The organism is Arthrobacter sp. NPDC080082, assembly GCF_040686595.1.
Lineage (GTDB): Bacteria > Actinomycetota > Actinomycetes > Actinomycetales > Micrococcaceae > Arthrobacter.
Genome location: NZ_JBFBKQ010000006.1, coordinates 113,993 through 225,945, shown reverse-complemented (window position 1 = coordinate 225,945; position 111,953 = coordinate 113,993). Strand labels below are relative to the sequence as shown.

Here is a 111,953-nt window from a genome sequence, read left to right as displayed (position 1 = left end):
GGCACCGGGGTGGGGGCGGAGGTTGCGTTGGCGCGGCGGGAATCCCCGGTCAAAGGCTCACGTCTGCTGGGTCTGGCGCGGGCGTTGGTGACGGAGATGCCGCGCACCCTGGCCGCCCTCGAAATCGGGCGCCTGAACGAGTGGCGTGCCACACTGTTGGTCCGTGAGACCGCCTGCCTGGACGCCGCCGACCGTGGCGCGGTGGACGAGGAACTCGCCGCCGAAACCGGGACTTTCGACGGCGCCGGAGACCGGGCCATCATCTCCGCCGCCAAGGCCGCCGCGTACCGGCACGACCCGCGCTCCGTCACCCAACGGGCAGCCCACGCCGAAACCGAACGCAGTGTCAGTCTCCGACCGGCCCCGGACACCATGTGCTACCTCACCGCTCTGCTCCCCGTCGCCGCAGGAGTGGCCGCCTCCGCCGCCCTGACCCGGCACGCCGACACCGCCCGCGCCACCGGAGACACCAGATCCCGAGGCCAGTTGATGGCGGATGCTTTGGTCGAACGGGTCACCGGGACCTCTGGCGGGATCACCGGCATCGAAGTCCAACTCGTTATGACCGACCGGACCCTCCTGGCCGGGGACAACGAACCGGCCCGGCTCGCCGGCTACGGGATCGTCCCGGCCGGGTGGGCCAGGAAACTCGTGGCCGGCAAAGGCGACAATCCAGAATTCACAACCTGGCTCCGGCGGCTCTACACCGCTCCCACCACCGGCGAACTGACCGGCATGGACTCCCGGGCCCGGCTATTCCCCACGGGCCTGCGCCGGTTCATCGAAATCCGCGACAACACCTGCCGCACCCCCTATTGCGACGCACCCATCCGACACCTGGACCATATCGTCCCGTGGGTACCGCGGCGGGGAAACCACAACAGTCAACGGCGCCGGACTCTGCGAAGCCTGCAACCACACCAAAGAAACCCCCGGCTGGACCGCCCGTCCCGTGGATAGGACAGAATCGGTCACCCGAGTTGGACCAAGAAACCGGACCGCGACATTAAGCAGAGCCCTACCAGCCGCCGGACCCGGAGCGAACCAGAGAGGCAAGCTCGGCGACACTCCCCCTCCGGCTACGCGCCACACCCTCGAACTCACCACGCCCACAGGTCACACCTACACCGCAGTTGCGCCTCGTCTTCCCGGCAGCGCAACGAGGAGTGGAACGTGGGACCAATCGGAACAAGCAACGGAGGTAGAACCGGACTATGCCTACGGATTGCGGTCTCCGGCAGCACCGGAGGTGAGGGCGGAGCGTCACCGAATGAGGACACGACGGCTCGGCCGGAAGAAAAAGGTGCCGGCTTGAGCTGCAACGAGCCTGGCGCAGGCTGCCTCGCGGGCTCGGCCAAAGTCGGGTGGGCGGCGGAACCTGGTGCGGGTGCCCGGCGGAGTCGAGCGCGCGGTGCCTGACCGGACACCGGCAACCGGCAGCCGCGTGAGGTACCCCGGCCCGGGGAAAGCACCCCTTAAACGCAGAACCTGCAGGTACCTTCGCGATCTCGCTATGAGCTGGCCCGGGAATCGAAATGCCCTGAACGGCCCGTGAAAATCAGATGGTTACCTGCAGGCACTTAAAGCGTACGCCGTCGTCGAGCCCGGGGCCTAGGGGTCCGTGGCCTCTTGCTCGGCCCCGGGAAATGGCTCCCAGCCTAGCGGCGTAGAGTGGACAGAGACGCCTGATTCTGGACGCCAAGCGCTGAGGGAGAAATCGTGACGATTGACTGGGACGAGAAGAAGACCCTGCTGCAGGAACCAAACATCGCCGCCGTCACCCAGCTCTGTGACGAGCTCAGGGAGAAGAAGCCAGGCTCGGTGGTCCCCTATATCGATCCCGTCCATGACGAGGACGAATGCCGGATCGTTAGCCTCCATATCTCGCCCGGCAAGGGCTGCGAATCGGGGTTCCTCTCCCACTTCAACGACGATGAGGCCGCCCAGCGCGCCACGTCCATCTACGAAGCCGTGGAACTCGACCCCCGCTACGTCATGCCCTGGAACGCCTACCCCTGGGTCCGCGACCCCGGCCTTCCCACGGCGCTCAACGTCCAGGAAAAGACCGACGGCCTCCGCCCGTTCCGCCAGTTCATGAAGATCAACAAGCGCGCCTCAGCCGTCATCGCCCACGGCGCCGACGCCCACTCCTTCCTCACCCTCTTCGAGAAGACCTACCATTCCTCGTTGAAGAACCGCGGCGTCAAGATCTACAAGGCCACCGCCCTCGGCGGGCGCGCCTTCGCCGTCTCACCGGCCAAGCAGGAGGAACTGCTCGCCAAGAACGTCGCGGTCTACAAGGACGCCATGCAGCGGGCGGGCATCCAGCACCTCTAATCCCCCGGGCACAACGGCCCTCCCCCGTCCCGTCCCCGGCGGGCAAGCTGGGAGGGCCGGCCGCGGGGCCGGTCCACAGTGGCGGCCGGACGGCGCCGGAAGGGCGGGTGCGCGATGGGACGGTTGGACGGCAAGGTGGCCCTGATCAGCGGTGGCGCCCGCGGCATCGGCGCGGCCATGGCCCGGCGCTTCCTCGAGGAGGGCGCCAGCGCCATCGTCGGGGATGTCCTTGACGACGACGGCGCCGCGCTGGCAGCCGAACTCGGCGAGCGCCTTCGGTACGTCCACCTCGACGTGACCCGGCCCGAAGACTGGGACGCCGCCGTAAATCAGGCCGTCACCGCCTTCGGCGGCCTCAGCATCCTGGTCAACAATGCCGGCATCGTGAACTTCGGCCGCATCGACGGATACCCGCACGAGCAGTGGGCCCGCATCATCGACGTCAACCTCACCGGCGTCTTCAACGGCATCAAGGCAGCCGCCCCGGCCCTCGCCCGGTCCGGCAGCTCCGCGATCATCAACGTCTCCTCGATCGCCGGGATCCGCGGCTACGAGAACCTCCCGGGCTATACCGCCGCCAAGTTCGGCGTCCGCGGCCTGACCAAGGCCGCCGCCCTGGACCTCGGCCGCGACGGCACCCGGGTCAACTCGATCCATCCGGGCGTGGTCCGGACCCCCATGACCGACGGCCTGACTTTCGACACCGGGCACGTCGCCCTGCACCGGATCGGCGAGCCCGTGGAGGTGGCGGACCTGGCCGTCTATTTGGCCGGCGACGAGTCCTCCTACGTCACCGGCGCCGAGTTCGTCATCGACGGCGGCGAGACCGCCGGCACCGTCGTCACCCCGGCCGGCTGACCGCCCATGGCAACGCCCCCGGCAGCAATGTCCGGCACAGCGCGCTCCGGCACCAAACTCGCCGTCGTCGGCGCCGGCAGCGTCGGCACCTCGCTGGCCTATGCCGCCCTGATCCGGGGCTCGGCCAGCCACGTCGCGCTCTACGACGTCAACCCCGCGAAGGCCGAGGCGGAGGTCCTGGACCTGGCCCATGGCACCCAGTTTTCGGCCGCGGCCGTCACGGTCGACGGCGGCGGGGACATCGCCGCGGTGGCCGGCGCCGACGTCGTGGTCATCACCGCCGGGGCGAAGCAGTCGCCGGGCCAGACCCGGCTGGACCTCGCCGGAACCAACGTCCGGATCCTCGAGCAGCTCATGCCCCGGCTCATCGACCACGCCCCGGACGCCGTCTACGTCCTGGTGACCAATCCCTGCGACGTGCTCACGGCCGCGGCCCGGAAGATCACGGGCCTGCCGTCGTCGCGCATTTTCTCCTCCGGCACCGTGCTGGACACCTCCCGGCTGCGGTGGCTGCTGGCGCACCGGGCGGGCGTCTCCGTCAGCAGCGTCCACGCCAGCATGGTGGGCGAACACGGGGACACCGAGTTCCCGGTCTGGTCCGGCGCCACAATCGGGCCGGTTCCCATCCGGGAGTGGACGGTCGACGGCGCCCGCGTCTTCACCGACGCCTCCCTCGCCGGCACCGCCCGCGAGGTGACCCAGGCCGCCTACAAGGTGATCGCCGGGAAGGGCGCCACGAACTACGCGATCGGGCTCTCCGGCGCCCGGATCGTCGAGGCCCTGCTCCGCGCCGAGAACGCGGTCTTGCCCGTCTCCACGGTGCTGGACGGCCAGCACGGCATCACCGGCGTCGCCCTCTCCCTGCCCAGCGTCGTGGGCCGCGGCGGCGTGCGGACGGTGCTGGAGACGCCCATGGACGACGGCGAGATCGCCTCGCTGCACCACAGCGCCGAGACGCTGCGGCAGAGCCTGGCTTCCCTGGGGATCTAGGGTCCCGCCGCAGATCCCTCGTCATCCGGCCCCGCGTATTGACAGCCCGATGTGACCCCTGCCATATTTGAAGTGTGAACCTGTCAGACAGCCGGACAGCTGGACAGCCTCTCGCCCGCCTTAGCGCCGCCGAAGCCGTCTTCAACGTCCTCCGCTCGGATATCGAATCCGGGAAACTCCCCGTCGGCGCGAAACTCAGCTCCGAGGCCACCCTCGCCCAGCAGTACGGCGTCAGCCGTTCCGTGGTCCGGGAAGCCCTGCGCTCCTGCACCGCCCTGGGCCTGACCGTGACCCGCACCGGGCGCGGCACCTTCGTGGTCGCGGACCGCGTGGCCACGGACCTGGTCCTCGGCCAGTACTCGGCCCTGGACCTGACCGAGGCCCGGCCCCACATCGAGGTCCCCGCCGCCGGCCTGGCCGCGGAACGGCGCTCCGCCGAAGAGCTGGAAACCATGCGGGACATCGTCGCCGAGATGGCCGGCGAGGACGATCCCGAGGTATGGGTGGGGCTGGACTCGAACTTCCACGCCCTGATCGCCAAGGCCAGCCGGAACAAGGTCTTCGAGAACGTCGTCGCGGAGATCCGCGAGGCCCTTGCCTCCCAGTCGGAAACCCTGAACATGGTGGCCGACCGCCAGCACGCCTCCAACGATGAACACCGGAAGATCCTCGCCGCCATCGAGGCCGGCGACGCCGCGACCGCCCGGTTGGCCATGAGCCAGCACCTGCACGCCGTCGGCGAGGCCCTCGCCTCCATCCTGCACCCCACCAGCGCCGCCTAAGCGGCCACCACCGGGCACCACCCACGCCCACCCGATCCAAAGGACACCATGACTTTGCCTTCCCCCGCCCTCGCCCCGGACCGCCTGGACCCGGCCGGCCTGCCGCAGCACGCCGCCCTGGCGGCCCAGACCCGCGACGGGCTGGTGGAAAGCATCCACTACGGCTCGGCGGCGGCCACCGCGGCCGACGGTTCCCTGGTGCTCTCCGCCGGCGACCCGCAGGCCCCGTTCTACCCCCGGTCGGCCCTGAAGCCGCTCCAGGCGGTGGCCATGGTCCGCGCCGGCCTCGAACTCCCGGCCGACCTCCTGGCCCTCGCCGCGGCCAGCCACTCCGGCGGCCCCGAGCACCGCGACGGCGCGCTGCGCATCCTGGAACTGCACGGACTCGGCCCGGACGCGCTGGAAAACAGCACCGACCTGCCCTACGGCGTCCGCGAGCGCGAGAAATGGCTCCGCGCCGGCGGCACCGCCACCCAGCTGGCCCAGAACTGCTCCGGCAAGCACGCCGCGATGGCCGCCACCTGCGTGATCAACGGCTGGCCCGTGGCCGGCTACCTCGACCCCGCCCACCCGCTGCAGCAGCAGGTGGCCCGGACCGTGGCGGACCTGACCGGCCAGGAACCGGAACGGACCTCCACCGACGGCTGTGGCACCCCGCTGTTCGCCCTGACTCTCGGCGGCATGGCCCGCGCCTTCGGGCGGATCGCCGCCGGGACCGGCACCGCTGAAAGCGACACAGCCGAGGCCGCCGTGGCCGACGCGATGCGCCTCCACCCGGAGATGGTGGCGGGCCGGGACCGGGACGTCACAGCCCTGATGCGCCTGGTTCCCGGGCTGGTGGCCAAGGACGGCTTCGAGGGCGTCCAGCTCGTTGGCCTGCCGGACGGCCGCGGCGTCGCCGTGAAGATCTCCGACGGCGGCGACCGCGCCCGGATGCCCGTCACCGTCCGGATCCTGACGGCCCTGGGCCTCGACGCGGAGACCCTGTCCGGCCTCGCCACGGCACCCGTCCTCGGCGGCGGCCACCCCGTGGGGCTGCTCCAGGCCACCGACTTCCTCTCCTCCATCACCCCCAGCACCGACGCACGCTAAGGAACGCCATGACCACCCCTGCCACCGCAGACTTCCGCTCGGAACACGACCTCCTGGGCGACCGGGACGTCCCCGCCGACGCCTACTGGGGCGTCCACACCCTGCGCGCCGTCGAGAACTTTCCCATCACGGGCCAGCCGCTGTCCTCGAACATGTACCTGGTCCGGGGACTCGCCGCCGTGAAACTGGCCGCCGCCCGCGCCAACCACGAGCTGGGCCTGCTGGACGCCCGCCGCGCGGACGCCATCGAGGAGGCCTGCACCGACGTCATGAGCGGCAAGCTCAGCGAGCAGTTCGTCGTCGACGTCATCCAGGGCGGCGCCGGAACGTCGTCGAACATGAACGCCAACGAGGTGATCGCCAACCGGGCGCTGGAAATCCTGGGCTACCCCAAGGGCGACTACGGGCAGCTTCACCCCAACGACCACGTCAACCTCAGCCAGTCCACCAATGACGTGTACCCCACCGCGGTGAAGCTCGGCACCATCTTCGCCGCCCGGGAACTGCTTGAGGCCCTCACCGAACTCGAGGACGCGTTCGCCGCGAAGGCCATGGAGTTCCGCACGGTCGTCAAGATGGGCCGCACCCAGCTTCAGGACGCCGTCCCGATGACCCTGGGCCAGGAGTTCGGCACCTACGCCGTCACCATCGGCGAGGACCGGCTCCGGCTGGCCGAGGCGGACCTGCTGATCCACGAGATCAACCTCGGCGCCACCGCGATCGGCACCGGGCTGAACGCCCCGGCCGGCTACGCCGAGGCCGCCTGCCGGCACCTCGCCCGGATCACCGGCCTGCCGCTGGTCACCGCCGTCGACCTGATCGAGGCCACCCAGGATGTGGGCGCGTTCGTGCACCTCTCCGGGGTGCTCAAGCGGGTGGCCGTGAAGCTGTCCAAGATCTGCAACGACCTCCGCCTGCTCTCCTCCGGACCCCGCGCAGGCCTGGGCGAGATCAACCTTCCCGCCGTGCAGTCCGGCTCCTCGATCATGCCCGGCAAGATCAACCCGGTCATCCCGGAGGTGGTCAGCCAGGTCGCCTACGAGGTGATCGGCAACGACGTCACCATCACCATGGCCGCCGAGGCCGGCCAGCTGCAGCTGAACGCCTTCGAACCGATCATCGTCCACAGCCTCCACAAGAGCATCTCGCACCTGGAAGCCGCCTGCCGCACCCTCACGGCGCGCTGCGTCCGGGGCATCACCGCCAACACCGAACGGCTCCGCCTCACCGTGGAGCAGTCAATCGGCCTGGTCACCGCACTGAACCCGCACCTGGGGTATGCCACCGCCACGGCCATCGCACAGGAAGCCCTCGCCACCGGCAAGGGAGTCGCGGAACTGGTCCTCGAACACGGACTGCTCACCGCCGAGCAGCTCGCCGACCTCCTCAGCCCGCAGCGCCTGGCCAACCTGAGCAAATAGCGTCCCCCGAATCCCCATAAGGACCCCCCATGTCATCTCCCGGAACAGCACGCTCGCCCCAGCCCACGGTCACGGACCACACCATCCCGCAGCACGCCCACGCCACCGAGGCGGCCCTGCATGCCGAGGACCAGGGCTACCACAAGAGCCTCAAACCCCGTCAGGTCCAGATGATCGCGATCGGCGGCGCGATCGGCACCGGCCTGTTCATGGGCGCCGGCGGCCGACTCGCCGCGGCCGGACCCGCCCTGATCATCAGCTACGCCGTCTGCGGCTTCTTCGCCTTCATGATCCTGCGCGCCCTCGGCGAACTGGTCATGCACCGGCCCTCCTCGGGATCCTTCGTCTCCTACGCCCGCGAATTCTTCGGCGAGAAGGCCGCCTTCGTCACCGGCTGGCTGTACTGGCTGAACTGGGCGATGACCGCCATCGTGGACATCACCGCCGTCGCGCTCTACATGAACTTCTTCAAGAAGTACTGGGCGCCGATCGCCGACGTGCCGCAGTGGACCTGGGCCCTGGCGGCTCTGATCCTGGTCCTGGGCTTGAACCTGATCAGCGTCAAGGTCTTCGGTGAGATGGAGTTCTGGTTCGCCCTGATCAAGGTGGTGGCCCTGGTCTCCTTCCTGCTGGTCGGGATCTACTTCGTCATCTTCGGCACCCCGGTCCCCGGCCACGAGGTGGGCTTCACCTTGATCGCGGACAACGGCGGATTCTTCCCGAACGGGCTGCTGCCCGCCGTCGTGGTGATGCAGGGCGTCGTCTTCGCCTATGCCTCCATCGAGCTGATCGGCACCGCCGCCGGCGAGACCGAGAACCCGGAGAAGATCATGCCCCGGGCCATCAACACGGTGATCGTGCGGATCGCGGTGTTCTATGTCGGCTCGCTGATCCTGCTCTCCCTGCTGCTGCCCTTCAACGCCTACAAGGCCGGCGAGAGCCCCTTCGTGACGTTCTTCGGCTCCATCGGCGTCGACGGCGTGGACGCCATCATGAACCTGGTGGTCCTCACCGCCGCGCTCTCCTCCCTCAATGCCGGCCTCTACTCGACCGGCCGGATCATGCGCTCCATGTCCGTCTCCGGCTCGGCCCCGAAGTTCGCCGCCCGGATGAACAAAGCAGGCGTGCCCTACGGCGGCATCGCCCTGACCGCCGGCGTGGCCGTCCTCGGAGTCATCCTCAACGCCGTGGTCCCGGCCGAGGCCTTCGAGATCGTCCTGAACGTCGCGTCGCTGGGCATCATCAGCACCTGGGGCATGATCGTGCTCTGCCAGATGCAGCTGGCGAAACTCGCGGCCCGCGGCGAACTCCTCCGCCCCTCCTTCCGGATGCCCGGCGCGCCCGTCACCGGCTGGATCACCCTGGCGTTCCTGCTGGCCGTCCTGGTCCTGATGGCTTTCGACTCGCCCGTGGGCACGTGGACCATCGCCTCCCTGGTGGTCATCATCCCGCTCCTGATGCTCGGCTGGCGCCTCTGCAAGCATCGCATCCTGGAGATCGCCGCGGTGCGTGACGGCTTCACCGGCCCCGCCCCGCTGGTGGCGAACCGGCCGGGTCCGGGCGCCGGCGGCGGGAGCGTCTAAGCCGGATCGCCTAAGCTCGGACCAGGCATTCCTTCGGGCTCAAAGACGATCCACCGGGAGAGACACATGACCAGCTGGCGCATCCGGGACTTCCACTCCGCGGACCTGGACGGGATCCTGCACCTGTGGGAGACGCTCAAGGCCTCGAACGTCGAGCCGGTCTACGCCCTCTCCGAGGTCCTCGCCTCCTGCGAAAAGGATCACGCGGTGGTGGCGGTGCAGGGCGAGCAGGTGGTGGGCGCCGCCGTCGGCCGCGCCGCCCACGACCAGGGCTGGATCGTCTTCCTGGCCACCCTGCCCGAGTACCGCGGCCGCGGCATCGGCACCTCGCTGCTGGCCGCGGTGGAAAACCGGATGGCCCCGCACGGGCTGAACAAGCTCTCCGCGCTCATGCCGGAGTCCGAGACCCGGGTGGAGGCGTTCCTGGGCCGCGGGTTCGTGCTGAAGAAGAACCTCCGGTACTTCGAGCGCCGGATCCCGGTCCAGCGCCAGGAGCTGGAGCCGCTGAGCCAGCTGGGCGGCCGGATCCTGGCGCGGGACCTCTGGGAGAACGTCGCCGGGATGCGCAACGAGAAGGAACTCCTGGAGCGGCGGCTGGTGCTGCCGCTGGCGGAGGCCGAGCTGGCCGACGAGTTCGGGGTGGTCCCGCCGCGGGCCGTCGTCCTCTTCGGCCCGCCCGGCACCGGCAAGACCACCTTCGCCAAGGCGATCGCGTCCCGGCTGGAGTGGCCCTTCGTGGAGGTCTTCCCGTCCCGGCTGGCCGCGGACCCGCTGGGCCTGGCCGGCGCGCTGCGGGAGACGTTCCTGGAGATCGCGGAGCTGGAACACGCCGTGGTCTTCATCGACGAGGTGGAGGAAATCGCCTCCCAGCGCGCCGGGGATCCGCCGTCGCCGCTGCAGGGCGTGACCAACGAGCTGCTGAAGATCATCCCGGCCTTCCGCGAGCAGCCGGGCCGCCTGCTGGTCTGTGCCACCAACTTCATCCGCGCCCTGGATTCGGCGTTCCTGCGCCACGGCCGGTTCGACTACGTCATCCCCATCGGCCTCCCGGACCGGCAGGCCCGCGAGGCGATGTGGCAGCGCTTCATTCCCGCAGCGGTGGTGGACGACGTCGACATCGAGCTGCTGGTGGAGCGCACGGAGGGCTTCTCCCCCGCGGACATCGAATACGCCGCCCGGAGCGCCTCGCAGCGCGCCCTGGAGAACGCGGTCTATGGGGAGGGCGACGGCGGAGCGCCCGGTTCCGGCGCCCCGGCGGGAAGCGCGGTGCGGCGGGGGCCGGCCACCCAGGACTATCTCGACGCGATCGCGGACACCCGGACCACCGTCAGCGCCGAGGTGCAGCAGGAGTTCCTGGAGGATATCGACCTGCTGGGCCGGGTCTAGGCGTCCCCTTCGAGTTCCGCCAGCAGCCAGGGATTGATCCGCGCCAGGATCTTGCGGGTCTCCTCAACGAGAACGGCGGCGTAGAGGACGGGACGCGCCTCGGCGTACCGGGTCACCGGCGGCTTGTCCGGCCACTTCTCGGCCAGGGCCTGCACCCGTTCCGGCAGCGAGTTGTGGGCGTTGTCCGCGATCTTGACCAGCGTGGCGTCGTGGTGTTCCGCGATCGCGCGGATGCCTGACTGGTAGTCGTCCGGGTTGTCCTGCAGCCGCTTCGTGACCCGCTCGATGATGTCCACGGCCCGCTCGGAGACGCCCATCTCCAGCAGCGCCTGCCGGGTGATCGGGGTGTCCTCTGCGATGTCGTGAAGGTAGCCGGCGATCTGGATGTCCTCGTCGAAGTCGGCCAGCGCGTCGCCGACCGCCAGCACGTGCTCGCGGTAGGGCCGTTTCAGTTTGTCCTTTTGCCGGTTGTGGGCCGCTTCGGCGAGGACCCTGGCCGTCTCGACGGTGAAACGCGGGGCGGAAGGCTCTGTTTCGGGCATGGGTTCAGCCTACTCGTCCGTCATCCCGGGCCATACCCAGGGCTCCTGCGGCAGCGCGGCCGGGTCGAAGGCCGCCAGGGCATTCCCGAGCGGGCCGGGCGGCAGCCCGAGCGAGGCCAGGAGCAGGTCCCGGACCCGGTCCGCGGTGACCCCGACGGCGTCGAGGTCCGACAAGGTGACGGCGCCGTCGCGCTTGGCCAGCCGGGCGCCGTCGGCGTTCAGCACCAGCGGCACGTGCGCATATTCCGGCAAGGGAATATTCAACAGGCCGGCCAGGTAGGCTTGGCGCGGCGTGGAGGGCAGCAGGTCATCTCCCCGGACCACCTGGTCGATGCCCTGTTCGCCGTCGTCCACCACGACGGCGAGGTTGTAGGCGGTGACCCCGTCGGCGCGGCGGAGCACGAAGTCGTCCACGACGCCGGTGAAACTCCCCAGCAACCGGTCCCGGATGGTGCCCTCGGTGACGGCGGCCCTCAGCCGGATCGCGGCGGGCCGGCGGGCGCGCCTGGCCTCACGTTCGGCCTCCTTCAGGTTCCGGCAGGTCCCCGGGTAGGCGCCCTGCGGCGCGTGCGGGGCCGACGGCGCCTCCTGGATTTCGCGCCGGGTGCAGAAACACTCGTAGGTCAGGCCCGCAGCGGTCAGCCGGTCGATCGCGGCGGCGTAGAGCGGCTCCCGGTCGGCCTGGCGGACGACGGGGCCGTCCCAGGTCAGGCCGATCGCGGCCAGGTCGCGCAACTGCGCGTACTCGGCGCCGGAGCGCGCCCGGTCCAGGTCCTCCACGCGCAGCAGGAAGCGGCGGCCGGAGGAGCGGGCGAAGAGCCAGGCGAGGAGGGCGGTGCGGAGGTTGCCGGCGTGCAGCTCTCCCGAGGGGCTGGGGGCGAAGCGGCCGGCGGGATCCATGGGTCAAGCCTATGCCGGACAGCACAAGAGCCCCTCAGCCACCGATGACTTCGGGGAACCGACGTCGGGGGCTCAGGGGCTCTTGCCAGGATGTGCGGAATGACCAGGGTGTGAACAAGAGTCAATCAGCGGCAGGCTCCTTGCGGGAGCCGGATCCAGAGTCCGGGAGGTGTGCCGGGAGATCTGCAGCCATTGGGTTCCGGCGGTGGCCGGCGTTCCTTTTGTTGCCACCATTTGAGCAGAAGCCCTACAGTTGATGCAACGGACGCCGGTGGCATTGATCAGACTGACCAAGGCGGACCCAAACATCTAGCAGGGAGTGGTCAGATTGCAGCAGCTCGACGGAACGGACCGGCGGATCCTCCTGGCCCTCGACGAGGAACCCCGGATGCCAATCATGCTGCTGGCGCAGAAACTGGGCCTGGCCCGCGGGACCGTGCAGTCGCGGCTTGAGCGGATGACCGCCTCGGGCGCCCTGCGCGCCAACAGCAGCCGGGTCCTCCCCGCCGCCCTGGGCCGCGGCGTGGCGGCGGCGGTGAGCGCCGAACTGGACCAGAGCCGCCTGAACGAGGCGATCGCCGCGCTGCGGAACATCCCCGAGATCCTCGAATGCCACGCCCCCGCCGGGGATACCGACCTGCTGATCCGGGTGGTCGCCACCAGCCCGGACGACCTCTACCGGGTCTCCGAGGAGATCCGGCTCTGCCCCGGCATCGTCCGGACCTCCACCAGCATGTTCCTGCGCGAGGTCATCCCCTACCGGACCACCGGACTGCTCGCCGACTAGGACCCCGGACCTACCGCCAAGCCGCTAGGCGACAGCGGCGGTCCAGACGCCGATTACCCAGGTGCTGGCGGCCAGGCAGGCGAGGCCGAACTCGGCCAGCATGCCCAGGCCCGTGGCCTTCAGGGCCGCCCAACTGGACGCCGCGGCGGTGCGCCAGGCGCGGGTGCGGTGCAGCTCGCTCAGCAGCAGGCCCGCGGCGAACCCGACGAAGAGCCCCACGGCGGGGATCAGGAACATGCCCACGACGCCGAACACCAACCCGGTAACCACCGAACGGCCGGGGATGCTGTGCTGCTTGAGCTTCCGGCCCGTCAGCACCGCGCCCGCGGCCATGCCGGCCAGCACGAACACCCCGCCCACGGCCAGGACCACCCAGCCCGTGGTGCCCGCCCCGCCCCAGAAGGCCCAGGCGAGCAGGCTGAGGGCAATCAGGATGCTGCCCGGCAGGACCGGGATGACGATGCCCGCCACCCCGGTCAGGATGGCCAGGCCGCACAGGACGGTGACGAGCGTTTCGGCGAACACCTGCCCAGTCTAGGGCCGGCCCTCCTACCCCTCGGCGACCGCGGCGGCGACGGCGGCGGCCACCGCCGGGGCGACGCGCGGGTCCAGCGGGCTGGGCACGATGTAGTCGGCGGAGAGGTCCTCCTCGGCGAGCGCGGCGATGGCCCGCGCGGCGGCCAGCTTCATGGCCGGGGTGATCCGGCGCGCACCGGCGTCGAGCGCGCCGCGGAAGATGCCGGGGAAGGCCAGGACGTTGTTGATCTGGTTCGGGAAGTCGCTGCGGCCGGTGGCGACGACGGCCGCGTACTTCGCGGCGACCTCGGGCAGCACCTCCGGGTCCGGGTTGGAGAGGGCGAAGACAATCGCGCCGTCGTTCATCCGGGCCAGGTGCGCCTCGTCCAGCCGGGACGAGGAGACGCCGATGAAGACGTCGGCCGCCTCCAGCGCCTCGCCCGGGCCGCCGCTGACACCGCGGGGGTTGCTGCGGGCCGCGAGCCGGGCCTTTTTGCTGGCCGGATCCGCGGCGATGTCCGCCCGCTCCCGGTTGATCACGCCGCGGGAATCCAGCAGGACGACGTCGTCGATCCCGGCGGTCAGCAGGATCTCGGCGACGGCGATTCCGGCGGCGCCGGCGCCGGAGACCACCACGCGCAGGCCCTCGAGGTCGCGGCCGGCGATCTTCGCGGCACCGGTGAGGGCGGCGAGGACCACGACGGCGGTGCCGTGCTGGTCATCGTGCATGACGGGGCAGTCGAGGGCCTCGATCAGCTTCTCCTCGAGCTCGAAGCAGCGCGGGGCCGAGACGTCCTCAAGGTTGACGGCGCCGAAGCTGGGCCGCAGGCGGACCAGGGTCTCCACGATCTCGTCGACATCTTTGGTGTTGAGCACCAGCGGGATGGAGTCGAGGTCGCCGAAGGCCTTGAAGAGGGCGGACTTGCCCTCCATCACCGGGAGGGAGGCGCTGGGGCCGATGTCGCCGAGGCCGAGGACGGCGGTGCCGTCGCTGACCACCACCACGAGGCGTTCGGCCCAGGTGAGGGTCTTGGCGAGTTCCGGTTCCGCGGCGATCGCCCGGCTGACCTGGGCGACGCCAGGGGTGTAGGCGATGGAGAGGTCGCGCTTGCTCTCCAGCGGGACGGTGCTGGCAATGGAGAGTTTTCCGCCCTGATGGGAGGAGAAGATTTCCTGGTCGTCGATCGGGGCGGTTGCGGCCCCGGCTGCGTCGTCGGCGGAAGTGGGCAGGATGGTTTCAATGGACACGTCGTTGTCTCCTGGGGCTGACCGTGGGCATACGGCACTTGGCTGCCTGGGCGCGGACGCGCCCAGGGTGGTCGTGGGGAACTCCGGCGGCGGCCCCGGGGTGGCGGGCCTGCGGTGGAGATTCCGGAAAGTGCTGGCATGGCGCCGCTCCGGTGTTGCCATGGTAGCCAGATTCGGGGTCCGGGCCGGAGTCGGCCGGACACAAAGGAGTAACCGGTCTAGACCGGCTTGGCCGCCTGGGATCCGCGCTCGAAGAGGGAGCAGGCCCGCTTCAGGTCTTCCTCGGCCTCGAAGAGCGAGAGCCTGCGGCACCGCACGGACTGCACCAGCCCGGACACGGTCAGCAGCAGGACCCGGGACACCACGGGGTCGCCGCTGACGGCGGTGACGGCCTTCTCCGCCGTCGCGTCGATGTCGAGCAGCAGGCGGGTGGTGTCCGTGTCCTTGGCGTACACCACCCGGTTCAGGCACTGTTCCACCGCCGGCTGCATCAGGCGCATGTGGAAGATCTCCATCACGACGCCTACCAGGACGTGCACCGGGGCGCGGGTCCCGGCCGGCCGGTCGCCCACGTGAAGCTCGCCCAGCTGCTTGCGGTAGAGGGCCAGCATCAGCTGGGTGGAGGAGGGGAAGTACCGGTAGAGGGTGCCCAGCGGCACGTCGGCCTTCGCGGCCACTTCGGAGAGCACGACGGCGTCGAGGCCGGTGCGGGCGAAGCCGGCGGCGACGTCGAGGATGCGGGCGTAGCGCTGCCGCTGACGGGGCAGCATGGGCGGCGGGGCCATCGGGGGAAGGTCGGAAAGAGACTCAGGCATCGGCAAGGTTCCGGGGTCGTTTTCTCGGCACTCCGGAGGCGTGCTCCGCCGGGGTGCCGCGGGAATCCCGTCCACTATACGGCACCGGGCTGGGCGCCCGGCCAGTCACACGGGAGCCCGCCGCTCAGTCCACGCCCTTGATTTTCACGACGAACACCGCGCCCAGCAGCCCGATGACGGCGGCCGCGACGTAGAGCGAGACGTACCCGCCCCAGAGGGCGACGAACGGGTAGGCGATCAGCGGCGCCAGCACCTGTGGGAGCGAGTTGGCGATGTTGATGACGCCCAGATCCTTGCCGCGGCTCAGCGCCGTCGGCAGCACCTGGGTGATCAGCGCGAAGTCGACGGCGAGGTAGGCGCCGAAGCCGATGCCGAGCACGGACGCGGCCACGAGCGCCCCGGGCCAGGTGGGATCGAAGGCCAGGACAAGGGCGGCCGCGGCGATCACGGCGGAGGAGACGATGACCAGGGGTTTGCGCCGCCCCATCCGGTCGCTGAGCCGTCCGCCGATCACGCTGGTGATGATCACCATCACCGCGTACAGGCCGGTCAGGATGAGCACGCCGAATTCGGCCTCGATGCCCTGGGTTTCGCGGAGCCGGACCGCGTCCGTGAGGAAGAACAGGAGGTAGAGGGTGATCATGTGGTTGCCGATGTTCACCAGCAGCCGGGTCAGCCAAGCCCAGGCGAAGTCAGGGTACCGGGCCGGGGAGACCCAGAAGCTGCGGAGGAAGGCCGCCAGCGCGAACGGCGGCCGCACCCCCGGCGGGAGGGCGACGTCGTCGTTGCGCCGGTAATACAGCACGACGCCGGCGAGCAGGACGGCCGCGCAGAGGACATAGCCCAGGCCAAAGTGCCCGGCGACGACGGCAGCGATCACGGCTCCCAGCAGGATGCCGACGGTCTGGCCCATAGCGGCAAGGCCCCCAACGGTGCCGCGCTGGGCGACGGGGACCCGGTCCGGGATCGCCGCGGTGATGGCGGCGTAGGCGGCGTTGCAGCCGGCTTGGACCAGGCACCACAGCAGCGCCATGACGGCCACGTTCGGCGCCCCGGCGAGCGCCACCAGGGCGGCGGCGCCCAGCACCGCGCCGAAGACCACCCACGGGACCCGCCGGCCCCGCCGCGCCGCGGTGCGGTCGCTCAGGGCCCCGCTCAGCGGGTTCGCCACCACGGACACGGCCGCACCCGACCCGGTGACCAGGGCCAGGATGGCTTCCTTCTGCCCCTCGTCGAACACCGCTGCCTGCTGGCCGAGGAGGACCTGGAGCGGGCCGAAGAAGGCGGCGTTGATGCCCACGTTGACCAGGACGACGCCGGTGGTCCACGCCGGCCGGACGGGCCGGACCGGTTCGGCGGTGGCGGGTGAGGCGCTCCCGGCGGCCGGCAGATCGGACAGGCTCATGTGGTTCCCCCCGGAACGGATGTCTGGCGCGGTGGACCAGGCTGGGGCCAGACTATCGTGGGCAGCAAGAGCCACACCCGCCGCCAGAGGAGACGCCATGACCCAGACGCCCGTCAACACCGCCGACCTGTACGACGAGCGCGGGGAGGAGTTGGACTCCGTGGCCCTGCAGTTCCAGTCGCTGGGCGGGCGGAGCCACTTCGCCGGCCCGGTCCGGACCATCCGCTGCCTCGAGGACAACGGCCTGGTCAAGAGCGTGCTGGCGACCCCGGGCAACGGCGCGGTCCTGGTGGTCGACGGCGGGGGCTCGCTGCGCACCGCCCTGATGGGGGACATGATCGCCGCGAGCGCCGTGGAGAACGGCTGGGCCGGCGTCGTCATCAACGGCGCCATCCGGGACCGCGTGGCCATCGCCGGGCTCCCGCTGGGCGTCAAGGCCCTGGGCAGCAACCCGCGCAAGAGCGCCAAGAACGGCGCCGGTGAACAGGACGTGGAGCTGGTGATTGACGGCGTCAGCATCCGGCCCGGGCAGTGGATCTGGTGCGACCCGGACGGCATCCTGCTGGAGCGTTGAGACCGCCGAAAAAATTGGCCGGAAAATCAGGAACAAAGCTGGCACTAAGATAGTTACTGAAAGCAACCTTTGTGCTTAAATCCTGAATCTTTCCCCTTGGAGCAGTCATGTCCACCACCACCTCCGCCCGCCTGCCCGGCGAGGTCCTGACGCACCGTCAGACCATCACCGTCATGGTGGGCCTCATGCTCGGCATGTTCCTCTCGTCGCTGGACCAGACGATCGTCTCGACGTCCATCTACACGATCGCCAACGACCTCGACGGCCTCTCGCTGCAGGCCTGGGCGACGACGGCCTACCTGATCACCTCCACGGTGAGCACCCCCCTCTACGGCAAGCTCAGCGACATCTTTGGCCGCCGCCCCCTGTACCTCGCGGCCATCCTCATCTTCCTGGCCGGGTCCCTCTACGCCGGGTCCGTCCACTCCATGACCGAGCTGGCGATTGCCCGCGGCATCCAGGGCATGGGCGCCGGCGGCCTGCTGGCCCTGGCGCTGACCATCATCGGCGACATCGTCGCCCTCAAGGACCGCGCCAAGTTCCAGGGCTACTTCATGTCCGTCTTCGGCGTCTCCTCCGTGCTGGGCCCGGTCATCGGCGGCGCGTTCGCCGGTTCCGCGAACATCCTCGGCTTCGACGGCTGGCGCTGGGTCTTCTTCATCAACATCCCGATCGGCCTGGCCGCCCTCGCCGTCGTCTTCCTCTACCTGCACCTGCCCGCTAAACACCTCAAGCAGAAGATCGACTACTGGGGCGCCGCCGCCATCACCCTGGCGATCGTCCCGCTGCTGCTGGTCGCCGAACAGGGCCGCACCTGGGGCTGGGCCTCCACGGGGGCCTTCCTCTGCTACGGGCTCGGCGTCGTCGGCATCGCCGCGTTCTTGCTGGCCGAAAAGCGCGCCGGTGACTACGCCCTGATCCCGCTTCGCCTCTTCCGCAACACCACGTTCGGGCTGTCCTCGCTGCTGAACTTCATCATCGGCATCGGCATGTTCGGCGCCATCGCGATGCTGCCCATGTACCTCCAGCTGGTCAAGGGACTCACCCCCACCGAGGCCGGCCTGATGATGATCACCTTCACGGTGGGCATCCTTACCGGCTCCATCACCGCGGGCCGGACCATCTCCGCCTCGGGCACCTACCGGATCTTCCCGATCCTGGGCACCGCGGTCCTGACCGGCGCCGCCGTCGTCATGGGCCTGTCCCTGGGTGTGGACACCCCGCTGTGGGTCCCCGGCGCGATCGCCGTCTTCTTCGGCCTGGGCCTGGGCTTCTGCATGCAGCCGCTGACCCTGGCCATGCAGGTCTCAGTCCCGCCCAAGGACATGGGCGTGGGCACCTCCTCGGCCGCGTTCTTCCGCTCCATGGGCGGCGCCGTCGGCACGGCCGTGTTCATCTCCATGCTGTTCAGCCTCGCGGCGGACAAGGTGGGCAACGGCATGAAGGCCGCCGTCCAGAACGCCGACTACCTGAAGGTGCTCAAGGACCCGGCGGTGGCGGCTGATCCGGCGAACGCCAAGCTGTACGCCTTCTTCAAGGACGGCGCCAGCAACGATTCGCTGAACGACACGAGCTGGCTGCACACCGCCAACCCCGAGTTGACCCGCCCGATCACCGAGGGCTTCGCCCAATCGATCGACGCCGTCATGCTCACCGCGGCCATCCTCACCGGCATCGCGTTCCTGATCACCTTCGCGCTGCCGAACAAGAAGCTCACCGACCCGAAGGCCGCCGCCCGGGAAGGCGCCGCTGCCGCGGCGCACTGACCCGGGCGCAGGGTGACACCCTCCGGCGGGAGCGGCTTCGGCCGTCCCCGCCGGAGGCGCCTAACCGCCCGGTTCCGCTATGTTTCGGCTCACTTTCGCGGTCCCCGTGACGTGCACCATGCGGGGACCGGTGTAAAACTGGATAGTTGCGGCGCAAGCCGCTGACCACGATTTGCCGAGGGAGCCATATGACCACCACCCAGGACCAGACCGCCGCGAAGATTCCGAAGCGGGTCATCTGGCTAGCCGTGGCGGGCGCCGTCGGCGGCTTCCTCTTCGGCTTCGACTCCTCCGTCGTCAACGGCGCCGTCGATGCCATCAAGGAACAGTTCGCCCTCAGCGAGGCCGTGACCGGCTTCGCCGTCGCCGTCGCCCTGCTGGGCTGCGCGGCCGGCGCCTACCTCGCCGGGAAGGTCGCGGACCGCTATGGCCGCATCCCGGCGATGAAACTGGGCGCCCTGCTGTTCCTGGTCAGCGCCTTCGGCACCGGTTTCGCCTTCGGCGTCTGGGACCTGATCTTCTGGCGCCTGATCGGCGGCCTGGGCATCGGCCTCGCCTCGGTGATCGCCCCCGCCTACATCTCCGAGATCTCCCCGCGGCACGTCCGAGGCCGGCTGGCCTCGCTGCAGCAGCTCGCCATCACCACCGGTATCTTCGCGGCCCTGCTCTCTGACGCCCTGTTCGCCAACACCGCCGGCGGCGCCGACCAGAACCTTTGGTTCGGCATCGAGGCCTGGCGCTGGATGTTCATTGCAGGCGCCGTCCCCGCCGTGATCTACGGCTGGATCGCGTTCACCCTGCCGGAATCCCCGCGGTTCCTGGTGGTCAAGGGCAAGGACGAGGAGGCCCGCAAGGTCTTCAAGTCAATTGCCCCGAACGAGGACACGGACCGTCACCTGCGCGACATCAAGGACGCCATCGAAGAGGACAAGATCGCCGGCAAGAAGGGTTCGCTGCGCGGCAAGGCCCTGGGCCTGCAGCCGGTGGTCTGGATCGGCATCATCCTCTCCGTGCTGCAGCAGTTCGTCGGCATCAACGTGATCTTCTACTACTCCACCACCCTGTGGAAGGCCGTCGGGTTCCAGGAAAAGGACTCGCTGACCATCTCGGTAGCCACGGCCATCACCAACATCCTGGTCACCCTCGTGGCGATCGCCCTGGTGGACCGGGTGGGCCGCCACCCCATCATGCTGGCCGGTTCGATCGGCATGGCCGCCTCGCTGGCCACCATGGCCGTGGCCTTCGGCTCGGCGACCGGCTCGGGTGAGAACATCACGCTCCCCGGCGGCTGGGGCCCTGCGGCGCTGGTGGCCGCCAACGTCTTCGTCATCAGCTTCGGCGCCTCCTGGGGTCCGCTGGTGTGGGTGCTGCTGGGCGAGATCTTCCCGTCCCGCATCCGCGCCCGCGCGCTCGGCCTGGCCGCGGCCGCCCAGTGGATCGCCAACTTCGCCATCACGCTGAGCTTCCCCGTCATGGCCGCCGCATCGCTGCCGCTGACCTACGCCATGTACGCCCTGTTCGCGGCGGCGTCGTTCTTCTTCGTGATGTTCAAGGTCCCGGAGACCAACGGCATGGCCCTGGAGCACGCCGAGACGCTGTTCGTCCCGAAGGGTTCCGCCAAGAAGTAAGCAGCCCAGCGGGCAGCCCAGTCGGCAACTCAGCCGGTAAAAGCACAAAGGTCAGGCCCATGTTTCCGCGGAAACATGGGCCTGACCTTTTGTTACTACCGGACGGCTAGACCAGGTGCGGCTCGTGCGAGCTGAGGAACCGGCGTCCGCCGAGCACCACCGCGATGGCCACGGCCATGGCGACGGCGGCCGCGAAGAACGGCACCTGCGGGCCGAAGTGCTCGCCCAGCTGGGCGGCGGCGAACGGCGCCAGCGCGCCGCCCATCCAGCGCACGAAGTTGTAGCCGGCGGAGGCCACCGGACGCGGGGAGTCGGAGACGCCCATGGCCAGTTCGGTGTAAATCGTGTTGTTCACGCCCAGCAGGGCGCCGGAGACCACCACGAGGGTGACGACGGCGGGTACCGAGTGGCCCGCGGACAGGCCCAGGCCCACCAGGTCCAGCAGCAGCAGGGCCAGGGTGCCGGAGAGGACCCGGACGGCGCCAAAGCGGCGCTGCAGGGCGGGGGCCACGAAGACGGAGAACACGGCGACGGCGACGCCCCAGCCGAAGAAGACCGCGCCGATGCCGTAGGCGTCCATCCCGAGGATGAACGGGGTGAAGGCAAGGATGGTGAAGAAGCCGTAGTTGTAGAACAGTCCGCTGGCGGCGGTGGTGCGCAGGCCCTTGTGGCCCAGGGCCAGCAGCGGGTCGCGGAGCCGGACCTTGCGTTCGGGCAGCGGCGTCTTGGGCAGCAGGGCAATCAGGGCGATGAAGGCGGCGGCCATCAGCACGGCGGTGCCGAAGAACGGGGCGCGCCACTGCCAGCCGCCCAGCAGGGCGCCAAGCAGCGGGCCGAGCGAGATGCCCAGGCCGAGGGCGGCCTCATAGAGGATGATCGCAATGCCGGCGCCGCCGCTGGCCACGCCGACGATCACGGCGAGCGCGGTGGCCACGAAGAGGGCGTTGCCCAGGCCCCAGCCGGCGCGGAAGCCCACGAGCTCACCGACGGATCCGGAGAAGCCGGAGAGGGACGCGAAGACCACGATGATCGCCAGGCCGGTCAGCAGCGTGCGCTTGCCGCCGATCCGGGAGGAGACGAAGCCCGTGATGAGCATGGCGATGGCCGTGACCATGAAGTAGCTGGTGAACAGCAGCGAGACCTGGCTGGGGGTGGCCTCCAGGTTCTTGGCGATGGCCGGGAGGATGGGATCCACCAGGCCGATGCCCATGAAGGCAAAGACGGCCGCGAGGGCGGTGGCCCACACCGCCTTCGGCTGCTTGAGGAACGAGGCCTTTTCGGCTTCGAGGGTTGATGATGCTTCCGGCGCTGGGGCCTTGAGCTGGCCGTCCATGGAGGGCGCTCCTAGGGTCGTGGGTGTACGGGGTGGTCTGTGTGGCGCCGGGCGGGGCCGGCGCGGTGGCCGCGGGTCAGGGCTGGACGGATTCGTTGATCCGGCCGATCACCGGCATGGCGGCGGCGAGGGCCCGCCGGTCTTCCTCCGGGAGGCCGCCGAGGATCTGCGCCATGACGGCGTTGCGGCGGGCGTTCGCGGATTCGACGGCGGTGTGTCCCGCGGCGGTGAGCCGGACGCGGACGGCCCGGGAATCGGCGGGGTCCGCCTCCCGCAGGACCAGGCCCGCGCGCTCGAGCTTGATGATCTGCTCCGTGGCGCTGGGGACCTTGACGCCCTGGTTCTTGGCGATCTCGCCCACCCGGACGCCGCCGTCGGAGTCCGCCTCCAGCAGCATCTTGAGCGTGCTGATCTGGGCGGCGCTGAGCTCGCCGTCGGCGTCGAGGCGGCGCACCAGGTAGATGCTGTGCCGCAACGCCTCACGGAAGTCCTGGGCCAGGGCGAGCAGGTCCTCGCCGGGGGTCTCATTGTTCATACTTAGGAAGCCTAACAGTTAGGGTACCTAAGAGTCAAGGATGACGCCGGGACGACCCATAACGCACGCCCAGGGCTAAACCTGTACTTTGGAAGGGCTGATTTGTTACCGCCGTCACCCCTTCGGCGGACCATTCGAAGGATCGTTGATATGCCCGAACAGACCACCGCGGGGCAAAGAACTGCCTCCAGCCGGGACACCGAGCCCCACCTCGCCCGCTCGCTGAGCAACCGCCACATCCAGCTGCTCGCCATCGGCGGGGCCATCGGCACCGGGCTCTTCATGGGCTCCGGCAAGACCATCTCGGTGGCCGGCCCGTCCGTGATCTTTGTGTACATGATCATCGGCTTCATGCTCTTCTTCGTGATGCGCGCCATGGGCCAGCTCCTGCTCTCCAACCTGAACTACAAGTCCTTCAGCGACTTCGCCGGCGACCTGCTGGGCCCGTGGGCCGGCTTCTTCACCGGCTGGACCTACTGGTTCTGCTGGGTGGTCACCGGCGTCGCCGACGTGATCGCGATCGCCGGCTACGCCGAGGAGCTCTGGCCCGGCATCCAGCTCTGGGTCCCCGGCATCGCCACGATCGTCATCCTGCTGCTGCTGAACCTGCCCACGGTCAAGGCCTTCGGCGAGACCGAGTTCTGGTTCGCGCTGATCAAGATCGTGGCCATCGTCGCGCTGATCGTGGTGGGCCTGGTCATGATCTTCACCGGCTTCCAGTCCAACGCCGGCACCGCCTCCTTCAGTAACCTGTGGAGCCACGGCGGCTTCTTCCCCAAGGAGTTCATGGGCTTCGTGGCGGGCTTCCAGATCGCCGTCTTCGCCTTCGTCGGCATCGAGCTGGTGGGCACCGCCGCGGCCGAAACCAAGAACCCGGAGCACAATCTGCCCCGCGCCATCAACGCCATCCCGCTGCGCGTCATGCTGTTCTACGTCGGCGCCCTGATCATCCTGATGTCCGTCACCCCGTGGACCGGCTTCAAGGCCGGCCAGAGCCCCTTCATCGCGATGTTCTCCCTGGCCGGCCTCGGCATGGCCGCCACGGTGGTGAACCTGGTGGTCCTGACCTCCGCCATGTCCTCGGCCAACTCCGGCATCTACTCCACCTCCCGGATGGTCTACGGCCTGGCGAACGACGGCGACGCCCCCAAGGTCTTCGGCAGGCTCTCCAGCCGCAAAGTCCCGCAGAACGCCCTGTTCCTCTCCTGCGTGCTGCTGCTCGCCGGCGTCGTGCTGCTCTACGCGGGCAAGGACGTGGGCACCGCGTTCGACATGGTCACCACCGTCTCCGCCGTCTGCTTCATGTTCGTCTGGAGCATCATCCTGGCCAGCTACCTGGTCTTCCGGAAGCGCCGGCCGCAGCTGCACGACGCCTCCACCTTCAAGATGCCCGGCGGCATCCCGATGGTGTGGGTGGTGTTCGCGTTCTTCGCGTTCCTGGTCTGGGCGCTGACCACCCAGCCGGACACCCTGGTGGCCCTGCTGGTCACCCCGCTGTGGTTCGCCATCCTGGGCGTCGCGTTCGCCGTCGTCCGGCGGTCCCCGCTGCACCAGGCCCGGGTGGCCGAGTGGAAGTCCATGGCCGACGCCGAAACCGCCGCCGCCCGCCCCTGACGCTCCCGCAGGTCCTGTAGCAAAACGACGGGCCCTCCCTCACGTGATGTGAGGGAGGGCCCGTTGTTTGTTGGTGCAGCAGAACGCCGTCAGAGCCCGGCCTTGGCCTCCGTGACCAGGGCGCAGACGGCGGGGAACAACGGATGGGTCGGCTCCAGGCCGGTGATCCGGGCGGTGGCGTCCTCCGGGCTGGAGGACGCCAGGATCTGGCCCAGCTCCACGGCCTCGGCATCGGCCGGGTCGTTGAAGCGCAGCGCGGCGGCCATCGCCCCGAGGAGCGCCTCCGGGACGATGCCCCGCTCGGCCAGCTCGGCGGCCGGTCCGATGAAGCGCTCGTGCCGGCTGAGCTTGCGCAGCGGTGCCCGGCCCACCCGGTTCACGGTGTCCGGCAGGTACGGGTTGGTGAAGCGGCCCAGGATCTTCTGCACGTAGGCTTCCTGCTCGTCACGGTTGAAGCCGTGCTTGGCCACCAGCAGTTCCTTGGTCTCGTCCAGGACGGCCCGCACGTCCGCGGCCACGTCCTGGTCCGCCATGGCGTCCGAGATCTTCTCCAGCCCGGCGTCGAAGCCGAAGTACGCCGCGGAGGCGTGCCCGGTGTTGACGGTGAACAGCTTCCGCTCGATGTAGGGGCCCAGGTCGTCGACGAACGTGGCGCCCGGGATGACCGGCTGGTGGTCCCCGAACGGTGTCCGGTCGATGACCCACTCGTAGAAGGTCTCGACGGTGACGTCCAGGCCCTGGCCGGCCTCCTGGTTGGGCACGATCCGGTCCACGGCCGTGTTGGCGAACACCGCGGCTGCCGCCAGGTCGCCGGCGGCCGGATCCCACTGGGCGGTGATTTCGGATTTCAGGATGTCCGTCGCGTTGATGGCGTTCTCGCACGCCATCACCTGCAGCGGAGCCAGCCCCGCCGCGCGGGCCGCGATCCCCTTGGCGATCACGGGCGCCACGAACTTGAGGATGTGCGGCCCGACGGCGGTGGTGACGACGTCCGCCGTCGCGATCTCCGCGACGACGGCGTCCTCCTGGCTGCCGGAATTCAGCGCGCGGAAGTTGTCCACCGTGCGCACGGCCGGGGTCTCCCCCACCTCGTGCACCCGGTAGCCGTCCGCCGCGGCGAGCTCGGAGATCAGCGCGTCCGCGACATCCGCGAACACCACCTCATAGCCCGCCTCGTGCAGCAGCAGCCCGACAAACCCGCGGCCGATGTTCCCGGCTCCGAAATGAACAGCCTTCACTAGTCATTGACCTTTCCCAGCAGGTCCAGCACTTCGTCGACGGTGGTGGCCGCCTCCAGTTGTGCGACCTGCGCCTTGTTGGTGAACACCTTCGCGATCGAGGAGAGGATCTGCAGGTGCTCGTTGTTCACGCCGGCGACGCCGACGACGAACTTGACCTCTTTACCGTTCCAGTCGATGCCCTCCGGGTACCGGACCACGGACACCGCGGACTTCATGATGTGGTCCTTGGCGGCGTTGGTGCCGTGCGGGATGGCGAGGTAGCTGCCCATGTAGGTGGAGACAGATTCCTCGCGTTCGTGCATGGCGTCCAGGTAGCCGGAATCGACCGCGCCACGGTCCAGCAGGAGCCGGCCGGCCTCGTCGATCGCGCCGTCACGGGTGGTGGCGGAGCCTTGCAGGACCACGCTGTCGGCCACCAGGATGTCCGACGGTGCGGCCGTCCCGGTTTCCGCGGTGGCGGTTCCGGCAGGCGCGGCGGTTCCCGCGGCAGCGGCGCCGGAGGCGTCCGCCGGGGCGTTGCTGCTGCGGACCAGCTCCACGACCTCGTCATAGCGCGGCGAGTTCATGAAGTTGTCCACGGAGACGTGCACGGCGCTGGCGGTGACGGGCCTGGCCCGTTCGGTCAGGTCCTGGTGGGTGATGACGACGTCGTAGCTGTCGCTGAGGTTCGCGATGGCGGAGTTGGTGACCTTGACGTCCGGGTAGCCGGCCGCCTTGATCTTATTCCGCAGTACCGAGGCGCCCATCGCGGAGGAGCCCATGCCGGCGTCGCAGGCGAAGACGATGTTCTTCACCGGTCCGGCCAGCACGGCGACGCCGCCGGCACCCGCACCGGCGCCCGTGAGGGCGGAGGAGACGGAGCTCTTCTTGCCCTTCATGGCTTCCATCCGGCTGGTGGCGGCGCCGAGTTCGTCGCCCTCGACGTCCTTGCTGGACTTGAGGATGACGGACGCGATCAGGAAGGACACCGTGGCCGCCAGCACCACGGAGAGTCCCACGCCCAGCAGGCTGTCCGCCGGGGTGGCGGCGAAGACGGCGATGATGCTGCCCGGCGCGGCCGGCGAGCGCAGGCCGGCGCCGGTGAGGACCAGGGTGAAGATGCCGGTCATGCCGCCGCCGATCGCGGCGAGGATGATGATCGGCTTCATCAGCACGTAGGGGAAGTAGATCTCGTGGATGCCGCCGACGAACTGGATCAGCGCGGCGCCGGGGGCCGAGGCCTTGGCCATTCCCTTGCCGAAGAGCATGTAGGCGAGCAGGATGCCGACGCCGGGGCCGGGGTTGGCCTCGAGCAGGAACAGGATGGACTTGCCCTGGGCGAGGGCCTGTTCGGTGCCCAGCGGGGTGAGGATGCCGTGGTTGACGGCGTTGTTCAGGAACAGCACCTTGGCGGGTTCGATGAAGATGCTGGTGAAGGGCAGCAGGCCGTTGTTGACCAGGAATTCGACGACGGCGCTGGCGCCGTTGCTGAAGGCCTTGACCACCGGGCCGATGACCAGCATGCCGAAGATGGCCATGATGGCGGCGACGATGCCGGCGGTGAAGTTGTCGATCAGCATCTCGAAGCCGGGCTTGACCTTGTTCTCCCAGAGGCTCTCGAGCTTCTTCATGATCCAGGCCGTGAGCGGGCCCATGATCATGGCGCCGATGAACATCGGGATGTCCGTGCCGACGATCACGCCCATGGTCGCCGCCGCGCCGACGACGCCGCCGCGGACGCCGTAGACCATCCGGCCGCCGGTGTAGCCGATCAGCAGCGGCAGCAGGTAGGTGATCATGGGGCCGACCAGCTTGGCCAGTTCGGTATTGGGGGTAAAGCCCGCCGGGATGAAGAAGGCGGTGATGATGCCCCAGGCGATGAAGGCGCCGATGTTCGGCATGATCATGCCCGAGAGGAAGGTGCCAAATTTCTGGACGCCGACCCGCACGCTGCTACGGGGTTTCGCAACTGTCTCTGTTGCCATGTGATTTCCTAACCGTGTTTTCCTGCTGCACCGCAGGAGTGTCCGATATTTCGACGAGCTAGCTGGTGGAACTGATGGAGATCCGGTGGAGCCATTCGAGGAAGAGCTTGAGTTCAGAGCTGGAGAGCTGGTCCGAGTGCGAGGACTGCAGGGCCGCGTTCAAGGCGATCGCGGCCACCACCACCGGCGACTTGCCGGGGTCTTCCGGGTCGGCCTCGCGGGCCAGATCGGTGGAGACGGCGAAGATCATGGCGTCCCGGGTCATGGCCGAGAGCTCCAGGTTCCGTTCGGGGGCCTTCTCCGTGATGAGCATCAGGGTGACGCCCACGTTTGCGGCCAGGATGCTGCGCGCCGCTTCCTTGGGCGGGACGGCCAGGTGGCCGGCCACGGCGGCCTTGTTCAGCATGCCTTCGAGCAGCGCCTCGGCGTCGGCGACGACGGCGGGGCGGCTTTCGGGGCGGATGTTACCGAACATGACCAGGTACAGCTCGGGCTGCTTCAGGCCGAACTGGACGTGCTTGTCCCACATCCGCCGGATGTTCTCCAGCGGACGTCCGGAGGGTTCGAAGTCCCGCTCCCCCGCCACGTACTCCTCGAAGCCGGCCGCTACGACGGCGTCGAACAGGCCTTCCTTGTCCCCGAAGTGGTGGTAGAGCGTGGGTGCCGTGACTCCGGCCAGCTGCGTGATCTGGCGGGTGGAGACGGCGGCGCCTCCGGATTTGGCCAGCAGTCCGGCGGCTGCGCGGAGCAGCCGGATTTTGGGCGGTAGCTGGCCATCGATACTCATAGCCGCTACCCTAGCACCTATAGCAACGCTATATGAAGTGCATCACAACACTTTTTCCATCGACTTTTTCAGGTGCTTCGGGTTCCGGGTTGACGTAGTGGACGGCCACGGGAAATCTAGGGTCTAGCGGCTCAGCAGCGGCATCTGAACCGTCTTACTGGCTCACGGCAGAGAATGAGGACTTTCAGTGCAGAACTTCCAAGGTGTAGGCGTCAGCCCCGGCCGGATCATCGGCACCATCCGTCAGATGCCAAAACCGGTCAGCGAGCCGCCCGCCGGAGAGCAGCTGCAAGCCGGCGTCTCCGTCGAGGATGCGACGGCAGCGCTGAAAGCCGCCGCGAAGGCCGTGCACGACCAGCTCAAGAACCGCGCCCAGACCGTCAGTGGTGACGGCAAGGCCGTGCTGGAGGCCACGGCCCTGATGGCCACGGACACCATGCTGCTGAAGACGGCCGGAAAGCTGATCGCCCGCGGCACCTCCAACCAGCGGGCCATCTGGGAGGCCGGCGCCTCCGTCTCGGAGATGCTGCACAACCTCGGCGGCTACATGGCCGAACGCGCCACCGACGTCCTGGACGTCCGCGCCCGGATCGTCGCCGAACTGCGAGGCGTGCCCGCCCCCGGTATTCCCAGCGCCGAGACTCCCTTCATCCTCATCGCCGAGGACCTCGCCCCGGCCGACACCGCCACCCTGGACCCGGAAAAGGTCCTGGCCCTGCTCACCGCCGGCGGCGGGCCGCAGTCGCACACCGCGATCATCGCCCGCTCGCTCGGCCTGCCCGCCGTCGTCGCGGCCGCGGGCGTCGATGCCCTGGCCGACGGCACCGAGGTCTACGTCGACGGCGCCGCCGGCACCATCACCGCCGAGCCCGGCGACGAACAGCGCCACGCGGCCGAACAGTGGGCAGCTACCGCGTCGCTGCTGGCCGACTTCGACGGCACCGGAACGACGGCGGACGGGCACCAGGTGCCGCTGCTGGCGAACGTCGGCGGCGGCAAGGACGCGGCGGCCGCCGCCCGGCTCAACGCCCAGGGCGTGGGCCTGTTCCGCACCGAGTTCTGCTTCCTCGAACGCGACAATGAGCCGAGCGTGGACGAGCAGGCGGCCGCCTACAAGGAGGTGTTCGACGCCTTCCCCGGCAAGAAGGTGGTGCTGCGCACCCTGGACGCCGGCGCTGATAAGCCGCTGCCGTTCCTGACCGACGCCACCGAACCCAACCCGGCGCTCGGCGTCCGCGGCTACCGCACCGATCTGACCACCCCCGGCGTCCTGGAGCGCCAGCTGCAGGCGATCGCCCGCGCCGCGGCCGAGTCCGACGCCGACGTCTGGGTGATGGCCCCGATGATCTCCACCGCCGAGGAGGCGGCCCGCTTCGCCACCATGTGCGCGGAGGCCGGCCTCAGGACCCCCGGCGTCATGGTCGAGGTCCCGTCCGCCGCCCTCACCGCCGAAGCGATCCTGCGCGAGGTCTCCTTCGCCAGCCTCGGCACCAACGACCTGACCCAGTACGCCATGGCCGCGGACCGGCAACTCGGCCCGCTGGCCGGCCTGAACACCCCGTGGCAGCCCGCCGTGCTCCGCCTGGTGGGACTGACCGTGGAGGGCTCAATCGCCGAGGGCCACGGCAAGTCTGTGGGCGTCTGCGGCGAGGCCGCCGCGGACCCGGCCCTGGCCGTGGTCCTCACCGGCCTGGGCGTAACCACCCTGTCCATGACCGCCCGCTCCATCGCCGCCGTGGCCGCGGTCCTGAAGACCGTGTCCCTGCCCGAGGCGCAGGAACTGGCGAAGCTGGCCCTCTCAGCCCCGAGCGCCACGGACGCGCGCGCCTGGGTCCGGGCCAAGCTTCCGGTCCTGGAGGAACTGGGCCTCTGAGCTGTGCCTATCAACCGGGCCTCTAAAGCAGCCGCCGCGGCGGGCCCGGGACGCTAGGATGCAGTCCATGACACTCATCGCGCCCCGGGTCACCGCCGCGCTCCCCGCCGAGGACGCCCAGGCCCTCCGCTACGCCCTCGACGGCAGCACCGACGTCACCGTTTTCGTCGACGGGACGGTCCACCGGCTGCCCGCCTCCGCCCGGGACGCCGTCGTGGATCTGCTGCAGCGCTTCAGCCGCGGCGAATCCGTCACGGTCAGCAGCGTCGAGGAGATGCTGACCACCTCACGGGCGGCCGAACTGGCCGGGATCTCGCACACCTACCTGCGCAACATGACGGACCGCGGGGAGATCCCGGTCCAGTACCGCGGGACGCACCGGCGGATCCGACTAGCGGACATCATGGCGTGGCTGGAGACGCAGAAGAAGAGCGGGGCCGCGGCCGGGGAGCCCGCCGAATCCCCCGTTTCCGCCGAAGAATCCTGACGGCGTGATAAGGATCAAGCAACAATCCGGCCCCGGGGCGAAAGTGCGGCGGACCCCGGGGTTACGCTGGAATTGTGGGTAAGTTCAGAGGGTGGCACATCCTGGCCGGCATCGCCGCCATGGTGATCACCGGCATCCTCGGAAACCTGATGGGGCTGAACAACACCGCCTCCTTCATGGCCAGCTGCGTGGTCTTCGTCGCCGTCGCCCTCTGGACCGAAAGCCGGCTCACGCGCCGCCGGCGGGAAACCGCCCGGCAGGCCCCGCGCGACTCGGTGCACGATCGCCCGGAGCCGGACGAGCGGTAGATTCCCGCTGGGTCCCTGGCCGTTCGCACCCGGCCGCTAGATCCTTGGCCGCTCGGCCCAGCGCCGCGCCTTGAGCGCCGCGTGCAGTTCCAGCCGGACCAGGCCCTTGAGCGGGTCGACGCCCAACAGCTGCCGGATCCGTCCCAGCCGGTTGTAGATGCTGCTGCGGTGCAGGTGCAGCTTCGCCGCGACGTCCTGGACCGAGCCGTCGTTGTCGTAGAACAGCTCCAGCACCGGCAAGAGCTCCCCGTTCCGGTCATGGTCGGCCAGGGTGCGGAAGTGCACCGACCCCGCATCGGCCCACGCCCCGGCGCCGCCGCCCGCGGAGGCCAGCAGCTGATAGATCCCGGTGGCCCGGCAGTCCACCAGCTCCCCCAGCTGCGGATCGACGGCGGCCGCCTGCGCCGCCTGGCGCGACTGCTGGTACGCCTCCACGAGACCCCGGGGCCGGGAAAATCCCTCCGAGGTTCCCAGGATGATCCGCCGGACGGGCCGGCCGGAGCGCTTGGCCAGTTCGAGCTGATAGTGCACCAGCACCTGGGCGTGGTCCGCCCGGCCGGTGGACTCCTTGAACAGGATCACCGCGTGGGTCTCCGTTCCGGCGCTGAAGAGGGCCGCGTCCACGCCGATGGTGGCCTGCAGCGCGGCGGAGCGGTGGACCAGCATGGCGTCCGTGGGGTCCGATCCCTCGGCCCAGCCGTCGGCGTCGAGCACGGTGACCAGCTGCCAGGGCCCCCGGCCTTGGACTTCCTTCCAGCCCGCAACGGCGGCGACGGCGTTCGCCTCCCCGCGGCAGGCGGCCAGGAATTCCCGTTCCCGGCGGCGGCGGAATTCGGATTCGGCGGTGTTGGAGTCCAGCAGCAGTGCCGAGAGCTGCTCGAGGTCGCGGGCCACGTCCGGCAGCTGGGCCAGGACGGATCCGGCGGTGGGTTCTCCGGCGTCGAGCTGGACCCAGAGGTAGCCCACCCGGAAGCCGCGGACCAGCAGGGGTACGCAGACCCGGCCCAGCATGCCCAGCTCCTCGTTCGCCGGGACCACCACCGGCCGGACCGCGGTGGCGATGCCGTGCGAGAGCTGCCAGGCGCTGACGTCCACCGGCACGCGTTTGCTGAGCAGGAAGTTCACCCGGACCCGGTCCGCGGCGGACTGGTTGGAGGAGTAGGCGAGCAGGACGCCGTCGAGGTCCTCGAGGGACAATCCGCGCCCCAGCCGCATAGCCACGCGCTCCACGAGCTGCTCGACGTCCTGCTGCTGCATGGTGCCACAGTACTGCCCCGCCCGGGCCGCGGCGAAGCCGGACCACTCCGGACAGCAGGCGACACCTGCCGCCGGCACCCTCGACATCTGTCGAACCGAGCCGGATAACATCCGCGGAATGGCGGGGTTTTCGCGTCGGGCGGGCAGGACGTCCCTGTCGCCTGCCTCACAGCCGGTCCTATTCTGGAATCACGACTTCCCCCGTACACCCGGCCGGCCAGGCCGCCACTTTTGGAGCTTCACACATGATCATCGGTGTCCCCAAAGAGATCAAGAACAACGAATTCCGCGTCGCCATCACGGCGGCCGGCGTGCACGAATTCCGCCACCACGGCCACACCGTCCTGGTGGAGCGCGGCGCGGGCCTGGGCTCGGGCATCACGGACGAGGAATACGCCATCGCCGGCGCCGAGATCGTGGCCGAGGCCGACGACGTCTGGGCCCGCGCCGACATGGTGATGAAGGTCAAGGAGCCGGTCAAGGCCGAGTACCACCGCTTCCGCAAGGGCCTGATCCTCTTCACCTACCTGCACCTGGCCGCCGAGCCGGAACTGACCCAGGAACTGATCAACTCCGGCGTCACCGCGATCGCCTACGAGACCGTGCAGGAGGGCCGCGCGCTGCCGCTGCTGGCGCCCATGTCCGAGGTCGCCGGCCGCCTGTCGGTCCAGGTGGGCGCCACATCGCTGATGGCTCCGGCCGGCGGCAAGGGCGTGCTGCTCGGCGGCGTCCCAGGCGTCCGCCCGGCGAAGGTCGTGGTCCTGGGCGCCGGCGTGGCCGGCACCAACGCCGCCGCCATGGCCCTGGGCCTCGGCGCGGACGTCACCATCCTGGACATCAACATCAACCGGCTGCGTGAACTGGACGCCCAGTACCAGGGCCGCCTGAAGACCGTCGCGTCCAACGCCTACGAGATCGAAAAGTCCGTGGTGGACGCGGACCTGGTCATCGGTTCGGTGCTGATCCCGGGCGCCAAGGCCCCGAAGCTGGTCACCAACGAGCTGGTCTCCCGGATGAAGCCGGGCTCGGTCCTGGTGGACATCGCCGTGGACCAGGGCGGCTGCTTCGAGGACACCCACCCCACCACGCACCAGGAACCCACGTACAAGGTCCACATCACGATCTTCTACTGCGTGGCCAACATGCCCGGCGCCGTGCCGAACACCTCCACCTACGCCCTGACCAACGTCACGCTGCGCTACGGCGTGGCGCTGGCCAACCTGGGCGTCAAGGCCGCGTTCGATCGGGACGCCGCCCTGGCCGCCGGACTGAACATCGCCGCCGGCAAGGTGGCGCACCGCTCCGTCTCCGAGGCGCACAACCTGCCCCTGGTCTCCGACTGGCACGAGCTCGTCTCGGCGTAACTGACGCCGGTCAGCCGTTTGAACGGCAGTCATCCAACGCGTGCTGCTCCTTCGTCGCTTTGACGCACGCTTTCTGGATGGCTGCCGTTCAAACGTTAAGGCCGCCATACCGCCACTTCCCGGGCCTGCTCGATCAGCTTGAGGACGTCGACGGCGTCTTCCGGATCAACGGGGAGGGGCAGTGCCGAGGAGGCGCCGCCGTCGTGGATCTTCTCCGCGAGCAGCCGGTAGAACTCCGGGTAGGCGCCGCGTTCGGTGGGCAGCCGGTCCAGGTGGCCGTCACGGCCCAGCAGGCCGGCCCACTCCGTGTCCTCGACCCCGTAGGACGCGCCCAGCGGGCTGCCGCCGGCCGCCAGGTAGGGTTCCTGCGGGTCCACGCCGTGTTTGGTGTAGCCGCCGCCGCTGCCCAGGATCCGGAACCGCGGCCCCTGCTGGGCGCAGAGCAGGTTCATCCAGAGGTGGCTTGTCACCCCGGAGTCGTGCCGCAGCGCCACGAAGGCGTCGTCGTCTGAGGCCCCGCCGGGCCGCCGCACGGCCAGCTCGGCATGGCTGAGCGTGGCGGGCCCGAAGAGCCGCAACGCCTGGTCCACCAGGTGGGTGCCCAGGTCGTAGAGCACCCCGCCGCCCTCGGCCGACGTCGCCGCCGCCTTCCACGGCTTACTGACCGCCGGGGACCAGCGCTCGAACCGGGACTCGAAGCGCGCCACTTGGCCCAGGCTGCCGGACGCCAGCAGACCGCGGACGGTCAGGAAGTCGCCGTCCCAGCGGCGGTTTTGGAACACGGTGAGCACCCGGCCCAGCCGCTCGGCCAGGCCGGTCAGCTCCCGGCCCTCGGCGCTGGTCACGGTGAACGGCTTGTCCACCACGACGTCGAGCCCGGCCTCCAGTGCGGCGCGGGCGAGCGGGTAGTGGGTGGCCGGCGGGGTGCCGAGCACCAGCAGGTCCAGGCCGTCCGCGTCCTCCAGGATGGCCTCCGGGGTGTCCACGAGCCGGGCCCCCGGGTAGCGTTCGGCGGCCGCGGCGCGCCGGCCCGGGTCCCCGGTGGCGATGACCTCCAGCGAGTAGGCGGGGTCCGCGGCGATCAGCGGGGCGTGGAAGACGCTGCCGGAGAGGCCGAACCCGGCGACGGCGGTGCGGAGGGGATGCGTGGGGGCTGCCATGGGTCCACGCTACCGGCCCCTTGCACACGGAGTGGCGCCCCCTCGGTTTCGGCTACAAAAAGGCGACGCTCCCCCACAACGTGAGGGAGCGCCGCCCGAATTCCCGCATAAGCTGCGGGAGCGTCGGAGGGGAGGTTACTTCTTTTCCCAGCCGATGGTGGTCCAGTCCGGAACCTGGGACAGGCTCTTGAACAGGGAGGGACCGTAGTTCGCCAGGCCCGTGCGGGCGAAGGAGATCTGCGGGCCGTTCATGACGACGCCCATGGAGAAGTACTTCGCCATGTGCTCCTTCTCGACCTCCATGGCCGCCTTGTTGCGCTCGGCGTTGTCGGCGATGGTGGAGAGCTTCTTGATCTTCGCGTCGAGGTCGGCGTCGCCGAGCTCGTTCTCGTTGGTCTTGGAGTCGTAGAACTGCTTGACGGAGTCGGTCGCGTCGGCGCCGACGGTGTAACCGGAGACGCTCAGGAAGAAGTCGCGGCTGCCCAGGACCTTGCCGAAGTCGGCGGAGGCGCGCTGGTCGATGCCGACATCCATGCCGCCGGCCTGGAGCTGCTTCTGCAGGGTCTGGGCGAAGGCGAGCGTGGTGGGGTCGTCACCGAAGTTGCTGATCTTGAAGGCGGCGGGGACGCCGTCCTTTTCCATGATGCCCGCGGCGTTGGCCTTGTAGCCGGCGTCGGTCAGGACCTTCTTGGCGGCGTCGGGGCCGGTCTCGGTGACGGGGTAGTTGTCCTGGTAGTACTTCGAGAACGGCAGCAGCATCATCGAGCCGGAGCTTTCCTCTTCCCAGTTCAGCCCGTTGAAGCGGACCTTGCGGAGGGCCTCGCGGTCAACTGCGGTGAAGATCGCCTTGCGGATGGCGACGTCGGTCATCGGAGCCTTCTGGGCGTTGATGTTCAGGCCGCCGGCGAACAGGCGCTGGCCGCGCCGGATCTCGGAGTTCTTGGTGCCGTCGAGCTGCTTGTACGGCGTGATGGTGTTTGCGGACACACCATCGATTTCACCGTTCTTGAACGCAGCGATCGCGGCGCTGGACTCGAGCTGGCGGAAGACAACGCTTTCCAGCACCGGCTTGGCGCCCCACCACTTGTCGTTCGGGACCATGGTGACGGTCTTCGCGGCGGTGTCGTACTTGTCGACCTTGAACGGGCCGGCCATCCACTCGGGGTGCATGTCGCCGGTGAAGCCGGTGTTGAAGATCTCCGGGGTGTTGACGGCCGGGTGGATCAAGCCGGTGAAGAGCGAGTCCAGCGGGTAGACCGGCTGGGTGGTGGTGACAACGACTTCCTTGTCGTTGGCGCCGGCCTTGACCGAGTCGACGAATTCGTAGGCGCCGGACGAGACGATGTCGATGTCCTTGTTCTGCCCGTTGAGCATCTTCCAGGTGTTCTCGAAGGTCTTCACGTCGATCGGGGTGCCGTCGTTGAACGTGGCCTTCGGGTTCACCTTGATGGTGATGGTCTGCTTGCCGTCCTTGACGTCGCTCTTGACGTCCTCGCAGAAGTTCTTGTTCGGCGAGGCGGTGCCGTCGAAGTCGAAGTTCCAGCAGCCCCAGGTGCCGGCCTCGTCGATCGGGCGGTGCAGGGCTGTGTTGTCCGCGCTGTTGCCGGTGTTGGAGAAGCCGTTGAAGTCCGGGCCGATGTTGCCCAGCGGCAGGGTGAGCTTGCCGCCCTGCTGCAGGTCCTTCGGGTCCTTGGCGTTGATGCTGATGAGCTTGGACAGGTCGCTGCCCGAGTCCTGGCCCTTGGCGGCTTCCGGGCCCTTCGACCCGCCCCCGCCACCGCCGCAGGCGGTCAGCGCGAGAGCTGCCACGACGGCGGTGACGCCGCCGATCTTGGTGAGATTCTTCATTTTTCCCCTCATTTTTATCTGTTGCACTGCTGCGCCTGACGGGTAGGTCAGGTGGTTTCGTGGACTACGAGCATGTCCGCGTCCAGGTCGCCGTCCGGGTAGAAGCAGGCGAATTGCTGGTCTGTGGGGGCCGACGGCGGACCGCCGGCCGGGCGGCCGGGGGCCGCCCCGGGATGTGCTGCGTTTTCGAGCACGGGCTCGATGGTCAGGCACTTCTCCTGCTTGGCGGGAGGAAGCGCGGCGAAGACCGGGCAGCGGGTCGCGAAGTTGCAGCCCTGCGGCGCATCCAGCGGCGAGGGCAGGTCACCCTGCAGGATGATCCGTTCCCGGGTGCGTTCGAGCCGGGGGTCCGGCACCCGGATCGCGGAGAGCAGCGCCCGGGTGTAGGGGTGGCGGGGGCGGTCGAAGACCTCGTCGACGTCGCCGATTTCCACGATCTTGCCCAGGTACATGACGGCCACCCGGTTGGAGATGTGCCGCACCACGGACAGGTCGTGGGCCACCATCAGGTAGCTCAGGCCCAGTTCGGCGCGGAGCTGGTCCAGCAGGTTGATGACGCCGGCCTGGACCGAGACGTCCAGCGCGGAGACCGGCTCGTCCAGGACCACCAGTTTGGGATTGACCGCCAGCGCCCGGGCGATGCCGATGCGCTGCCGCTGGCCGCCGGAGAACTGGTTGGGGAAGCGGTTGACGTGGTCGGGCTGCAGGCCCACCAGTTCCATCAGCTCCATGATCCGTTTCCGGATCGCGGGCTTGGCCATGCCGGAGTTCTCCAGCGGTTCGGCCAGCACCTCGAAGACGGTGAAGCGCGGGTCCAGGGCGCCGGTGGGGTCCTGGAAGACCATCTGCAGTTCCCGGCGCATGGCGGCCTTGGTCTTCGCGTCCGAGGCGGCCTTGTTGCTCAGGCCGCCGATGGTGACCTCGCCGTCCTGGTCCCGGTGGAACTCCATGATCTCCAGGAGCGTGGTGGTCTTGCCGCAGCCGGACTCGCCCACGATCGAGAAGCACTCGCCCTCGCGGATGTCGAAGCTGAGGCCGTCCACGGCCTTGACCGTGCCGATCCGGCGCTTAATCAGGGAGCCCTTGAGCAGCGGGAAGTGCTTGCGCACGTCCGTCAGCTCCAGCACGGCCTTGCGGTCGGCGCGCGGGACGGCGTCGAACCGGGAGACCGGCACCGCGGGGGCGGAGAAGATCCGGTGCACGTCCACTCCGGCGCCCAGCTCTTCGCTCTTGATGCAGGCGGCGCGGTGCTCGAGCGTGCCGTCCCCGGCGCCGCCGACGGCCAGCAGCGCGGGCTCACCGTCGAGGCATTCCTCCGTTGCCAGCGGGCAGCGGGGCGCGAAGGAGCAGCCGGTGGGGGCGTTGATCAGGTTCGGCGGGATGCCCTCGATCGGCACCAGCGAGGTCTTCTCGGCGGTGTCCACGCGGGGCACGGCGCCCAGCAGGCCCATGGTGTAGGGCATCCGCGGGTTGTAGTAGATGTCGTCGACGCTGCCGGTTTCCACCGGCCGGCCCGCGTACATCACCATGATGTCGTCCGCCATGCCGGCCACGACGCCCAGGTCGTGGGTGATCATGACGACGGCGGCGCCGGTCTCTTCCTGCGCGGTGTGCAGCACCTCCAGCACCTGCGCCTGGATGGTGACGTCCAGCGCCGTCGTCGGCTCGTCCGCGATCAGCACCCGGGGGTTGTTGGCGATCGCGATGGCGATCATCACCCGCTGCCGCATGCCGCCGGAGAACTCGTGCGGGAAGGCCTTGAGGCGGTCCTTCGGGCTGGGGATGCCCACCATGGCGAGGAGTTCGACGGCGCGCGCCTCCTTGGCCTGCTTGCTCATCCCGGGGTTGTGCACGGTGAGCGCCTCGATGATCTGGGCGCCCACGGTGTACACCGGGGTCAGCGAGGACAGCGGGTCCTGGAAGACCATGGCCATCTCGTTGCCGCGGTGGCGGCACATGGCCTTGTCGCTCAGGCCCAGCAGCTCGGTGCCGTGCAGCCGGACCGAGCCGCTGATATCGGCGGTTTCCGGCAGCAGGCCCATGATGGCCATGGAGGTCACGGACTTGCCGGAGCCGGACTCGCCCACGATGCCGAGGGTCTTGCCGGGCATCAGGTCGAAGTCGATGCCGCGCACGGCGTGGACCACGCCGTTCTCGGTGTTGAAGCGGACGTTCAAGTCCCGGACGGAGAGGACGGCGCCCGCGGGCGCACTATCGGCGCTGTGCAGGCCGGCTGCGTGGAGGCGTTCGGCGGTATCGAGGCGTTCGGCGGTGCCGAGGCCGGTGGAGTCGCTGCTCATGCAGTGGCCTTCTTCCTTTTCTTGGCGCTGCCAATCGAGCTGGAGCTGGGGTCGAACGCGTCCCGGAGGCCGTCGTTCATCATTGCCAGGGACCCGGTGAGCAGGAACATCACGGTCAGCGGCACCCAGAACATCCACGGGAAAGTGGAGACCTGGGAGGTGGCCTGGCCGATCAACACGCCCAGGCTCACGTCCGGGACCTTGATGCCGATGCCGATGAAGGAGAAGGCGACCTCGGAGAGGATGGCGCCGGTGACGCCGCGGGTAATGTCGAGCACCAGCAGCGAGCCGATGTTCGGGACCAGGTGCCGCCAGACGATGCGCCGGGCGGGAACGCCCATGTACTGGGCGGCCTTGACGAAGTCCCGCTGCATCAGGGACATCGACAGGGAACGGATGAGGCGGGCGGTGCCCATCCAGCTGAAGACCAGCAGCACGATGATCAGCAGCAACCAGCTGGGCAGGCTCTTCTTCAGCCCGTCCCCGCCGCCGCTCGTGGCCACGGCCACCACCAGCAGCGCCGGCATCATGATCAGCGCTTCGAGGATGAAGAGCATGACCTTGTCGACCTTGCCGCCGAAGTAGGCCATGGTGCAGCCGTAGACGGCCGCGATAAGGACCGAGACCAGGCCCACCACCAGGCCGATAAGGATGGAGACCCGGGTCCCCTCGACGGTGAGCGCGTACAGGTCGATGCCGGCCTGCGAGGTGCCCAGCAGGTGCTCGGCGGAGGGCTCGGTGCCGATGTTGAACGGGTCGATGGTCTCCTTGTCCCAGCTGGAGAAGGCCCCGCCGAAGAAGGAGAGCAGGGTCAACAGGATGAAGATGACGAGGCCGGCGACGGCGGTCCTGTTGCGCAGGAAGCGGCGCAGGATGATCCGCGACTTGGCGATGACGACGTCGCCGTCTTCGATCTTGGCTTCCTCGGCGACCGCGGCCGGGTCGATGGCGTTGAGGTTGGTCATGGCTACTGCACCCGCACTCTCGGGTCGACAAGGGTGGTGGCGAAGTCGGCGAGGATCGCGCCGATCGCGAAGATCACGGAGCCGTAGGCCAGGGTGGCCGTCGCCGCGTTCACGTCCTGGAGGGCGATCGCGTCGATGCTCCACGAGCCCACGCCGTGCCAGGCGAAGATCTTCTCCGCGAAGAAGCCTCCGGCGAAGATCGCCGGGATGGTGAAGGCGATGCTCTGGGCCACCGGGATGAAGGAGACGCGCAGGGCGTGCCGGGTGATGGCCTGGTTGCGGGTCAGGCCCTTGGCGCGGGCGGTGCGGACGAAGTCGGCGTTGACGTTGTCCAGCAGGTACTGCCGCTGCGCGATCTGGTAGGCGCCCCAGCCCACGATCGTGATGGCGAAGGTGGGCACGGCGTAGTGGGCGAGCATGTCCAGGAACTGGACCCAGCCGTCGCCCTCCAGGCCGGGGGTGGAGATGCCGGTGACGAACAGGATCCGGTCACCCACGGTCTCGTTGATGTTGATGGCCCACAGCTGCACCAGGAAGTACGCGATCGGTGCGGGCACGATGTACACCAGGTAGCTGTAAGAGGTGATGGCGCGGTCGGAGAACTTGTACTGCCGGGCCGCGGTGTAGACACCGAGGGCCACGCCGATGATCAGGGTCAGGATGATCGAGGCGAGGAAGAGCCGGGTGGAGATCCAGACCCGGTCGCCGAACTCGGCGTTGATGTAGGCGCCATTGGGGCTGCGGCCCCAGTCCCAGCGGGTGACGATCCCGGTGAGCCAGTCCACGTAGCGTTCCCAGGGGCTCAGCGCGGGGTCCAGGCCCTTGAGCCGGAAGGAGTTGGCGACCTGCTCGGGGGTGGGGCGCGGGATGCGTTCCTGTTCCAGCAGCGCCGGCTGCAGGCTGGTGACCGCCAGGAAGTATCCGGCACTGGTGGTCAGGAAGATCATGACGACGTAGGTGACGGCCCGTTTGGCCAGGTAGCGGAGCATGCGGCTACGTCAGGCTGGCCGTCGGCTGCGCTGCGGTGGCGGGCACCGCCGGGCGGGGCAGGCGCGCCCGTCCTGGTGCCGGGTTAATGAGATCGTTCACAGCGCGAATCCTTCCGTAGTCCCCGCGTGACGGGGGGTCTCCGCCGTCGGTCCGGGATCAAGGCCAGCAGGTGCGTGGCCACCCGCAGGCCCTTCGGCCAGCCTCGTAAGGCAGTATGTTGCGGGTCACATTCCAGAGGAAACTACCACATAGAAATCGCGCCGCCGGGCGGGAAATGCGCCAATCCGGGACCGTCAATACCAGATCGTTATGAATAATTCCTTTGAATTGATTTGACTTGGCGGACGGCAGAAACAGGGCGTACTCTACGCGGTGCCTACCACCCGGACGGCAAGCTCCCGCCAGGACTCCGCCAACCGTTCCGGGGACACCTGGTGCACCCTGACGGCGTAGAGAATGCGCTCCGGTTCGAGCGTCACGCTGAGTGATCCGGCCATCAGCCAGGGGTCAGCCGTAAAGCCCGCCTCACGCAGCAGCATCTCCAGGTGGCGCTGCCAGAGGACGGCGGCCGGGACGTCGAACCGGTTGTAGGGGGATTCGTCCGCGGCCCGGGCGAGGTCGCCGAATTCCAGCACCCAGCGGATCCGGGCGGCACCCACGGCCACCAGCCGGTCCAGGGGCGGGGCGCCGGGGCCCAGGGGCGGCGGACCGAACATGAACCGGCCCTGGAACTCCGCCTCGGCGTCGCTGAGCAGGCTCACCATCAGCCCGGCGCGGCTGCCGAAGCGGCGGAACACCGTGCCCTTGCCCACGCCGGCCCGTGCGGCGAGGGAATCCATGGTGAGGGCCTCCGCGCCGCCCTCGGCGATCAGCTCCCGGGCGGCGGCGAGCAGGAGTTCGCGGTTGCGCGCGGCATCCCGGCGCTCGGACGGCCTGCCGGCGGCCGCGGGCAGGCCGGCGCCGGGCGCGGACCCCGGCATGCCGGGGCGGAGGGGGATGTGGCTCACGCTCCACATCCTAGCGGCCGGGAATAATAAACGGACCGCAGTCCGTTTACCTCCGCGAAGGCCTCCGGGCCGGTTCCATCAGCCACGCGCCGCCCCCGGCGCACACGAAGGAGACTCCATGTCCAGCACCACCGTCCTCACCCTTGTCGGCAGCCTCCGCGCCGGCTCCACCAACGCCCAGCTCGCCGAGGCGATCCAGCTCAACGCACCGGAACAGGTGGAGGTCGTGATCCACGACAGCCTGGGCGACATCCCGTTCTACAACGAGGACATCGACGTCGAGGGCCAGGTTCCCGCCGCCGCGGCCGCCCTGCGCGCGGCCGCCAGCGAGGCTGACACGCTGCTCCTGGTCACCCCCGAGTACAACGGCACCGTTCCCGCCCCGCTGAAGAACGCCATCGACTGGCTGTCCCGCCCGTTCGGCGCCGGCGCCCTCAACGGCAAGCCCACCGCCGTCGTCGGCACCGCCTTCGGCCAGTACGGCGGCGTCTGGGCCCAGGACGAGGCCCGCAAGGCCGCCGGGATCGCCGGCGCCCGGGTCCTCGAGGACGTCAAGCTCGCCGTCCCGGGCTCCATGGTCCGCTTCGCCGAGGTCCACCCCAAGGACGACGCCGAGGTCGTGGAGCAGATCAAGGGCGTCTTCCAAGCCATCGAAGAGGCCCGCACCGCCGACGCGGCGTAGTCTCCCCTGCCCCGGAAGCCCCCGGCCGGCCGCTGGCTGCCGGGGGCTTTCGTGTGCGCGCGATCTTGTGAACAAAAGTTTTCCCTATAACAACAAGCGCTGTATCCTGAGGGTGTGACCCACGAAACACTTGATGCCGCCGGCGCCGTCCTGCCGGCCGAGGCCATTGACGCAATCGAACGCGCGGCTACGTCCGCCCACCGCCACGAGGAACTCTTCTCGGAGCGCGCAGCAAACATCAAGCAGTCGGCCGTGCGGGACGTCTTTGACATCTCCCTCCGGCCCGGGCTGGTCTCCCTCGCCGGGGGCAGCCCGTACCTCCAGTCCCTCCCCCTGGACCGGCTCGCGGAATCGGCGGCCCGGATCATCGCCGAGGAGGGCCTGACCGCCCTCCAGTACGGCGGCGGCCAGGGCACCGAGGAACTCCGCCGCCAGATCTGCGAGGTGATGGCCGCCGAGGGAATCCTCGACGCAGCCCCAGAGAACATCGTCATCACGGCGGGCTCCCAGTCCGCCCAGGACGTGGCCACCAAGGTCTTTTGCAACCCCGGCGACGTCGTCCTGGTGGAGGACCCCACCTACGTCGGCGCGCTGAACACCTTCGAGGCCTACCAGGTGGAGGTGGCCACCATTCCGATGGACGGCGACGGCATCGTCCCGGAGCAGCTGGAGGCCAGGATCCTCGCCCTGCAGGCCGAGGGCAAGAACATCAAGTTCCTCTACACCATCCCCAGCTTCAACAACCCCTCCGGCATCACCCTGGCCGCCGAGCGCCGGCAGCGGGTCGTGGATATATGCCGTAACGCGAATATCATCATCCTGGAAGACAACCCCTACGGGCTGCTGCGCTTTGACGGCCACCCGCTGACGCCGCTGCGGGCCGGGAACCCGGACGACGTCATCTACATGGGGTCCTTCTCCAAGATCTTCGCCCCCGGCCTGCGGATCGGCTGGGCGCTGGTCCCCGCGCACCTGCAGCGCCGCTACTACCTGGCCTCCGAGGCGGTCACCCTGTGCCCACCGACGCTGAACCAGATGCTGGTCTCGGCCTACCTCCGCGACTACGACTGGCAGGGCCAGATCGCCACCTACCGTGGCCTCTACCGGGAGCGGTGCGAGGCGATGCTGGCGGCCCTGGAGGAGTACATGCCGGAGGGGCTCAGCTGGACCCGGCCCGAGGGCGGCTTCTTCGTCTGGGTCACCCTACCGGCGGGCATCGACACCTACCCGCTGCTGCAGAAGGCGATCGACGCCGGGGTGGTCTTCATCCCGGGCGCCGCGTTCAGCCCCTCCGACGAGCCCTCGAACAAGCTGCGGCTCGCGTTCAGCGCCGTCCCGGCCGAGGCGATCGAGGAAGGCGTCCGCAGACTGGCGCCGGTCCTGCGGGAAGCCGTCGGGGCGTTGTAGCCTGAACTGATTGTCTGGCCCGCCTGAATTAGAGGAGACCTCATGTCCGGAATCATCGTCGTCGGCGTCGACGGCAGCGAGACTGCCCTGCGCGCCGCGCACACCGCGCGCGATTTGGCCGCCTCCCTCGGTGCCACCCTCCACGTCGTCAGCGCCTTCGACAGCGACCGGACGCAGGTGTTCGGCAGCGGCAGCGACCAGTGGATCGTCTCCGACGCCGGCGACGCCGAGACGGTCGCCAAAGGCGTGGCCGAGAAGCTGCAGTCCGAAGGCACCCCCGTGACCTACTCCGCGGCGCGCGGCAAGCCCGCCGAGGCCCTGATCCAGGAGGCCGAGCGCACCGGCGCCCGAATGATCGTGGTCGGCAACCGCCGGATGCGCGGCCTGGGCCGCGTGCTGGGGAGCGTTGCGAACAGCGTGGCCCACAACGCCCCCTGCGACGTCTACATCGCCAAGACCGACTCGCCGGAATAGCGGCGCCGGCCGCCCGGGCGGCTCAGGTTTTACGGCCGGCTCAGGCCTGCGGCGCCGGGTGCGGATTCTTCAGCACCCGGCGTAGGATCTTGCCCGACGCCGACTTCGGCACCGCGTCGATGAACTGCACCCGGCGGATCTTCTTGAACGGGGCGACCTTCGCGGCCACGAAGTCCTCGACGGCCACCTCGTCCAGCGCGTCGCCGTCGGGCCCGGGCTGGCGCACCACGAAGGCCATGGGAACCTCCTGGCCGTCCTCGTCGACGCTGCCGATCACGGCGGCGTCCGCGATGCCCGGGTGGGTCAGCAGCAGCGCCTCGAGCTCGGCCGGGGCGATCTGGTAGCCCTTGTACTTGATCAGTTCCTTGAGCCGGTCAACGATCGTGACCAGTCCGTCGGCGCGGACCGTGGCGATGTCCCCGGTGTGCAGGAACCCGTCCGCGTCCAGGGTGTCCGCGGTCTCCTGGGGCCGGTTCAGGTACCCGAGCATCACGTTCGGGCCGCGGCACAGCAGGTGTCCGGGGGCGCTCGTGCCCTCGGCGGGAATCTCGATCTCTTCCCCGCTGGCGGGGTCCACCAGGCGGCACTCCATGTTAGGGATGGTGTAGCCCACCGAGCTGACCGGAACGTCGTCGGCCTCTAGGGGCGTTACGTGTGAGATCGGGCTCATCTCGGTCATGCCGTAGCCCTGGAGCACCCGGCAGCCCAGGCGCTCGGCGAGCCGGGTGCCGAGTTCGCCGTCCAGCGGCGCCGCGCCGGACATGGTGGTGCGCACGGATCCGAGGTCGTACTCGGCCACCATGGGGTGCTTGGCCAGGGCCACGGCCACGGGCGGGGCGATGAAGAGGAAGCTGCAGCGCTGCTCCTGGATCAGCCTGAGGAACTCCGCGAGATCGAACCTGGGCATGGTGACCAGCCGGGCGCCCTCGCGCAGGGCCAGGTTCAGCAGCACCGTCAGGCCGTAGATGTGGAAGAACGGCAGGACCGCCAGGACCCGGTCCTCGGCGGTGACCTTGAGCAGGTTCCGGGACTGTTCGACGTTGGCCACCAGATTGCGGTGGCTGAGCATCACGCCCTTGGGCCGGCCGGTGGTGCCGGAGGAATAGGGCAGCACGGCGATGTGCCTGGCCGGGTCGAAGCTGACCTCAGGGGCGGGTTCCCCGGCGGTCAGCAGGTCCCGCAGCGAGGGGTGCCCCTCGGCGCCGTCGAGCACCACCAGCCGGTCGGCGGGAATGCCCGCCTCCTGCGCCGCGGCGCGTGCGGCCGGGAGCAGCGCCGAGACGGTGAAGAGCCAGTCTGCGCCGGCGTCGTCGAGCTGCTTGGCGGTTTCCTCGGCCGTGTACAGGGAGTTGACAGTGGTGACGGTGGCGCCGGCCCGAAGCAGGCCGTGGAAGACGACGGCGAAGGCCGGGGTGTTTGGGCAGAGGATTGCCGCGACGCCGCCGACGCCGAGGCCCCGGGCCGCAACGGCTCCGGCGACGGCGTTGACCCCGTCGCGCAGTTCCCGGTAGCTGGTCTCCGCGCCGCTGCTTCCGTCCACCAGCGCCACCCGGTCCAAGGCGGCGTCGTCGAGGCCGGCAAAAAGGTAGTCGTAGAGGCTGACGTCGGGAATGTCTACGGCGGGGAACGGACTCCGGAACACCACTATCTCCTTTGATCGGTGAGGACCGCACCGCGGCGGCTGGTGCCACTCTAATGCCGCGGGGCGCCGTCGGACAGGAGGGCGGCACTTTGACCGCCGTCACGGTGGCCCGTGGGCAGTCTCACCCGGCTCCGGTCCGGGCCGGCGGTCGGCGCGGCGGTAAAATGGGAGGTGCCCCCGACGGTGCGGACAGTCCTATCCGCCCACGTTTCCGGGAGAATCCTTTGCCTACCCTGCCTACATTGCAACGCCGCCAGCTCGTCGGGCATGACATCCTGCTGGCCCGCCACGGCAACCACATCAGCGCCATGCGCGTGGACCGCGCCGCCGGCCGCGTGGTGGCCTACCTCGACGACGGCAGCGTGGACTCGGCGCCGAACCTTATTTCCCCGTCGCTGCAGATGCCGGCGACGGTGCGCAGCGTGCTGCGGGAGGACTGGAAGTTTCTCTCCATCGTCACCGGCGCGAGCTTCGGCGTGGCCGGCATCATGTTTGCCGCGGCCATTGCCGTCGCGAACTGGGGCGGCAGCCGGGTCATCGGCCAGCTCCTCTCCGGTTACTCCGGAGCGTAGAGCCTCCAGGCGGTTCTGTCTGTCTAACGGGAAGGGGCGGGCGCTCGGGCGGGCGCCCCTTCCCGTTAGTCAGACCCGGTGAGTCGCGCCCGGTTAGTCGAGCAGCAGCGCCGGTTCCTCGAGGATCGAGGCGACGTCAGCCATGAAGCGGGCCGAGAGGTCCCCGTCCACCACGCGGTGGTCGAAGGAGCCGCCGAGCGTGGTGATCCAGCGCGGGATGACTTCGCCGTCCAGTACCCACGGCTTCTGCTTGATGGTTCCGAAGGCCACGATCGCCACCTCGCCCGGGTTGATGATCGGGGTGCCGGTGTCGATGCCGAGGGCGCCGATGTTGGTGATGGTCAGGCTGCCGCCCTGCATCTGGGCCGGCTGGGTCTTCCCGGCGCGGGCCGTGGTGGCCAGCTCGTTCAGCGCCAGCGCCAGTTCCTTGAGCGAGAGGTCCTGGGCGTTCTTGATGTTCGGCACCATGAGCCCGCGCGGCGTGGCCGCGGCGATGCCCAGGTTCATGAAGTGCTTGACGTGGATCTCCGCGGAGTCGCTGCCGTCCTTGGCGTCCACCCAGCTGGCGTTGACGCTGGGGTTTCGCGCCGCGGCCCAGATGACGGCCTTGGCCAGGATCAGCAGGGGCGAGACCTTGATGCCCTCGAAGTCGCGGGAGGCCTTCAGCCGCTTGACGAACTCCATGGTGCGGCTGGCGTCCACGTCGACGAAGATGCTCACATGCGGGGCGGCGAAGGCCGACTCGACCATGGCCCGGGCGGTGGCCTTGCGGACACCCTTGACCGGGATCTTCTCGATCCGCTGTTCCTGCGGCCGGCCGGTCTTGCCCCAGAAGGTGTCCGCCTTGTCCAGCTCGGCGTCGCGCTGCGCCTGGTAGCTGACCAGGTCCTCGCGGGTTACCTCGCCGCGGGCGCCGGTGGGGACGACGTCGGCCAGGTCGATGCCGAGGTCTCGGGCGATCTTCCGGACCGGCGGCTTGGCCAGGACCTTGGAGACGAGGCCGGTGATGGCTCCGCCGAGGGTGGGGCGCGGGTCGGCCCCGGCAACGGGCGCCTGGGGCCCGCGTCCGGAGTGGCTGACGGCTGCCGGGTCGATCCAGATGTCGTGCGACTCGACCGGCTCGGCGGGGGCTGCGGCCGCGGCGGTGGCCGCGGGGGCTGCGGGGGCGGAGGTCCGGCGGCGGCGCTTCACGGCGTCGGCCTTGGGGCCGGAGCCAACCAGCGGGCCGCCGGCGGGGCGGCCGTCGGCTTCTGCGGCGGGCTCGGCGTCGCCGCCCGGGGTGAGCGTGCCATACATCGGAGCCGGTTCCGGTGCCTCCGGCGCCTGTGTAAGGTCGGGGGCGGGCGCCGCGGAAGCCGCCGGGGCGGGTGCCGTGGGGGCGCCGGCGTCGGCCACGCTGATGATGGGGGTGCCGACGTCGACCGTCACGCCCTCGGCGACCAGCAACTCCGCAACCGTCCCGGCGTACGGCGACGGGAGTTCGACGATTGACTTGGCGGTCTCGATCTCGCAGAGGATGTCGTTGACGGCCACCGTGTCGCCGGCCTTGACCTTCCAGGAGACGATTTCAGCCTCGGTCAGGCCCTCGCCGACGTCCGGGAGGTTGAACTTGTTTACGGTCATGGTGCTCCCCGTCAGTAGGCGAGGGCGCGTTCGAGCGCCTCAAGAATGCGGTCGATGTCCGGCAGGTAATCTTCCTCGACCTTGGCCACCGGGTAGGGCATGTGGAAGCCGCCGACGCGCAGCACCGGGGCCTCCAGGGAGTGGAAGGCCCGCTCGCTGACGCGCGCCGCGATCTCGCCGCCGATGCCGCCGAAGGTGGGGGCCTCGTGTGTGATGATCAGCCTGCCGGTCTTCTTCACGGACGCGGTGACGGTGTCGAAGTCGATCGGTGAGATGGAGCGCAGGTCGATCACCTCGACGCTGTGCCCGTCCTCGGCCGCGGCGTTGGCGGCGGCGAGGGCCACGGGCACCAGCGGGCCGTAGGCAACCACCGTGGCGTCGGTTCCCTCGCGCAGCACATGGGCGGCAAACGGGTCGGCGGAGCGGCCCGGGGCGGCGGTGTCGACGTCGCCCTTGAGCCAGTAGCGGCGCTTCGGCTCGAAGACGATCACCGGGTCCTGGCAATCGACGGCCTGCTGGATCATCCAGTAGGCGTCGTGCGGGTTGGACGGGGTGATGATCCGGATCCCGGCGGTGTGTGCGAACAGTGCCTCGGGAGACTCGGAGTGGTGCTCGATCGAGCCGATGCCGCCGCCGTAGGGGATGCGGATGACCACGGGGACCGTGAGGTTGCCGTTGCTGCGCGAGTGCATCTTGGCCAGCTGGGTGGTGATCTGGTTGAAGCCCGGGAAGACGAAGCCGTCGAACTGGATCTCGCAGACGGGCCGGAAGCCGCTGAGGGCCAGGCCGATCGCGGTGCCGATGATGCCGGATTCGGCCAGCGGGGTGTCGACGACGCGGTCGGCGCCAAACTCGCCGATCAGGCCGTCGGTGACCCGGTAGACGCCGCCCAGGGGTCCGATGTCCTCGCCCATGAGCAGGGTGCGCGGGTTGCCGGCCAGGGTGGCGCGCAGGCCCTCGTTGATGGCCTTGGCAATGGTCATGGTGGTCATCGGCTGGCTGCCCCGTCTGTCGCTGTGCCCTGGGTCCCGGAGTCCTCGGCCTCCGCCGCCTCATCGGCGAAGCCGGCGCTGTAGTCCTCGAACCACGCCAGTTCCTCGGCCACCAGGGGGTGGGCCTCGGCGTAGGTGTTCGCGAAGGCCTGCCGGATGTCCGGGGTCTCCAGGTCGTGGGTGGTCTTGCGGACGTAGGCGGCGAGCTCGTCGCCGTCGGCCTTGACCTGCTCAAAGAAGGCGTCGTCCGCGAGGCCCTCGGCCCGCAGGTACTTCTCGAGCCGCTCCAGCGGATCCTTGGCCCGCCACTGCGCCTCTTCCTCCGAGCCGCGGTACTTGGTGGGGTCATCCGCCGTGGTGTGGGCGCCCACCCGGTAGGTGAAGGCCTCGATCAGCACCGGGCTCTCGCCCCGCCGGGCCCGGTCCAGGGCCCATTCGGTCACGGCGTGCACCGCGATGACGTCGTTCCCGTCCACCCGGATGCCCGGGAAGCCGTAGCCCTTGGCGCGGTTGGAGAGCGGAATCCGGGTCTGCACCGTGGTGGGGACCGAGATGGCCCAGTGGTTGTTCTGGCAGAAGAAGACAACGGGGGCGTTGAACGAGGACGCGAAGACCATCGACTCGTGGACGTCACCCTCGGAGCTGGCGCCGTCGCCGAAGTAGACCATGACGGCGGCCTTCTCCCCGGTCGGGGCCAGCTTCTGCTCGCGCTGGATGCCCATGGCGTAGCCGACGGCGTGCGGCGTCTGGGCTGCCAGGACCAGCGTGTACAGGTGGAAGTTGGTGTCCTTGGGGTTCCAGCCGCCGTTGGACACCCCGCGGAACTGCCGCAGCAGCTCGGCCAGGTCCACGTTCCGCGTCAGGGCGACGCCGTGTTCCCGGTAGGTGGGGAAGATGTAGTCCTGCGGCTGGCTGGCCCGGCCCGAGCCGATCTGCGCGGCTTCCTGGCCGGTCAGCGGCACCCAGAGGGCCAGCTGGCCCTGGCGCTGCAGTGCGGTGGCCTCGACGTCGAACCGGCGGATCTTGGCCATGTCCGCGTAGAAGCCCCTCAGCTTCCCGGGGTCCAGGCGGGCGGCGTACTCGGAGAACACCGGGTCAGTCCCCAGGGTCCCGTCCGGGCGCAGGAGCTGGACCATGGGGACGTCGGGGTCGCCCAGGACAGCCTCGGCCTGCGCCTCGCGGCGGTCATCCGTGTCGGTTCCGTCGAACTCGGTGGAGGGCAGTTGTGTACCCATACCGTCTCCTTGCCTGCCGCATCCGGGGCGCTGCACTCGGTGGAAGATATGCCGCACCGGGAATACATCCCGGTTCCGGCATACATGATGGCTTACTCGTCCCCACAGTACCCTCCGCGGGCGGCCGCAGGGGGTGATGTTTACCGCTAGGAACGCTGCGGGGCTTTTGTATAGTTCGCACACAGTTCGAGGAAGCGGGTGTTGGCTTCCGTCTCGCCGATGCTGACCCGCACACCCTCGTCGCCGAAGGCCCGGACGGAGAGCGCCTGTTCCCCCGCCAGTGCGGCAAATTCGCCGCTGTTGGCCCCGAGGTTCAGCCACACAAAGTTGCCCTGGGCCTCGGGAACGAACCAGCCGAGGTCCCGCAGGCCTGCCGTTACCCGGTCCCGTTCGTCGACCAGGCTTTGTACCCTTTCTACAACCTGGTGGTAGTGCAGGAGGGAGGCGACCGCGGCGTCCTCACCCAGCTGGGATACGGCGAACGGGGTGGCCGTGACGCGCAGGTGCTGGGTCAGCTCGGGCTGGGAGACGCTATAGCCAACCCGGAGGCCGGCCAGGCCGTGAGCCTTGGAGAAGGTCCGGAGCACCACCACGTTGGGGTATTTGCGGTACATCTCGATGCCGTCCACGGCATCCTCGGCCCGGACGAACTCCTGGTAGGCCTCGTCGATCACGACGACGACGTCCGCGGGCACGGAGTTGAGGAACCGCTCCGTCTCTTCGGTGGTGAGGATGGGCCCGGTGGGGTTGTTCGGGGTGCAGAGCAGGATCATCTTTGTCCGGACAGTGACGGCTGCGGCCATGGCGTCCAGGTCGTGGCGTCCGTCCGCGGTGAGCGGGATGCGGACGCTCTCGGCACCGGCGAGGCCGACGCTGATGGGGTAGGCCTCGAAGGAGCGCCAGGCGTAGATGACCTCGTCGGCCTTGCCGTCGTCGTTCTGGCCGGCGAAGGTGGCCAGCAGCTGGTTCAGGGCGCCGAGGCTGCCGGCGCCGGTGACGATGTCCTCGGCCGGGACCTCGAGGAAATCGGCGAGCGCGGCGCGGAGTTTGCTGCTGAGCGGGTCCGGGTAGCGGTTGAAGTCGGTCCGCGCCGCGATGGCCTGCTGCACTGCAGGGATCGGCGGAAGCGGGTTTTCATTGGAGGAAAGCTTGTAGCTGACCAGCCCCTCGACGGGAGCCGGCGGCTTGCCGGCGGCGTATCGGGGAAGCAGGTCCACCACCGGCCGCGGGCGAATTCCGCCGGCCAGGCTGTCAGAAGAAGTCATGCCCCCTAGCCTACGACGCCACCCTGCCCGTGCGTCCGGTGATGTGACAGCATGGGACCATGCGCTCTCTCTTTGTGCGGGTCATCGTCAATGCCCTGGCCCTCTGGGTGGCCAGCTGGATCCTGCCGGGACTGAATATCTCCACCACGGCCACCACCGGCGCCGTCGCGGACCAGGGGGTCACGCAGGGCACGGAGACCATCGGCATCATCCTGGCCTACCTGTTCATCGGCCTGATCTTCGGCTTGGTCAACGCCTTCGTCAAGCCGCTGGTCAGCCTGCTGTCACTGCCGATCACCATCCTCACCCTGGGCCTGTTCACCGTTGTGATCAACGCGGCCATGCTGTACCTGACGGCCTGGCTGAGTTCCTACACGCCGGTGCACTTCACCATCGACTCCTTCTTCTGGACCGCCGTCCTGGCCGCCATCATCGTGACCCTGGTGTCGCTGGTGGCCGGCCGGCTTCCCGGTGGCCGCCGCTGACCATACCGCCGGCGTCGGCCCTGACGCTCCCCCCTCCCGCCGGTACGGGGCGTGCCTCGCGGCGGAGCGCGAACCGGGTGACGGCCGCCGTCCCGCCCGTACCCACCACGGCCGCGAGCGCGGCGGTGGACGCCTGCAGCGACGGGTCACGGGAAGCTTCGACGGCGGCGGCGCCGGCCTCGTAGTTCCCCAGCCGGTGCCCCGGCCCCAGGCCGAAGTCCTTTGGCGCCGGGACGCTCAGGGCGTTGGTCAGGGTGGCCGTGACCCGGTCGCGGGTGTCCGCGTTCGGGGCGCCGTCGGCCCCGGGCACCCAGTCCTCCCGATGTTCCAGGTGCAGGCTGCTGATCCCCGGGGCGGGGCTGATCCCGCCGACCGGCGACCCGGCCGTCAGGACGTACTTGAGGTCGAATTCGGCCAGGAATGCCTTGTCCCGGCTGAGGTTCATGGCGTGGATGCCGCCCTGGCTGTAGCCGACGGCCACCAGCTGATCGCCCGCCTCCGCGCCGGCCTCACGCAGTGCGCACCTGATGGCGGCTGTTGTTTCGACGGAGTCATAGCCCAGCGCCTCCGCGATGCCGGCCGTGTCGAAGGGGTTGGTTCCGGCGGGAAGACCGCCCAGTTGCGTCCCCGGGACCAGCACCACCCAGGCAGGGCCGCCGGCGGCATCGACCCTGATGACCTCGATCTCACCCGGCGTCCGGTCCACGTCCTCGGTACGGCGGAGCAGTCCGGCCGGCGTCAGGTCCACGGTTTCGGTGCTGGTGCCCCCGGCGGTGGCCGAGACCGGACGGGGCTTGAGGAAGCCGAGCCCGGGCTCGTCCGTCAGCGCCCTGACCAGGCCACCGATCGAGGACGAGCCGGGAACCCCGGCGAGCGCTCCGGCCAGCGGGAGCGGCAGGCCCAGCAGCAGCGCCAGGCTCCCCGGTGAGGCGAGCCCGGTTTCGAACCGGTCGCGGACCCCGGGGAGGCCCAGAACCCCGCCGACGGATCCGTACTCGGGTCCGGCCAGGCCCATCCTCAGCAGCAGGGCGTTTCGGGCCTCGGTGAACTCGTAGTCCCGGTGGCTGGCCCGGACCTGGGCGGCGATGTGTTCCAGCTCGGCCCGGACCCTGCCGATCCCCCGGCCTGCCTCCCCCACAGCGGTGATGGCTTCACTGCCGCTGCGGTAGGCGTCCTGCTGATAGGGGAACAGGGAGCGGCGGATCCCGTCCGCCTCCGCTTCAACGGCGTAGAGGTCCCGCACCGAGGCGTCCAGGGCTGCCGCGCCGGCCAGCAGTTCTTCGAATTGGAAGGCCACGCCGCCCACCCCGCCGCGGATGCGGAGCATGCCGTCCGGGGGCGGGGCCACCGGACGCGGCACCTCGCCGGAACCTGCCGGGCTGAGTTCCGTCATCAGTACCCGTCCTCTCAAAACCCGGACCGGCCGGGGGCGAGGGCCACAAACCGGGCGTGGGCCAGCACCGCCGACGAGGCCTCGAGCAGGCCATCCCGGGCCCGTCGGAGCGAGGCCGCCTGCAGCGAGAGCGTCACCCGGTAGGCCCGCCCGGCCGGCGACTGCCAGGTCTGCAGCTCCAACCGGGCCAGCGCCGCCAGGACGGCGTCCGCCTGCCCGGCGCATCCGGCCACCCGGGCCGCGAGCCGCTGCACCTCGGCGCTGCGGGAGGCGCAGGCCGCCGCGTCCCCGGCCAGCACGGTTGTGGACGTCATCGCGCATCCCTCCTTTCTCCGGCTTAAGCCGGCTTCCTCGTGTTCTCTGCCGTGTGTTCTCTTCCTGGGGTTGCCTCCTGCACACCCCGGCCACAGAACGACGCTAGGGCCACGCACCGGGGGCGGACACGGCACGGTGAGGCTATGTGGACAACGGGCTGCGCCCCGCCCGGGCGGCTGTCATACCACCGCCCGGCTTCGGCCCCGGCGGCACTTCGTGAAAGAATCGGACCATGCCTGAAACTGCTGCCACAGCTGAGACCCGCACGCCGTCCGGACGCCTGGCCCTGGCCGCCTCCGGCACCCCCATCGCCCTGGGACCGCTGGACGGCCGCTACCAGTCCGCCGTCGCGCCTTTGGTGGACTACCTCTCTGAGGCCGCGCTCAACCGCGACCGCGTCGCCGTCGAGGTCGAATGGCTGATCCACCTGACCGGCAACAACGTCCTGCCCGGCGCCGGCCCGCTGTCCGCGGAACAGCAGCAGCAGCTGCGGGACATCGTCACCGAGTTCGACGCCGCCTCGGTGGCCGAACTCGCCGAGATCGAGGCCGTCACCGTCCACGACGTGAAGGCCGTCGAGTACTACATCGGCCGCCGCCTGCCCGGCATCGGGATCGAGCACCTGACCGCAATGGTCCACTTCGGCTGCACGTCGGAGGACATCAACAACCTCTCCTACGCGCTCGGCATCAAGGGCGCCGTCGAGGATGTCTGGCTGCCCGCCGCCCGCACGCTCGTGGCCCAGATCAGCGCCATGGCCGAGGCCAACCGCGCCGTCCCGATGCTCTCCCGCACCCACGGCCAGCCCGCCACCCCCACCACCCTGGGCAAGGAACTGGCCGTCATCGCGCACCGCCTGACCCGCCAGCTGGACCGGATCGCGCGCACCGAATACCTGGGCAAGATCAACGGCGCCACCGGTACCTACGCCGCGCACGTCGCCTCCGTCCCGGGAGCCGACTGGGAAGCCGTCGCGAAGGGCTTCGTCGAGGGCCTCGGCCTTACCTGGAACCCGCTGACCACCCAGATCGAAAGCCACGACTGGCAGGCAGAGCTGTACGCCGACGTCGCCCGCTTCAACCGGATCCTGCACAACGTCTGCACCGACATCTGGAGCTACATCTCGATCGGCTACTTCGCCCAGGTCCCCGTGGCCGGCGCGACCGGCTCCTCGACCATGCCGCACAAGGTCAACCCGATCCGCTTCGAGAACGCCGAGGCGAACCTGGAGATCTCCTCCGGCCTCCTGGACGTGCTCGGCTCCACCCTGGTGACCTCCCGCTGGCAGCGCGACCTCACCGATTCCTCCTCGCAGCGGAACATCGGCGTCGCCTTCGGCCACTCGCTGCTGGCGATCTCCAACGTCGCCAAGGGCCTGGACCGCCTGGACGTGGCAGAGAACGTGCTGGCCGCGGACCTGGACACCAACTGGGAGGTCCTCGGCGAGGCCATCCAGATGGTCATGCGTGCCGAGGCAATCGCTGGCGTGCCGGGCATGGAAAACCCCTACGAGCGGCTGAAGGACCTGACCCGCGGCCAGCGGGTGGACGCCGCCCGGATGCAGGAGTTCGTCCAGGGCCTGGGCCTCTCCGCCGAGGCGGAATCACGCCTGCTGGCGCTCACGCCGGGCCGCTACACCGGCATCGCGGACAGGCTGGTCGATCACCTGGCGGACGGCCGCTAGGTCATTCACGTCGAATTAACCTTCCGGCACATCCGCGTTTACGCCGCCGTCGAGGACCGGCCAGTCGTATCGTGGATTCTGGGACTGTAACCGACACGAGGAGACTCCCTTGCCGAGCGACATAGCGTCGACCGCACGGACCGTTCTGACCGACCCGGACCCCCTGGCGACGGACGCCCCCGAATCTCCGGGGGCGGACGACGCCGCGTTGAGCCTGATGAGCTTCAACATCCGTTGCGATACCAACCACACCCTCCCCGGCCAGGCCGACTACTGGCCTGAGCGGGCACCTGCCCTGCAGGCCGTGCTCGCCGAGGAACTCCCGGACGTCCTGGGCATCCAGGAGGGCCTCGGGCACCAGCTGGCGGTGATCGAAGAGGCGCTGCCGGACCACTACCGGATGATCGGCCAGGGCCGCGACGGCGGCAGCCGTGGTGAGTACTCCTGCATCTTCTACAACTCCCGGCGCCTGCTGCTGCAGGCCTGGGACCAGTTCTGGCTCTCGGACACCCCTGACGTCGCGGGATCCGCCACCTGGGGTAACGACACCACCCGGATCGCCACCTGGGGCCGGTTCGAGGACAGCAGCACCGGCCGGGAGCTGATGGTCCTCAACACGCACTTCGACCACGAGTCGGAGAACGCCCAGCTGCGCAGCGCCGAGGCCATCATCGACCACACGGCCCGCTTCGAACCCGGGCTGCCCACCGTGGTGATGGGCGACTTCAACGCCCGCGCCGGCGCCTCCGGGGCATACTCCACCCTGGTGGACGGCGGCCCGTTCCGGGACTCCTGGCTGGTCGCCAAGCGGCACCTCACCCCGGCGTACGGCACCTTCCCGAACTACAAGGACCCGGTGGTGGGCGAGAGCCGGATCGACTGGATCGCCGTCACCCCCGGCATCCAGGTGGCCGACGCGGCGGTCAACACCTTCCGCCTCGACGACCGCTACCCCAGCGACCACGCCCCGATCCAGGCCACCGTCCTCATCCCCTGACGCCCGGCTCCCCTCGCAGGGTGCGGCGGTAAAATTCGGGCTATGAGGCTCCTCCTGATCAGGCACGGCCAGACGCCGGGCAACGTGCTCGGCCAGCTCGACACGGCGCATCCCGGCCCCGGCCTGACCGAGCTGGGCGAACGGCAGGCGGAGGCCCTGGCCCGTTCCCTGGCGCGGCTGGAAATCAGCCGGCTCTACGCCTCCACTCTGATCCGGACCCAGCTGACCGCCGCCCCGCTGGCCGGCCGCCGCGGACTCGATGTCACGGTCCTGGACGGGCTGCACGAAATCGAGGCGGGCGCGCTGGAGAAGCTCACCGATCGGGAGTCCCACCTGCGCTACCTCGGCACGGTGTTCGGGTGGGCCGCGGGCGAGCTGGACCGGCGGATGCCTACCGGTCCCAGCGGCCACGACTTCTTGGCCCGGTTCGACGACGCCGTCGACCGGATCGCGGCGGCAGCTGCCGGGCCCCGGGGCGGGGCGTCCCCGGGGAGCACGGACGACGGCGGCACGGTCGCCGTCGTCAGCCACGGCGCGGCAATCCGGGTCTGGACCGCCCTGCGCGCGGAGAACGTCGACGCCGGGTTCGCGGCCCGGCACGTCCTGGCCAACACCGGCATCGTGGCCCTGGAGGGCGGCCCCGCGGACGGCTGGCGGATGGTCCACTGGGACGGCAGCCCCGTGGGCGGCCTGGCCCTGGCCGACCCGACGGCGGAGGACCCGGCCGGCGGACCCGCCTGAGGTCCGTTCGGCCTCCACGGCCTCCACGCCCTCCGCGCCGTCACCGCCCCAAGTTCTCCCATCCCTTACCTGCGGGAAACACCGTGGAAACCACCGCTTCCTAGCCTTGGACTGCATAACCCTTCGGTGAAACGAGGCAACGATGCAGACCAACCCGCGGCTTCACATCCGGCAGGTGCCCTGGGCCAACCCCGTGGGCGCAGACCTCCGGGCCGCCCAGCAGGCCGAACTGGACGCACGCTTCGGCCGCCCGGACCACGAGCCGGGCCCGGTACCCTCCGAGTCGGACTCGGCGGTGTTCCTGGTCGCCTATGACAAGGGCTCGGGCCAGCCGGTGGGCTGCGGCGGGCTGCGCCTCCTGGACTCCCGGACCGCCGAGATCAAGCGCCTCTACGTCCTGCCGTACACCCGCGGTTCGGGGGTGGCGAGCTCCATCCTGGCGGCACTGGAGGGGCACGCCCACGCCCTGGGCATCACCAGGCTGACGGCGGAGGCGGGCTCGGTACAGACCGACGGGCGGCAGTTCTACGCCAACTCCGGGTTCGCCCCGGTGCCGAACTTTGGGCCGTACATCGGCGTGGATCACTCCTTCTGCTACGAGAAGACCATCGATTCCCACAGCGCGGCCCACACCGCGATGGCCTGAGGGACACGAGGGCGGGGATGTTCGGTCAGGCCCAGAAATCGTCCGCCGTGGCGGTGTTCTCGAAGTACTCCCTGCCCTCCGCGACCTTCCCGTCCCGGACCACGAAGACGATGACCGAGCCCATGTCCAGGGTTTTGCCGTTACCCTCCGCAACGGTCCGCTGGATCGCTACCGTGTGTTCCTCGCCGCCAACGATGTCCTGGACCTTGGCGTGGAAGTTGCCCTGCGTGCGGGCACCCAGTTCGCCGAAATAGGCGAGAATTGCGTCGCGGCCCTGCTTGGTTCCCGAGAGCACGCCGCTTCCGGCCACGTGCCACACTGCGTCCTCGGCGAAGATTTCGCTGAGTGTCGCCATATCCCCTGAGTTGAAGGCCTCGTACCCCCGTCGGACCAGTTCAACATTGTCTGCGCTTCCCATGATGGACACCTCTCCGTCGTCCTCGTCGGGTCATGGTGGGATGGTTTAAGGCTAGTCCCGTCGCAAGGGAGTGTCGATGGAAGAATGAGTGGCTGACCGCTCCCCGGAGCGCCGCCCTACCGCGCCGACGGCCAGCCGGTGTAGGCCTCGGCGAGGTAGGCGCGGCCGTGCCGGGAGGACACCACGGAGTTCAGCTCGCCCAGCTGCCGGGCCCGGGCGAAGTAGTCCGCACCCTCGGGGGTGTGCAGCATGGAGGTCATCCAGTAGGAGAAGTGCTGGGCCTTCCACACCCGGTCCAGGGCGCGGCTGCTGTAGCGGTCCAGGAGAGCCTCCGACCCGGTCTTGTAGTAGCTGTCCAGTCCCTCGAACAGCACCCGGACGTCAGCGATGGCGAGGTTGAGGCCCTTCGCCCCGGTGGGCGGCACCGTGTGGGCGGCATCCCCGGCCAGGAACAGCTTCTTGTGGCGCATCGGGGCCTGCACGAAGCTGCGGAACTTCAGCACCGTCTTGTCCAGCACAGGACCTTCCTTGAGCTCGAAACCGTTGCCGTTCACCCGGCTGCGGAAGGTCTCCCAGATCCGCTCATCGCTCCAGTTGTTGACGTCCTCGCCCGGATCGCATTGGAAGTACATCCGCTGCACCGTCTCGGTGCGCTGGCTGATCAGCGCGAAGCCGTTCTCCGAGTTGGCGTAGATCAGCTCCTCCGAGCTACGCGGCGCCTCGGCCAGGATGCCGAACCAGGCGAACGGGTACTCGTGGAAGTACCACTTTCGGTACGCCTCCGGGATCTGTCCGCGGCAAAGGCTGCGGGAGCCGTCGGCGCCGACGATGAACTCCGCCCGGAGCGCCACCTCGGTGCCGTCGGCGTCGGTGAACCAGACCCGGGGGTCGCCGTCGAGGTCGTGGATGGCCGTGTCCGTGACTCCGTAGCGCACGTCTCCGCCGTCGGCCTCGCGGCGGGCGGCGAGGTCCTTGAAGACATCGGTCTGGGGGTAGAGCCACACCGATTCCCCGACCAGGTCCTGGAAGTCGATGCGGTGGCTCTCGCCGTTGAAGCGCAGCTCGATCCCGTCGTGCCGGTCCCCGTCGGTGAGCACCCGGTCCGAGACGCCGCTGTCCACCAACAGGTTGACCGTGCCGTGCTCCAGGATACCGGCGCGGACGGTCTCGGCGATCTCCTGCCTGCTGCGCAGCTCCACCACGGTGGACTCGATCCCCTCCCTCGCCAAAAGGTGGGAGAGCATCAGGCCGGCGGGGCCGCCGCCGACGATGGCCACCTGCGTGCGGACGACGTGCCGTGCCATGGGTTCCTCGCTTCATTGCGGGGTCCGGGCGGGCCCGGGGCGGGCGCGGCGCACGGACCGGATCATCACTGCCTCCCAGTGTGCCGCACGGGCGTGACCGGCGTTACACCTGTTCCGTTGAATGGATCGAGGATGCGCGGGTCTCCCCCAGCCGCCGCCCGATGCCCCGCGCGGCGGTCTGCAGCGCGGGCACCAGCGCCTGGAGCCGCATCTCCCGCACGGGAACCACGACGCCGAGCGCGGCCACCGCGCGCTTGCGGGCGTCCCGGACCGGCACCGCGATGCCCCACGTGTCCGGATCCACCACGCCGGAGAGTTCGGCGTAGCCCTGGGCGGCGGCCTGGGCCAGCAGCGCGCGGAGCTCGGCCACGCCCACTTTCCCGGCGGGATCGGCGAAGTCGCGCAGGTACGCCGCCTGGCGGGCGGGCGGCTGGTGGGCCATCAGCACCAGCCCGGCCGAGGAGAGGTGCACGGGCATTCGGCCGGCCACCTTGGCCCGGTTCGCCACCGAGCCGCGCCGGGAGAGTCGTTCGACGAAGAGGGCCTCCGCACCGTCCAGCACCGCCAGGTTCACGTTCTGGTTCAGCACCTGCTGAATGTCCTCCATGAACGGCATCGCCGCCTGCCGCAGGGCCAGGGTGGGCGAGTTCCGGTTTACCAGTTCCCAAAGCCGCAGCCCCAGCCGGACCGACCCGCCGGCACCGAGTTCCAGCAGCCCGTGCCCGGCCAGCTGCCGGACCAGGCGGTGCGCGGTGCTCAGCGGCAGCCCGGCGCGGGCGGCGAGTTCGGAGAGCTGCAGCGCATCCGAACCCTCCGGGATGGCCTCCAGCAGGCGCACCACGCGGTCCACCACCGAATCACCCGATTCGGAATTGGCCATGCCCCACGCTCCCGCCGTCGACGTTTCCTGCTAGCGACCAGTCTTCCACTGCCGCCACAGGGCGGGCGCCAGGACGACGGCAACGCCCACCACGGCACCGATTACGGTCTCGAAGAGCCGGTCCCGGAGCAGCACGCCGGCCGGAACGGGCGCCACCAGGAGGGTGGAGATCAGGGCCAGCGGCGTGACGAAGAGCTGGGCCACCAGGTACTGGCGGGCGATGAACATCTCCGCGCCGTACTGGCAGGCGGCGATCACCAGCACCGTCAGCCAGGGTTCGGGCTGCAGCAGCAAGATCGCCGCGAGCAGCGCCAGGCCCAGGGCCGTGCCCAGTATGCGCTGCAGGCCGCGGCTGATCCGGTGCCGGGTGGTGTGGCCCACCAGGGGCACGACGGCGGCCACCATGGCCCAGTAGTTGTGGCCGATGCCAAGGCGCTGGCCGATCACCGTGGCCAGGATCCCGGACAGGCCCGCGGCCACGAGGTAACCGACGGCCTCCTGCCACGCCGCACGACGCTCCGGCCCGGTCAGGCGGACGGGGGCGGACCAGCTCCACGGCCGCCGCAGGCCGGGAACCACGCGGGAGGACATGCCCACCAGGAGCGAGAACGCGACCGTCAGCACCGCCACCAGCATGCCCTGCCAGAGCGGCGGCTGGTGCGGGACGGAGGCGATCGCCGCGAACGCGAAGATGTGAAACAGGGATCCCGCCGGGCGGAGACGCCACAGGGAGACGATGAGCGAGCAGGCGCCGGCCACCAGGGTGGTCGCCGCGACCTGCAGCCAGATCCGCCCGGCCGGCGTGAACGCGGGCAGCGCGCCGGCGTGCGCGGTCAGGGCAGCCAGCAGGATCACGGCGAGCATCAGCGTTCCCGCGCGCAGCTGCAGCACCAGCCGCCGGCCGTGCGGCTCGTTACGTCCGTAGATCCCGGCGAAGGCGCCGAAGGAGGCGAAGATGGCCAGGTCCAGCCGCTGCAGCAGCACCAGGGTGATCAACGGGACGAAGACGCCGACGGCGCAGCGGAGCGCGGGGTGGTGGTCCTTGTTGGCCGGGCCCATGCTGAAGAACACGGCGAAGAAGTCGGCGAACGGTGCGCGGCGGTCCGCGGCGGATGAGGGATGCACGGGGTGTGAGGGGCCTTCCTTTGCCATTCAGTGAACGACGGCGGCACTGGCATCCCTGACGAGCTTACGCCCGGAAGGTCCCCGCCGCCGCCTCAATTTCCGATCAACGGAAGACCCGGAGGGTGCTTGCGGTGGTAGCGTCGAGCGGTTGAAACACCCGTACGGCAGCATTCCCGGAGGACCCCATGCTCAAAGGATTCAAGGACTTCATCCTGCGCGGCAACGTGATCGAACTGTCGATCGCCGTCGTCGTCGGTACAGCGTTTACCGCCCTGGTGACCGCCTTCACCACCAACATCATCAACCCGATCATCGCGGCCGCGGGCGGCGTGCAGGCCCAGGGCCTCGGCTTCCACATCTGGCCGGGCAACGAGAAGACGTTCGTCAACGTTGGCGCGGTGCTGACCGCGTTCGTCACCTTCCTGATCACCGCCGCGGTGGTGTACTTCATCTTCGTGGCGCCGATGAACCGGATCAACAGGATGGTCAAGAACCGGCTCGCGACGGCGGAGCCGGAGGAGAAGCCGCTCCCGGCGGACACGGCCCTGCTGGCCGAGATCCGGGACCTGCTGACGGTGGTGGCCGGGACGTCCCGCGACTCCCGGGACGTCCCGGCCGATCACCGCTAGCGGCCAGGCGCCTCTCGCTAGGCCTGCGCGGCCTTCGTCATCCGGATGGTCAGGGCCTCGTGCTCGACTGCCACGCTCAGGTGCTTGGCCTTGCCGATGTGGTCGCCGTCGAGCTGGAATTCCTGCTCCTGGTCGAGGCTGATTTCCGCGGTCTTGCCGACGAAGTACTCCACGGCCTTGTTCTTGTCGTTCTTGCGGCCGAACATGCCGGCCAGCACACTGAACCAGCCGAGCCGGCCCTGCGGGGCGAGGATCAGGACGTCCAGGATGCCGTCGTCGATCTTGGCGTCCGGGAAGACCTCGATGCCGCCGGTGATCTTGCCGCAGTTGCCCACCATGACGCTGCGGATGCGGCGCCGGACCGGCTGCTGTCCGTCGACGCTGATCCGGGCGCGGACCGGCTTGCCGGGCAGGTGCCGGATGCCGGCCTCGACGTAGGCCAGCCAGCCCACCCGGTCCTTGAGCTCGTCGACGGTGTTGGCCATGATGGCCGCGTCGTATCCCAGTCCGGCCATGACCAGGAACAGCTGCTCGTCCCCGCCGTGGTCCAGCCGCGCCTTGACGACGTCGACCTTGATGTCGGAACCGGCCAGGACGTCCCGGCTGGCCGCGACCGGGTCGGTGATGTCGACCCCGATGTTGCGGGCCAGCAGGTTGCCCGTGCCCATCGGCACCAGGCCCATCGGGGTGCCGGTGCCGGCGAGGACCTCGGCGACGCACCGGACGGTGCCGTCCCCGCCCGCGGCGATGACAACGTCGACGCCGGCCTCCAGGGCCTCACGCGCCTGGCCCAGGCCGGTGTCCTCGGCGGTGGTCTCGAGCCAGAGAGGCTCGGCCCAGCCCTCCGACTCGCAGAGGTCATAGAAGGCGGTCTTGAAGTCCTCGCCGGAGGATTTCATCGGGTTGATGACGACGGCGGCGCGGCGGGTCGTCGAGGCGTCCCCTGCCGGGCTGGTCTGTGCGGAATGCTCCGGGGCCGGGGTGGCCTGGGTCGCGGCATTGTTCTGTGGCATGTCGTCCTTCGGGCAGCGTGGCGGGATGGCTCCCGCAGTGAAATCCTATCCGCGCCGCCCCGCTATCCCGCACAGCGGGGGCGCGGAATCGTGGACGCACCGCTCGGATGGTCAGTACACTGACCGTGTTCAAGGACTGAAGCGTGCCGGCCTGGCCGGATGCCGCCCCGGAACCTCCGGGGCGTGTGCGCTTCGGACGCGGAAGGCGGCCACATGACCGAACACCAGGACCATCACACGGCGGAAGCCGAAGCCTCCAGCAGGGATCCCCACGACTGGGGCCGGGCCATGGCGCTGGCGCTGACCCGGCTGGCCGAACAACTCGATCCCGAGGGCGGCGAGGACATGCACACCACCCTGGTGAACCGGCCGCTGCAGCTGCAGATCCGTGACGACGACGAGGGCGTCACCATCACCGTCTCCACCGCGTAACCGGGCCCCGGCCCGGCGACGGGGAAACAATCCGCCGGGAATCCGTATTTTGTCCAAGGTATGTGCCAGACTGGGCGGGATTTAGCGGCCCGATGTGGCCGGAAGACTCATCTCATTTGGGGGAATGATGACCGAGCGCGCGGATTCCGACGCACACGAACACTCACTGACGAACCTCGGGGCGGAGCCCCGCTACGGCCAGCGATGGCCCGACGGCGCGCCGTGGCCGGATTCGGCGGACCGCCGGCACACGCTGCTGCCGGCCCTGCCGCTGCCCCGCCCGCGGACCGAGACGCTGGAGCACGCCGTGCGCGGCACCGTCTTCGCCCTGGCGGTGGTCCCGGCCGGCGTCGTGCTGTGGCTGGCTCTCTGGAAGCTCGGCTGGATGGCCTCGCTGGTGTCGTTCGTGACGGCGGCCGGCGCCGCACGGCTCTATCTGGCCGGCAGCACCGGTGGCCGGGGCGGCTCCGTGACCCGGCGCGGGGCCTGGGTGGTGCTGGGCGTGACCGCGCTGACCATGCTCCTGGCGTTCTTCGGCAGCATCTGGCTGGATGTGGCCGAATATATCGGCGACCAGCCCTTCGGACTGCTCTTCGAACCGGGAGCCTGGGACCTGCTGGGCTACAACCTCACGAGCAATCCGCCGCTGGTGCAGGACCTCAAGGGCGAATTCCTGATGATGCTGCTGTTCAGCGCGCTGGGCTCCTTCTTCACGCTGCGGCAGCTCTTCGCCCGGTCCCGCCGGGTCTAGAACCCCTCGCCCGGCGACTCAGTCCGCGCGCCAAGCCCGCGGCTCAGCTCTTCGCGGAGAGGTCCGCCGAGATGAGTTCGGCGGTGGCGACGGCGGCCTCGCGGACCGAGTCGAGGTACGCTGCGGGGTCCGGGCGGGCCGCGACGGCCTGGGCCTGCAGGGACACGTTGATCGCCGCCACCACCTTCGGCCCGTCGTGGATCGGCGCGGCCACGGACATCAGCCCGAGTTCCAGTTCCTGGTCCAGCAGGCACCAGCCCTGGGCGCGGACCGTGGCGAGTTCGGCCTCCAGCCCGGCGCGGTCGGCGATGGTGTGCGGTGTCAGCGGTCGCAGATCCGCGGTGTCCAGGTAGCGCGCCAGCTCCTCCGGCGGGAGGGCGGCCAGCAGCACCCGGCCCATCGAGGTGGCATAGGCGGGGAACCGGGTGCCCACGGTGATGCCGACGGTCATGATCCGGCGCGTCGCCACCCGGGCGACGTAACTGATGTCCTGGCCCTCCAGCACCGCGGCGGAGGTTGATTCGCCGAGCGCCAGGGAGAGCTCCTCCAGGTGCGGCTGGGCGATCTGCGGCAGGGACAGCCCGGAGAGGTACGCGTAGCCGAGCTGCAGCACCTTGGCCGTGAGCGCGAAGTCCTTGCCATCGGTGCGGACGTAGCCCAGCTCCACCAGGGTGTGCAGGAAGCGCCGGGCCGTGGCGCGGGTCAGATCCGTCCGCGCGGCCACCTCGCTGAGCGTCATCTGCGGGTGCTCGGCGTCGAAGGAGCGGATGACGGCCAGGCCGCGGGCCAGCGACTGGACGTACTGGTCGCTCGCGGCGGGCGCCTCCGTGGCACCGGCCGGGGACGGGTTCGGCTTTTGAGTCACCGCCCTACCCTATCTGCGCGGCCCGTCATTCCGGCCCGGCCGCGGTCAGCGGCACGGGCACCACGGCCTGCAGGTCCGCCAGGGTGCAGCCGAACGTCTCCCGCACCGTGACGCCGTCGGGCCCGATGAGGAAGACGGCCTTGTCCGTGTAGACGCGGGTGACGCAGCCGATTCCGGTGAGCGGGTAGGTGCAGGTTTCCACCAGTTTGGAGACGCCGTCGCGGGTCAGCAGGGTCATCATCACGAAGACGTCCTTGGCGCCGGTGGCCAGGTCCATGGCCCCGCCCACGGCCGGGATCGCGTCCGGGGCGCCGGTGTGCCAGTTCGCCAGGTCCCCGGTCCCGGAGACCTGGAAGGCGCCGAGGACGCAGATGTCCAGGTGGCCGCCGCGCATGATCGCGAAGGAGTCCGCGTGGTGGAAGTAGGAGGCGCCGGGCAGCTCGGTGACGGGGATCTTGCCGGCGTTGATCAGATCGCCGTCGATCTGGCCCCCGGTAGCCTCGGGTCCCATGCCGAGCATGCCGTTCTCCGTGTGAAGGGTGACGTTCTGTTCCGGCTCGAGGTAGTTGGAGACCAGGGTGGGCTGGCCGATGCCCAGGTTGACGAACGAGCCGGGGGCGATGTCCCGGGCCACCAGGCGGGCCAGCTCGTCCCGGCCCAGGGGCTCTTCGGAGCGCCGGAGACTCTCCTGGCGCTCGGACTGCGTGCTCATCTCAGGCCACCTTCACAATGCTGTTGACGTAGATTCCGGGCGTGATGACGTTTTCCGGGTCGAGGCTGCCGGTGGGGACGACGTCGGAGACCTGGACGATGGTGTGCTTGGCAGCCGCGGCCATGATGGGACCGAAGTTCCGGGCGGTCTTGCGGTAGACCAGGTTGCCCTTGCCGTCGGCGGTGAGCGCCTTGATCAGGGCGACGTCGGCGTGGATGGGCGTCTCGAAGACCTGCCATTTGCCGTCCAGGAACCGGGTTTCCTTGCCCTCGGCGAGCATGGTGCCGTAGCCGGTGGGGGTGAAGAAGCCGCCGATTCCGGCCCCGGCCGCCCGGATCCGTTCGGCCAGGTTGCCCTGCGGGACAAGCTCCAGTTCGATCTCCCCGGCCCGGTACTTCTCGTCGAAGTGCCAGGAGTCGGACTGGCGGGGGAAGGAGCAGATCATCTTCCGCACCCGGCCCTCCTTGATCAGCAGCGCCAGGCCCTGATCCGCCTGGCCGGCGTTGTTGTTCACCACCGTGAGGCCGGTGGCGCCGCCGTCGAGCAGGGCGTCGATGAGTTCGAAGGGCTGGCCGGCGTTGCCGAAACCGCCGATCATCACCGTGGACCCGTCCCGGATACCGGCGACGGCCTCGGCCACCGTGTCTACGAAGTTCAGCATGGCTCAGGCCTTTCCCTTGCTGGCGCCGGCGGTGACGTTTTCGAGGACGACGGCGAGGCCCTGCCCGACGCCGATGCAGATCGCGGCGACGCCCCAGCGTTCTCCGGACGCCTGCAGGGAGCGGGCCAGGGTGCCCAGCAGCCGGCCGCCGGAGGCGCCCAGCGGGTGGCCCATGGCGATCGCCCCGCCGTGCCGGTTCACAATCGCGGGATCGATGCCCCAGCCGTTGATGCAGGCCAGGGACTGCGCGGCGAAGGCCTCATTGAGTTCGACGGCGCCCACCTGGTCCCAGCCGATCCCTGCCTTCGCGAGGGCCTTGTTGGCCGCCTCGACGGGGGCGTAGCCAAAGTACTGAGGGTCGTTGGCGTGCGCGCCGCGGCCGGCGATCCGGGCCAGCGGGTCCAGGCCGAGCAGCCCGGCGGCGGCCTCGCTGCCCAGCCACGCCGCCGAAGCGCCGTCGGAGAGCGGGGAGGCGTTTCCGGCCGTGATGGTCCCGCCGTCGGGCCCGTCGGCCTCGGCGCGGAAGACGGTCTTCAACCCGGCGAGCTTCTCCGCGCTGGAACCGGGGCGGATGCCCTCGTCCCGCGTCAGGTCCGTGCCCGGCACGGCGGCGACGAGGGAGTCGTAGAAGCCCTCGTCCCAGGCCGCGGCGGCCAGGTTGTGCGAGGCGGCCGAGAACTCGTCCTGTGCCTGCCGCGTGACGCCGAACTTCTCGCGGAGCCGCTCGGTGGCCTCGCCGAGGGAGATGGACCAGTCCGGGCGCATCCGTTTGTTCACCAGGCGCCAGCCCAGGGTGGTGGACACCAGGGCCATGTCCCCGGCCGGGTAGGGCTTTTCGGTCTTGGGCAGAACCCACGGCGCCCGGGACATCGACTCGACGCCGCCGGTGAGTACCAGGTCGGCGTCGCCGGTGGCGATCTGCCGGGAGGCGATGATCGCCGCGTCCAGCGAGGACCCGCAGAGCCGGTTGACCGTGGTCCCCGGGACGCCGACCGGAAGCCCTGCCAGCAGGGTGCCCATCCGGGCGACGTTGCGGTTTTCCTCGCCGGCGCCGTTGGCGTTGCCGAAGACCACCTCGTCGATCCGCTCCGGGTCCAGGCCGGGGGCCCGGCGGACGGCCTCGCCGATCACGTGCGCGGCCAGGTCATCCGGGCGTACGCCGGCCAGGCCGCCGCCGAATTTGCCGAACGGGGTCCGTACGGCGTCGTACAGAAAAGCCTCAGTCATGGTTCTTGTCCACTTCGGTCTCGTCGATGGTGCGGAACACCTGCTGGGCGGTCTTGAAGGCGGTGTTGGCCGACGGGACCCCGCAGTAGATGGCCGTCTGCAGCAGGATCTCCTTGATCTCGTCCCGGGTCAGGCCGTTGGTCAGGGCGGCCCGGATGTGCATGGCCAGCTCCTCCCAGTGCCCGTGCGCCACCATCGCGGTGATGGTCACGGCGGAGCGCATCTGCCGGCTGATGCCCGGCCGGGTCCAGATGCCACCCCAGGCGATCCGGGTGATCATGTCCTGGAAGTCCTCGGTGAAGTCGTCCTTGGCGGCGTTGGCCCGGTCTACATGCGCGTCGCCGAGCACCTCGCGGCGGACCTTCATGCCGCCGTCGTAGATCTCGCGGCTGGTGGCCTCCGGCTGGACGACGCCGTGACGGTCCGGGCCGCTCACTGTCCCGTCCCGTTCGACTCGGCCCAGGTGATGAGGGTGCGCAGCAGTTCGGCGACGTGCCCGGGGGCCTCGAAGGGTGCCAGGTGGGCGACGCCGGCCAGGGTGGCGGCGTTCGCGGTGCCACCGCCGGCGGTGATGCCGTCCACGATTTCCTTCGCGAGCGACGGCGGTGCCACCTCGTCCAACTCCCCGGCGAGGGCCTGGGTGGGGACGGTGATGCTGCCGAGTTCGGCGCGGACGTCGTAGCCGGCCAGGGCCTCACAGCAGAACGCGTAGCTGAACCGGTCGGCATCCCTGAGCGTGTGCAGCAGGCGGCTGCTGCGCTCGGGTTCGTGCTCCAAGAAGCCGGGCGCGAACCAGCGCTGGGCGGAGCCCTCGATCATCACCGGGGTGCCCTGGTTCCGGACGGTCTCCGCGCGCTCCAGCCAGCCCTCGGGGGTGCCGATCCTGGCGCCGCTGCACTGCACGGAGAGGCTCTTGAGCCTGCCGCCGTGTTTGATGCCCAGCTGCAGCCCCACGGCCCCGCCGAGGGAGACGCCGGCGTAGTGGAAGCGTGCGCCCGGGGAGATCGAATCGACGAGCTCGACGACGGCGTCGGCCAGTTCGGCCACGGTAAAGGGTTCCGTCGCGGCCGGGGAGACCCCGTGGCCGGGCAGGTCCCAGGCAACGACGTCGAATGCGTTGCCGAGGAGGCCCCCGGCCTGGCTCCAGAGCAGGGTGGAGGTCCCCAGGGAGGGCCCCACCACCACCAGGGGCCGGTCGCCGAGTTCGCGTTGCGGCGAGAGCAGGACGGCCTTGAGGGTTGGCTTAGTCATCGGAAACACCTTTCTGGAGGGCCGGGTCAGCGAAGCCGGGCCGGGCGTCGAGCAGCCGGCGGATGATCCCGCCGGACTGGCCGAGGTAGTTCGCGGGGTCGAGCAGCTCCTCGAGCCGTTCGTCGGTGAGGGCGTCGGCGGGGACGGCCTCCCGCAGCAGCGAGCGGTAGGTGGCGCCCCGCTCGGCGGCGGGCGCCTGCAGGGTGCGGTCCACTACCTCCTGCAGCCGGGCGCGGCCGCCGTCCCCCAGCAGGGGCGCGACGGCGGCGCCGACGGCCTCGGAGAGCAGCAGCGGCCCGAAGAGGTCCAGGTTGCGGCGCATGGCGTCCGGGTGCACCTGCAGCCCGGCGGTGAGCTCGCGCAGCTGGCCGGCGGCGCCGAGGGCGAGCCGGAGCAGGGAGCGCAGCGCGGGCCATTCGGCGTGCCAGGCGCCGTCGGCACGTTCGTCGTTGAAGCTGGCGGCGGCAAGGTGCAGCTGGGCCGCCAGCGCGGGGGCCTGCAGCGCGGCGCTGCGGACCAGGACCGAGAGGACCGGGTTCTGCTTGTGCGGCATCGCCGAGGAGCCGCCGCGTCCGGGGGCTACGGGTTCGGACAGCTCGGCGACCTCGGGCCGGCTGAGGAACAGCACGTCCCCGGCGATTTTGCCGGCCGCGTCCGTGACCGCGGTGAGGGCGTCGCCCAGTGCCGTGACGGCGAGGCGGTTGGTGTGCCAGGGTGCAGCGACCGGGTCCAGGCCGAGGCTGGCGGCGAGCCGGTCGGAGAGCTCGAACGGGGTGCTGGCGGGGCCGGCCAGTGCGGTGCCGGCGGCCAGGGTGCCGGCGGCGCCGCCGGTCTGCACCGGAAACTCCAGGCTCTCCAGGCGGGCCGCGGCGTCGACGAGCCCGGCGAACCACTGCGCGGCCCGGAGTCCGAAGCTGTAGGGCAGCGAGTGCTGGGTCAGGCTGCGGCCCACGCAGACGGTGTCCCGGTGGCGTTCGGCGAGCCCGGCCAGCGCCGCCGTCGATTCCCGCACCCCGGCCAGGAGTTCGGCGACGGCGTCGGAGGCCAGCAGCATCAGGGCCGAGTCCAGCACGTCCTGGCTGGTCAGGGACGCGTGCACCGCGGCGGACGCCCCGAGGCCCTCCGTGTCCAGGGTGGTGACCCGGGCCCGGAGGTCGGCCAGCAGCGGGATCACCGGGTTAGCCCCGCCCTGGGCGCGGACCGCGATCCCGGCAAGGTCGTAGTGGTCCACGTCCGCGGCCGCCGCAACGACGGCGGCAGACCCGGCGGGCGCCAGGGAAGCCTCCTCGAGGACCCCGGCCCAGGCGGCCTCGACCCGCAGGATGGCGGCGAGGACGGCGCGGTCGCCGGTCAGCGCCGTTACCCGCGGGGCGGCCGAGACCGGGCTGAGCAGGCCAAAGTCGCCGTCGGGAAGGGGAGCCGTCACGGCGCGGTGCCCTCGCCCTCGGAGCCGGCCTCGAAGTCGAGGAACACCGTCTCGCCCTCGCCCTGCAGCCGGATATCCCAACGCAGGCCGCCGTCGGCCTCGCGCCGGGCGATCAGCGTGCGGCGGCGCTCCGGGTCCAGGGTGGACAGCAGCGGGTCGCTGGCCAGGGCTTCCTCGTTCTCCGGCAGGTACACGCGGGTGAAGAGCCGGTTCATCAGGCCGCGGGCGAAGACCACCACCGAGATGAACGGCGCGGCACCCGGGGCGGTGGGGCCGGGGTTGACGGTGGTGAAGGTGAAGACGCCGGTGTTGCCGACGGCGCAGCGGCCGAAGCCGGTGAAGGTGTACCCGTCGCGGACCAGGGAGCCGGGGTGATGCGGGACGTTACCCTCGGCGTCGGCCTGCCAGATCTCCAGGATGGCGTCCGGGACCGGGTGGCCGGCGCCGTCGTAGACCGCGCCCTGCAACCGGATGCTGCCCGGGGTGGCGGGCGGCAGCAGTTCGCGGTCCTTGGCGTAGGGCAGGGCGTAGCCGTAGAACGGGCCCACCGTCTGGCCGGGCGTGGGGGTCAACTTACTCATGGTGGTCGCCTTCCGCGCCGAGGGCCTCGTTTTCGGTCCAGGTCCGCTTGGACCCGGTCAGGACGATGTCCCAGTTGTAGGCCAGCGCCCACTCGGGCTTGGTCTGGTCGTGGTTGTAGGTAGCCACCAGGCGGTCCCGGGCGTCCTGGTCCACGATCGACTGGTAGATCGGGTCGAGGGCGAAGAGCGGGTCGCCGGGGAAGTACATCTGCGTGACGATGCGCTGGGTGAACTCGTGGCCGAAGAGCGAGAAGTGGATGTGCGCGGGACGCCAGGCGTTCAGGTGGTTCTTCCACGGGTACGCGCCGGGCTTGATGGTGGTGAAGCTGTAGGAGCCGTCCGCGCCGGTGATGCAGCGGCCGACGCCGGTGAAGTTCGGGTCCAGCGGGGCCGGGTGCTGGTCCCGCTTGTGGATGTAGCGGCCGGAGGAGTTGGCCTGCCAGATCTCCACCAGCTGGCCGGCGACCGGGCGGCCGTCGCCGTCGAGGACCCTGCCGGAGACGATGATCCGTTCACCCAGGGGCTCGCCGTTGTGCTGGATGGTCAGGTCCGACTCCAGCGCGTGCACGTCCATGTGCCCGAACGCCGGTGAGTACAGCTCGATGGTCTCCGGGTCCGCGTGGTGCAGGCTCTTCGTGGGGTGCCGGAGGATGCTGCTGCGGTACGGCGGGTAGTCCAGCCGCGGCTGGATTTCCGCGGTGGCGCCGTTGGCGCGGGCCTGGGCGTACGCGGCGCCGAGGGCCTGCATCTCGTCGCTGAGGATCTGCTGGGATTCGGCGGCGGTGTCCAGGGCGGGTACGGCCGGTTGGGCCGGGGTCTGGGGCGCTGCGTCGGACACGTCTTCGGTGAGCGGGTCCGCGTTGAACGTCTCGCGGTTGATCTCTTCAGGCACTGCAGCCTCCTTTCGTGGTGCTGGATCGGTGATTCTCGGATGATGCGCGGGTCAGGAGGTGCGGGTCAGTTGGTGCCGGTGGTCGTACTGGACGGCGTGGCGGACCGGCGCGTTGGGGGCACCATACCCGTCGTAGCGGCCGCGGCGTTCAACCATTTCGAAGAACACGCTGCCCACGGTGGCGGTGTAGAAGTGCAGGAACTCGCCGTCGGCGTCGCGGTCGTAGAGCAGGTTCAGCTCGCGCAGGGTGGCGAGGAACTCCGGGTCCAGGTCGAAGCGGGCGTCCAGGTCCTCGTAGTAGTTGGCCGGGATGCGCAGGAAGTCCAGGCCCCGGTCCCGGGCGGCGCGGGCGGTGGCCACCAGGTCATCGACGGCCACCGCGATGTGCTCCTGGTAGGTCCGGCGCGGCGCGTGGCCCCCGCCGGCCGGCTCCGTGGAGCCCTCCTGCTGGTGCAGCGGGGCGAGGTTGAGTACCAGCCGGACGCCCCGGTCGCCCGTGGCCATGACCTGCGAGCGGACCAGCCCGGTGGGGCTGGCCACCTCGGCATAGGGCTGGGGCTGGAGCGCCAGGGCGCTGGTGTAGAAGAGGACGGCCTCGTCGAAGTGCTGCCAGGGCTGGGCCAGGTTGACGTGGTCGATCACGGCGCCGGACCCGGCGGCTGCCCCTTCCGCGGCGGCGTCCGCGTGGCCGGGGCCGAACTCGTCCACCCAGGCGGCCGTGCCGTCCGGGCTGCCCTGGCAGAGGAAGATCTCGGTGGAATCCGGTGCGGCGAAGCCCTGGAAGACCTCCTCGTCCGCGCGGCTGGTGCGCGGCACGGCGGGGGCCTTCAGCTGCCGGGCGCGGGCCGCGGCGAGCACGGGCGAGTCGACGTCGAAGCCGACGGCGGCGATGGCGGTTTCCGCCGGGGCCGGGGCGTCCTCGTTGATGATGATCCGGGCCTGGCCGAGGGTCCAGAGCTGGACGTTCTTGCTGCGGTGCCGGCCGTTGAAGCCGAAACCGAGCTGGCCCAGCAGGCTCTCCAGCGCGGCGGTGTCCGTGGCGCGCACCTCGGCGAAGTTAAACCCGGCGGGTTCGGCCACCCGCGGCAGCGTGGCCAGCTCCATCGGGTGCCGGCGCGGGGCGGGCCGGCCGGCGGCGGCACCGGGCGCGTTCCCGGTAAGCCACTTGGCGCTTTGTTCCTCGAGCCAGATCAGCGAGCGCATTGCGTCCACGGCGGTGCGTTCGACGTCGGACTGGCGGAAGACGTCGTTGAAGACCTCGAGCGAGACCGGTCCCGCGTACCCGGCGCGGACCACGTGGCCCATGAACTTGGCCAACTCGAACTGCCCCTCGCCCGGGAAGACGCGGTGGTGCCGGCTCCAGGACAGCACGTCCATGGACAGCTTGGGGGCGTCCGCGACCTGGACGAAGAAGATCTTCTCCGGGTCGAACGCCTCGATCGGTGCGGTGTCCCAGTCCCGGGAGAGGATATGGAAGGAGTCCAGGCAGGTGCCCAGGTTCGGGTGGTCCACCCGGGCCACCAGGCGGTGGGCGTGCTCGTAGTCGTTGACGTATCGGCCCCAGGCGAGGGCCTCGTACGCCACCCGGACCCCGTGCTCCCCGGCCAGCTCCGCGAGCCGGGCCAGCTGTTCGGTCCGGAGGTCGTCGTCGTCGATCGACGCGGTGGCCACGTTGGAGCAGACCAGGATGGTGTCCATGCCAAGTCTGGACATCAGCCGGAACTTGGCCTCGGCGCGGCGGAGGTTGCCGCCCAGCAGCTCCTCCGGGACGCTGTCGAAGTCGCGGAACGGCTGGTACAGGTCCAGGGTGAGTCCCAGGTCCGCGGCCATGGCGCGGATGTCCTCCGGGCTCAGCGGCGAGGTCACCAGGTCCTGTTCGAAGATCTCGATCCCGTCGAAGCCGGCGATGGCGCAGGCCTGCATCTTCTCCCGCAGGGTGCCGGAGAGGCAGACGGTGGCGATTCCGGTGCGCATCAGGCGGCCACCTCCTCGGCGGCGACGAGTTCCAGGAAGTGGTCACGCATCCGGGCCGCGTCCGGTTCCCTTCCGGTGAAGATGCGGAAGGCGTCGGCGGCCTGGCCCACGGCCATCCGGCCGCCGTCGAGGACGTCGCAGCCGCGTTCCCGCGCCACCCGGACCAGCTCGGTCTCGATCGGCCGGTAGACGATGTCCGCCACCCAGTGCCGGGATTCCAGCAGATCGGCGTCCAGCGGCAGGCCCGGGTGGGCGGCCATGCCCACCGGGGTGCAGTGGACCAGGCCGTCGGCGCGCGGCATCAGGGCCGGCAGCTCCGCCGTCGTCCGTGCCGTGACCGTGGCGCCGGGGAAGAGGACGGCCAGCTCGGCGGCGCGGGCGGCGCAGCGGGCGGGGTCGGTGTCCACCAGGTCCAGTTCACGGACGCCGGCGGTGAGCAGGGCGTAGGCGACGGCGGAGCCCGCGCCGCCGGCGCCGAGCTGGACCACGCGGTCCAGGGTGGCGTCGGGGAGCCCGTCGGCCAGGGCCGCGGCAAAGCCGGAGCAGTCGGTGTTGTGGCCGGTCAGCCGGCCGCCCCGGATGGTGACGGTGTTGACCGCACCAAGCCGGCGGGCGTCCGGGGTGAGGTCGTCGAGGTGCTCGATGACCAGCTGCTTGCAGGGGTGGGTGATGTTCAGGCCGTTGAAGCCGAGCCGCGCGGCCCCGGTGAGGAGATCACCGACGGCGGTGCCGGGCAGGCCGAGTTCGATCAGGTCGATGGGCCGGTACAGGTAGCGCAAGCCCTGCTCATCGCCCTCCCGTTCGTGCATGGGCGGCGTGAGCGACGGCGTCACGCCATCACCCACGAGGCCTATGAGGAAGGACTCCGCTCGGTTGCTCATCCGTCTAGCTCCTTTGACAACGGCACCCTCTCCGCCGCACCGCTCGGGGAGGCGGGGAAAGTGATAGGGGTAACAATACTGCAAGTGTTCACATAATGCACTTGTGTTCTTATGACGAACTTATCTATTGCTGCGGCAGCCTGGCGGAGAGTTCCGCGGCCGCCGCCTGCAGCAGGGGCACCAGCGCCATGAGGGCCTCCATGCTCATCCGGAAGACCGGCACGGCGGTGGCCAGGGAGGCGAAGGCGTGGCCCTGGGCATTGAAGACGGGGACGGCGACGGCGCGCATGCCCAGCTCGTTCTCCTCGTCCATGGTGGCGTAGCCGCGGGCGCGGACCTGCTCGATTTCGGCGCGGAAGTCCCCGCGGTCGGTAATGGAACGCTCCGTCAGGGGATCGAGCGGGAGTTCCTCCAGGAGCCGGTTCCGGGTGGCGTCATCGGCGAAGGCAACCAGCGCCTTCCCCACGGAGGTGGTGTGCAGCGCACCCAGATGGCCGGGATCCGAGGTCACCCGGAATGTCTGCGGGCCATCCACCTTGTTCACCGTCAGGTGGTGGTTGCCGTCCCGCACGGAGAGGATGGTGGCCTCCCCGGTCTCCTCGGTCACCCGGCGCAGGATGGGCAGCGAGGTGCCGGCGAAGCCGTGGTGGTTCGATACCCGCTGACCCAGCTGGAACACCCGCAGGCCCAGGTGATAGCGGCGGCCATCCGGCTCGTAATCGACGAAGCCGTCCCGGGTCAGCGAGCCCAGCAGCCGGTAGGTGGTGCTGAACGGCAGCTCGGCGCGGCGGGACAGTTCAGCGGCACTGGCGCCGCGGGGTTCGTCGCCGAGCAGGACCAGCAGCCCGAGGGCCTTGCCGACCATGTCGGTGCGGGAGCCGGCGGCCGGTTCCGGACCCGCCCCGGCACCGGCTCCTGCGGTTGTTGCCGGACCCGTCCCGGCGGTCGGCTCGGCAACGGAATCGGCAGCAGTTTCGGCGCCGGACTGATCGGCGGCCGGCATTGTGTCCTGGTTCACACTCATGACTCGATGTTCTCACATTGTGAGAGCTATTGCTAGATGGTGAATATTTTCCTTGACAAGTGATCTACCCCACAGCCATGCTTGCTACATCACGCAAGTAGCTCCCACCATGCGGCTACTTCACAGGGTCCACTCCAGGTCAATCGGCTGCCGCATCCGGGAAGCCAGCGGCCGGCACGGCCCCCAGATCCATCCCGACAATGCCGTCACCCCGAAGGAACACCATGAGCCAGACTCTCCCGACTACGACGCCGGGCACCGCCACTCCGGCGGGCACGCCGAAGAAGGCTGCCCTCGCCAGCTTCCTCGGCAGCGCCGTCGAGTACTACGACTTCTTCATCTTCGGTTCCGCCGCCGCCCTGATCTTCCCGAAGGTCTTCTTCCCGGACGCGGACACCAACGCCGCCATCATGTCCTTCGCGACCTTCGGCTTCGCGTACATCGCCCGCCCGGTGGGCGCCATCATCCTGGGCCACTTCGGTGACCGGGTGGGCCGCCGCAAGGTCCTCATGTTCACGCTGGTGCTGATGGGCGCCTCCACCTTCGTCATCGGCTGCCTGCCGGACTTCAAGACGGTCGGCTGGTGGGCACCGGTACTGCTGGTGATCGCGCGGCTCTGCCAGGGCCTCTCCGCCGCCGGCGAGCAGGCCGGCGCCTCCTCCATGACGCTGGAGCACGCCCCGGACAACCGCCGCTCCTTCTTCACCTCCTGGACCCTCACCGGCACCCAGGGCGGCCAGATCCTCGCAGCCCTCGTCTTCATCCCGGTCCTCGCCCTGCCGGACGAGGTCAAGTACGGCATCGGCTGGCGCATCCCGTTCTGGCTCAGCGCCGTCGTCGTGGTGGTCGCGTTCTTCATCCGCCGCACCCTGCACGAGCCGCCCGCCTTCGAGGAAGCCCAGAAGAGCGCCCAGATTTCCAAGATCCCGGTGGCCGACCTGCTCAAGCACCACTGGCGTGACGTGCTCCGCGTCGTGGCCTGCGCGTTCATCGCCGCCGTCTCCACCGTCTTCGGCACCCTGGCCATCAGCTACGCCAAGACCGTCGCCAACGTGGACGGCACCGTGACCCTCTGGCTGGTGGTCGGCGCGAACCTGGTGGCCCTGGGCACCCAGCCGCTGTTCGGCAAGCTCGCGGACCGGATCGGCCGGAAGCCCGTCTTCATCTACGGCGCGCTCTCCAGCGCGGTGCTGACCCCGGTGTTCCTGCTCAGCCTCGAATCCGGTTCCGTCCCGCAGATGTTCCTGGCCGCGATCGGCTTCTTCTCCTTCGGCTACGCCGCCTCGAACGCCGTCTGGCCCTCCTTCTACGCCGAGATGTTCAGCACCAAGGTCCGCTTCTCCGGCCTGGCGATCGGCACCCAGCTGGGCTTCCTGATGGCCGGCTTCGCCCCGGCGATCGTGGCTGCGATGGGTGGCATCAAGGCCGGTGGCTGGGTCCAGATCACCATCTTTACCGCCATCATCTGCGTCATCGCCGCCGCCTCCGCGCTGACCGCTAAGGAAACCTTCAAGGTCCCCACCAAGGAGCTCGGCCTACGCTGAGCCCGCCTCCGTTTGAAAGGCCAGGGCGGACGTTCCCGCCCGGTTACAAACCCGGAAGGCCCGGTGTGTTCACGGAACACGCCGGGCCTTCCGGCGTGTCGGGGCACTGAGGGGCGAGGTAACCGGGGAGGAGCGTACGCCTAGCGGCCGGCGCCCAGCACGTCGGCCAGGTCGTAGCCGACCGGTTCCTCGAGTTGGGCGTAGGTGCAGGACCGGGGGTCCCGGTCCGGCCGCCACCGCACGAACTGGGTGGTGTGCCGGAACCGGGGCCCTTCCATGTGGTCGTACTTGACCTCCAGCACCCGCTCCGGCCGCAGCGGCACGAAGCTGAGGTCCTTGCTGCCGCTCCACCGGCTGCCCTCGGCGTTGCGCGGGGTGCGGGTGCCGTCCTCCTGCCGGTCCCAGGCCCAGGGGTGGCCGGCGAAATCCGTGACCAGGGGCTGGAGTTCCTCGAAGAGTTCCTTCCGGCGCTGCATCGGGAAGGCACCCACCACGCCGACGCTGGCCAGCACGCCGTCGCCGTCGTAGAGCCCCAGCAGCAGCGAGCCCACCCGGTCCGGCCCGGAGGTGTGCACCCGGTAGCCGGCCAGGACGCAGTCCGCGGTGCGCTGGTGCTTGACCTTGAACATGGTCCGCTTGTCCGGCTGATAGACCGAGTCCAGGGCCTTGGCCACGATCCCGTCCAGGCCGGCGCCCTCGAACTGGTTGAACCAGCGCTCCGCGGTGTCCCGGTCCCGGGTCGCGGCCGTGACGTGCACCGGCGCGCTGCTGGCGGCCAGCGCACGTTCCAGGGCCTCGCGGCGTTCCGCGAACGGCCGGCCGGTGAAGTCCTCGCCGTCCAGCGCCAGCAGGTCGAAGGCGACGAAGCTGGCCGGAGTCTGCCCGGCCAGCAGCTTGACCCGGCTGGCCGCGGGGTGGATCCGTTGCTGCAGCGCGTCGAAATCCAGCCGGTCCCCCGCCACCAGGACCACCTCCCCGTCCAGCACGCAGCGCGGCGGCAGGTTCCGCTTCAGGGCCTCGACCAGCTCCGGGAAGTAGCGGGTCAGCGGTTTGCCGTTGCGGCTGCCGATCTCCACCTCGTCCCCGTCGCGGAAGATGATGGAGCGGAAACCGTCCCATTTGGGTTCGAAGCTCAGCTCCCCCTCGGGGAGGGCGGGGACGGCCTTGGCCAGCATCGGCGCGACCGGAGGCATCAGGGGCAGGTCCATGCGCCCATTCTTGCCTGCACCCGGCCCGGCGTCGAGAACTAACCCGTTCCTTACCGCACCGAAACGCGGCGGCAACAATGGGCTCCCACACTGGAAGTGCCCGCAGGTCCAGGCATCAGCTCCAGTCCGGGAGGCCCGCCATGTTGAAGGAAGCCGCAGCGCACGTTGTCCGAATCCGCAGCCTTGAGCAGGTGCGGCGCGGGGATGAGATCGAGGCCCGCCTGCGGGTGGGACCGAACTACGACGACGTCGTCATCCGCCGCGGGTGCGTGCAGGAGACGGCCCCGGGAATCGGCGTCGTCTGGATCATGGACCGGCACAGCGGCATGCGCAAGGCCGTCAATACCGACGAATGCACCCTGTGGCGCGTCGCTTGAGCCGGGGATCCAACCGCCGCCTGGAACGGAGACCCACGACCGGCCGGCGGGCGTAGTCAGTCAGGACTGCCCCCGGCCAGCAGGTGCAGCCATTCGATGGTGCCGTCGGTGACCGGGTGCGGCACGCCGAGGGTGTCCAGGAAGGCCCGCGCCTCGCGCATCTCCGCCTCGCGCCGCACCGCGTGGACCGGCGTCCCCGCCAGCAGCCGCGATACCAGCGCAGGGCCGGCGGGGCCCAGCTCCGCGGCGATCTGCCCGGTCAACCACTCCTCCGCGCCCACCGCACGGGCCGCCGTCACCGCCTCGATCAGCCCGGCCGCGAGGCCCTTCATGAATACGCTGCGCAGCAGCTTCAAACCGGCGGCCGCGCCCGCCTCGCCGCCCGCGCCGGCCGCCGGGATTCCCCAGCCCGCCAGCACCGGCAGCAGCGCCTCCGTGCCGGGGCCGCTCAGCAGCAGCGGGGTGGCCAGCCGGGCGCGGGCCACGGGGGCCAGGACGGCGACGTCGACGAAGCCCGCCCCGCCGTCCCGGGCCGCCAGGGCCAACCGCCGTTTGGCCTCCGGCCCGGCGGTGTTCAGGTCCGCGTAGAGGGCGTCCTGGCCCAAGGCGGGCAACGCCTGGCCCAGAACCTCCGCAGCGGCGGCTCCCCCCACCAGGCTGAGGACCACGGACGCGCCGCGCACCGCCTCCGCCACGGAGACGGCCCGGAGCACGCCCGGCGGTGTCGCGGCCACCCGGGGGTCGACGCCGGCGACGGCCACGCCCAGCCCGGCAAGGTCCGCGGCATAGATGCTTCCGGCTTCCCCCAGGCCGAGTACGGCGACGCGCATGCGGACCCACCCCTTCGATGCTTCTAAGATTGTAGACAATATGGTCCCGGATCCGGGGTCTGCCGCAGTCCGATTCCGGGGGTTGAGTTCATATGGCACCAGCAGCTGAGAGTCCCGCGGTGGCCGGGCCCGCCGCGGACACCCGGGTGACGGACCTGATCCGCGGGGCGATCATCCGCGGCGAGTACGCCCCCAACCAGCGGCTGATCGAGGCCGACCTGAGCGGGGCCTTCGCCGCCAGCCGTGCCACGGTAAGGACCGCGTTGCTGGAGCTGGCCGGCGAGGGCCTTGTGGAGCGGCTGCCCAACCGCGGCTCCCGGGTGCGTGCCATCTCGGTGGAGGAGGCGATCGAGATCCTGGAGGTGCGGATCGGCGTCGAGGGCCTGTGTGCCGCGAAGACCGCGGCCGCGCTCAGCGACGGGGACGCCGCCGAACTGCTGGACCTCCGGGCCAGGATGGTCGAGTCCGTCGCCGAGGGTGACCTGGTGGAGTACTCCCGGCTGAACCTCTCGCTGGACAACCGGATCCGGGAACTGAGCCATCACACGATCGCCGCGGAGGTCCTGGCCCGGCTGCACGCCCAGAGCGTCCGGCACCAGTTCAAGCTCTCCTCCCGGCCGCAGCGGGCCAAGGTTTCCGTACTGGAGCACGCCGCGATCATCGACGCCGTCGTCGCCCGGGATCCGGACGCCGCCGAGCAGGCGGTGCGCAGCCACCTGCTCAGCGTCATCGCGGCCCTCCGCGATCTCCCGCCGGCCTGACCCCTAGCGGGCGGCGCCGGCGGTGCGCCAGCCGCCGTGGTACTCGGTCCGGGCCGTCACGGCGTAGGGCACCGGGCTGACGACGGCGCGCACACTGAGCTGCTCGTGCGGTTCCACGGTGGTCTTGCGGGAGCCGCCGCCGGGTTCGCCCCAGATCACCCTCACCTCGGTGCCGGCCTCGACGTTCGCGTCAACGGTGGCCAGGGACAGGCCGCGGCGTTCGTTGGCCGAGACGCCGGTGAAGAGCGAGAGCCCCACCGGGGTGCCGTCCGCGTCCACCACGGAGTCATAGTTTGAGGAGCCGTAGTTGGCGTTGGGGAGGTCGAAGAACTGGTAGCCGGGGGTGTCCCGGTCCAGGAAGGAGGCCCAGATCCTCGCCAGGTCCTCGTCATTCCAGGCCAGGGTGACCTTGCGCCGCTGGGACGCCGGGTCGATCCGCTCCAGGGCATCCCGGCCGATGAAGTCATGGTCGAACTTCACGAAGGAGCCGTAACCGAGCTCCCAGGGGGTCAGGTAGTAGTCCTCGATGCTGTCCGAGACGAACGATCCGGCCAGGGCATTGGTGGCCTCGTAGCTGGCGGCGGGCAGCCACCGCCGGTAAGCGCGCTCGGCGTCGCTGCTGTAGATGGCCGGCAACGGCGAGGGGATCCAGCCGGACTCCAGGGTATTGGAGGAGTAGGCACGGGATCCGCAGGGTTCGATGCCGAACTCCGCGCCGGCTTCCAGCACCGCGTCGCGGATCCTGCCGTGCTGGGCGTAGGGTCCCCAGATTTCCAGGCCCGGCGCGCCCGCCATGCCGTGGCGCAGCGTGCGGACCTGCTCCCCGGCGATCTCCAGCTGCCCCATGTGGAAGAACCTGACCTGTTCCAGCGTGCCGCCGTTGAGCTTTTCGATGATCTGCCAGGCGTTCGGGCCCTGGATCTGGAACCGGTAGTACTCGCGCTGGACGGCCTGGCCGTAGGGACGCGACGGGGACCGGTCGTCGTAGCGGCATTCGACGTCGTAGCCGCCGGTCTCGGCGTGGAACTGCAGCCAGTTCGCCGCCGGCGCCCGGCCGACGTAAACGAATTCGTTCTCCGTCTGGTGGAAGAGGATGCCGTCGCCGATCACGCCGCCGTTGGAGGCGGTGGGAACGAACTGTTTGGCGGTGTTGACCGGGAAGTTGGCGAAGCTGTTGATGCCAGTGTCCGAGAGGAGCCTCAGCGCATCCGGGCCCGTGATGAAGAAGTTCACCATGTGGTGCGACTGGTCGTAGAGGACGGCGGTCTCCCGCCAGGCCCGCTGCTCGCGCCGCCAGTTGGTGAACTCCGCCGGCACCACCGGGTAGATGTAGGTGCCGAGCTGGGAGTTGCGGAGGTGCTCCACGGTGTTGCCGGCCGCGTCGAGGACATCCTGCAGGGACTTCTGGGCCATCGGTTATCTCCTTTGATAGCGGGCCGCAACCGTGGCCGCGATCGCCGTACGGATCTGGAATCAGGATTGCTAACAAAATTGTATGGGATGTATTGACCGGTCTGCCAGAGCGTGGTTGTCTGGCACTGTCCGCGGAGCGAACCGGAGAGGACCGAGACATGGGCATGCCAGGAACGGTGCTGGTGGTCAGCGCGCACGCCGGGGATTTCGTCTGGCGGGCCGGGGGCGCGATCGCCGCCGCCACCGCCCGGGGGGACCGCGCCGTCGTCATCTGCCTCTCCTACGGTGAGCGGGGCGAGTCCGCGAGTCAGTGGCTCGCCGGCAAGTCGCTCGAGGAGATCAAAGAGCTGCGCCGGTCTGAGGCGGGGGCCGCGGCGGCCGCGCTCGGCGCCGAGATCGAGTTCCTGGACGCCGGCGACTACCCGCTGCAGCCCAGCCGCGAACTGCTGGACACGCTGGTCCGGATCTACCGCCGGATCCAGCCCACGGTGGTGCTGACCCACCCGCTGCTGGACCCCTACAACGGGGACCACCCGGCGGCGGCCCGGCTGGCGATCGAGGCCCGGATCCTGGCCCAGGCGATCGGTTATGACGCCCCCGGCGAGGTACTCGGGGCTCCCCCGGTGTTCTTCTTCGAACCGCACCAGCCGGAGCAGTGCGACTTCAAACCCGACGTCCTGCTGGACATCACCGCAGCGTTCCCGGCCAAGGAACGCGCCATGAAATGCCTGCCCGCCCAGAAGCACATGTGGGAGTACTACAGCTCCCTGGCCGTCCGCCGCGGCGTCCAGGTCAAGCGCAACGCCGGGCCGAACCTCGGACTGCCGGTGGACACCCGCGGCGAGGCCTACATGCGCTACTACCCCCAGGTCACCGATGTCCTGGCCTGAAGCACCGCGGGAATGAGAGGGGTGGCGGCATGAGGACCGTCGTGGTCACCGGGATCGAACGGGCCGACGCCGGGGTGGCGGACCGGCTCGGGGCGCTTGGGGTCGCCACCGTGCACGAGGCCATGGGCCGCACGGGGCTCCTCGGCCCCGGCCTTCGCCCCATCCAGGACGGCGACCGGATCGCAGGCACCGCCGTGACCGTGCTCTGCTGGCCCGGCGACAATCTCATGATCCACGCCGCCGTCGAACAGTGCCGCGAGGGCGACATCCTGGTGGTGACCACCACCTCCCCCTCCCTGGACGGGTCCTTCGGCGAACTCTTCGCCACGGCGCTGCGGCACCGCGGTGTCCGCGGACTGGTGACCACCGGCGGGGTCCGGGACGTGGCCGAGCTGCGGGCCCTGGGATTCCCGGCCTGGGCAGCGGCCGTCAACGCCCAGGGCACGGTGAAGGCCACGGCCGGTTCGGTGAACGTCCCGGTCGCCATCGGCGGGACCGTGGTGCGCCCCGGCGACGTGATCATCGCCGACGACGACGGCGTGCTGTGCGTGCCGCGGCCGGAGGCTCCGGGGGCGCTGCGGGCCGCGGACGCACGGGCGGCCAAGGAGGCCGATTCACGCGCCGACTACTCCACCGGCGGGCTGAGCCTGGACCGCAACAAGCTGCGCGGCCTCCTCGACGGGCTCGGCGTCCGGTATATAACCGCTGCGGAATATGAGTCCCGGGATGGCTGAGACCGAGGGCATTCCGTGCCTGCTGATGCGCGGCGGCACCTCGAAGGGGGCCTACTTCCTGGCCTCCGAGCTTCCCGCCGGCCCGGAGGAGCGGGATGCCCTGCTGCTGCGGATCATGGGCAGCCCCGACCCCCGGCAGATCGACGGCCTCGGCGGGGCGCATCCACTGACCAGCAAGGTGGCCGTCGTGTCTCCCTCCCCGGACGGGGATGCGGACGTGGATTACCTGTTCCTGCAGGTGGGCGTGGACGAGGCGATGGTCAGCAGCCGGCAGAACTGCGGCAACCTGCTGGCGGGCGTGGGCCCTTTCGCCGTGGAACGCGGCCTGGTGCGCGCCGGCGCTGAAAACACCGAGGTCCGGATCCGAATGCTCAACACCGGCAGCCTCGCCACCGCCGCCTTCCCCACCCCGGGCGGCCGGCCCGAGTACGACGGCGGCCTCGCGATCGACGGCGTCCCCGGCACCGCGGCGCCGGTCCGGCTGAACTTCGAGGGCACCGCCGGGTCCTCCACCGGGGCGCTGTTTCCCACCGGACGGGTGCTGGACACCGTGGACCGCCTGGCGGTGACCTGCGTGGATAACGGGATGCCGAGCGTGCTGCTGCGCGCCGCGGACCTGGGCCTGGCCGGCGACGAATCCCCGGCGGAGCTCGAGAGGGACGCCACGCTGGCGGACCGGCTGGCCGGGCTCCGTAAGAACGCTGCCGCTCTGATGGGAATGGGCGACGTCAGTAAGGCAACGGTGCCGAAGCTGGTGCTGCTCTCCCCGCCCCGGGGTGGCGGCACCGTCACCACCCGCAGCTTCCTGCCGGTGCGGGTGCACACCTCCATCGGGGTGCTCGGCGCGCTGACCGTTGCGGCCGGGATCCTGGCGGACGGGTCCGTGGGCCACGGCCTTGCCGCCCTGCCCGGGCCCGGCGAACCGTGCCGGATCGAGCACCCGACGGGCCACTTCGACGTCGAGGTGGGCCTGGCCGCCGGCCCGGACGGGATCATCGTGACCCGCTCGGCGGCGCTGCGCACCGCCCGCAAGATCTTCGACGGGCGGGTCTTCCCGCGCCCCCGGCCCTGACCACCACCGCTACGAGAGGACTGCCCCGTGACCGAGTACACCTCGTTCGACGTCGCCCACCTGGGGAATGTGGAGCTGCTGACCCCCACCTTCGACAAAAGCCTGTGGTTCTTCCGAGACCTGCTGGCCATGCGCGTCGTCGCCGAGGCCGCCGGGGACGCCGGGGGCGGCCGGTCCGTGTACCTGCGCACCTGGGACGAATACCAGCTCTACACGATCAAGCTCACCGAATCCGCCGACGCAGGTGTGGGCCGCACTTCCTTCCGGGCCAGCAGCCAGGCCGCGCTGGAGCGCCGGGTCGCCGCGATCGAGGCCATGGGCCTGGGGACCGGCTGGGTGGACGGGGAGGTGGGGACCGGGCCGACTTACATGTTTCGCGACCCGGACGGGCACAGCATGGCCCTCTACTACGAGACCGAGCGCTACGTCGCCACCGACGACAGGCCGGCACTGAAGAACCAGGCTTCGGCCTTCCCTGGCCGCGGCGTGAACGCGCGCCGGCTGGACCACATCAACTACCTGGCCAAGGACGTGGTGGCCAACGGCGAGTTCGTGGCGCACGCCCTCTGCGGCCGGGAGAGCGAGCGGATCAAGCTCGACGACGGCGGCTATGCGGCCTGGTGGTTCCACTTCAATAACAAGTCCTACGACGTGGTCTACTCCGACGACTGGCTCAAGCACGGCAACCGGCTGCACCACGTCGCGTTCGCCCCGGACACCCGCGAGGACATCCTCAAGGCCGCGGATATCTTCCTGGAGAACGGCATCCACATCGAGTCCGGCCCGCACAAGCACGCCATTAACCAGACCTTCTTCCTCTACGTCTGGGAGCCCGGCGGGAACCGGATCGAATTCGCGAATGCGGGCGCCCGGCTCCTGTTGGATCCCGACTCCCCGGTGGTGGAATGGACCCAGGAGGAGCGCAAGAAGGGCCAGGCGTGGGGCATGAAGACCATCGAAACCTTCCACACCCACGGCACCCCGAACGTCTCCGCCGACGCCTGACCCACACACAGGAAACCACGCAGTCCACCCACTACAGCTCCCAGCAACACAGCAGAGCACAACAGCACAGAGAGGTGCGCCGCCATGACCAGTACCACCGACACCGCCGCCCCAGTCACCACCGGCCTCTACATTGGGGGCCGGGAACGCCGGGCCGGGCAGACCCTGGAGATCGCCGACCCCGGCCGGCCGGGCGCCGTCGTGGGGCATGCCGCCGCGGCCTCCGCCGACGATGTCGACGACGCCGTGGCCGCCGCGAAGGCCGCCTTCCCGGCCTGGGCGGCCCTGACCGCGGAGCAGCGCGCTGACATGATGCGGGCCGCACTCGAGGGGATCGCCGAACACCGCGACGAGGACGCCGCCGTGCTCTCCCGCGAGAACGGCAAGATCCGGATGGAGGCCTGGGTGGACTCGCTGGTCTTCGAGATCCGCTGGAACCTGGCCCTCGCCCTCGCGGCGGAGGTGGACGCCACGAAGGTGCTCCCGCCGGCGCCGGGCATCCCCGTCTCCACCACCGTCGCCTACCAGCCGCTCGGCGTGGTGACCGTGATCGTGCCGTTCAACTGGCCCATCGCCATCCTCGCGGCCTCGCTGCCGCACGCGCTGCTGGCCGGGAACACCGCCATCGTGAAGCCGCCGCCCACGGCGCCACTGGCCACCACCCGGGTGGTGCAGAGGATCGCGGAGAAGCTGCCGCCGGGCGTGCTCAACGTCGTCACCGGCAAGGACGCGGACATGTCCGCCCTGATCAGCAGCCCGGACGTCGCCAAAGTCTGCTTCACCGGCAGCGTCGCCGGCGGCAAGCGGATCATGGAGATGGCCTCGAAGGCGCTGACCCGGGTGACGCTGGAACTGGGCGGCAACGACGCCGCCGTCATCCTGGCCGACGCCATCCTGGACGACACCCACCTGGACCGGCTGTACGCCGCCATCTTCGACACCACCGGCCAGATCTGCATGAACGCCAAGCGCATCTATGTCCACCGCTCCCGGCTGGACGAGGTGGTCAATGGGCTCGCCGCCCGGCTGGAGCGGGCCGTGATCGGCTACGGCCTGGACGAGGGCACCACCATGGGGCCGCTGCACTCCCCCGCCCAGAAGGAGTTCGTGGCCGGGCTGATCGAGGAGGCCAAAACCGCCGGGGCGGACGTCCGCGAATACGGCACCCTGCCGGAGGACCCGGAGCTGCGCGGCGGGAACTTCCTCCGCCCGGCGCTGGTGATCGACCCGGATCCGTCCCTGCGGGTGGTGACCGAGGAGCAGTTCGGCCCGGTCATCCCGCTCCTGCCCTTCGACGCCGAGGACGAGGCGGTGGAAGCCGCCAACGCCACCTGGGCCGGTCTCTGCGGCTCCGTCTGGACCGCCGACGCCGCCACCGCCAACCGGGTGGGTGCCCGGCTGGTCTGCGGCTACGTCTGGGTCAACGACCACGGCGCCACCCGGCTGGACCTGCGCGCCCCGTTCGGCGGCATGAAACAGTCCGGCATGGGCCGCGAACAGGGCATCGAGGGCGTCCGGGCATTCCAGGACACCCGGTCCATCGCCCACCTGCAGCCGGAGGACGCCGTCGGGAGTTAATTACCTATAGACAGTGCCTATGCACATAGGTAAAGTCGGCCGTGGGTGCACCGTCGCACCCACGGAAAGGACTTCCTGATGGCGAATCGAATCACGCCCGCGGCCAACCGGGCGGCTTCCCTGGAACTGATCCGCGATTTCTCGCTCGAGATGACCGGCAAGGACGTGCCGGCCCTGCACGAGGCCAAGGATCACATCCCGGCGGGCACCCGCATCAACGTCACCTTCCTCGGCAACGAGGACCTGGAGATGCGGGTGGCCGGGGCGAAGGCCGTCCGGGAGCTCGGGTTCGTTCCCGTCCCGCACATCTCCGCCCGCCGGCTCCGCTCCCTGGAGCAGCTCGAGGAATTCCTGGCCAGGCTCCAGGACGTCGGCGCCAGCGAGCACATCTTCGCCGTCGGCGGCGACCCGGCCACCCCCGAGGGGCCCTTCGAGGATTCCCTCGGCGTGATCCGGAGCGGCGTGCTGCAGCAGTACGGGGTGCGCCAGGTGGGGATCGGCGGCTACCCCGAGGGCCACCCGGACATCGCCAAGGACGTGCTCGCCCGGGCGCTGGCGGACAAGACCGCCGCCCTCGCGGAGCAGGAGCTCGACGCCGTCATCCTCACTCAGTTTGCCTTCGACACCGACCCGGTCGCGGACTGGATCACCGGCCTGCGCGCCGACGGCGTCAACGCCGAGATCCGGGTGGGAACCCCCGGTCCGGCCGGCATCAAGCGGCTCCTCGGCTTCGCCCGCCGCTTCGGCGTCGGCGCCAACGCCATGATCGTCAAGAAGTACGGCTTCTCCCTGACAAACCTGATGGGCGACGCCGGGCCGGACCGGTTCGTCAACGACCTCGCCGCCGAACTCGCCGAGCGCACCTCCGGGCCGCAGGATCCCGCCGTCGGCCGCGTGGGCCTGCACTTCTACACCTTCGGCGGACTGCTGGCCACGGCCGACTGGGTCCGGCAGTTCACCGCCGGACGCCCCTGATGGCACCGCACACGGAGTCACTCCGGGACCAGGCCTGCCTGATTGTCCACGGCCCCGACCAGCCCGGCATCGTCGCCGCCGTGGCCGCGCTGGTGACCCGCAGCCGGGGAAACATCGTCTCCCTGGACCAGTACTCCTCCGATCCCAGCTCCGGCGACTTCTTCCAGCGGGTGGTGTTCAACCGCCCCGACCTGGCCGCCGCCCTGCCGGAAATCGAGGCGGACCTGGCGAAGACCCTGGGCCCGCTCGGCCTGCAGTGGACCCTGACGGACCGGTCTGTGCCCAAGCGGATGGCCATCCTGGTCTCCACCTCGGACCATTGCCTGCTGGAGCTGCTCTGGCGGCACCGCCGCGGCGAGCTGCCCGTCTCCATCCCGATGGTGATCTCCAATCACACCAATACCGCCGAGGATGTCCGCTCCTTCGGGGTGCCGTTCTTCCACGTGCCCTCCGCCGGCGCGGACAAGTCCGCGGCCGAGGGCGAGATCCTGAAGCTGCTGGCCGGCAACGTCGACTTCGTGGTGCTGGCCCGCTACATGCAGATCCTCTCCCCGGAGTTCCTGGACCGGGCGGGCGTTCCGCTGATCAACATCCACCACTCCTTCCTGCCCGCCTTCGTCGGCGCCGCGCCGTACCGCAAGGCCAAGGAACGCGGCGTGAAGCTGATCGGCGCGACCTCGCACTACGTCACCAAGGACCTGGACGAGGGCCCGATCATCGAACAGGACGTCGCCCGCGTGACCCACGCCCACTCCGCGGCGGACCTGCAGGCCCGCGGCGCCTACGTCGAACGGGCCGTGCTCTCCCGCGCGGTGCAGTGGCACGCCGAGGACCGGATCATCCGGCACGGCAACCAGACCATCGTGTTCTGACCCCCTCTGACTTCCAAACTCCCCCAGACCCCCGAAATCCCGACAGAAAAAGAGGTTCATTGTGGCACCGAAGAATCTGCAGGAAGTCCTCGACGCATCCCGCGGCGCCGTCGACCTGCTCCGCAACTCGCAGATCGGCTCCTACATCTATCCGGTGGTCCCCGCCGACTTCCAGAACTGGATCAAGGAACAGACCGCCTGGCGCCAGACCGCCGTACTGTACGACCAGTCCCACCACATGGACAACCTGTTCATGTCCGGCTCGGACGCGATCAAGCTGATCTCCGCCACCGCCATCAACTCCACCGCCGTCTTCCCGGTCAACAAGGCCAAGCAGTACGTCCCGACGACTGAATCCGGCCACGTGATCGGCGACGGCATCCTGTTCCGCGAGGGCGAGGACGAATACGTCTATGTAGGCCGCGCCCCGGCCGCGAACTGGCTGCTCTACCACGGTGAAACCGGCGGCTACGGCAACCTGGACATCCGGGTGGACCGCCGGTCGCCGTCGCGGCCCTACGGCCATGGCGTGTCCCGGCAGTACTACCGCTTCCAGATTCAGGGCCCGAACGCCTGGCAGGTGATCGAGAAGCTCAACGGCGGCCCGCTGGAGCAGCTGAAGTTCTTCAACATGTCCACCATGACGATCGACGGAACCACCGTCCGGACCCTCCGCCACGGCATGGCCGGCGCCCCGGGCCTCGAGGTGTGGGGGCCGTACGAGGACCACGACCGGATCCGCGATGCGATCGTGGCCGCAGGCGCCGAGTTCGGACTGGTCCCCGTGGGCTCCCGCGCCTACCCCTCCAACACGCTCGAATCCGGCTGGATCCCCTCCCCGTTGCCGGCCATCTACACCGGCGAGGCCGAGCGCGGCTACCGCGAGTGGCTGCCGGCGGACGGCTACGAGGCCACCGGCACCCTGGCCGGGTCCTTCGTCTCGGACCGGATCGAGGACTACTACCTGACCCCCTGGGAGTTGGGCTACGGCTCCTTCGTAAAGTTCGACCACGACTTCATCGGCCGCGACGCCCTGGAGAAGATGGACCCCGCCGCGCAGCGCCGCAAGGTCACGCTGGCCTGGGACGCGGAGGACATCACGAAGATCTACGCCTCGCTCTTCAACGTGGAGGGCCCGAGCTACAAGTTCTTCGACCTGCCGCTGGCGAACTACGGCTCGGCCAACTACGACTCCGTGGTCGACGCCGACGGCACCGTGGTGGGCTACTCGATGTTCACGGGCTACAGCGCGAACGAGCGCCGGGCGCTGTCCCTGGCCACGATCGACCCGAACGTCCCGGAGGGCACCGAACTGAAGGTGGTCTGGGGCGAGCCGAACGGCGGCACCGCGAAGGCCGCCGTCGAGCCGCACGTGCAGACCGAGGTCCGCGCCGTCGTCAGCCCGGTCCCCTACTCCACCGTGGCGCGCGCGACGTACCAGGGCGGCTGGCGCACCAACTACCAGCCCGCCTAGGCTGGGAGCCCCGGGTCGAGGGGGCGGCATACGCCCCCTCGACCCCCTCCACGCCCGGAAGGAGCACCGTATGAGCCTGCGTTATGCGCTGCTCGCACTGCTGCGCGTCGGCCCGCTCTCCGGGTACGAACTGCAGAAGCAGTTTTCCGCGTCCGTGGGCCACGTCTGGCACGCGCCTGACTCACAGATCTACCCCGAGCTGCGCAAGATGGAGGCCGAGGGCCTGATCGAGGGCGAGGAACAGCCCCGCGGCCAGCGCGCCACCCGGCGGCTCTACCACGTGACCGCCGCCGGCGAGGCGGCGTTCCTGGCCTGGATGCAGACCCCGCTGGAATACGCCCGGGTCCGCGACCCCGCCCACCTGCGCGCTGCCTACCTCGAGGCCGCCTCCCCCGGCGACGCCCGCGCCTTCTTCCGCCGGCACCAGGCCCAGTGGGAGGCCGAACTCGCCCAGTGGGAGGGTGAACTGCAGCGGATCGCCGAGGTGGCCAACCCGATGCTGGTCCGCCGCCTCGCCGTCACCGACCCCGGCGACCGGGAACGCACCGTGGCCTTCAAGCGCTTCACCTACGAGGGCCTGGTGGACCGCGCCCGCACCGAGATCGAGTGGGCCCGGCGCGGGCTCCGGCTGGTCGACGAGCTGGAGTCCGCCGGCGGCGCCTGGCCCGGGCCGGGAATCCCGGCCCGGTAGGCGCCGCCTGGCAGGTGCCGCATGCGCCTAGCCGAAGTTCTGCACCGTCGCGTAGCCCTTGCCGTCGTACTTCTGCACCAGCACCGAGGACACCGCGGGCTGGCCGTCCGTCGTCGTATCCACCGAGGTGCCGGAGAGCATCAGCGGCGCCTGCAGGCCCTTGACGTTGCGCAGCGCGGTCATGAAGCTGTCCCGCGTGGGCTCGGTCATGGTCTTGAACGCCTGCTCCAGCGTCGCACCCACCATGTAGCTCCACATGCAGTGCGGGAAGGCCGGCATGTCCGGGTACTTCGCGTATTGCTTGAGGTCGGCGAGGAACTTCACGACGTCGGGATCCTTGGCGAACGCCGGGCTCTGCGGGGCCTTGGCGAAGGACACCGAGTAGATGCCCGGGTACGCGGCGGCCCCGCCCGGGCCCAGGATCGCGGCCGGGCTGGAGGTGTTCGACGGCAGGAACCAGCTGGGCTTCCAGCCGAGCTGCTGCGCCTTCTGCAGCGACGCGATGGCCAGCGGGGTGATGGACATGGCGTCGAAAAACACGTCCGCGCCGGAGGAAGCAAGCTGGGTCAGCTGCGGGTCCACGGAGGTGTCCGTCGCCTCGTAGGTCTGCTCGCCCACGACCGAGATGTTCGAGGCGCCCTTGATGGCGTCCTTGAAGCCCTGAACGTAGCCCTTGCCGTAGTCGTCGTTCTGGGACAGGATCGCCACCTTGTGCGGCTGGCCTGAACCGGCGATCAGCTTGCCGAACGCGGCGCCCTCGTTCTGGTAGATCGGGACGAACCCGAGTTGCCAGGGGCTCTGCTTCCGGTCGCTGAACAGCGGGTCGCCGGTCATCACCAGCACCTGCGGGACCTTCTGGCTGATCGCCGCCTCCCGGAAGGCCCGGTTGGTGGGGGTACCAAGGCCCGCAGTGGCGGCGAAGACGTTGTCCGAAACCATCTGCTGGAAGTTCGCCAACGACTTCTGCGGGTCGTAGCCGTCGTCGTAGGACTTGATGTTGACGGTGCGGGTCTTGCCGTCGCCGAATTTCACGCCGCCGGCGGCGTTGAGCGCGCCGAAGTAAGCGGTGACACCGGCCACCGTGCAGGTGCCCTGGCCGGCAATCGCGCCGCTGAGCGGGGTGGTGATGCCGAGGGTGATGGAGGAGTCGGTGATGCCGGGCGAGGCGGCGTTGCTTCCGCCGCCCTGGTTAGTGCTGCCGCGGGTGCAGCCCGAGGCGGAGAGCGCAATGACCGCCGCCACCGCCACTATGCCGAGGACCCCGCGAGGCCGGGTGTTCTTTCTCATGCTTGGTCTTGCCTCCCTGTCTGGTGCTGGATTGTCTGCTGCTGGTCTGTCTGGTCCGGAATGGCCTGGTGCTCTGTCTGGTGCTGGTCTGCCTGCTTTTCCGACCCGGCCCCCGGGGCCGGGGCGGGTACGGTGCGCTGCGGGGCGCCGGGCCGGTCCCGGTTCCGGCCGGTGATCCGGCGGAGCACCCGGGGCAGGCTGACCAGCCCCTCGGGCAGCAGGAACAGGACGATCAGCAGGATGGCGCCCTGGCTGACGGTGGTGAGGCCGGGGTCCACGGCGTTGGTCAGCAGCGGGACCAGGACGTAGTAGGCCCCGCCGATGAGGGACCCGGCGATGCTCCCGGCGCCGCCGATCACCATGGCGGCCAGGAGGCTGATCGAGTGCCCGAAGCTCAGGGTTTCCGGGGAGGTGTACTGAACGGCGGCGAGGTAGAGGAACCCGCTGGCGCCGCCGAAGATGGAGGCCACGGTGAAGGCCAGGACCTTGGTCCGGTACGGGGAGACGCCCATCGACGCGGCGACGGCCTCGTTTTCCTTGACGACGCCGAACGCCCGGCCGTACTTGCCGCGGACCAGGTTCCGGGCCAGCAGGAACCCTGCGGCGGTCACCAGCAGGATGATGTAGTACTGCCACTGGTCGTTGTAGAGCCCGGACCAGTCCGGGGCGTCGGTGAACCGGGCGGAGATGCCCTGCGAGCCGCCGGTGAATCCCTCCAGCCGCTTGGCCAGCGGCACGCCCACGATCGGCAGGGCGATGGTCACCATGGCGATCGCGAGGCCGCCCAGCCGCGCCGCGGCCAGCGCCACCAGCAGCCCCACGACGCCGGCGATCAGGCAGGCCAGGACGAACACCAGCAGGATGTTCCAGCCCTGCTTGACCCCGTACGCGGTGACGTAGGCGCCGAGACCCACAAAAAAGATCTGGCCGAGGTTGACCTGGCCGGTGTAGCCCATGACGATGTTCAGGCCCAGCACGGCCACCGCGTAGACGCCGATCCGCACCAGGGTCTGGTTGGCGAAGGGCGGCAGGTTCAGCGGCGCGAGCAGCAGCACCACGGCCACCAGGACGAGCACCACAATCCGGACGGTGCGGTTTCCGGTGGCCACGGGTTTTACGGACTGGGGTTCTACGGACAAGGGTTTTGCGGGCAGGCGGTTGCGCATCAGACTCTCACCACGACCTTCCGGCCAAAGAGGCCCTGCGGCCGCAGGATCAGGATGACGAAGATCAGCGCGAACGGGACGGCGATCTTCAGGTCGTGGCCGATGAACGGCACGTACACCGCCACGAGGTTTTCCAGCACGCCGATCGCCCAGGCGGCCACCACACAGCCGATCGGACTGCTCAGGCCGCCCAGGATCACGGCGGCGAGGGCGTAGACCAGTGCGGTGTCCAGCATGCCGGGGGTCAGGGTCAGCTGCGGGGCCACCAGGACGCCGGCGACGGCGCCGAGCGCGGCAGCCAGACCCCAGCCGACCATCAGCAGCCGCCCCACCGGCAGCCCGGAGAGGGCGGACGACGCCGGGCTGTCCGCCACCGCGCGGAGGGCCAGGCCCAGCTTGGTGCGCAGGAAGAGCAGCTGCAGGACCACCATGATGACCACGATCGTCACCGTGGTGGCGAGTGACCGGACGCTGACCACCGCGCCCAGGATGTCGACGCTGGTGAGCGGGAAAAGCGAGGGGAAGCCGAGGTTGTTGTAGCTCCAGATCACGGCGATGATGCCGGTGATCAGGGTCAGCAGGCCGATGGTGACGACGACGGCGGTGTCCGGGTCGCCGCGCTCGAACCGGCGGACCAGGAAGCGTTCGGCGAGGGCCCCGAGGACGAAAGACAGCGCCACTGCCACGATGATGGCCACCACGAGCGGCAGCCCGGCCTGGACGGAGGCGTAGGCCACGTAACCGGAGAGGACCGCCAGGCCGCCCTGGGCGAAGTTGATCAGCCCGGTGGCCTGGTTGACCAGCACGATCGCCAGGGCCAGCGCGGCGTAGATGGATCCGGTCGACAGCCCGTCGACCACCAGCTGGATGAAGGTGCCCACCGGTTCAGCCCCCCAGGTACGCTCGTCGGATTTCGTCCATCCCCTTGAGTTCGGCGGTGGTGCCGGTCAGGGCGGTGCGGCCCGTTTCCAGCACGGTTGCCGTGTCCACCAGGGAGAAGGCGAGGTTGGCGTTTTGTTCCACCACCACCATGGCGATCCCGGACTCCAGCCGGAGCCTGCGGATCGCCTCGTAGACGGTCTTGGCGGTGCCCGGCGCGAGTCCCAGCGAGGCCTCGTCCAGCAGCAGCAGCCGCGGCCGGGCCATGAACGCCCGGCCGACGGCGAGCATCTGCTGTTCGCCGCCGGAGAGGGCGGCCGCCCGGGAGCCGATCCGGTCGCGCAGTTGCGGGAACAGGTCCAGGCAGTAGTCGACGTCGGCGGCGATCGCCTGGCGTCCCTTCCGCAGGTACGCGCCCACCATCAGGTTTTCCCGCACGCTCAGCTGCCCCAGCGTTCCGCGGCCCTCGGGCACGTGCGCGATGCCCAGCGCCGCGACCTGGTCAGGCCGCAGCCCGCGGATGTCGCGGCCCGCGAACCGGATGGTCCCGCCGGCACGGACGGTGCCGCTGATGGCCCGCAGGGTGGTGGTCTTGCCCGCGCCGTTGGCGCCGAGGATCCCGACGGCGCCCCCCTCGGGCACGCTGAGCGAGACGCCGTCGATCACCTGGATCGGCCCGTAGGAGGCGGTCACGTCCACCAGCTCAAGCAGCGTCATCCGCGGCGTCCTTCCCCAGGTAGGCCTCGATCACCCGCGGGTCGGCCTGCGCCTCCGCCGCGGTTCCGGCCATGAGCTTCCGGCCGTGGTCCAGCACCACCACCTGGTCCGTGAGCGCCGAGATGAGGCCCATGTGGTGCTCGACGACGATGATCGTAATGTCCTGTTCGGCGCGGATCCGCCGGACGGTGGCGATCAGCTCCTCCACCTCGGCGTGGGAGAGGCCGGCGGCCGGTTCGTCCAGCAGCAGCAGCGAGGGTCCGGAGAGCAGCGCACGCCAGAGTTCGATCCCCTTGTGCAGGCCGTGGGAGAGTTCGTTGGCCGGGACGTCGGCCGCCCAGCCGAGTCCGGCGCGCTCGAGCAGCCCGCGGGCCTCGGCGCGGATGGAGCGTTCGGCCCGGGCGGTCCGCGGCAGCCGGAGCGCCCAGGAGGCGGGGCCGCCGGGGAGGCGGAGGTGTCCGCCGAGGAGGACGTTCTCCAGCACGGTGGCGTTCAGCAGCAGGGCCGGGTGTTGGAAGGTCCGGGCGAGGCCCAGTCCGGCGAGCCGGGACGGGGCCGAGCCCTGGACCTCGGCGCCGTCGATGGTGATGGTGCCCGCGCTGGGTTTGTAGTGCCCGCTGATGCAGTTGAAGAGGGACGTCTTGCCGGCGCCGTTGGGCCCGACCAACCCGAGGATGACCCCGGGGTCGACGTCGAAGCTGACGTCTTGCAGCACCTTGACGCCGCCGAAGTGGAGGCTCACGTCCGTCAGGCTCAAGGTTGCGGCCACCGGCATCCCTTCCTGTCGCACCATTGCGGGGTGGGGCGCGACCGGCAGGGACGGCCCGGAACCGACGGTACGGATCGCTGACGAAATTGTCAACGATTTTGAGGTCAGAATGCCGCGGAGCTCAGCCGCCGGCGACGGACTGGATGATGAGCACCTCCTGGCCCGGCGAGACCTCGGTCCCGAGGCCCTGCAGACGGCGGATTTCGACGCCGGAAACGTAGACATTCACGAAGCGGCGGACGCTGCCGGTCTCGTCCCGGAGGCGCCGGCCGAGCGCGGGGTAGTTGCCGGCCAGCTCGTCCAGCAGCCGGCCCACCGGGAGCGGGCCGTCGGCGGCCACCTCGAGGCCGGACCGGCCGCCGGCCAGGGGCGCCAGGACGCTCGGCAGCAGCACGCTGATCTCAGCCACGGCGGCCCGTCATGCCGGGGCCGGGGCGCCGACCACCTGCGCCGCGCGCACGCACAGCACGTCGGGCAGGTGCGAGGCGACCTCGGTGAAGTGCTCACCCTCGTCGGCACTGGCGTAGACGCTGCCGCCGCGGGTGCCGAAGTACACCCCGGCCGGCTCGGCGGTGTCCACGCAGGCCGCATCGCGGAGCACCGCGTTAAATTCGGAGCCGGGCAGGCCCTCGTCCAGCCGCTTCCAGGTGGCGCCGGCGTCGTCCGTCCGGTGCACCGCCAGCTTCCCCTCCGGGGGGATCCTCTCGCCGTCGGCCTTCAGCGGGATCACCCAGGCCGTCCCGGCGCGGTGCGGGTGCGTGAGCATGACGAAGCCGAAGTCCGCAGGCAGCCCCTCCGCGATGGATTCCCAGGTCTCGGCGTCGTCGTCCGTGCGGTAGACGCCGTGGTGGTTTTGCGCGTAAAGCCGGCCGTCGACGGCGGAATCGGCGGCGATCTTATGCACGCACTGGCCGAACTCGGGGTAGGGGTCGGGGTTGAAGTAGGCGGAGATGCCCTTGTTCCGGGCGTCCCAGGACTGCCCGCCGTCCTTGGAGCGGTAGACGCCGCCGGTGCTCATGGCCACGTGCACCCGCTCCCCGTCAGGGTGGACGACGATCGAGTGGGCCGCCGCGCCGCCGTAGCCGGAGCCCCACTCGCTGCGGTGCGGGTGGTCCCAGAGGCCGCGGTTCAGTTCGAAGTGCTCCCCGCCGTCGGTGGACTTCCACACCGAGATCGGCTCGCAGCCGGCCCAGACGACGCCGGGCCGGGACTCGGCGTCGGGGTAGATCTGCCAGACGCGCTCCAGGGCGGCGCCGGTGTCCTCCGGGAAGCGGATGGCACCCTGTTCGGGTTCGGTCCAGCTCGCCCCCAGGTCGTCGGAGTGGAAGACGGTGGGACCCCAGTGCTCGGAGCGGACGCCGACCAGGATCCGGGTCTTGCCGTCCCGGGTGTCGATGCCGATGCTGGGGATCTCACTCATCAGGAAATGCGGTCCGGATAGGGACCAGGACTCACGGTCGGGGCTGGTGGCCAGCCACAGCCCTTTTTTCGTGCCGATTGCCAGGACAAAGTTTTCCTCGGATGCCATGGCCCCCATCGAACCACCACGAGTGAAGGCCCGCAATGGTCTTTTCACCTTCGCTTGGAGAAATTCCCCGGGACACCGGCGGCGGCCCGGTCGGCCGGGGCACGGGAAACTAAAGCGAAAGTAGTTATCCGAGGTGCTGGCGAAGCCGCCGCGCGCCCCGTAGAGTCGTGGATGTAGGCGGAAGAACTCCTACCCCAATGACTGCTCCGGAGTGCGTATCCCCCAATAACGCACTCCGGAGCTTTTTAACGCCCATTCTCCGGCGGCGTAAACCATCGATACCCCCTGGGGGTACTTGTGCCATACCCACCAGGGGTATATCTTGGTGGCCATGAGCGCATCCGATTCTTCAGTGGCCGCCGCCGGGGACCTGATTCCCGCAGGTGCGGAGGCAGATACCGCCGCAGCGACAGACCAGCACGAGGGCCCCCACGCCGGCTCCGGCCAGCACGGGTATTCCGCTAACAAGGATGCCTACCTCAAGCGGCTCAAGCGCATCGAGGGGCAGGTCCGCGGCATCGCCCGGATGGTCGATGAGGACAAGTACTGCATCGACATCCTCACCCAGGTCGCCGCCGTCACCAAGGCCCTGCATGCCGTCAGTCTGGGTCTGGTGGAGGAGCACATCGGCCATTGTGTCGTCGGGGCGGCCGCCGAACCGGATCCTGAGCTGCGGTCGGAGGCCATCGACGCCAAGGTCAAGGAAGCCACCGACGCCATCGGCCGGCTCCTGCGCTGACGCCGCGAGCCGCACCACCCCACCGGTAACCCCCACATCCAGCTACCCAGCCAGCCACCAACAGGGCCGTCCCGGCCCACGAAGGAGAGCACCATGAGCACCGTTTCCACCACCATTGAGGTTTCCGGCATGACCTGCGGCCACTGCGTCTCCTCCGTCACGGAGGAACTCGAGGCCCTGGACGGCGTGGAGAACGTCGACGTCGACCTCAACGCCGGCGGGATCTCCACCGTGACCATCGGCTCCGCCCGGGAGCTCTCCCCCGCCGAGATCGGCGAGGCCGTCGCCGAGGCCGGCTACCTGGTGGTCGCCAACGAGGCCTGACCGGGCGGCAACCAGCCCTGAGCGCCGGAGCGGGCGCCCGCAGCATGAAGGAGCAAGGGAAGAGGCACGTACCGTGGAAAACGCCAAGCTGCTGGACCAGTCCGGGACGCGGGTGGTGGAACTCGATATCGAGGGCATGACCTGCGCGTCCTGCGTGGGCCGGGTGGAGCGCAAACTCGGCAAGCTGGAGGGCGTGGAGGCGGTGGTGAACCTGCCGCTGGAATCGGCCCGCGTGACCGTTCCGGCCGGCATCACCGATGACCAACTCACCGCCACCGTGAGTGCCGCGGGCTACAAGGCCACCGTGCGGACGCCCCCTGCCGCGCGCCCCGCCGTGGACGAGACTTTCGCCGGGGATGGAGCGTCCGACGGCGGCGCAACTGCCGGCGCAAGCCGCGGCGCGGCGTCGGCCCTGAAGCCCCGCCTGATCACCGCCGCCGTCTTCACCGTGCCCGTCTTCGTGCTCTCCATGGTGCCGGCCGCGCAGTTCCCGAACTGGGGCTGGGTGGCCGGGCTGCTGGCCCTGCCCGTCGTCACCTGGGCGGCCTGGCCCTTCCACCGGGCGGCGGCGGTGAACGCCCGGCACCTGTCCTCCACCATGGACACCCTGGTCTCGATCGGCGTCACCGCGGCCTACGTCTTCTCCGCCTGGCAGCTGCTGGCCAATCCGCGGCTCACCGAACACCCCGGCATGGCGGGCATGGGACCGGAGGGCCTGTACTTCGAGGTGGCCTCCGTGGTGACCACCTTCCTGTTGCTGGGCCGCTACCTTGAGGCCAACGCCAAGCAGAAGGCCGGGGATGCGCTGAAAACGCTGCTGAACCTGGGGGCCAAGGACGCCACCGTGCTCCGCGACGGCCTCGAAGTCACCGTCCCGGCGGACCGGCTCACGGTGGGCGACGTGATCGTGGTCCGCCCCGGCGGGAAGATCCCGGCCGACGGCGTGGTGGTCGAGGGCAGCTCCGCCGTCGACGCCTCCCTGGTCACCGGCGAATCCGTGCCGGTCGAAGTCGGCCCGGACAGCCCCGTCACCGGCGCCACCATCAACACCTCCGGCCGGATCCTGGTCCGGGCCACCCGCGTGGGCTCGGAGACCACCCTGGCCCAGATGGGACGGCTGGTCTCGCAGGCGCAGTCCGGCAAGGCGCCCATCGCCCGGCTGGCCGACCGCATCAGCGGCGTGTTCGTCCCGGTGGTGCTGGGCATCGCCGTCGTGACCTTTGCCGCCTGGTTGCTGGCGGCCGGACCGGACATCACCGACGCCGGCCTCCGCTCGGCCTTCACGGCCGCCGTGGCGGTGCTGGTCATCGCCTGCCCCTGCGCCCTGGGCCTGGCCACCCCGGTGGGCCTGCTCACCGGCACCGGCCGCGGCGCCCAGCTGGGCATCCTGATCCGCGGCCCGCAGGTCCTCGAGGACACCCGCACCGTGGACACCATCCTGCTGGACAAGACCGGGACCGTGACCACCGGGCACCTGGCCGTCGCAGGCACCACCGCCTTCCCCGGTTTCGAGGCCGGCGCCGTGCTGCGCCTCGCCGGCGCCGCCGAGGCCGCCTCCGAGCACCCGATCGCCCGGGCCATCGCGTCCGCCGCCCTGGCCGACGGGTCCGCGGACCGGCTGCCCGCCGTCGCGGACTTCCACTCCGCCCCCGGCGGCGGCGTCCGCGGCACGGTCGACGGGCACACCGTCACGGTGGGCCGCTCCGGCTGGCTGGAGGAGAACGGAGTCGCGCTCACCGGCGGTCAGCGCGAGACCCTCGCGGCCGAGGAAGCCGCCGGGGCGAGCGCCATCTGGGTGGCGGTCGACGGCGCACCGGCGGGGCTCATCAGCCTGCGCGACACCCTGAAGCCCGGATCCGCGGCCGCCATCGCCCGGCTCCGCGGGCTGGGGCTGCGCCCCATCCTGCTGACCGGCGACAACGCCGCCGTCGCGGCCCAGGTGGCTGCCGCCGTCGGGATCGCCCCGGAGGACGTCTACGCCGGGGTCACCCCGGAGGGGAAGGTGGACGCCGTCCGCGCCCTCCAGGACGACGGCGCCACCGTGGCCATGGCCGGCGACGGCGTCAACGACGCCGCGGCGCTGGCGCAGGCGGACCTCGGCATCGCCATGGGCTCGGGGACGGACGTGGCGATCGAGGCCGCGGACCTGACCGTCATGGGCAACGACCTGGCCCAGGTGGCGCAGGCGATCGAGCTGTCCCGCCGCACCCTGGGCACCATCAAGACGAACCTCTTCTGGGCCTTCTTCTACAACGCCGTCGGCATCCCGGTGGCGGCCCTGGGCCTGCTCAACCCGATGATCGCCGGCGCGGCCATGGCCGCCAGCTCGGTGCTGGTGGTGGCCAACTCGCTCCGCCTCCGCAGCTTCGGGAAGCAGGGGACGGCCGCAGCCTGAGCGGGGCCTTCCCTATGGGCAGGGCTCCATGGGCAGGGGTCCCCATCGACGCTGGCGGAGGCGGCAGGGTAGGTTCTTGGCATAGGAACTTCCGGATCAGCCGGGGGCCGCTGGGGACGCCGAGAGGTTCGGGTCCGACGATCTAAGGAGATTTTTCGCATGGCTATTTGGGGTGCAGATGTTGATCAGCTGAAGGCGCTCGGTTCCAAGCTGCAGGCCGGGTCGCAGGAAATCGATAACCAGAAGTCGATGCTGACCAAGGTCCTGGCCGGCACGCAGTGGATGGGTCCGGACGCGGAGAAGTTCCGCAGCGAGTGGAACGGCGAGCACGTCGCGGCCCTGACCCGGGTGTCCCAGGCGCTGCAGCAGGCCGGCCAGCAGGCGGTCCGCAACGCCACCGAGCAGCAGAGCGCCTCCGCCCGCTAAACGCGGCCACGGAAACAACCCGCCCACTGCGCAGCAGGTCCGGACGCACCGCGTCCGGACCTGCTGCTGTTAATCCGCCTTTTGTGACCCCGCCCGGCCTGCCTAGGGGACGGGTTCGACGTCGTTCGCGTGGTCCAGCGGCGCCGAAACCGCGGCGGCCGTCCGCAACTCGTCCAGCCGGACCAGCAGCACCCCGCCCACGATCAGCACGCCGCCCAGCAGCTGCACCGGCCCGGGAAGCTCGCCCAGCAGCAGCCAGGCCCAGAGCACCGCGAACAGCACCTCGGTCAGCGAGATGAAGGACGCCACCTTGGAGCCCAGGGCCCGGGCGGCCACGATCCCGGAGACGTAGGCCAGCACGGTGGCCAGCAGGACCAAGCCGCCGAGGGAGACCCACCACGGCGTCACCCAGGGACCCAGGCGGGTGTCCGCGGTGGAGGCGGCCATGGGCAGCAGACCCGTCGCCGCGGCCAGCCACATCACGGCGGCGCCGGTCAGCAGGCCGCCGGAGGCCAGGACGATCGGCGGCAGGGTGTCGTTTTCCTTGGCGGTGATGAAGAAGTAGATGGCCAGGCAGACGGCGGCCGCCACGCCCCAGAGCACGCCGACCAGGTCGATCCGCACCGCCCCCGTGAGGTCCAGGACCAGCACCAGCCCCGCCAGCGAGAGCAGCGTCCCGCCGATGGTCAGCGGCCGGGGCCGGCGTCGACTGGCCACCCAGAGCCAGAGCACGATCATCACCGGGGCAAGGTATTCGAGCAGGAGGGCGACGCCGACCGAGAGCCGGGCGACGGCGTTGAAGTAGAAGAGCTGGCAAGCCGCCACGCCGATCACGCCGAACAGCACCACGGTGAGCCAGTTGTCCCGGAGCTGGTGCCAGCGTCCGCGCAGCGCGAGGGCCGCGGGGACGGCGAGGACCAGGGCGGCGCCGGTCAGGCGCGCGGTGACCGCGGCGCCGGGGCTCCAGCCGGTCTCCAACAGGGACTTGGCGAAGGATCCGGACAGGCCGAAGACCGCCGAGGAGAACAGCGCCACGCCCAGGCCCGAGGCGAGGAACGAGGAGACGCCGGTCCGCGCCGGGATGCCGGCGGCGGCGGTTCCGGCGGCGGGCGTGCCTGGCGTGCCGGCGACGGTGCCCGGGCTGCCGGGGATGGACCCGTCGTGCGGGGTGCTGGTGGGAGAGCCGGCGGGGCGGCGAGCGGCAGGCAAGGGTCTGCCTCCTGTCAGGAGTAAAGTCGGGTTATGGTCATGACAGTACGTGCGTCGAACGTAAGGAGTCAAGATGATTTTTGCCCCTGACACGGAGATTGCGCTCCGGTCCGTCGTCAACCTGATCAATACCGCGGCGAACGGGGAGGAACATCTCCCGGATCCGGCCGCCCTGGACCGGTTCCTCAGCGCTGAGGGCTTCAGCGGCGCCCGGAGCCGCGACGTGGCCGAACTGGAGAGCGTCCTGCGGTTGCGAACCGAACTCACCGCCCTCTGGCGGGCCGGGGAGTCCGAAGCGGTGGACACCGTGAACCGGCTGCTGCGTGAGGCGCGGGCACTACCGCAGCTGAGCAAGCACGACGGCTGGGACTGGCACCTGCACGCCACCGCGCCGGAGGCGCCCTTGGCGGACCGGATGAGCACGGAGGCGGCGATGGCGCTGGTGGACGTGATCCGCAGCAAGGAAATGGACCGGATGCTGGTCTGCGCCGCGGACGACTGCGACGCCGTCGTGCTGGACCTGAGCCGGAATCGCTCCAAGCGGTACTGCGACACCGGCAACTGCGCCAACCGGGCGCACGTGGCGGCTTACCGGGCACGGAAGGCCGCGTCCTAGGGGGCGGCTGAGGACTGCCTGCGCCGCCGGAGAGGGGACCGGCTAGTGAGCTGGGGCCGGGGCTAGTGGAGCCGGACTGAGTGAGCCGAACCTAGTGGGCGGGGGTGCCGCCGTCGGACTCTTCCTGCTGCTGCGGGGCCTGCTGGGGGGAGGACGCCGGGCGGCGGGAGCTGAGGTTCACGCCGGAGCCCTTGCCGAGGTGCTCGGCGTTCTCCTTGTAGCTCATGGAGAGCATCGCGGCGATCACCAGGGTGACGATGAAGGCGATGCCGGCGCCGGTGAAGGCCAGGTCAAAGCGGGGGGCCTTGGCGCTGCCGCCGGAGGCGAAGATGAGGACGGCGAAGAAGGCCAGCACCGCGAAGAAGGCGGAGAACATCAGCGGTCCCTTCACCGAAGTCCGCATCGTGCGGCGTTCTCCTGGGTTCTGCTGTGCCAAGGTGCTTTCCTCCTGCCGCCAGCGCCGTGGGGCGTGGCAGTCGCGATCGCGCAAATGTTCTACGCCGGGTAGAACCTGTCCTGTCTAGTTTACGGCCTCGGCGGAAACGCCCCGCGCATCGTGCCGCAGGGTCAGCCCGGCCAGCGTCCACAGCACGCCGCCGATAATGGCGCCGCCGCCGGCCACACCGAGGAGGGCGTGCGGGCCAAGGTCGATGAAGAACGGCAGCCCCACGGCCGTGCCGAGGCCGATGATGCCGGAGGTGATCCAGTCCCGGGCCAGCACCGACCGGCCGCGGGTGGCGATCCCGAGGATCAGCTCGGCCGCGCCGGCCAGCGCCAGGCCCAGGGCGCCGACGACGCCGAAGACCAGGTTGGAGGGCAGCAGCGCCACTGCGGCCCCGGTGCCGGCCAGGATCGCACCGGCGGCGGCCAGGAGACGCGCGTGCGGACCGCCGGCGGCCAGGCCGGTCCGGCGGGCGCCCCAGAGCAGCACCACCCCGGTGGCCAGCAGGTAGAGTCCGGCGGTCCAGCCCATCGCCGGGACCGGCGGAGCCGCCCAGAAGACGGTGACGGCGCCGAAGACCAAGGCGACGGCGGCGCGCAGCAGGACCGGCTTCCAAAGGTCCGGGGCGGCGGTCGGGGCGGTCGAGGGGCTCGGAGTGGCGGGGAGAGTCACCCGTCCAGTTTAGGCGCTGGCGGGCCTCAGGCGTCGCCCAGCCGCATCCAGCGGTCCGTCCGGGCCCGGAGCCCCAGGGTCGCGGCCCGGGCGCCGAGGTAGCCGAAGGAGAACGCAGCCCAGAGCCAGAGCAGCCCCTCACCCCCGGCGACCCCGGAAAGCCGGACCACCAGCAGCAGCGGCAGGTACACCAGCAGGTTGACGACGCCGGCCACCGCCAGGTACCTGGCGTCCCCGGCGCCGATCAACACGCCGTCCAGGACGAACACGTAGCCGGCCAGCGGCTGGCCCGCGGCGAGGACCCACAGCGCCAGCGCCAGGGTGGAGCGCACGCCGTCGTCGGCGGTGAACAGCAGGCCCGCCCACGGAGCCGCCACCGCCAGCAGCGCCCCCGTCAGCACGCCGAAGCCCAGGCCCCAGCGGACCATGGTCCGGGTCAGCTCACGGGCCGCCGCCGGGTGTGAGGCGCCCAGCTCCTTCCCGATCAGGGCCTGCGCGGCAATCGCGAGGGCGTCGAGGGCGAAGGCGAGGAAGGTGAAGACGGTCATCGCGAGCTGGTGGGCGGCCAGGTTCACGGCGCCCTGGGCGGTGGCCACGAGCACGGTGGCGAGGATCGCGACCCGCAGGCTGAGGGTGCGCAGCATCAGCCAGGACCCCACCTGCGTCAGGGCGCGGATGCCGCGCCAGTCCGGCCGCAGCGGAACCCCGTGCCGGCGGGCGGTACGCTGCACCATCACCACATAGACCAGCGCCATGCCCCATTGGGCGATGCTGGTGCCGAGCGCCGACCCGGTGACGGACAGCCCCAGCCCGTAGACCAGGAACGCGTTGAGGCCGATGTTGACGGCGAACCCGGCGGTGGCCACCACGAGCGGCGTCCGGGTGTCCTGCAGCCCCCGGAGCACCCCGGTCCCGGCGAAGATCAGCAGCATGGCGACCAGGCCGGGCATCGACCAGCGAAGGTAGTCCACGGCGAAGGTGCGCACCTCGCCCCGGGCCCCCATCAGGTCCAGCAGCGGCCCGGCGGCGAGGGCGCCGGCGGCGGCCAGGGCTGCGCCAAGGAGCAGCGCCAGCCAGAGGCCATCGCGGCCGGACGCCAGGGCACGGCCCAGGTCGCCGCGGCCGACGGCGCGGGCGACGGCGGGAGTGGTGGAGTAGGCCAGGAAGACCATGAGCCCGACGGCGGTGTGCAGCACGGCGGAGGCGAGGCCCACGCCGGCCAGTTCCGCGACGCCGAGGTGGCCCACGATCGCGGAGTCGGCGAGCAGGAACAGCGGCTCGGCGATCAGCGCCCCGAAGGCCGGGACGGCCAGGCGCAGGATCTCCCGGCGCTGGTCGGGCCGGGCGGTAGTGGTGGTGGTGGGTTGCGCGGGCACGGCTCCACCCTAGCCGTCCCGTGTGGCGCGGGTGCGCGCGAATGTGTCATATCGCCTGTGTCCGCCCACGGCCGCGTCAGTACACTCGCAGGCATGGATGAGTCCCCCGACAATGCCGTCACCCTCCGCTTCCTGGCCGCGCCCACCGACGTCGGCCACAGCGGATCCGTGGACGCCGGGACGGTCCTCGAATGGGTGGACAAAGCCGCCTATGCCGCGGCGGTCGGCTGGGCGAAGTCTTATTGCGTGACCGCCTACGTGGGCAACATCCACTTCGCGGACCCGGTCAACAGCGGGGACATGGTGGAGGTGGAGGCCACGATCGTCTACACCGGCCGGTCCTCCATGCACATCCGGACCGTGGTGTCCTCGGGCGATCCGAAGGGCGGCCCCGCCACCATGCGCAGCCAGTGCCTGGTGATTTTCGTGGCCGTGGGCGCGGACGGCAAACCCGTCCCGGTGCCGCAGTTCGAGCCCGCCACCCCGGCGGAGATCGAGGAGCGGGACCATGCGCTGGCGCGGATCAAGGTCCGCGAGGAGATCGTCGAGGCCATGAACCGGCAGGAATACACCGACGCCGGCACGGCCGAACGCGTCACGCTCCGCTTCATGGCCGCGCCCACGGACGTGAACTGGGGCGGCAAGGTGCACGGCGGCATCGTGATGAAGTGGATCGACGAGGCGGCCTACGTCTGCGCCTCCCGGTACTGCGGGATGGACACGGTGGCCGTGTTCTCCGGCGGGGTGCGGTTCTACCGTCCGCTGCTGATCGGTCACCTCGTGGAGGTCGAGGCGCGGCTGGTGTACACCGGCACCAAGGGCATGCACATCGCGGTGCACGTCCGCTCCGGGGACCCCAAGGGCCACGAACTGAACCTGACCACCTACTGCCTGACCGTGATGGTGGCCCGGGACGCGACGGGCACCTCGGTCCCGGTACGGCAGTGGGTGCCGGCCTCGGACGAGGACCGGCGGCTGCACGCCCACGCCCGGGAGCTGTTGGAGATCCGCGGCCGGGCCCCCGGGAACCGGCTGCCCAACCACCTGCTCCCCGACCGGCCGGCGGGTCCGGCCTAGAAGCCCCCGCCGCCGCCGGCGTCGCCGGCCATGTTGGCGAACCGGGAGTAGTGGCCCTGGAAGGCGACCACGATGTCCTTGGTGGGACCGTTACGGTGCTTGGCGATCAGGATGTCCGCCTCGCCGGCGCGGGGGGACTCTTTGTCGTAGACGTCTTCGCGGTGCAGCAGGATGACCATGTCGGCGTCCTGCTCGATGGAGCCGGATTCACGCAGGTCGGAGACCATCGGCCGCTTGTCCTGGCGCTGTTCCGAGCCACGGTTCAGCTGCGAGAGGGCGATCACCGGGACCTGGAGTTCCTTGGCCAGCAGCTTCAGGGCACGGGAGAACTCGGATACTTCCTGCTGGCGGGATTCGACCTTCTTGCCCGAGCTCATCAGCTGCAGGTAGTCGAGGATGACCAGCTTGAGGTCGTGCTGCTGCTTCAGGCGGCGGCACTTGGCGCGGATTTCCATCAGGGACATGTTGGGGCTGTCGTCGATGAACAGCGGGGCGTCATTCATCCGGCCCATCGTGGTGGCGATCTTGGACCACTGTTCGTCCTTGATGGTGCCCTTGCGCAGGTCCTGCAGGCCGATCGTGGCTTCCGCGGAGAGCAGGCGCATGGCAATCTCGTTCCGGCCCATTTCCAGGGAGAACATGACGGTGGCGAGGTTGTTCTTGATCGCGGCCGAGCGGGCAAAGTCCAGCGCAAACGTGGACTTACCGACGGCGGGGCGCGCGGCGATGACGATCATCTGGCCCGGGTGCAGGCCGTGCGTCAGCTCATCGAGCTCGTAGAAGCCGGTGGGGACGCCCACCATGCCCTCGCCGCGGTGGCCTGAGGCCTCGATCTCGTCCACCGTGGATTCCATGACGTCCTTGAGGACCACGTAGTCCTCGGCGGTACGGCGCTCGGCCACGGCGTAGACCTCGGCCTGGGCCTGGTTGACCAGGTCCTCCACCTCGCCGTCCTGGCCGTAGCCGAGCTGGACGATCTTGGTCCCGGCGTTCACCAGGCGGCGGAGCACGGCGCGTTCGGCCACGATCTCCGCGTAGTACCCGGCATTCGCGGCCGTGGGAACGGTCTGGATCAGCTCGTGCAGGTAGGCGGGCCCGCCGATGCGGTTGATTTCGCCGCGCTTGGTCAGTTCATCGGAGACGGTGACGGCGTCGGCGGGCTCGCCCCGGCCGTAGAGGTCGATGATGGCCTCATAGATGGTCTCGTGGGCCGGGCGGTAGAAGTCCTGGCCGCGCAGGATTTCGACGACGTCGGCGATGGCATCCTTGGAGAGCATCATGCCGCCCAGCACGGACTGCTCGGCCGGAATGTCCTGAGGCGGCTTGCGGCTGCCCTCTGCTCCCCGGGTTCCCTCGATCGAGTCCAGATGCGTAACTGACAAAACTGCCGTCCTTCGTTGTGTGCCGTGGGGCGCCGCCGCCGGCGGCTTCCGTCCCATGCGTCAGGTGTATCAGCGGGCACTGACAGGATGGCGGTGTGGGGCCCGGCTGCCGCTGGTCTCCCGCCACGCTATCCCCCCGGGGGCCTGGCTCCAACCCGGTTGTCCACCGGGGCTGTGGATAAGGTGTGGAGCACCGCCCCCTGCTTGTGCACAGCCTGTGGGAAGTTCTGTGGAAAAGAATATTGTTTCGCTCATACATCGCCTCTGACCTGCGGAAACACTGCGTTCAGGCTGTGGACGCAAAAGAATTTTGGAAAACTTTCATCCACAGCCGCGACGGCTGTGCTGGGGAAACTGCAGCACATTCCGGCCGGAAAACTCCGCACATATGCCTATTCTGTGATGCATATCACCGATTCCGCGCCGCTCCGCCCGCGATCCCGGGTTCCGCCATACGGCGGGCGGAATATGCTGTGGATAACGGTCCGCGACTGTCTACAAACCGCCGGCCCGTCCGGCCCCGACCGGCCTCCGGCCCGCACCCGCATCAAAACCCGCACCCGCACCCCCAAGGATTGGTCCAGAACGTATGGAAGCCCTGCTCATCCCCCTTGCCATCCTGGTGCTCGCCGCCGTCGTCGTCATTCTCGTGGCGCGGGCGCTGGGCCGGCGGCGGAACGCCGGGGTGGATTCGGGCCCCACCGGCGCCCCGTCCTCTTCGGAGGCCGCCCGTGCCGCCGCGCAGGGCCTGGACCAGAACCAGCACCGCCGGGTCTACGCCCTCATTGCCCGCGGGCAGGCGGTGGCCGCCATCCAGGCCTACCGGGAGGCGACCGGGACGGGCCTGCGCGCCGCACGTGACGCCGTCGCGGCGCTGGCGGCCCATCCCCAGCCGTTCCGGGAGGCCGCCCCGGCGGACGCGCCGACCGAGGACTCCGAGGCGCCGCAGCACTTCCCCTACCGCTACCGTGCCATCGCCAGCAGGGGCGAGGTCACCCGGGAAGTCAGCAGCACCATGCTCAACGACGAGATCTACGGCCGGATCCGCCGCCAGGCCGCCGAAGGCGACGTCGAGGGCGCCGCGGCGGCGCTCTGCCGCCACTCGGATATCACCCTCGACGAGGCCCGGGAGTTCATCGCCCTCCTGGACGACTGACACCCGGCGCTGACACCCGGTCCGGGCGCCGCTGCTCCCTAGTGTCCGCCCGAGATGCCGGCCAGCAGCTGCTCGAAGGGCAGCGACGCCGCGGGTTCCTGCCGGCGGCCCGGCTGCGGACCCTGAAGCAGGGCCGCGAACTCCCCCGCGGCCCGTTCGATCCGTGACGAGAGGGGCGAGCCGCCGTCGCCCGCGGTCCCCCAGTCCTGGGGGCCGGCGAAGACGCCGGTGGCCGCCGTACGCGTCCGGAGGTAGCTGAAGAGTGGCCGCATGGCGTAGTCCAGCACCATCTGGTGCCGGTCCGTGCCGCCGGTGGCGCCCAGGAGCACCGCCTTGCCGTCGAGGGACTTGGGGTCCAGCACGTCGATGAAGGACTTGAACAGACCGCTGTAGGAGGCGCTGAAGACCGGGGTGACGGCAATCAGGCCCTCAGAGGCCTCGACGCCGGCGATCACTTCCGCCAGCCGCGGGCCGGCGTACCCGGTGACGAAGTTGTTGGCGATGTCCACGGCCAGGTCGCGCAGTTCCACCACGTCGACAGTGACGGCGTAGCCCTCGCGCTCCAGCCTGCCCTTGGCGGCGGCCGCCAGCTGGTCGGCCAGCAGGCGGCTGGAGGAGGGGACGCCGAGTCCGGCGGAGAGGACGGTAATGCGGCGGGTTTCCACGGTGCGCTCCTAAAATCGAGGTACATGCATTTGCATCTACCTATAGAAGCCGGTGCCGTGGCGCTTTATTCCCCTCCGCTTCCCATGCCTCCAATCGTTCAGAGGAGCCGTTCAGAGGAGGACGAATCCCTCGATGCAACTCACGGAGCTTCCGCCAACCCAGATATCGTCACCGGCAGCCTCGATGTGGACGCGCCCGGCACGGCCCAGCACCGTCCCCTGCGCCGCCAGGTAGGAGCTGGGCGCCCGGCCGGTTCCGATCAGCCACTGGGCCGCCCCGGCGTTGAAACTTCCCGTGACCGGGTCTTCAGCGGCCGCGTCTCCGGGGATAAAGGTGCGGACCTCGAAGCCCGGCTCCGATCCGTCCGGGTGGGGGCCGATCACACCGACCTTCAGCCCGGCCAGCGCGGCATAGTCGGGCCTGATGGCGAGCACCTGCTCCGCGGATTCCAGCAGGACACCGATCCATTCCGGCCCGTTGACCAGCCAGGACGCGTCCAGGAGTTCGTGCCGGGTCAACCGCAACCCGGCCGCGATGCGGCCCAGGTCCGCCTCCGCCACCGGCCCCGAGCGGGTCAGCGGTGGTGCCGCGAAGGCCAGGCGGCCGCCGTCGCGCCTCACGCGCACCAGACCGGCGGCGCATTCCTGCACCAGCTCCCCGTCCCGCCGGGGGATGCCGCCCGCCTCGAGCCAGGCATGGGCAGACCCCAGGGTCGGGTGGCCGGCGAAGGGAAACTCCTCGCTGCCGGTGAAGATCCGGACCCGGTAGTCGGCACGGGGATCCGTGGGCGGCAGCAGGAAGGTGGTCTCCGAGAGATTGGTCCAGTTGGCGAATCTCTGCATGGCCTGGGCGTCGAGGCCGTCTCCGTCGAGCACCACTGCCAGCGGATTCCCGCGGTAGGGTTCGGCGGAGAAAACGTCGACCTGGGCGAAGGGGCGAAGCCGGGGTGCAGGATTATCGGTCACCTGCCGCAGGCTATCACCGCCGCCGGTCCCGGGCGTGCGGCCCGGTCCTCTGCGGGGAGTTAACGCAGAAGGCCCCCGCTCCCGGTTCCCTGAGGGGATCCGGAGGCGGGGGCCTCCCCGTCGTGCAGTCAGTCAGTCGTAATGACTACTTCCCTGAAACGACGTCGAGTTCGATCACAGCGGAAACGTCGTCGTGGAGACGGACGTTGGCCTGGTAGGAACCGGTCGACTTGATGTGAGCCGGCAGTTCAACCTTGCGCTTGTCGATGCGGCCGAGGCCAGCGGCCTCAACGGCGTCGGCGACGTCGCCCTGCTTGACGGTGCCGAACAGGCGGCCGGTTTCGCCGGCCTTGACGACGAGCTTGACCGGCTTGGCCTGCAGAGCCGCAGCCTGCTTCTGAGCGTCTTCCAGGGAAGCGTGCTCGCGGGCGGCGCGGGCGGCCTTGATGGACTCAACCTGCTTCTCGCCACCCTTGGACCAGGTCAGGGCGAAGTTGCGGGGCAGCAGGTAGTTACGGGCGTAACCGTCCTTGACCTCGACAACGTCGCCAGCAGCACCGAGACCGGTGACTTCGTGGGTCAGAATGAGCTTTGCCATGTTAGTTAATCCCTTCCTTAGCCGCGGCCAGCGCCGGAGTAAGGCAGCAGAGCAACTTCGCGGGCGTTCTTGATTGCCTGTGCGATCTTGCGCTGTTCCTGGACCGTGACGCCGGTGACGCGACGGGCGCGGATCTTGCCGCGGTCGGAGATGAACTTGCGCAGCAATGCTACGTCCTTGTAGTCGATGACAGTGATGTCAGCGGCCTTCAAGGGGTTGGACTTTGGTTTGGGCTTACGGAGTTCAGCCTTAGCCATCGTGGAGCTCCTATTCGATGG

Annotated in this window: 109 protein-coding genes and 1 pseudogene (1 of these 110 cut by a window edge); 49 read left to right on the top strand and 61 right to left on the bottom strand. The window is 69.9% G+C overall.

Going from position 1 to position 111,953, the window contains the following annotated elements; genetic code table 11:
• The 9 genes and pseudogenes from AB0O44_RS14120 to AB0O44_RS14080 all read left to right on the top strand — a co-directional run.
• A pseudogene (locus tag AB0O44_RS14120) lies at positions 1–1,315 on the top strand (DUF222 domain-containing protein) (it extends 198 nt beyond the left edge of the window).
• A 404-nt stretch (positions 1,316–1,719) separates the two neighbouring features.
• Positions 1,720–2,337, top strand: coding sequence for a uracil-DNA glycosylase (locus AB0O44_RS14115; protein WP_364138376.1), 618 nt, complete (start codon positions 1,720–1,722; stop codon positions 2,335–2,337).
• Between the two features lie 114 nt (positions 2,338–2,451).
• Complete coding sequence (locus AB0O44_RS14110; RefSeq protein ID WP_364138373.1) at positions 2,452–3,195, top strand: SDR family oxidoreductase; 744 nt, start codon at positions 2,452–2,454, stop codon at positions 3,193–3,195.
• A gap of 27 nt (positions 3,196–3,222) precedes the next feature.
• The gene (locus AB0O44_RS14105) at positions 3,223–4,185 is read left to right on the top strand and encodes an L-lactate dehydrogenase (RefSeq protein ID WP_364138370.1); all 963 of its coding nucleotides are present in this window, start codon (positions 3,223–3,225) and stop codon (positions 4,183–4,185) included.
• Positions 4,186–4,259: 74 nt separating this feature from the next.
• Entirely contained in the window at positions 4,260–4,967 is a 708-nt protein-coding gene (locus AB0O44_RS14100) for a FadR/GntR family transcriptional regulator (RefSeq protein ID WP_364138367.1), read from the top strand.
• A gap of 48 nt (positions 4,968–5,015) precedes the next feature.
• A complete protein-coding gene (locus tag AB0O44_RS14095; RefSeq protein WP_364138364.1) occupies positions 5,016–6,059 on the top strand; it encodes an asparaginase in 1,044 nt (347 codons plus the stop codon).
• Positions 6,060–6,067: 8 nt separating this feature from the next.
• Positions 6,068–7,480, top strand: a complete 1,413-nt coding sequence (locus tag AB0O44_RS14090) for an aspartate ammonia-lyase (RefSeq protein WP_290257251.1) — start codon at positions 6,068–6,070, stop codon at positions 7,478–7,480.
• A gap of 29 nt (positions 7,481–7,509) precedes the next feature.
• Entirely contained in the window at positions 7,510–9,063 is a 1,554-nt protein-coding gene (locus tag AB0O44_RS14085) for an amino acid permease (protein WP_364138361.1), read from the top strand.
• Positions 9,064–9,129: 66 nt separating this feature from the next.
• Complete coding sequence (locus AB0O44_RS14080; protein ID WP_290257249.1) at positions 9,130–10,449, top strand: GNAT family N-acetyltransferase; 1,320 nt, start codon at positions 9,130–9,132, stop codon at positions 10,447–10,449.
• Here the strand turns inward: AB0O44_RS14080 and AB0O44_RS14075 are convergent.
• Positions 10,446–10,991, bottom strand: a complete 546-nt coding sequence (locus AB0O44_RS14075; RefSeq protein ID WP_364138358.1) for an HD domain-containing protein — start codon at positions 10,989–10,991, stop codon at positions 10,446–10,448. The genes AB0O44_RS14080 and AB0O44_RS14075 overlap by 4 nt on opposite strands.
• A 9-nt stretch (positions 10,992–11,000) precedes the next feature.
• Positions 11,001–11,891: a tRNA glutamyl-Q(34) synthetase GluQRS gene (gene gluQRS, locus AB0O44_RS14070; protein ID WP_364138355.1), complete on the bottom strand. Its 891-nt coding sequence runs from the start codon at positions 11,889–11,891 to the stop codon at positions 11,001–11,003.
• A 328-nt stretch (positions 11,892–12,219) separates the two neighbouring features.
• On the opposite strand from gluQRS, the gene AB0O44_RS14065 reads away from it, so the two are divergent.
• Positions 12,220–12,678 (top strand): Lrp/AsnC family transcriptional regulator, encoded by a 459-nt coding sequence (locus AB0O44_RS14065; protein WP_364138467.1) that lies wholly within the window; start codon positions 12,220–12,222, stop codon positions 12,676–12,678.
• A 24-nt stretch (positions 12,679–12,702) separates the two neighbouring features.
• Here the strand turns inward: AB0O44_RS14065 and AB0O44_RS14060 are convergent, their stop codons facing one another.
• From AB0O44_RS14060 to AB0O44_RS14045, 4 genes are all read right to left on the bottom strand, one after another.
• Positions 12,703–13,203, bottom strand: coding sequence for a DUF456 domain-containing protein (locus AB0O44_RS14060; protein ID WP_364138352.1), 501 nt, complete (start codon positions 13,201–13,203; stop codon positions 12,703–12,705).
• Between the two features lie 24 nt (positions 13,204–13,227).
• Positions 13,228–14,442 carry a malic enzyme-like NAD(P)-binding protein gene (locus tag AB0O44_RS14055; protein ID WP_364138349.1) on the bottom strand — a complete coding sequence of 405 codons (1,215 nt, stop codon included), beginning with the start codon at positions 14,440–14,442 and terminating at the stop codon, positions 13,228–13,230.
• Positions 14,443–14,660: 218 nt separating this feature from the next.
• Positions 14,661–15,257, bottom strand: coding sequence for a TetR/AcrR family transcriptional regulator (locus AB0O44_RS14050; RefSeq protein WP_364138346.1), 597 nt, complete (start codon positions 15,255–15,257; stop codon positions 14,661–14,663).
• A gap of 124 nt (positions 15,258–15,381) precedes the next feature.
• Positions 15,382–16,662, bottom strand: coding sequence for an MFS transporter (locus AB0O44_RS14045; RefSeq protein ID WP_364138343.1), 1,281 nt, complete (start codon positions 16,660–16,662; stop codon positions 15,382–15,384).
• A 97-nt stretch (positions 16,663–16,759) separates the two neighbouring features.
• On the opposite strand from AB0O44_RS14045, the gene rraA reads away from it, so the two are divergent.
• The 3 genes from rraA (at position 16,760) to AB0O44_RS14030 (ending at position 20,630) form a co-directional block, all read left to right on the top strand.
• Positions 16,760–17,236 (top strand): ribonuclease E activity regulator RraA, encoded by a 477-nt coding sequence (gene rraA, locus AB0O44_RS14040; protein ID WP_290257242.1) that lies wholly within the window; start codon positions 16,760–16,762, stop codon positions 17,234–17,236.
• A gap of 107 nt (positions 17,237–17,343) precedes the next feature.
• Positions 17,344–19,002 carry an MDR family MFS transporter gene (locus tag AB0O44_RS14035; protein ID WP_364138340.1) on the top strand — a complete coding sequence of 553 codons (1,659 nt, stop codon included), beginning with the start codon at positions 17,344–17,346 and terminating at the stop codon, positions 19,000–19,002.
• Between the two features lie 188 nt (positions 19,003–19,190).
• Positions 19,191–20,630 carry a sugar porter family MFS transporter gene (locus tag AB0O44_RS14030; protein WP_364138337.1) on the top strand — a complete coding sequence of 480 codons (1,440 nt, stop codon included), beginning with the start codon at positions 19,191–19,193 and terminating at the stop codon, positions 20,628–20,630.
• Between the two features lie 106 nt (positions 20,631–20,736).
• On the opposite strand, the gene AB0O44_RS14025 is transcribed toward AB0O44_RS14030, so the two are convergent.
• Complete coding sequence (locus AB0O44_RS14025; protein ID WP_364138334.1) at positions 20,737–21,963, bottom strand: MFS transporter; 1,227 nt, start codon at positions 21,961–21,963, stop codon at positions 20,737–20,739.
• A 76-nt stretch (positions 21,964–22,039) separates the two neighbouring features.
• Positions 22,040–22,498 carry a MarR family transcriptional regulator gene (locus AB0O44_RS14020; protein ID WP_364138331.1) on the bottom strand — a complete coding sequence of 153 codons (459 nt, stop codon included), beginning with the start codon at positions 22,496–22,498 and terminating at the stop codon, positions 22,040–22,042.
• A 150-nt stretch (positions 22,499–22,648) separates the two neighbouring features.
• Between AB0O44_RS14020 and cycA the strand changes: the two genes are divergently transcribed.
• Positions 22,649–24,112, top strand: coding sequence for a D-serine/D-alanine/glycine transporter (gene cycA / locus AB0O44_RS14015; RefSeq protein ID WP_290257236.1), 1,464 nt, complete (start codon positions 22,649–22,651; stop codon positions 24,110–24,112).
• 89 nt (positions 24,113–24,201) lie between these two features.
• Here cycA and AB0O44_RS14010 read toward each other — a convergent pair whose 3' ends face one another.
• The 3 genes from AB0O44_RS14010 to AB0O44_RS14000 are packed head-to-tail and all read right to left on the bottom strand — an operon-like array spanning position 24,202 to position 28,104.
• On the bottom strand, positions 24,202–25,350 hold the full coding sequence (locus AB0O44_RS14010) for a mannitol-1-phosphate 5-dehydrogenase (RefSeq protein WP_364138328.1): 1,149 nt from the start codon (positions 25,348–25,350) through the stop codon (positions 24,202–24,204).
• Positions 25,350–27,317: a PTS mannitol transporter subunit IICBA gene (locus AB0O44_RS14005; RefSeq protein ID WP_364138325.1), complete on the bottom strand. Its 1,968-nt coding sequence runs from the start codon at positions 27,315–27,317 to the stop codon at positions 25,350–25,352. The genes AB0O44_RS14010 and AB0O44_RS14005 overlap by 1 nt, the downstream gene beginning before the upstream one ends.
• Before the next feature lie 58 nt (positions 27,318–27,375).
• The gene (locus AB0O44_RS14000; RefSeq protein WP_290257232.1) at positions 27,376–28,104 is read right to left on the bottom strand and encodes a TetR/AcrR family transcriptional regulator; all 729 of its coding nucleotides are present in this window, start codon (positions 28,102–28,104) and stop codon (positions 27,376–27,378) included.
• 187 nt (positions 28,105–28,291) lie between these two features.
• Here AB0O44_RS14000 and ptsP point away from each other — a divergent pair, with 187 nt between their 5' ends.
• The 3 genes from ptsP (at position 28,292) to AB0O44_RS13985 (ending at position 30,772) form a co-directional block, all read left to right on the top strand.
• Positions 28,292–29,977: a phosphoenolpyruvate--protein phosphotransferase gene (gene ptsP / locus AB0O44_RS13995; protein ID WP_364138322.1), complete on the top strand. Its 1,686-nt coding sequence runs from the start codon at positions 28,292–28,294 to the stop codon at positions 29,975–29,977.
• 67 nt (positions 29,978–30,044) lie between these two features.
• Positions 30,045–30,464 carry a helix-turn-helix domain-containing protein gene (locus AB0O44_RS13990; protein WP_290257230.1) on the top strand — a complete coding sequence of 140 codons (420 nt, stop codon included), beginning with the start codon at positions 30,045–30,047 and terminating at the stop codon, positions 30,462–30,464.
• A gap of 74 nt (positions 30,465–30,538) precedes the next feature.
• Positions 30,539–30,772, top strand: a complete 234-nt coding sequence (locus tag AB0O44_RS13985; RefSeq protein WP_290257229.1) for a hypothetical protein — start codon at positions 30,539–30,541, stop codon at positions 30,770–30,772.
• 36 nt (positions 30,773–30,808) lie between these two features.
• Here AB0O44_RS13985 and AB0O44_RS13980 read toward each other — a convergent pair whose 3' ends face one another.
• Positions 30,809–32,029 carry a helix-turn-helix domain-containing protein gene (locus tag AB0O44_RS13980; protein WP_290257228.1) on the bottom strand — a complete coding sequence of 407 codons (1,221 nt, stop codon included), beginning with the start codon at positions 32,027–32,029 and terminating at the stop codon, positions 30,809–30,811.
• A gap of 245 nt (positions 32,030–32,274) precedes the next feature.
• On the opposite strand from AB0O44_RS13980, the gene ald reads away from it, so the two are divergent.
• The gene (gene ald / locus AB0O44_RS13975) at positions 32,275–33,393 is read left to right on the top strand and encodes an alanine dehydrogenase (protein ID WP_364138318.1); all 1,119 of its coding nucleotides are present in this window, start codon (positions 32,275–32,277) and stop codon (positions 33,391–33,393) included.
• 95 nt (positions 33,394–33,488) lie between these two features.
• Here the strand turns inward: ald and AB0O44_RS13970 are convergent, their stop codons facing one another.
• The 6 genes from AB0O44_RS13970 to AB0O44_RS13945 all read right to left on the bottom strand — a co-directional run bounded on the left by AB0O44_RS13970 (position 33,489) and on the right by AB0O44_RS13945 (position 41,636).
• On the bottom strand, positions 33,489–34,553 hold the full coding sequence (locus AB0O44_RS13970; RefSeq protein WP_364138315.1) for a Gfo/Idh/MocA family oxidoreductase: 1,065 nt from the start codon (positions 34,551–34,553) through the stop codon (positions 33,489–33,491).
• Positions 34,554–34,688: 135 nt separating this feature from the next.
• Complete coding sequence (locus AB0O44_RS13965; protein WP_364138312.1) at positions 34,689–36,401, bottom strand: ABC transporter family substrate-binding protein; 1,713 nt, start codon at positions 36,399–36,401, stop codon at positions 34,689–34,691.
• 47 nt (positions 36,402–36,448) lie between these two features.
• Complete coding sequence (locus AB0O44_RS13960; RefSeq protein ID WP_364138309.1) at positions 36,449–38,701, bottom strand: ABC transporter ATP-binding protein; 2,253 nt, start codon at positions 38,699–38,701, stop codon at positions 36,449–36,451.
• Positions 38,698–39,666 carry an ABC transporter permease gene (locus AB0O44_RS13955; protein ID WP_364138306.1) on the bottom strand — a complete coding sequence of 323 codons (969 nt, stop codon included), beginning with the start codon at positions 39,664–39,666 and terminating at the stop codon, positions 38,698–38,700. Before AB0O44_RS13955 ends, AB0O44_RS13960 begins: the two co-directional genes overlap by 4 nt.
• A 2-nt stretch (positions 39,667–39,668) precedes the next feature.
• Entirely contained in the window at positions 39,669–40,655 is a 987-nt protein-coding gene (locus AB0O44_RS13950) for an ABC transporter permease (RefSeq protein WP_364138303.1), read from the bottom strand.
• A gap of 366 nt (positions 40,656–41,021) precedes the next feature.
• Positions 41,022–41,636, bottom strand: a complete 615-nt coding sequence (locus AB0O44_RS13945) for a helix-turn-helix domain-containing protein (protein WP_364138464.1) — start codon at positions 41,634–41,636, stop codon at positions 41,022–41,024.
• 145 nt (positions 41,637–41,781) lie between these two features.
• On the opposite strand from AB0O44_RS13945, the gene AB0O44_RS13940 reads away from it, so the two are divergent.
• The 3 genes from AB0O44_RS13940 to AB0O44_RS13930 all read left to right on the top strand — a co-directional run bounded on the left by AB0O44_RS13940 (position 41,782) and on the right by AB0O44_RS13930 (position 44,226).
• On the top strand, positions 41,782–42,345 hold the full coding sequence (locus tag AB0O44_RS13940; RefSeq protein WP_290257221.1) for an NADPH-dependent FMN reductase: 564 nt from the start codon (positions 41,782–41,784) through the stop codon (positions 42,343–42,345).
• A gap of 114 nt (positions 42,346–42,459) precedes the next feature.
• Positions 42,460–43,752, top strand: a complete 1,293-nt coding sequence (locus tag AB0O44_RS13935) for a PLP-dependent aminotransferase family protein (RefSeq protein ID WP_364138299.1) — start codon at positions 42,460–42,462, stop codon at positions 43,750–43,752.
• A 42-nt stretch (positions 43,753–43,794) separates the two neighbouring features.
• Positions 43,795–44,226, top strand: a complete 432-nt coding sequence (locus AB0O44_RS13930) for a universal stress protein (protein ID WP_290257219.1) — start codon at positions 43,795–43,797, stop codon at positions 44,224–44,226.
• A 40-nt stretch (positions 44,227–44,266) separates the two neighbouring features.
• Here AB0O44_RS13930 and AB0O44_RS13925 read toward each other — a convergent pair whose 3' ends face one another.
• Positions 44,267–45,868: an AMP-binding protein gene (locus AB0O44_RS13925; RefSeq protein WP_364138296.1), complete on the bottom strand. Its 1,602-nt coding sequence runs from the start codon at positions 45,866–45,868 to the stop codon at positions 44,267–44,269.
• Positions 45,869–46,101: 233 nt separating this feature from the next.
• On the opposite strand from AB0O44_RS13925, the gene AB0O44_RS13920 reads away from it, so the two are divergent.
• A complete protein-coding gene (locus AB0O44_RS13920; RefSeq protein WP_364138461.1) occupies positions 46,102–46,440 on the top strand; it encodes a hypothetical protein in 339 nt (112 codons plus the stop codon).
• A gap of 93 nt (positions 46,441–46,533) precedes the next feature.
• Here AB0O44_RS13920 and AB0O44_RS13915 read toward each other — a convergent pair whose 3' ends face one another.
• The 4 genes from AB0O44_RS13915 to AB0O44_RS13900 all read right to left on the bottom strand — a co-directional run bounded on the left by AB0O44_RS13915 (position 46,534) and on the right by AB0O44_RS13900 (position 51,555).
• Positions 46,534–48,063 carry a dihydrolipoamide acetyltransferase family protein gene (locus tag AB0O44_RS13915; protein WP_364138293.1) on the bottom strand — a complete coding sequence of 510 codons (1,530 nt, stop codon included), beginning with the start codon at positions 48,061–48,063 and terminating at the stop codon, positions 46,534–46,536.
• An 11-nt stretch (positions 48,064–48,074) separates the two neighbouring features.
• Positions 48,075–49,055 carry an alpha-ketoacid dehydrogenase subunit beta gene (locus AB0O44_RS13910; protein WP_364138290.1) on the bottom strand — a complete coding sequence of 327 codons (981 nt, stop codon included), beginning with the start codon at positions 49,053–49,055 and terminating at the stop codon, positions 48,075–48,077.
• Positions 49,052–50,290 (bottom strand): pyruvate dehydrogenase (acetyl-transferring) E1 component subunit alpha, encoded by a 1,239-nt coding sequence (gene pdhA, locus AB0O44_RS13905; protein WP_364138287.1) that lies wholly within the window; start codon positions 50,288–50,290, stop codon positions 49,052–49,054. Before pdhA ends, AB0O44_RS13910 begins: the two co-directional genes overlap by 4 nt.
• 146 nt (positions 50,291–50,436) lie before the next feature.
• Positions 50,437–51,555, bottom strand: a complete 1,119-nt coding sequence (locus AB0O44_RS13900) for a histidinol-phosphate transaminase (RefSeq protein WP_364138284.1) — start codon at positions 51,553–51,555, stop codon at positions 50,437–50,439.
• A gap of 59 nt (positions 51,556–51,614) precedes the next feature.
• Here AB0O44_RS13900 and AB0O44_RS13895 point away from each other — a divergent pair, with 59 nt between their 5' ends.
• On the top strand, positions 51,615–52,040 hold the full coding sequence (locus AB0O44_RS13895; protein WP_290257213.1) for a phage holin family protein: 426 nt from the start codon (positions 51,615–51,617) through the stop codon (positions 52,038–52,040).
• Here the strand turns inward: AB0O44_RS13895 and AB0O44_RS13890 are convergent.
• The gene (locus tag AB0O44_RS13890; RefSeq protein ID WP_364138281.1) at positions 51,985–53,433 is read right to left on the bottom strand and encodes a hypothetical protein; all 1,449 of its coding nucleotides are present in this window, start codon (positions 53,431–53,433) and stop codon (positions 51,985–51,987) included. The genes AB0O44_RS13895 and AB0O44_RS13890 overlap by 56 nt on opposite strands.
• A 14-nt stretch (positions 53,434–53,447) precedes the next feature.
• Complete coding sequence (locus AB0O44_RS13885) at positions 53,448–53,747, bottom strand: hypothetical protein (RefSeq protein ID WP_364138278.1); 300 nt, start codon at positions 53,745–53,747, stop codon at positions 53,448–53,450.
• 233 nt (positions 53,748–53,980) lie between these two features.
• Here AB0O44_RS13885 and purB point away from each other — a divergent pair, with 233 nt between their 5' ends.
• From purB to AB0O44_RS13865, 4 genes are all read left to right on the top strand, one after another.
• Positions 53,981–55,432, top strand: coding sequence for an adenylosuccinate lyase (gene purB, locus AB0O44_RS13880; RefSeq protein WP_364138275.1), 1,452 nt, complete (start codon positions 53,981–53,983; stop codon positions 55,430–55,432).
• 109 nt (positions 55,433–55,541) lie between these two features.
• Entirely contained in the window at positions 55,542–56,429 is an 888-nt protein-coding gene (locus tag AB0O44_RS13875) for an endonuclease/exonuclease/phosphatase family protein (protein ID WP_364138272.1), read from the top strand.
• A gap of 42 nt (positions 56,430–56,471) precedes the next feature.
• A complete protein-coding gene (locus AB0O44_RS13870) occupies positions 56,472–57,170 on the top strand; it encodes a histidine phosphatase family protein (protein WP_290257208.1) in 699 nt (232 codons plus the stop codon).
• Between the two features lie 142 nt (positions 57,171–57,312).
• Entirely contained in the window at positions 57,313–57,816 is a 504-nt protein-coding gene (locus AB0O44_RS13865; protein WP_290257207.1) for a GNAT family N-acetyltransferase, read from the top strand.
• A 25-nt stretch (positions 57,817–57,841) separates the two neighbouring features.
• Here the strand turns inward: AB0O44_RS13865 and AB0O44_RS13860 are convergent, their stop codons facing one another.
• The 4 genes from AB0O44_RS13860 to AB0O44_RS13845 form a co-directional block, all read right to left on the bottom strand.
• Positions 57,842–58,234 (bottom strand): nuclear transport factor 2 family protein, encoded by a 393-nt coding sequence (locus AB0O44_RS13860; RefSeq protein WP_290257206.1) that lies wholly within the window; start codon positions 58,232–58,234, stop codon positions 57,842–57,844.
• Positions 58,235–58,350: 116 nt separating this feature from the next.
• A complete protein-coding gene (locus AB0O44_RS13855; RefSeq protein WP_364138268.1) occupies positions 58,351–59,538 on the bottom strand; it encodes a 4-hydroxybenzoate 3-monooxygenase in 1,188 nt (395 codons plus the stop codon).
• A 103-nt stretch (positions 59,539–59,641) separates the two neighbouring features.
• Positions 59,642–60,418 (bottom strand): IclR family transcriptional regulator, encoded by a 777-nt coding sequence (locus AB0O44_RS13850; protein ID WP_364138265.1) that lies wholly within the window; start codon positions 60,416–60,418, stop codon positions 59,642–59,644.
• 30 nt (positions 60,419–60,448) lie between these two features.
• Positions 60,449–61,477: an FUSC family protein gene (locus AB0O44_RS13845; RefSeq protein ID WP_364138458.1), complete on the bottom strand. Its 1,029-nt coding sequence runs from the start codon at positions 61,475–61,477 to the stop codon at positions 60,449–60,451.
• A gap of 251 nt (positions 61,478–61,728) precedes the next feature.
• Here AB0O44_RS13845 and mscL point away from each other — a divergent pair, with 251 nt between their 5' ends.
• Positions 61,729–62,172, top strand: coding sequence for a large conductance mechanosensitive channel protein MscL (gene mscL, locus AB0O44_RS13840; RefSeq protein WP_364138262.1), 444 nt, complete (start codon positions 61,729–61,731; stop codon positions 62,170–62,172).
• A gap of 17 nt (positions 62,173–62,189) precedes the next feature.
• Here mscL and AB0O44_RS13835 read toward each other — a convergent pair whose 3' ends face one another.
• A complete protein-coding gene (locus tag AB0O44_RS13835; RefSeq protein ID WP_364138259.1) occupies positions 62,190–63,185 on the bottom strand; it encodes a diacylglycerol kinase family protein in 996 nt (331 codons plus the stop codon).
• 213 nt (positions 63,186–63,398) lie between these two features.
• On the opposite strand from AB0O44_RS13835, the gene AB0O44_RS13830 reads away from it, so the two are divergent.
• Together AB0O44_RS13830 and AB0O44_RS13825 are read left to right on the top strand one after the other, a co-directional pair.
• Entirely contained in the window at positions 63,399–63,617 is a 219-nt protein-coding gene (locus AB0O44_RS13830; RefSeq protein WP_364138256.1) for a hypothetical protein, read from the top strand.
• 124 nt (positions 63,618–63,741) lie between these two features.
• Positions 63,742–64,368: a hypothetical protein gene (locus tag AB0O44_RS13825; RefSeq protein ID WP_364138253.1), complete on the top strand. Its 627-nt coding sequence runs from the start codon at positions 63,742–63,744 to the stop codon at positions 64,366–64,368.
• Between the two features lie 43 nt (positions 64,369–64,411).
• Here the strand turns inward: AB0O44_RS13825 and AB0O44_RS13820 are convergent, their stop codons facing one another.
• From AB0O44_RS13820 to AB0O44_RS13765, 12 genes are all read right to left on the bottom strand, one after another.
• The gene (locus AB0O44_RS13820; RefSeq protein ID WP_290257199.1) at positions 64,412–65,233 is read right to left on the bottom strand and encodes an IclR family transcriptional regulator C-terminal domain-containing protein; all 822 of its coding nucleotides are present in this window, start codon (positions 65,231–65,233) and stop codon (positions 64,412–64,414) included.
• Positions 65,234–65,258: 25 nt separating this feature from the next.
• On the bottom strand, positions 65,259–65,945 hold the full coding sequence (locus AB0O44_RS13815) for a 3-oxoacid CoA-transferase subunit B (protein WP_290257198.1): 687 nt from the start codon (positions 65,943–65,945) through the stop codon (positions 65,259–65,261).
• A 1-nt stretch (position 65,946) separates the two neighbouring features.
• Complete coding sequence (locus tag AB0O44_RS13810) at positions 65,947–66,606, bottom strand: 3-oxoacid CoA-transferase subunit A (RefSeq protein WP_364138250.1); 660 nt, start codon at positions 66,604–66,606, stop codon at positions 65,947–65,949.
• Between the two features lie 3 nt (positions 66,607–66,609).
• A complete protein-coding gene (locus tag AB0O44_RS13805) occupies positions 66,610–67,833 on the bottom strand; it encodes a thiolase family protein (RefSeq protein WP_364138247.1) in 1,224 nt (407 codons plus the stop codon).
• Positions 67,826–68,269 (bottom strand): 4-carboxymuconolactone decarboxylase, encoded by a 444-nt coding sequence (gene pcaC, locus AB0O44_RS13800; protein WP_364138245.1) that lies wholly within the window; start codon positions 68,267–68,269, stop codon positions 67,826–67,828. The genes AB0O44_RS13805 and pcaC overlap by 8 nt, the downstream gene beginning before the upstream one ends.
• The gene (locus AB0O44_RS13795) at positions 68,266–69,084 is read right to left on the bottom strand and encodes an alpha/beta fold hydrolase (RefSeq protein ID WP_364138242.1); all 819 of its coding nucleotides are present in this window, start codon (positions 69,082–69,084) and stop codon (positions 68,266–68,268) included. Before AB0O44_RS13795 ends, pcaC begins: the two co-directional genes overlap by 4 nt.
• Positions 69,077–70,510: a lyase family protein gene (locus AB0O44_RS13790; protein WP_364138239.1), complete on the bottom strand. Its 1,434-nt coding sequence runs from the start codon at positions 70,508–70,510 to the stop codon at positions 69,077–69,079. Before AB0O44_RS13790 ends, AB0O44_RS13795 begins: the two co-directional genes overlap by 8 nt.
• A complete protein-coding gene (gene pcaG, locus AB0O44_RS13785; RefSeq protein ID WP_364138236.1) occupies positions 70,507–71,091 on the bottom strand; it encodes a protocatechuate 3,4-dioxygenase subunit alpha in 585 nt (194 codons plus the stop codon). The genes AB0O44_RS13790 and pcaG overlap by 4 nt, the downstream gene beginning before the upstream one ends.
• Complete coding sequence (pcaH, locus tag AB0O44_RS13780) at positions 71,084–71,983, bottom strand: protocatechuate 3,4-dioxygenase subunit beta (RefSeq protein WP_364138233.1); 900 nt, start codon at positions 71,981–71,983, stop codon at positions 71,084–71,086. Before pcaH ends, pcaG begins: the two co-directional genes overlap by 8 nt.
• 51 nt (positions 71,984–72,034) lie before the next feature.
• Positions 72,035–73,957, bottom strand: a complete 1,923-nt coding sequence (locus AB0O44_RS13775) for a TIM barrel protein (RefSeq protein WP_364138230.1) — start codon at positions 73,955–73,957, stop codon at positions 72,035–72,037.
• Positions 73,957–74,838, bottom strand: a complete 882-nt coding sequence (locus tag AB0O44_RS13770; protein WP_364138227.1) for a shikimate dehydrogenase — start codon at positions 74,836–74,838, stop codon at positions 73,957–73,959. The genes AB0O44_RS13775 and AB0O44_RS13770 overlap by 1 nt, the downstream gene beginning before the upstream one ends.
• Positions 74,839–74,962: 124 nt before the next feature.
• Positions 74,963–75,862 (bottom strand): IclR family transcriptional regulator, encoded by a 900-nt coding sequence (locus AB0O44_RS13765; RefSeq protein WP_364138224.1) that lies wholly within the window; start codon positions 75,860–75,862, stop codon positions 74,963–74,965.
• A gap of 224 nt (positions 75,863–76,086) precedes the next feature.
• Between AB0O44_RS13765 and AB0O44_RS13760 the strand changes: the two genes are divergently transcribed.
• Positions 76,087–77,406, top strand: a complete 1,320-nt coding sequence (locus AB0O44_RS13760; RefSeq protein ID WP_364138221.1) for an MFS transporter — start codon at positions 76,087–76,089, stop codon at positions 77,404–77,406.
• Positions 77,407–77,546: 140 nt separating this feature from the next.
• Here AB0O44_RS13760 and AB0O44_RS13755 read toward each other — a convergent pair whose 3' ends face one another.
• Positions 77,547–78,614 (bottom strand): ATP-dependent DNA ligase, encoded by a 1,068-nt coding sequence (locus tag AB0O44_RS13755; RefSeq protein WP_364138218.1) that lies wholly within the window; start codon positions 78,612–78,614, stop codon positions 77,547–77,549.
• Positions 78,615–78,754: 140 nt separating this feature from the next.
• On the opposite strand from AB0O44_RS13755, the gene AB0O44_RS13750 reads away from it, so the two are divergent.
• Entirely contained in the window at positions 78,755–78,991 is a 237-nt protein-coding gene (locus AB0O44_RS13750) for a hypothetical protein (RefSeq protein ID WP_364138215.1), read from the top strand.
• A 56-nt stretch (positions 78,992–79,047) separates the two neighbouring features.
• On the opposite strand, the gene AB0O44_RS13745 is transcribed toward AB0O44_RS13750, so the two are convergent.
• Positions 79,048–79,821: a DUF1932 domain-containing protein gene (locus tag AB0O44_RS13745; RefSeq protein WP_364138212.1), complete on the bottom strand. Its 774-nt coding sequence runs from the start codon at positions 79,819–79,821 to the stop codon at positions 79,048–79,050.
• 92 nt (positions 79,822–79,913) lie between these two features.
• Here AB0O44_RS13745 and AB0O44_RS13740 point away from each other — a divergent pair, with 92 nt between their 5' ends.
• Positions 79,914–80,582: a GntR family transcriptional regulator gene (locus AB0O44_RS13740; RefSeq protein ID WP_364138209.1), complete on the top strand. Its 669-nt coding sequence runs from the start codon at positions 79,914–79,916 to the stop codon at positions 80,580–80,582.
• 3 nt (positions 80,583–80,585) lie between these two features.
• Here AB0O44_RS13740 and AB0O44_RS13735 read toward each other — a convergent pair whose 3' ends face one another.
• Positions 80,586–81,995, bottom strand: a complete 1,410-nt coding sequence (locus AB0O44_RS13735) for an aminomethyl transferase family protein (protein ID WP_364138206.1) — start codon at positions 81,993–81,995, stop codon at positions 80,586–80,588.
• 158 nt (positions 81,996–82,153) lie between these two features.
• Between AB0O44_RS13735 and AB0O44_RS13730 the strand changes: the two genes are divergently transcribed.
• The 9 genes from AB0O44_RS13730 to AB0O44_RS13690 all read left to right on the top strand — a co-directional run bounded on the left by AB0O44_RS13730 (position 82,154) and on the right by AB0O44_RS13690 (position 91,286).
• Positions 82,154–82,885 carry a PIG-L deacetylase family protein gene (locus AB0O44_RS13730; RefSeq protein WP_364138203.1) on the top strand — a complete coding sequence of 244 codons (732 nt, stop codon included), beginning with the start codon at positions 82,154–82,156 and terminating at the stop codon, positions 82,883–82,885.
• A 29-nt stretch (positions 82,886–82,914) separates the two neighbouring features.
• The gene (locus tag AB0O44_RS13725) at positions 82,915–83,619 is read left to right on the top strand and encodes a 4-carboxy-4-hydroxy-2-oxoadipate aldolase/oxaloacetate decarboxylase (RefSeq protein ID WP_364138200.1); all 705 of its coding nucleotides are present in this window, start codon (positions 82,915–82,917) and stop codon (positions 83,617–83,619) included.
• Positions 83,612–84,691, top strand: a complete 1,080-nt coding sequence (locus AB0O44_RS13720; RefSeq protein ID WP_364138197.1) for a 4-oxalomesaconate tautomerase — start codon at positions 83,612–83,614, stop codon at positions 84,689–84,691. The genes AB0O44_RS13725 and AB0O44_RS13720 overlap by 8 nt, the downstream gene beginning before the upstream one ends.
• Before the next feature lie 27 nt (positions 84,692–84,718).
• Complete coding sequence (locus AB0O44_RS13715) at positions 84,719–85,696, top strand: VOC family protein (protein ID WP_364138194.1); 978 nt, start codon at positions 84,719–84,721, stop codon at positions 85,694–85,696.
• An 84-nt stretch (positions 85,697–85,780) separates the two neighbouring features.
• Positions 85,781–87,274 (top strand): aldehyde dehydrogenase family protein, encoded by a 1,494-nt coding sequence (locus AB0O44_RS13710; protein ID WP_364138191.1) that lies wholly within the window; start codon positions 85,781–85,783, stop codon positions 87,272–87,274.
• Positions 87,275–87,352: 78 nt separating this feature from the next.
• The gene (locus AB0O44_RS13705) at positions 87,353–88,249 is read left to right on the top strand and encodes a methylenetetrahydrofolate reductase (RefSeq protein ID WP_364138188.1); all 897 of its coding nucleotides are present in this window, start codon (positions 87,353–87,355) and stop codon (positions 88,247–88,249) included.
• Positions 88,249–89,121 (top strand): formyltetrahydrofolate deformylase, encoded by an 873-nt coding sequence (purU, locus tag AB0O44_RS13700; protein WP_364138185.1) that lies wholly within the window; start codon positions 88,249–88,251, stop codon positions 89,119–89,121. The genes AB0O44_RS13705 and purU overlap by 1 nt, the downstream gene beginning before the upstream one ends.
• Before the next feature lie 61 nt (positions 89,122–89,182).
• Positions 89,183–90,595, top strand: coding sequence for an aminomethyl transferase family protein (locus AB0O44_RS13695; protein ID WP_364138182.1), 1,413 nt, complete (start codon positions 89,183–89,185; stop codon positions 90,593–90,595).
• Between the two features lie 70 nt (positions 90,596–90,665).
• Positions 90,666–91,286, top strand: a complete 621-nt coding sequence (locus tag AB0O44_RS13690) for a PadR family transcriptional regulator (protein WP_364138179.1) — start codon at positions 90,666–90,668, stop codon at positions 91,284–91,286.
• A 27-nt stretch (positions 91,287–91,313) separates the two neighbouring features.
• Here AB0O44_RS13690 and AB0O44_RS13685 read toward each other — a convergent pair whose 3' ends face one another.
• The 7 genes from AB0O44_RS13685 to AB0O44_RS13655 form a co-directional block, all read right to left on the bottom strand.
• Positions 91,314–92,573, bottom strand: a complete 1,260-nt coding sequence (locus AB0O44_RS13685; RefSeq protein ID WP_364138176.1) for an ABC transporter substrate-binding protein — start codon at positions 92,571–92,573, stop codon at positions 91,314–91,316.
• Positions 92,570–93,682, bottom strand: coding sequence for a branched-chain amino acid ABC transporter permease (locus AB0O44_RS13680; protein ID WP_290257170.1), 1,113 nt, complete (start codon positions 93,680–93,682; stop codon positions 92,570–92,572). Before AB0O44_RS13680 ends, AB0O44_RS13685 begins: the two co-directional genes overlap by 4 nt.
• Positions 93,683–93,738: 56 nt before the next feature.
• Complete coding sequence (locus tag AB0O44_RS13675) at positions 93,739–94,620, bottom strand: branched-chain amino acid ABC transporter permease (protein ID WP_364138173.1); 882 nt, start codon at positions 94,618–94,620, stop codon at positions 93,739–93,741.
• A gap of 4 nt (positions 94,621–94,624) precedes the next feature.
• Positions 94,625–95,335 (bottom strand): ABC transporter ATP-binding protein, encoded by a 711-nt coding sequence (locus AB0O44_RS13670; protein WP_290257168.1) that lies wholly within the window; start codon positions 95,333–95,335, stop codon positions 94,625–94,627.
• On the bottom strand, positions 95,322–96,077 hold the full coding sequence (locus AB0O44_RS13665; RefSeq protein ID WP_364138170.1) for an ABC transporter ATP-binding protein: 756 nt from the start codon (positions 96,075–96,077) through the stop codon (positions 95,322–95,324). The genes AB0O44_RS13670 and AB0O44_RS13665 overlap by 14 nt, the downstream gene beginning before the upstream one ends.
• 148 nt (positions 96,078–96,225) lie before the next feature.
• Positions 96,226–96,513: a MoaD/ThiS family protein gene (locus AB0O44_RS13660; protein ID WP_290257166.1), complete on the bottom strand. Its 288-nt coding sequence runs from the start codon at positions 96,511–96,513 to the stop codon at positions 96,226–96,228.
• 9 nt (positions 96,514–96,522) lie between these two features.
• On the bottom strand, positions 96,523–97,641 hold the full coding sequence (locus AB0O44_RS13655; RefSeq protein WP_364138168.1) for an exo-alpha-sialidase: 1,119 nt from the start codon (positions 97,639–97,641) through the stop codon (positions 96,523–96,525).
• 322 nt (positions 97,642–97,963) lie between these two features.
• Here AB0O44_RS13655 and AB0O44_RS13650 point away from each other — a divergent pair, with 322 nt between their 5' ends.
• From AB0O44_RS13650 to AB0O44_RS13635, 4 genes are all read left to right on the top strand, one after another.
• Positions 97,964–98,371: a metal-sensitive transcriptional regulator gene (locus AB0O44_RS13650; protein WP_364138166.1), complete on the top strand. Its 408-nt coding sequence runs from the start codon at positions 97,964–97,966 to the stop codon at positions 98,369–98,371.
• A gap of 93 nt (positions 98,372–98,464) precedes the next feature.
• Positions 98,465–98,695 carry a cation transporter gene (locus AB0O44_RS13645; protein WP_290257162.1) on the top strand — a complete coding sequence of 77 codons (231 nt, stop codon included), beginning with the start codon at positions 98,465–98,467 and terminating at the stop codon, positions 98,693–98,695.
• 73 nt (positions 98,696–98,768) lie between these two features.
• Complete coding sequence (locus tag AB0O44_RS13640; protein WP_364138163.1) at positions 98,769–101,090, top strand: heavy metal translocating P-type ATPase; 2,322 nt, start codon at positions 98,769–98,771, stop codon at positions 101,088–101,090.
• Between the two features lie 159 nt (positions 101,091–101,249).
• A complete protein-coding gene (locus AB0O44_RS13635) occupies positions 101,250–101,516 on the top strand; it encodes a hypothetical protein (RefSeq protein WP_290257160.1) in 267 nt (88 codons plus the stop codon).
• A gap of 102 nt (positions 101,517–101,618) precedes the next feature.
• Here the strand turns inward: AB0O44_RS13635 and AB0O44_RS13630 are convergent, their stop codons facing one another.
• A complete protein-coding gene (locus AB0O44_RS13630) occupies positions 101,619–102,599 on the bottom strand; it encodes an EamA family transporter (RefSeq protein ID WP_364138455.1) in 981 nt (326 codons plus the stop codon).
• 199 nt (positions 102,600–102,798) lie between these two features.
• On the opposite strand from AB0O44_RS13630, the gene AB0O44_RS13625 reads away from it, so the two are divergent.
• Positions 102,799–103,341, top strand: a complete 543-nt coding sequence (locus tag AB0O44_RS13625; RefSeq protein ID WP_364138161.1) for a CGNR zinc finger domain-containing protein — start codon at positions 102,799–102,801, stop codon at positions 103,339–103,341.
• 91 nt (positions 103,342–103,432) lie between these two features.
• Here AB0O44_RS13625 and AB0O44_RS13620 read toward each other — a convergent pair whose 3' ends face one another.
• The 3 genes from AB0O44_RS13620 to AB0O44_RS13610 form a co-directional block, all read right to left on the bottom strand.
• The gene (locus tag AB0O44_RS13620; protein WP_364138159.1) at positions 103,433–103,777 is read right to left on the bottom strand and encodes a hypothetical protein; all 345 of its coding nucleotides are present in this window, start codon (positions 103,775–103,777) and stop codon (positions 103,433–103,435) included.
• Between the two features lie 84 nt (positions 103,778–103,861).
• On the bottom strand, positions 103,862–104,455 hold the full coding sequence (locus AB0O44_RS13615; protein WP_364138156.1) for a hypothetical protein: 594 nt from the start codon (positions 104,453–104,455) through the stop codon (positions 103,862–103,864).
• A gap of 26 nt (positions 104,456–104,481) precedes the next feature.
• The gene (locus tag AB0O44_RS13610; RefSeq protein WP_364138153.1) at positions 104,482–105,831 is read right to left on the bottom strand and encodes an MATE family efflux transporter; all 1,350 of its coding nucleotides are present in this window, start codon (positions 105,829–105,831) and stop codon (positions 104,482–104,484) included.
• A 93-nt stretch (positions 105,832–105,924) separates the two neighbouring features.
• Between AB0O44_RS13610 and AB0O44_RS13605 the strand changes: the two genes are divergently transcribed.
• Positions 105,925–106,908 (top strand): acyl-CoA thioesterase, encoded by a 984-nt coding sequence (locus AB0O44_RS13605; protein ID WP_290257155.1) that lies wholly within the window; start codon positions 105,925–105,927, stop codon positions 106,906–106,908.
• On the opposite strand, the gene dnaB is transcribed toward AB0O44_RS13605, so the two are convergent.
• Positions 106,905–108,290, bottom strand: coding sequence for a replicative DNA helicase (gene dnaB / locus AB0O44_RS13600; protein ID WP_290257154.1), 1,386 nt, complete (start codon positions 108,288–108,290; stop codon positions 106,905–106,907). The two genes, AB0O44_RS13605 and dnaB, sit on opposite strands and share 4 nt — an antisense overlap.
• A 589-nt stretch (positions 108,291–108,879) precedes the next feature.
• Here dnaB and AB0O44_RS13595 point away from each other — a divergent pair.
• Positions 108,880–109,446: a hypothetical protein gene (locus tag AB0O44_RS13595; RefSeq protein ID WP_364138149.1), complete on the top strand. Its 567-nt coding sequence runs from the start codon at positions 108,880–108,882 to the stop codon at positions 109,444–109,446.
• Positions 109,447–109,484: 38 nt separating this feature from the next.
• Here the strand turns inward: AB0O44_RS13595 and AB0O44_RS13590 are convergent, their stop codons facing one another.
• From AB0O44_RS13590 to rpsR, 4 genes are all read right to left on the bottom strand, one after another.
• Positions 109,485–110,111, bottom strand: a complete 627-nt coding sequence (locus AB0O44_RS13590) for an FMN reductase (protein ID WP_364138146.1) — start codon at positions 110,109–110,111, stop codon at positions 109,485–109,487.
• A 111-nt stretch (positions 110,112–110,222) separates the two neighbouring features.
• Positions 110,223–111,077, bottom strand: coding sequence for a PhzF family phenazine biosynthesis protein (locus tag AB0O44_RS13585; protein ID WP_290257150.1), 855 nt, complete (start codon positions 111,075–111,077; stop codon positions 110,223–110,225).
• A 145-nt stretch (positions 111,078–111,222) separates the two neighbouring features.
• Positions 111,223–111,675 carry a 50S ribosomal protein L9 gene (gene rplI / locus AB0O44_RS13580; protein ID WP_290257149.1) on the bottom strand — a complete coding sequence of 151 codons (453 nt, stop codon included), beginning with the start codon at positions 111,673–111,675 and terminating at the stop codon, positions 111,223–111,225.
• A 17-nt stretch (positions 111,676–111,692) separates the two neighbouring features.
• A complete protein-coding gene (rpsR, locus tag AB0O44_RS13575; protein ID WP_003800144.1) occupies positions 111,693–111,932 on the bottom strand; it encodes a 30S ribosomal protein S18 in 240 nt (79 codons plus the stop codon).
• Positions 111,933–111,953: the final 21 nt, after the last annotated feature.

Bases quoted from the DNA above. Each gene is read 5' to 3' on its own strand.
- AB0O44_RS14110 (WP_364138373.1), top strand. From the start codon at position 2,452: ATGGGACGGTTGGACGGCAAGGTGGCCCTGATCAGCGGTGGCGCCCGC.
- AB0O44_RS14105 (WP_364138370.1), top strand. From the start codon at position 3,223: ATGTCCGGCACAGCGCGCTCCGGCACCAAACTCGCCGTCGTCGGCGCC.
- AB0O44_RS14095 (WP_364138364.1), top strand. From the start codon at position 5,016: ATGACTTTGCCTTCCCCCGCCCTCGCCCCGGACCGCCTGGACCCGGCC.
- AB0O44_RS14090 (WP_290257251.1), top strand. From the start codon at position 6,068: ATGACCACCCCTGCCACCGCAGACTTCCGCTCGGAACACGACCTCCTG.
- AB0O44_RS14085 (WP_364138361.1), top strand. From the start codon at position 7,510: ATGTCATCTCCCGGAACAGCACGCTCGCCCCAGCCCACGGTCACGGAC.
- AB0O44_RS14080 (WP_290257249.1), top strand. From the start codon at position 9,130: ATGACCAGCTGGCGCATCCGGGACTTCCACTCCGCGGACCTGGACGGG.
- AB0O44_RS14075 (WP_364138358.1), bottom strand. From the start codon at position 10,991: ATGCCCGAAACAGAGCCTTCCGCCCCGCGTTTCACCGTCGAGACGGCC.
- gluQRS (WP_364138355.1), bottom strand. From the start codon at position 11,891: ATGGATCCCGCCGGCCGCTTCGCCCCCAGCCCCTCGGGAGAGCTGCAC.
- AB0O44_RS14050 (WP_364138346.1), bottom strand. From the start codon at position 15,257: ATGCCTGAGTCTCTTTCCGACCTTCCCCCGATGGCCCCGCCGCCCATG.
- AB0O44_RS14045 (WP_364138343.1), bottom strand. From the start codon at position 16,662: ATGAGCCTGTCCGATCTGCCGGCCGCCGGGAGCGCCTCACCCGCCACC.
- rraA (WP_290257242.1), top strand. From the start codon at position 16,760: ATGACCCAGACGCCCGTCAACACCGCCGACCTGTACGACGAGCGCGGG.
- AB0O44_RS14035 (WP_364138340.1), top strand. From the start codon at position 17,344: ATGTCCACCACCACCTCCGCCCGCCTGCCCGGCGAGGTCCTGACGCAC.
- AB0O44_RS14030 (WP_364138337.1), top strand. From the start codon at position 19,191: ATGACCACCACCCAGGACCAGACCGCCGCGAAGATTCCGAAGCGGGTC.
- AB0O44_RS14025 (WP_364138334.1), bottom strand. From the start codon at position 21,963: ATGGACGGCCAGCTCAAGGCCCCAGCGCCGGAAGCATCATCAACCCTC.
- AB0O44_RS14020 (WP_364138331.1), bottom strand. From the start codon at position 22,498: ATGAACAATGAGACCCCCGGCGAGGACCTGCTCGCCCTGGCCCAGGAC.
- cycA (WP_290257236.1), top strand. From the start codon at position 22,649: ATGCCCGAACAGACCACCGCGGGGCAAAGAACTGCCTCCAGCCGGGAC.
- AB0O44_RS14005 (WP_364138325.1), bottom strand. From the start codon at position 27,317: ATGGCAACAGAGACAGTTGCGAAACCCCGTAGCAGCGTGCGGGTCGGC.
- AB0O44_RS14000 (WP_290257232.1), bottom strand. From the start codon at position 28,104: ATGAGTATCGATGGCCAGCTACCGCCCAAAATCCGGCTGCTCCGCGCA.
- AB0O44_RS13990 (WP_290257230.1), top strand. From the start codon at position 30,045: ATGACACTCATCGCGCCCCGGGTCACCGCCGCGCTCCCCGCCGAGGAC.
- AB0O44_RS13980 (WP_290257228.1), bottom strand. From the start codon at position 32,029: ATGCAGCAGCAGGACGTCGAGCAGCTCGTGGAGCGCGTGGCTATGCGG.
- ald (WP_364138318.1), top strand. From the start codon at position 32,275: ATGATCATCGGTGTCCCCAAAGAGATCAAGAACAACGAATTCCGCGTC.
- AB0O44_RS13970 (WP_364138315.1), bottom strand. From the start codon at position 34,553: ATGGCAGCCCCCACGCATCCCCTCCGCACCGCCGTCGCCGGGTTCGGC.
- AB0O44_RS13965 (WP_364138312.1), bottom strand. From the start codon at position 36,401: ATGAAGAATCTCACCAAGATCGGCGGCGTCACCGCCGTCGTGGCAGCT.
- AB0O44_RS13960 (WP_364138309.1), bottom strand. From the start codon at position 38,701: ATGAGCAGCGACTCCACCGGCCTCGGCACCGCCGAACGCCTCGATACC.
- AB0O44_RS13955 (WP_364138306.1), bottom strand. From the start codon at position 39,666: ATGACCAACCTCAACGCCATCGACCCGGCCGCGGTCGCCGAGGAAGCC.
- AB0O44_RS13950 (WP_364138303.1), bottom strand. From the start codon at position 40,655: ATGCTCCGCTACCTGGCCAAACGGGCCGTCACCTACGTCGTCATGATC.
- AB0O44_RS13945 (WP_364138464.1), bottom strand. From the start codon at position 41,636: ATGCCGGGGTCCGCGCCCGGCGCCGGCCTGCCCGCGGCCGCCGGCAGG.
- AB0O44_RS13940 (WP_290257221.1), top strand. From the start codon at position 41,782: ATGTCCAGCACCACCGTCCTCACCCTTGTCGGCAGCCTCCGCGCCGGC.
- AB0O44_RS13930 (WP_290257219.1), top strand. From the start codon at position 43,795: ATGTCCGGAATCATCGTCGTCGGCGTCGACGGCAGCGAGACTGCCCTG.
- AB0O44_RS13915 (WP_364138293.1), bottom strand. From the start codon at position 48,063: ATGACCGTAAACAAGTTCAACCTCCCGGACGTCGGCGAGGGCCTGACC.
- AB0O44_RS13910 (WP_364138290.1), bottom strand. From the start codon at position 49,055: ATGACCACCATGACCATTGCCAAGGCCATCAACGAGGGCCTGCGCGCC.
- pdhA (WP_364138287.1), bottom strand. From the start codon at position 50,290: ATGGGTACACAACTGCCCTCCACCGAGTTCGACGGAACCGACACGGAT.
- AB0O44_RS13900 (WP_364138284.1), bottom strand. From the start codon at position 51,555: ATGACTTCTTCTGACAGCCTGGCCGGCGGAATTCGCCCGCGGCCGGTG.
- AB0O44_RS13895 (WP_290257213.1), top strand. From the start codon at position 51,615: ATGCGCTCTCTCTTTGTGCGGGTCATCGTCAATGCCCTGGCCCTCTGG.
- AB0O44_RS13890 (WP_364138281.1), bottom strand. From the start codon at position 53,433: ATGACGGAACTCAGCCCGGCAGGTTCCGGCGAGGTGCCGCGTCCGGTG.
- AB0O44_RS13885 (WP_364138278.1), bottom strand. From the start codon at position 53,747: ATGACGTCCACAACCGTGCTGGCCGGGGACGCGGCGGCCTGCGCCTCC.
- purB (WP_364138275.1), top strand. From the start codon at position 53,981: ATGCCTGAAACTGCTGCCACAGCTGAGACCCGCACGCCGTCCGGACGC.
- AB0O44_RS13870 (WP_290257208.1), top strand. From the start codon at position 56,472: ATGAGGCTCCTCCTGATCAGGCACGGCCAGACGCCGGGCAACGTGCTC.
- AB0O44_RS13865 (WP_290257207.1), top strand. From the start codon at position 57,313: ATGCAGACCAACCCGCGGCTTCACATCCGGCAGGTGCCCTGGGCCAAC.
- AB0O44_RS13860 (WP_290257206.1), bottom strand. From the start codon at position 58,234: ATGGGAAGCGCAGACAATGTTGAACTGGTCCGACGGGGGTACGAGGCC.
- AB0O44_RS13855 (WP_364138268.1), bottom strand. From the start codon at position 59,538: ATGGCACGGCACGTCGTCCGCACGCAGGTGGCCATCGTCGGCGGCGGC.
- AB0O44_RS13850 (WP_364138265.1), bottom strand. From the start codon at position 60,418: ATGGCCAATTCCGAATCGGGTGATTCGGTGGTGGACCGCGTGGTGCGC.
- AB0O44_RS13845 (WP_364138458.1), bottom strand. From the start codon at position 61,477: ATGGGCCCGGCCAACAAGGACCACCACCCCGCGCTCCGCTGCGCCGTC.
- mscL (WP_364138262.1), top strand. From the start codon at position 61,729: ATGCTCAAAGGATTCAAGGACTTCATCCTGCGCGGCAACGTGATCGAA.
- AB0O44_RS13835 (WP_364138259.1), bottom strand. From the start codon at position 63,185: ATGCCACAGAACAATGCCGCGACCCAGGCCACCCCGGCCCCGGAGCAT.
- AB0O44_RS13830 (WP_364138256.1), top strand. From the start codon at position 63,399: ATGACCGAACACCAGGACCATCACACGGCGGAAGCCGAAGCCTCCAGC.
- AB0O44_RS13825 (WP_364138253.1), top strand. From the start codon at position 63,742: ATGATGACCGAGCGCGCGGATTCCGACGCACACGAACACTCACTGACG.
- AB0O44_RS13815 (WP_290257198.1), bottom strand. From the start codon at position 65,945: ATGAGCACGCAGTCCGAGCGCCAGGAGAGTCTCCGGCGCTCCGAAGAG.
- AB0O44_RS13810 (WP_364138250.1), bottom strand. From the start codon at position 66,606: ATGCTGAACTTCGTAGACACGGTGGCCGAGGCCGTCGCCGGTATCCGG.
- AB0O44_RS13805 (WP_364138247.1), bottom strand. From the start codon at position 67,833: ATGACTGAGGCTTTTCTGTACGACGCCGTACGGACCCCGTTCGGCAAA.
- AB0O44_RS13795 (WP_364138242.1), bottom strand. From the start codon at position 69,084: ATGACTAAGCCAACCCTCAAGGCCGTCCTGCTCTCGCCGCAACGCGAA.
- pcaG (WP_364138236.1), bottom strand. From the start codon at position 71,091: ATGAGTAAGTTGACCCCCACGCCCGGCCAGACGGTGGGCCCGTTCTAC.
- AB0O44_RS13775 (WP_364138230.1), bottom strand. From the start codon at position 73,957: ATGCGCACCGGAATCGCCACCGTCTGCCTCTCCGGCACCCTGCGGGAG.
- AB0O44_RS13770 (WP_364138227.1), bottom strand. From the start codon at position 74,838: ATGAGCAACCGAGCGGAGTCCTTCCTCATAGGCCTCGTGGGTGATGGC.
- AB0O44_RS13765 (WP_364138224.1), bottom strand. From the start codon at position 75,862: ATGAGTGTGAACCAGGACACAATGCCGGCCGCCGATCAGTCCGGCGCC.
- AB0O44_RS13760 (WP_364138221.1), top strand. From the start codon at position 76,087: ATGAGCCAGACTCTCCCGACTACGACGCCGGGCACCGCCACTCCGGCG.
- AB0O44_RS13755 (WP_364138218.1), bottom strand. From the start codon at position 78,614: ATGGACCTGCCCCTGATGCCTCCGGTCGCGCCGATGCTGGCCAAGGCC.
- AB0O44_RS13750 (WP_364138215.1), top strand. From the start codon at position 78,755: ATGTTGAAGGAAGCCGCAGCGCACGTTGTCCGAATCCGCAGCCTTGAG.
- AB0O44_RS13745 (WP_364138212.1), bottom strand. From the start codon at position 79,821: ATGCGCGTCGCCGTACTCGGCCTGGGGGAAGCCGGAAGCATCTATGCC.
- AB0O44_RS13740 (WP_364138209.1), top strand. From the start codon at position 79,914: ATGGCACCAGCAGCTGAGAGTCCCGCGGTGGCCGGGCCCGCCGCGGAC.
- AB0O44_RS13735 (WP_364138206.1), bottom strand. From the start codon at position 81,995: ATGGCCCAGAAGTCCCTGCAGGATGTCCTCGACGCGGCCGGCAACACC.
- AB0O44_RS13730 (WP_364138203.1), top strand. From the start codon at position 82,154: ATGGGCATGCCAGGAACGGTGCTGGTGGTCAGCGCGCACGCCGGGGAT.
- AB0O44_RS13725 (WP_364138200.1), top strand. From the start codon at position 82,915: ATGAGGACCGTCGTGGTCACCGGGATCGAACGGGCCGACGCCGGGGTG.
- AB0O44_RS13720 (WP_364138197.1), top strand. From the start codon at position 83,612: ATGGCTGAGACCGAGGGCATTCCGTGCCTGCTGATGCGCGGCGGCACC.
- AB0O44_RS13710 (WP_364138191.1), top strand. From the start codon at position 85,781: ATGACCAGTACCACCGACACCGCCGCCCCAGTCACCACCGGCCTCTAC.
- AB0O44_RS13705 (WP_364138188.1), top strand. From the start codon at position 87,353: ATGGCGAATCGAATCACGCCCGCGGCCAACCGGGCGGCTTCCCTGGAA.
- purU (WP_364138185.1), top strand. From the start codon at position 88,249: ATGGCACCGCACACGGAGTCACTCCGGGACCAGGCCTGCCTGATTGTC.
- AB0O44_RS13690 (WP_364138179.1), top strand. From the start codon at position 90,666: ATGAGCCTGCGTTATGCGCTGCTCGCACTGCTGCGCGTCGGCCCGCTC.
- AB0O44_RS13685 (WP_364138176.1), bottom strand. From the start codon at position 92,573: ATGAGAAAGAACACCCGGCCTCGCGGGGTCCTCGGCATAGTGGCGGTG.
- AB0O44_RS13670 (WP_290257168.1), bottom strand. From the start codon at position 95,335: ATGACGCTGCTTGAGCTGGTGGACGTGACCGCCTCCTACGGGCCGATC.
- AB0O44_RS13655 (WP_364138168.1), bottom strand. From the start codon at position 97,641: ATGGGGGCCATGGCATCCGAGGAAAACTTTGTCCTGGCAATCGGCACG.
- AB0O44_RS13650 (WP_364138166.1), top strand. From the start codon at position 97,964: ATGAGCGCATCCGATTCTTCAGTGGCCGCCGCCGGGGACCTGATTCCC.
- AB0O44_RS13645 (WP_290257162.1), top strand. From the start codon at position 98,465: ATGAGCACCGTTTCCACCACCATTGAGGTTTCCGGCATGACCTGCGGC.
- AB0O44_RS13635 (WP_290257160.1), top strand. From the start codon at position 101,250: ATGGCTATTTGGGGTGCAGATGTTGATCAGCTGAAGGCGCTCGGTTCC.
- AB0O44_RS13625 (WP_364138161.1), top strand. From the start codon at position 102,799: ATGATTTTTGCCCCTGACACGGAGATTGCGCTCCGGTCCGTCGTCAAC.
- AB0O44_RS13605 (WP_290257155.1), top strand. From the start codon at position 105,925: ATGGATGAGTCCCCCGACAATGCCGTCACCCTCCGCTTCCTGGCCGCG.
- AB0O44_RS13595 (WP_364138149.1), top strand. From the start codon at position 108,880: ATGGAAGCCCTGCTCATCCCCCTTGCCATCCTGGTGCTCGCCGCCGTC.
- rplI (WP_290257149.1), bottom strand. From the start codon at position 111,675: ATGGCAAAGCTCATTCTGACCCACGAAGTCACCGGTCTCGGTGCTGCT.
- rpsR (WP_003800144.1), bottom strand. From the start codon at position 111,932: ATGGCTAAGGCTGAACTCCGTAAGCCCAAACCAAAGTCCAACCCCTTG.